The following is a 115343-nucleotide window of genomic DNA, read 5'->3' on the forward strand; positions in this document are numbered from 1 at the left end:
GGTAACTACATGGAAAGAAAAACAAATATTTCAATATATATTCTTGCTTTATCTTTTTCATCCTTTATCGCAGCATTATGTAGCTCGATCATATACAAACTATCCTTGCTACTATGTGAAATTATTTTGGAAAAAAACAGAGAATGTATAATTAGTTCCACGGATGAGTTTTATTACATCATCATTTTTTTACTGTCATTTTTAATTTATAGAATGTTATTCTCACAACTTCAAAAAAAAAGCGTCACGCAACACCGAAAACGTTATATCACGTTTTTGTTGGCTGTTTTTTTGTTTTTTATCGGGAATTGGCCTGGCATTATTAATGCTAGCCTTACTTTATTATTTATTTCCTATTGATTCTTGGTTAATGCAAAGTTATCAGTATACCCATGATCAATGGGGCTGGTTTCTGCAAGAAAATGAGGAGAATCCAATGGAAGGTATTGCTGCATGTATTTCTTTATTTTTATTCCCTTTATTATTTACATTTAAATTCTATAGAATGATAAAACATACTATCAGAGCCTTTAAATGGCGACAAAAAAACAAAACCCATGAAATTAATCAGAGTATTTTTAAATATATAGTCAAAGAAATAATTGGCACTCTCGCGTCAATTATTGGTGGGCTACTTGTTTTTATGTGTCTATTGATTATTTCGTCTGGATACCTGGACAGAACGAGGGTTTTATATAGGCACCTCTATATTTTTGGCTCTTATTCTCATAAAAATACTATCATTCTTCAATAATGAATAGGCGAGAGGAAAGACCGTGAGTGTCTCACTCTGATCCTTGCTGAGTGTCAAATTTCGAAAACCTGCCCTACCGATACTCGGTACAGAAGAAACTGGTTCAACAACTATCAGACAGTAGCAGGAACCAAACCCACATCTGGTAGCCTGATGAGTGCTGGGTTTTGAGGCGACATCGCGGAAATGAAGCTGAAAAGTTTTGAGGCAGAGCTGGCAGCGATAACGTCAGGCATCGGATGCAGAATGCCTATTGCTGCGGACACCACGGGTTTCATTACAACGAGGACAGATAATATCAATCGTAGCCATTCGGAGTTCACGTCCAAAATACAGCGTATACCTCAGACACTAAATTAGAGTCACGACCAAAAAATGAAAATAATAGAAGCAGAATGCATTCATTGAATTAGTAGATGAATAAACGAATCCGCTCTACGTGATTAAATATAATCACTATAACTAAAAAAGTATAATTCCAATCAATGGTATAACACATAAAAAAGCCGGAGACATGCTCCAGCTTTTTTACCGCTATCAGAGACCAACCTAAAAAGTTACGCCTCCTTCACCACAATCAGCGGTTCGATATCGCTCTCTTTTTTAATCACCAGCGACTCGTCGCCACGCAGGCAGGTGCCGCCGTAGTTACCGCCAACGGTAAACGTGCAAACCTGAATATATTTACCGGCAATCTTTGGTAAACACCAAAGCTGCTGATAAATGTTCTTCTGCTCGGCAAACTTACCGCTGGTCTTATCGAGCAGTTCTTCCTCGTGGCTCACCAGATCGATGTTGCTGCCACAACGTCCTGCAATAGGTTTCACGGCATAACCGGTTCGCGCCAGTTCGTCGTTAACAGTGAAATCCGTATCAAGCAGATAACGATGATGCGGAAACAGTTGCCACAGGATCGGCAATATGGCCTTGTTGCCGGGAATAACCGTCCACAGCGGCTCAAACACCAGCACTTCCGGGCGCAGCAGCACGTCGATCAGCCGAACTTCCTGATGAGTATGTCCGGTACGAATTGGCACGGCAGCGTATTCAGTTTCGCTCACCTCACGCACTTGCTCAATCGCGGTTTCCCATGCCCAGGTTTTCCAGACGCAGTTCACCAGACGATCGTTGCCGTCAATCAACTGCCCGGCATCATCCCAGCGTAGTTCATCCAGCCCACGGAGGATTTTGCTGTCAAACCCGGCCTGGTGCAACGCCTGCTGCATAAACTGCGCATGGTAGTTCTCCTCAATATCCTTGTCCTGCATGATGTGGACGAAAGGACGCGCGCGACTGTGCTTCCAGGCACCGGACAGTTCATTGATCAGCCCTTCTGCCGGATTATGCCCTTGCCCACGATAGCCTTGCTCAGCCCAGCGCTCAAGGATCAAGCCAGCTTCGGTATGACACGATGCGGAATCGGCGTTGTACTCGTACACCTTCAGTCCGCGCTCATCCATACAGAAATCCATACGACCTGTGATCATATGATGGCGACGACGCTGCCAGGAGAGGCGCAGGCGTGGCCAGAGAATTTTTGGAATATCGAACAGTGCCAACAGGTTATCGTCTTTCAGCACTTTGTCGGTGGCGTGCAGATACATCAGATGCAGTTCGTTGGTCGCTTTAATTAGCTCCTGCTCCGCGCTTTCAGTAATGGTGAAGTACTGATGCGGATCCTGATTAATCACATGCCCGTTCGCCAGTACATAGGCTTTTTGCAGCGGATCCTGCTCGTTCAACCACTTACCGTCGAACTGCCCGCTATCTTCCAGACGCGCGCCACCAATCTTCAGGGTCTCGTGGTCGATCTCCGGCTGCGGCAGACTGTAGCGGGTATCGTCAGTCTGGATCATCCAGCCGAGGATCGTGGTGTCATCAAAGGTATCACGCAGGGTGTAGTGGCCATTTTCAACCACCATCTCCAGCTCGCGGGTCCACTGCTGTCCGGGAGGCAGCGGTGTGTGGATCACGTTCTGTTCAGCAATGCGGATTTTGTTTTCCAGCAACTGGGTGACGACCGCCACATGACCCGTTTCGTTGAACTCACCGCCTTTTTGCCAGATAAGCAAAGCACCTGCTACCGGCGCGCGGGGTGAGCCATTGGGAAATGCTTGTAACGGCAGAATATTATCGTTCACCACTTCACGCAGGAAACGCAGGGAGAAGATCTCCCAGGCCATGCCCACATCGGTGAAGACTACGCCATAGTTGAGAAAGAGAAAACGGCGTGCGAACTCAACGCACTGCCATTTGTGACCCATATATTCGTCGTCAATATAGCTGCGAAATGCAGCATCATCGTCGTAGTCCCGTGGGTCAAGGGAGCTGTAATCTGAAGAGTAGATTGCTACGCCGCCGGGGGCGTAGCCCAATAATGTCCCGAACGGGGCATCCTGACTGGTCGTTCCTTTGCTCATGCACCTTACCTCAAAACAATACAGCCTGAGCAGGGTGGCGTGAATTTTTCGCTCTGATTGCCTGCTCTGCGACACTAACCGGACAGAGGTCGACTTATCATACACCTCAACGCAGCGGCTGGCGCTCAGAGGCGAAAAATTCGTAGCAGGAACTACACTTTACTGAGGATAACCGGCACGCTTTTATACGCCGGAGTCAGACTTTCCGTATCGACCGCATCGAGCGACAGCAGCACATTCGCTTCCGGCAGATACGCGCCGATCGAACCCGCCGCCATGTCGTAAATGACGACCGTTAGCCCGTGCATCATACGATCCACGCAAGGCTTACCGTGGTCATCCAACGCCTGAACGTTAACAACATCGCCCTGAGTCAGCCCGCGGGCCGTTGCTTCCACGGCGCTTAAAAAAACCACATCACGTCGCCCGCTAATGCCACGATAGCGATCGTTCATGCCATAAATAGTAGTGTTGTACTGATCGTGGCTACGCAGTGTGGCCAGCACCAGCGCCTCAGCAGGCTGGTTTTCCCGCTCGACTGCGCGCTGGCGACTGACGACAAAATTGGCTTTACCGTTTGCGGTGTGCCATTCACGCCGCGAAGCCGGCGTATCCATACGAAATCCACCGGGCTCGGTAATACGCGCGTTATAATCGCCAAACGCCGGAATAACAGCCTCGATGGCATCGCGGATCAGCGCATAGTTCCCGGTCAGCGCTTCCCAGTTTACCGGCGAGTGGAGAAGCGTGGCGCGGGCCAGCCCCGCTACAATCGCCGGTTCAGATTTTAGCCATTGAGAGGCCGGTTTCAGCGCGCCACAGGAGGCGTGGACCATCGACATAGAATCCTCGACGGTCACTGACTGAATCCCTGTTGCCTGCAGATCGCGCTCGGTTCTGCCCAGCGCGGGTAGCAGATAGTTGTGTTTTGCGAGCAGCAAATGCGATCGATTGAGCTTGGTCGCAATGTGAACCTGCATATCCAGCTTTTTCATCGCCTCGAAGGTACGCTGCGGCTGAGGCATCGCCACCGCCAGATTACCGCCCATGCAAATCAATGCCTTCGCCTCACCGCGCTCTATCGCCCGAATACTTTCCACGCTGGAACGACCATGCTGACGCGAAACGTTGATAGAAAAATGCGCTTCCAGGCGCTGCAAGAAGTCTTCTGATGCCGCCTCGTTAATCCCTACGGAACGGTCGCCCTGCACGTTGGAATGCCCGCGCAGTGGGCAGATCCCCGCCCCCGGTTTGCCTATATTGCCTTTCAACAACAGTAGATTCACCAGTTGCTGGACGTTTTCGGTGCCGTTTTTATGCTGGGTAATGCCCAGTCCGTAACAAATGATGGTCGCGCGAGATTTATTATAGCTATGCGCCAGGTCTTCCATCTGGCTGCGCGTCAGGCCAGAGTCCTGCTCCAGTTCAGCCCAGCAGCACTGGCGTAGGTCGTCATATAATGCCGAGTAACCCGCTGTATGTTCGTCGATAAACGCATGATCGAGCGTCGGCTGCTGATCCAGCAAGATCCGCGCTTCATCCATTTCGATCAGCGCCTTCATGATGCCTTTGAGCAGCGAGGCGTCACCGCCCATTTTGACCTGGTAGTAGTCATTACTGAGCTCCGTCGCCTGGCCGGTGAACATCTCTTTCGGGCTTTGCGGGAAGCTAAAGCGCTCAAGTCCACGCTCGGTCAGCGGATTGATGGAGATAATTTTGGCCCCACGCCTGGCGACGTCGCGTAACGTAGTTAGCATGCGCGGGTGGTTGGTGCCCGGATTATGTCCGATGCAAATCACCAGATCGCACTGGTCAAAATCATCAAGCTCCACGGTCCCTTTCCCGAGTCCGATGGCCCGTGTCAACCCGGCACTGGTTGGGCCATGACACATGTTTGAACAATCAGGGAAGTTGCTGCTGCCGTATTCGCGGGCAAACAGTTGATACAGGAACGCCGCCTCATTTGAGGTTCTACCAGAGGTGTAAAACTCAACCTGCTGTGCAGAGTCATAGCTGCGCAGCCGCTCGCCGATTTCCTGAAACGCAATGTCCCACGCCACGGCCTGCCATGTATCCGTCACGGGATCGTATTTCATCGGGTGCGTCAAACGGCCTATATTTTCCAGCGCATAATCACTGTACTGCCAGAGTGCCGATACCGGGTGGCGGCTGAAAAATGCAGGTGAAGCTTTCTTACTGGTGGTTTCCCAGGACACTGCTTTTACGCCGTTTTCGCATAGTTCCATCGGCGCACGATGGCTCGGATCGGGCCACGCACACCCCGGGCAATCGAACCCTTTCACCTGGTTCATTTTGAACATCGCGATAATGTCGCGCGCGACGGCCTTTTGCGAAAACACCGAAGCAGTGACGGCTTTTACCGCGCCCCACCCACCCGCCGGGCCCTGATAACCGCTTACTCCTGGAACACCATTTTTCATTGTTACTGCTTTTTCACCGCCAATTATTGATGGTGAGTACGGTAGCAATTTCCGTCCAACATTGATTTCCTCTTCATGGAGTACGGCCCACGTACAATGAACGGGTTAGATTTATCTTCCCCTTTCAGCACAACGCGACATAAAGTCCCAATCTGTTAAATTGAGTTTTCCCTAACTGCTACACTGCTTCAACACAACCACTCAGAAGGCAGGTCACTATGTCAGACAATACTTATCAGCCCGCGAAAGTCTGGACGTGGGATAAATCCAACGGCGGTGCATTCGCCAACATCAACCGTCCGGTTTCCGGGGCCACCCACGAGAAAACGCTGCCTGTCGGCAAGCATCCACTGCAGCTCTATTCGCTGGGTACGCCAAACGGTCAGAAAGTAACGATTATGCTGGAAGAACTGCTGGCGCAGGGAGTGACAGGCGCGGAATACGATGCCTGGATTATCCGCATTGGCGAGGGTGACCAGTTTTCCAGTGGCTTTGTCGAAGTAAACCCGAACTCAAAGATCCCGGCACTGCGTGACCATTCGCAAAACCCACCGGTACGCGTGTTTGAGTCTGGCGCCATCCTGCTTTATCTGGCGGAGAAATATGGTTATTTCCTGCCGCAGGATTTGCCAAAACGCACTGAAACACTGAACTGGCTATTCTGGTTACAGGGCGCAGCGCCCTTCCTCGGCGGTGGTTTCGGCCATTTCTACAACTACGCACCAGTGAAAATTGAGTACGCAATCAATCGCTTCACAATGGAAGCCAAGCGTTTACTCGATGTACTGGATAAGCAACTGGCGCAACATCAGTTTGTGGCGGGGGATGAATATACTATTGCTGATATGGCCGTCTGGCCGTGGTTTGGCAATGTAGTGCTGGGCAACGTCTATGACGCGGCAGAGTTCCTTGATGCGGGAAGCTACAAACACGTTCAACGTTGGGCCAAAGAGGTTGCAGCGCGTCCGGCGGTTAAGCGTGGTCGTATTGTAAACCGTACCAACGGGCCGCTGAACGAGCAGCTTCATGAACGCCATGACGCCAGCGACTTCGATACCAATACCGAAGATAAGCGCCAGGGCTAACGCAAGATGCCGGATGGCGGCATAAATGCCGTATCCGGCCTACATATAAGGCGTAGGCCTGCCATCAGTAACAAACCGGTTGTCACGCGCTGGTGACGTCGTAATCCATGCGGCGTAACGCGTCTAACGTGGCTTTGGCTTCATCTTCATCGATGATGCTCATAGCAAATCCTACGTGCACCAGTACCCATTGCCCGACCAACTCAGCCGGATCGCCTTCACAAATCAGGGCAATGTTGACATCGCGCTTGATACCGCACACTTCAACCTGCGCAAGCTGGTGAATATCTTCACCGACGGTCAGAACCTGACCCGGGACTCCAATACACATATCTGACTCCGCCCCATAGCAACCTATGGACTATTCGACTTCAATACTTTTCACTTTCAGTGAATCGCCGCTTTCAACCCGCAAACGATCGCCCTGACAACGTGGACATTGCGCATCATGCTGAGTGATTTCCACAACCTGACTGCAATCCCAGCACCAGGCCTGGGCGGGTTTGTAATCAATATGCAGCGCACATCCTTGCGCGACCGTGCCGTGACAGACGATGTCAAAACTGAAACGTACGGCGCTCTCCTCAACACAGGAGAGCGCACCAATTTCCAGCCAAACGCCGGTAACACGTTTAACATCGTGTTGCTCTGCCTGCTGCTGAATAATCTCAACGGCGCTCTGGCAAAGCGACAACTCATGCATTTTCACAACTCCGACGGCCCAACAGCAGCGCGCGACGGCCGAGTTGCGGAGCGTTCGGATCGCTCACCGGCAGCGATAACAACATTTTTGCGCAATCGTCAGTCAGGCGGACGCCGTCTTGCGCCGACATGCTGTGCGAAAGCGGCGACATCAGCGAACAGGACAAGTATTGTGATACGCCATCCAGTTCGCCAACGGTAAATGTCATCTCACCATACGGTAAACGCAGCCCAATTTTCTCACTGACTTTACGCAGGGGCCAGACCTGATCTGGCCCCGGGAAAATCAGTGCGCTCAGCATCCAGGGCGTGATTACACACCCCGTCCACTGACCTTCAAACAGCGTAAAATCAGAGACATATACCGGCATATTCGGATGCAAGAACGAAAGATCGTGCATCGAACGACGGGCTACCTCTTCAAATGCTGCCTGAATCTGCGCTTTTGGGGCTGTCTGAAAGCCTAAAAACTCCTCAGACATGGGCCGCCTCCCGAGGGACAGCTTCCACACCCGACTCGCGCAGCGCAGCGAGAACCTGCTCAAGCGCAGGTTCAATCATGGCTTCAACCGTCGGCGTTAGCCCTATATGCGGCTCCAGCGATTCCGGAATAACACCGACCAGGGTCAGTTTCTTCGGAAACTCGCCAGTAAAACGCAGGGCCGACAACACATCGGCCAGGCCAAGCTGGTGCGGCGAGATTTTGTTGGTAAACAGCGCCGGGATCTCTTCATCCCGCAGGACCATCATGGTTCCCGGCGTGCTTTTTCTCGACACAATGGCGTCAGCAATGATCAGATGATCTCTGTCCGCCATATCGCCGAGCAGCTCCATCCCCGCTGTACCGCCATCCAGAACGTCAACGAAATCAGGCAGGATGTACCGTTGCTCTAATGCCTCAACGATACGTACCCCGATGGCTTCGTCGGTCAGCAAAATATTGCCGACCCCTAAGACTAATATCCGCATTACAGAACCTTAACTGAGACGACTTCGTTCCCGTCAACGTCCACCACATGCACCGCACATGACATACAAGGGTCGAAGGAGTGAATAGTACGCACCACTTCCAGCGGTTTGTTCGGATCGGCGATCGGCGTGCCTACCAGTGAACGCTCATACGGTCCCACTTCGTCATTAAAGTTACGCGGGCCAGAGTTCCAGGTTGAAGGTACAACCGCCTGATAGTTGCTGATAATGCCGTCTTTAATCACCATCCAGTGAGAAAGCATACCGCGTGGTGCTTCGAGGAAGCCGACACCTTTGAATTCGCCGGTAGCCGGGATGTTCGGTTTCACGAAGGTGGTGTGGTCGCCTTTGCCGATGTTTACGATCAGCGCGTTATACTGATTTTGCAGAACGTTCTGCAGTTCACAGCAGTGAACGGTACGACCGATGATACGACCCAGCGTCGAATGCAGCTGAGCAACTTCAATGGTTTTACCGGTCAGTTTGGTGTAAATCGCGATGATTTCATTCAGCTTGGCATGGGTGGACTCACGTTTTGCCGCCAGCTTACACAGCATGTTAGCCAGCGGGCCCACTTCTACCGTTTTGCCGTAGAAGGTTGGCGCTTTAACCCAGGAGTATTTGCCATCTTCTGACCAGCCAGTGTAATCCGGAACCGTTGTCCCTTCCCACGGTGCCTGCGGTGCTTCGTCTTTGTACCACGCATGTTTCGCACTCTCCTGAATCCCTTTGATCAGATATTCATCAGAGTGAGAGGTGATCGGACGATAGGTCGACAGGTCGGCATCGGTGATGTAGCCGCCAGGGAACAGGAAGCTGCCGTTTTTGCCGTCAGTCGGGAATTCCGGCGCGCTCAGGTAGTTAACCGCACCCTGACCACGTTCCAGCCACTCTGGATAGAATGCCGCAATAACCGCAGTATCCACCTTATACACCTGCTCGACAAAGTCGCTCAGCTTATCGATGAATGACTTGATATACATCAGGCGTTCAAGGTTCAGTACGCCAAGACCATCGAGGTTAATTGGGTTCGCAACCCCACCGACCGCCAGGTTCTGAATATGTGGTGTTTTACCGCCCAGCAGCGCCACGACACGGTTGGCATCACGCTGGCATTCCAGCGCCTGCAGGTAGTGTGCGACCGCAATCAGGTTCACTTCCGGCGGTAATTTCATTGCCGGATGGCCCCAGCAGCCGTTGGCAAAAATACCTAACTGACCGCTGGCAACCAGGTCCTTGATCTTGTTCTGAACTTTGGTGAACTCTTCCGCGCTGTTCAGGTGCCAGGTCGACACGCCGTTCAGCATCGCCGAGGCTTTCGCCGGATCGGCTTTCAGTGCGGAGGTGATGTCCACCCAGTCCAACGCAGACAGCTGATAGAAGTGCACGATATGGTCATGCGTGGTGTGCGCCGCCAGAATGATGTTACGGATGTACTGTGCGTTCACAGGAACATCAATGTTCAGTGCACTTTCTGCCGCACGTACGGAAGAAATAGCGTGCGTGGTGGTACAAACACCACAAATACGCTGCACAATCATCCACGCATCGCGCGGATCGCGATTCTTCACGATCTCTTCCATGCCGCGCCACATGGTACCGGATGCCCATGCTTTTGATACCACGCCATTTTCGATTTCGCAGTCGATGCGTAAATGGCCTTCAATACGGGTTACCGGATCAATAGTAATTCTCTGGCTCATGCTTTGCTCGCCTCATGACGATTTTGATCGTTTTGTTTTAAAGGAGGAAGTATCGGCAGTAGACGAATGAGTACGATGTATGCACAAATCTCAATAGCCACAAAACCAATAGAAATCAACAGTTCTTCCCAGGTCGGGAAGTAGTGGTAGCCACCACCAGGATTGAACGCCACCAGCGAATAAGACAGACGCCATGTCGCACAACCCAGCAATGCGCTCAGCGCAGACAGATACAGCATGCGCGAGTCATTTCGCAGCTTCGCGATACGCAGTACTACCAGCGGGAAGACCATCAGCACAACTTCAAGCCAGAACATGGCTGAGTAGAAATCGCCTGCAAACGCATACGATAGCTTGTCCCGATAGATCAGTTCACCGAAGCGCAGAACCACGAAGATCGCCAGCAGGACGCTAATCGTATTCGTCAGCTTGATGAACAAACTTTTCTCGTCCGGCCCATTCCCCTTCAGGCCAGCTTGTACCAGCGAACCTTCAAAGATGACGATCGAGAAGCCCATTATAAAGGCGGTAAGCACTGAGAACAGCGGCAGCATTTCATAGGCTTGCCACAGCGGATGAACCTTAATACCCGCAGAAATCATCAATGAACCCATTGAAGACTGGTGCATTGTCGGCAGCAGCGCGCCGAGGGCGAGAATAAAGAACATCACGTTGTTCAGACGCTTGAGAGGCACTTTCCACCCCAGGCGTTCAAACAAGGCCGGCGCAAATTCCAACGCCATGATGCCGATGTAGATGGTCATACAAACCGCCGTTTCGAACAGCACCGAGTTCACGTTAAAGTGGCCCGGAATGTAGAAGTACGGCAGGTTCCAGTAACGGCCTACGTCGATGGTAATCGACAGACCACCCAGAGAATAACCAAACAGGCTCGCCAGCAATGCCGGACGAACGAGCGGATGGTATTGGCCTCTATTGAAAACATAGACCGCCCATGCCAGCGCCCAGCCACCACAAGCAAAGCCGGTGCCAATCAACAGGTCAAATGCAATCCACACGCCCCATGGGAAACCGCCGTTCAGATCGGAGACTGAGCCCAATCCGAATACCAGACGCTTCACGATGAGGAGCATGCACAGGATGATAAGCGGCCCAAAAATAATAACCGGTTTACTGACTATTTTTCCGCCCAGCGGTTTAGGATCATGACTCATGATCGTCTCCTCCGTCGTGATGGTCGTTTTTCGTGTTACGACGAACCAGCACGGTTAAACCCGCCAGCACAGCCAATGGCAGCATCATGCCTTTATACAGGGTGTGTTGAATATGCTCAGAACGCGCACCGGTTGACAGGTCAGCCAGCTGTGGGAGATCCAGATTTTCATAAGGAACGCCTGTCAGTACCAATACCTGCGTACCGCCGCCTTCTTTCTCACCGTACAGGTGCGGGTAATATTTCGGCACCGTGTGCAGATAGGTATCACCAGCTTTCACCGTCTGACGCGGATAGTGGTATTCGCTGCCAGGCTTCAGCGCCAGACGTTTTTTCGCCTCAGCCATCAGCTCTTCACGCGTACCAAAAATCACCGCGCCGGCAGGACACACTTCTACACAGCCCGGTAAACCACCTTTATCCAGACGCTCTACACCTTTCTGGTTACATAACTCACACTTATGGAGTGCACCAAACGGGTTGTTGTAGTCGTATTTAGGCACGTTGTACGGGCAGGCGACCATGCAGTAACGGCAGCCGGTACAGACATCTTTGTCATAATGGACGATGCCGGTTTTCGGATCTTTTTTCAGCGCTGAGACCGGACAAACAGAAACGCAGTTCGGATCGACACAGTGCATGCACTGTTTCTTGATGTACGCGTAGCCGTTCTGTTCCTGGTCTTTGTTAACGCCTGTTCCACTACGCCACACCTGAATAATGTTGTTGGTGTACGGTGACAGTTTGTCGTTGTTCGACCAGGTCTGTTCCCCTTCAGGGTTACGTGCCGGGAAGTTGATATCCTGACACTTGGTGACACAGGCCTGACAGCCTACGCACAGCGTCGAGTCATAGAGCATCCCCAGAGATCCCGGGATCGGCGGACGGTTTTCTGCAGCCGCATGGCTGACGGACGGCACCGCGCCCAACAGCAATGCTCCGCCAGAAGCTGCTTTAATAAAGTTACGTCTGTTCACGGTTATTCTCCCCGTGAGTCAGCGTTATCTTTCTTTTGCTGACGTCCCAGTTCACGTACCGCCATCACGCTGACGCCGGCCACCAGTCCTACTACGCCACCCAGCAGCCCAATAGCCCCAGCAGAAATGTTGCCACCTTCTTTCAGGTTGACATCCGGCTTCTCTGAACGCGGAGTTTGGTTTTCCACAGAAGCGAGTTGGTGAATACCTTTATGGAAACCGACGCCTTCTTCGTTACAACCGTAGCAAGGATGACCGATAGCTACTGGCCAAACGCCGCCAACATCGCAGAACTGCAACGTCGAGCAGTTACCGTAAGTTTCAGGTCCTTTACAGCCCAAATGGTAGAGACACCAACCTTCACGGTGGCCTTCATCACCGAACTCTTTAGCAAAACGACCCGCATCAAAGTGCGGACGACGTTCGCAATGTTCGTGAATCAGACGACCATAGGCAAATGTCGGACGGTTTTTGGTATCCAACTTCGGCGGCTTACCGTAGGTGATGATGTGTGCGACGGTCGCGAGGAAGTTATGTGGGTTCGGCGGACAGCCTGGGATATTGATGATGGTTTTGCCTGGCAGAACTTCCTGCAAACCGACGGCCCCTGTTGGGTTAACGCCAGCGGCGGCAACGCCACCCCACGCAGCACACGAGCCGATAGCAATGATCGCCGCAGCGCCTTCGGCCGCCCTGCGGATATGATCCACAATAGGCTCACCGGCAACCATGCAGTAAATACCGTTATCTTTTAGTGGGATAGAACCATCTACAACCAGAACATACTGCCCCTTGTACTTCTCCAGAGCGTTATGTTTGTTCTCTTCGACCTGGTGGCCGAAAGCAGCGGAAAGCACCTCATGGTATTCCAGAGAGATAGTCTCCAGGACAAGGTTTTCCACAGTAGGGTGTGTCGCACGAAGTAGCGATTCAGTACAACCCGTACATTCCTGAGCACCAATCCAGATGACCGGTGGGCGCTGAGGGCGGGATACTGATTCCGCCATTTCTGCGGCGGCTTTGCTACTGAGCCCCATGGTAGCGGCCAATGCTGCACAAAGCTTCATGAAATCACGGCGGTTAATGCCGTTCGAATTGATAAGAGAGTTATCTCCAGTCATTTTATTGTTATTCCGTTGCGAAGACCTGGCTTTTATTTTGCACCATTCGCATGTTGCTTATTGCGATCGGCGCGCCATTACCACACTTTTTATATGGTTATGTGCATTATAATACTTCGGCAGGGCAACAAAACGAAGGTGTAGGTCAATAGTGTAATTAATTAAAGCAAGATAATACCCCTTTTGGATCAAGCTTCGAGCCGATAGCCGGCCATGAAAAAGCGAATTGTTGTACTGGACTGGTTCTCCTTGAAGAAATCCATCACCATTTCTTTATCCAGCCCGTAGCGGCGCGTGAGGATCCCCGCCTCCCACGCACTCAGCTGCCGATCGCCTGTTCTTTCAAACATCCGATGTGAGAAACCCAGCACAAAGCCGCGCTTATAATCAGCACAAAAATTCGCCACCGTCCGAGCGCTGTCCGCACTTGACGCATTTAATCCGGCCATCAGGCCCTTACCGAAATGGTTGTCCATGCATAATCTCCAATCGCTATATAATAAATTATATAGCGATTTTTTAAGCAAAGACCAGAGATATCACGCACTTTTTTGTGCCAGATTAAAAGGCTACCCATTCATCGGGTTTAGATGCTTTAGGCGCGGCGCTTTGTTCAGCGGGTAAAACGGTGTTGGTTGGTGCATGCTGTACGTCACTTGCGGAAAGCCGGAACTGCTGAACGGCACGCTGCAGGTCTTCGGTTTGTCGCTCCAGCGCCACTGCCGCCGCCGATACCTGTTCCACCAGTGCGGCGTTTTGCTGGGTCACACTGTCCATTTGCGTGATAGCCACGCTCACCTGCGAGATACCCTTATTCTGCTCTTCAGAGGCGGAAGCGATTTGTTTCATTATCGCCGTCACTTCGGTCGCGCCTCGCAGAATAGCGTCCATCGTCAAGCCGGTCTCCTTGACCAAACGCGCCCCCTGATCGACACGGCGCGCCGATTCGCCAATCAATGTCTCAATCTCTTTCGCCGCACCTGCGCTACGGCTGGCAAGATTACGCACTTCACCGGCAACCACCGCAAAACCGCGCCCCTGCTCACCCGCTCTGGCAGCTTCGACAGCAGCATTGAGCGCCAGAATGTTGGTCTGGAACGCGATACTGTTAATGACCGAGGTAATTTCGGCGATCTGTTTAGAGCTGGCGGCAATCCCGTCCATGGTATCCACCACCTGTGAAACCAGCGTACTGCCTTTGCCAGCCGTCTCTGATGCCGTACCGGCAAGCTGACTGGCCTCACGCGCATTTTCGGCGTTCAGTTTTACTGTGGCAGTGAGCTGCTCCATACTTGCTGCGGTCTCTTCCAGCGCCGCGGCCTGCTCTTCAGTACGCGAAGAGAGATCGTTATTGCCGCTGGAAATCTCCGTCGCGCCGCGCCAGATATTGTCGCTACCTGAGCGAATCGTACTGACGGCTTCACGCAGGCTGTCCTGCATCGCGCTGAGTAAAGGCACCAGTTGTCCCACGCAGTTACGACCAAATTCTTCAATCGGATGGCTGAGGTCGCCCTGGGCAATCTGGCGGAACTGCTGGCGAATACGCGCCAGCGGCTTCACCATCATTGACACGAGATAGCGATCGGTAAAGATAAGGATGGCGATGCCAAGGATGACGGCGGTGATAATTAACGTGCGGATAATCGACGTTTTACCATCAACCATAATGCGTGTCGCATCCAGTCGCTCCCCAGCGGTGGTATTAAACCGCTCAGCACTGGCACCAAATTCACGGCTCAGCGCAGGTGTAACGGTGCTGGCATGCTCTGACCACGCGGTGAGAGAGCCCTGCTGCGCCAACTGCATTTGCGGGATCACGCCTTTGTCCAGCAGCGCTTGCCATGTCGTCAGCACCGCAGCGGCAGTTTCAGGATCCATCGGCCCCGGAGACAGCGTTTTCATCTGCTCAAGTTTGCTACGCATGCCATCCAGCGATTGTTGCGCAGGGCCAAAGTCAGGTGTTCCACCGCCAATTTTGACATCCACAGCACGACTTAACCGCGTCACAAAACGAAAGTACTGATCGTTACCCTGACTGAGGATCGTCATCTGCTGTACGAGATGGCGGTCAATATCGTTTCCTTCTGATATTTTGGATAAAGAATGGAGACTGAATAACCCCACGCCCGACCAGAGCAAGCAAAATAGTCCCAGTATTGCCAGCATAACAATACGAATAGTGAAGTTTTTCAGCAAACGCATAATAGTTTCCTTGCCGTAGATGAGGATTTCGCCATCAGGCGAGACTTATCCTTGTTATCGGCAGGTCACGAAGAAGATATAATGCGTTCTTTATTTTTTTACTTTTTTAAGTGTTTCTGATAACCCTTCAGGTTATATCAATATGAATGCTAATGAAATTAGGTAGCATTATTATTCAGATAACCAATCAAATGTATTAAGCAATACCATGTTTTATAAAGTAAATATTTCTCAAACTATGAGATAGCGCGTTCCCGGACTAAATCAGCGACAGCTTTATCATAACAGGGTATCGAATCAGGGTGAAAATCCCGATTCACACCGGGGTAGATATACGTGAAATAGACTCAAACACGGTATCGAATCACGTCTGAGTGATGTTTTTTCAAGCAAATTACAGCAGCCTATTTTTGCCCAGTTTTTCATCCCAATGTGACCTGGTGAACGGGATAATCATCATGAAGCAGCTAGAATAGAAACGTCGTTTTGAAATTCACCTGCACTAAGGAGATCTCATGGCCTGGTTTGCCAACCCTGAACGTTATGAACAGATGCTCTATCGCTACTGTGGTCGCAGCGGTTTGCGATTGCCCGCACTTTCGTTGGGTTTATGGCACAGTTTTGGACACGTTCAAGCACTGGATTCACAGCGTGCCCTGCTGCGCAAAGCATTTGATTTAGGCATCACGCATTTTGATTTAGCCAATAACTACGGGCCACCGCCGGGAAGCGCTGAAGAGAACTTTGGTCGATTACTGCGTGAAGATTTTGCGCAGTACCGTGACGAGTTAATCATCTCCACTAAAGCAGGCTACGACATGTGGCCGGGGCCGTACGGTTCTGGCGGTTCGCGCAAGTATCTGCTCGCAAGCCTCGACCAAAGTCTGAAACGAATGGGGCTCGACTACGTCGATATTTTCTATTCTCATCGCGTTGACGAAAGTACGCCAATGGAAGAGACCGCCGCGGCGCTGGCTCACGCCGTACAAAGTGGCAAAGCACTGTATGTCGGTATTTCATCCTATTCCCCGGAACGCACGCAAAAAATGGCCGACCTGCTGCGGGAGTGGAAAATTCCGTTGCTGATCCACCAACCGTCCTACAACCTGCTTAACCGCTGGGTCGACAGCAGTGGCTTGCTGGATACGCTGGACACGAATGGTATTGGTTGCATCGCCTTTACTCCGCTGGCTCAGGGGTTGCTGACGGGGAAATATCTGAACGGTATTCCAGAAGGATCGCGCATGCAGCGTGAAGGGAAAAAAGCCCGCGGCCTGACGGAAAATATGCTGACGGAAGAAAATCTTAACAGCCTGCGGTTGCTGAACGAGATGGCGCAACGGCGCGGCCAGTCGATGGCGCAAATGGCATTAAGCTGGTTACTCAAAGATAACCGCGTAACGTCAGTCTTAATCGGCGCCAGCCGTCCTGAGCAACTGGAAGAAAACGTTCAAGCACTGAATAACCTGACGTTCAGCACTGAAGAACTGGCGCAGATAGATAAGCATGTCGCCGACGGCAAGCTCAATCTGTGGCAGGCCTCATCAGACAAATAAGTGTCTAAACAGTATGCCGGGGCGGATGAATTGCCGACCCGGCGGTATTGATTTAGTGATTGTGGCGCGTCAGTCGATCCAGATACCCCATCACAAAGGCTGAGAGCACAAAGGTCAGGTGGATGATGACGTACCACATCAGCTTGTTATCAGGGACATTTTTAGCATCCATAAAAATACGCAATAAATGGATGGAAGAAATGGCCACGATAGACGCCGCCACCTTATTTTTTAGCGACGTGGCATCCATCTTACCCAGCCAGCTCAGTTTCTCTTTACCTTCAGTAATGTCCAGCTGTGAGACAAAATTCTCGTAGCCGGAGAACATCACCATGACCAGTAACCCACCGACCAGGGTCATATCAACCAGCGACAGTAGTACCAGAATGAGATCGGCTTCTGCCATCGAAAAGATATTGGGCAGAACGTGAAAGATCTCCTGAAAGAATTTCAGCGCCAGGGCAACCAAAGCAAGAGAAAGGCCAAAATACACGGGCGCAAGCAGCCAGCGGGACGCGTACATTGCGTTTTCCAGAAAACGTTCCATATGATCCTGTCTTGTAACTAAACCGGGCAGTAGTATATCGCAATTGTGCAACATCGAAACAACATACGCCTCAAACATCTTCCGCGTGGAGCGGCGGACGCTGGAACTCCGGCCACACCAGCGCGACAAGTGCAGGATAGGCTTCCAGACTGAACTCCCTGAAGCATTGACGCAAATTGAGCACGTCCAGATCGGCATGTGGGACTTTCTCTCCGCTCAGGCAGCGTTTTTTGATGTTGTCGTAATATTTGTAGACCGCTGAATTGAGATCGCTGCAGCGCCGCTGCGCATCAAATAACCCCGGTGTTTCATTTAACTCCACCATGGTCATCCGCTTTATTGTCGAGTGAATAAAATCGATATACTCATGATTAACGCGCCAATACCAAACCGGAGTAATCGAATTCATCAGCGCTGAGAAATGATCTTCCCCCTCTTCTTTACTCAGCGTTTCCAGTTTGGGATAAGAGGTAAGTCCCTCATTCGATCGATTTTTATTTGCACCACGCATCAGCACAAGAACCCCGCAGGTAAGCAATAGCAGGGTAATAACAGAATAAAATATACTGTTCATATACAGGCTCCATTTTTTTTGATTTTAAAATTACCCCATGCTATTGTCAACGCAGCCTGTCTTATTAAAAAAACTCACCTCACTGGCAGTAAAGGATATTTCAACATGCTTCCCGAGCATCTTGTTCCCTCTCGTTTTCATTTATCCACATCCCCGACAAAAACTGACACCGCAGAAAATAGTGAAAATTTGACTCAGGGAAAGACAACTTTAAGCGATTATGAAGCAGATATTTTAATTAGTACCTCTGCAACCGGTCAGGCACGAAACATGTTATTTGAAGAGTGCGACCGTCATTTAAAAGAGCGCCTTTTTCGCGCAGCGAAAATTGAATCATTCACCCGACTGCTAAATTCCTTACAATCCGAAGGTGACATTAACGCACAAGAATTAAGTAAAATTTTGGCTAAAAACACCATGCTAATAAATGAGCAGGGCAATAAAATTTGGCTTAATTTAATTACACGCGAAACCAGCGATCCCATTTTTTATTCTCTGGAAGAGAAATAAAATGAAAGATGTTGAAGATAACAACGTTTATTTGGCTTTAGACAGCCATAAAAGTGATGAATTTGTCTTAAAGCATAATTTGGATGTCTTGATTGCTAATAAAAACGCCACGCTGGAAAGCGTGGCTCAGGAGATGGTCTCTATTCCCGCCGCATTGGTACGTATGAAGTGGCAAAATCGCCGTGAAATTTACGCCCTGCAGGCCAAAGAAGAGATCTACGGTTCTGCTATTGAGGCTATTATTGCCCAACAGCCGCAACTGCGGGACAAAATCATGGCCCGTCTGGAAAGCACCTACCAACATATACTCGCGCGTGAAACCGCCACATTGCGCCTGACGCGTAAGCTGTCTGAAGGGAGTTACACTGCAACCAGAGTGACCACCGTCGCGCTGGACGAAAAGAAATGAGGGAATGGGGAAAGAATTAAAAACAGGAGGCCGGGTAAGGCGTAGGCCCTCACCCGGCAACAGAGATTACTTCGCTTTCACGGTCTCTTCACCGACCAAACCAATCTTCAGGAAACCGGCCTGGTGCAGCGTATCCATCACTTTCATCATGGTTTCATAGTCGACGGTTTTATCGGCGCGGAAAAAGATAGTGGTATCTTTCTTGCCTTCCGTCAGCGCGTTTAGCGCACTAATCATGGTTTCATCGGTCACCTGATCGTTGCCGATAAACATCGTGTTATCCGCTTTCACTGACAGGTAAACCGGCTTTTCAGGACGCGGCTGCGGCGTACTGGTCGATGCAGGGAGATTCACCTTCACATCCACCGTTGCCAGCGGCGCGGCCACCATAAAGATGATCAACAATACCAACATAACGTCGATAAACGGCGTGACGTTGATGTCGTGCATTTCACCGTTATCGTCCAGGTTTTCATTAAAACTCATTGCCATGGAACATTATCCTACACGTAATTTTTGCGCCGCACGTACCGGATGTGCCGCAGCACTGGCGTTCAGGTCCAGATCACGACTTTGCAGTAACAGCACCTGTGCCGCAACATCACCCAGCATGGCTTTATAGCTGCCAATCTGACGGGCGAAGATGTTGTAGATAACAACAGCAGGAATAGCGGCAACCAGACCAATCGCAGTTGCCAGCAGCGCTTCTGCAATTCCCGGCGCAACCACTGCCAGGTTCGTTGTTTGCGTTTGTGCAATACCGATGAAGCTATTCATGATGCCCCATACTGTACCGAACAGACCCACAAAGGGAGAGATAGCCCCAATGGTCGCCAGGTATCCATTACCCCGCCCCATATGACGCCCTACAGCTGCAACGCGACGTTCCAGGCGGAACCCGGTACGTTCTTTAATCCCTTCGTTATCATCGCTGCCTTCTGACAGTTCCAGCTCGTTCTGCGCTTCGTTAATTAACATCGCGCCCAGGCTTTTGGCATCGAATCCAGCGGCAATCTCACTAGCTTGATCTAAAGAGCGGGCTTCAGCCAACTGTTGTTGTTCGCGCTTAAGACGACGCTTCTGCGTAAAGAACTCAAGGCTCTTACTAAAGAAGATAGCCCAGGTGACCACGGACGCCAAAATCAGTCCAATCATCACGCACTTAACCACGATATCGGCGTGCTGATACATACCCCAAACGGAAAGGTCCGTCTGCATCAAATTATTACCCACTCTGTATCTCCAGGACGCAAATCACAAAATCTGAGCGTAATGATATCAAAACGACGTCGAATTGATAGTCGTTCTCATTACTATTTACATAGTGCCGCACCTTTGGTTTCTTTTCCTTGCGCTTACGCAGTAAAAAAGTCAGCAGACACATTTTGGGACTATTTTCTACTTTATGACCCTTCTGCAGGATGCGTCGCCGAAGATCCATGTTAGTTTAGACATCCAGACGTATAAAAACAGGTAAACCGACATGGCAGATAAGCATCTAGAAACCAAGCTCGTTCAGGCAGGACGCAGTAAAAAGTACACGCAGGGTTCCGTCAATAGCGTGATCCAACGCGCCTCTTCGCTGGTATTTGAATCCGTTGAGGCCAAAAAACAGGCCACCCACAACCGCGCTAACGGTGCGCTTTTTTACGGCCGTCGCGGCACGCTGACACATTTCTCCCTGCAGGAAGCGATGTGCGAACTGGAAGGCGGCGCAGGATGCGCCCTCTTTCCCTGCGGCGCCGCAGCCGTTGCCAACACGATTCTGGCCTTTGTTGAACAGGGCGATCACGTGCTGATGACCAACACGGCCTATGAACCAAGCCAGGATTTTTGCACGAAGATTCTCGGCAAACTCGGCGTAACCACCGGCTGGTTCGATCCGTTAGTAGGCGCCGACATTGTGAAACACCTCCAGCCGAACACCAAAGTAGTATTTCTGGAATCACCCGGATCCGTCACAATGGAAGTACATGATGTTCCAGCGATTGTCGCCGCCGTCAGAAGCGTGGCACCGGACGCTATCATCATAATCGATAACACCTGGGCTGCCGGGGTGCTGTTCAACGCGCTGGATTTTGGTATCGACATCTCGATTCAGGCGGGCACCAAATACCTGATTGGCCATTCCGATGCAATGGTCGGTACGGCGGTGTCGAATGCCCGCTGCTGGGACCAACTGCGCGAAAACGCCTATTTAATGGGGCAAATGCTGGACGCAGATACCGCTTATATGACCAGCCGCGGACTGCGCACCCTGGGCGTTCGTCTGCGCCAGCATCACGAAAGCAGCCTGAAAGTTGCAGAGTGGCTGGCCGATCACCCGCAGGTAGCCCGCGTCAATCATCCCGCACTTCCCGGCAGCAAAGGGCACGAATTCTGGAAACGTGATTTTACCGGCAGCAGCGGCCTGTTCTCATTTGTGTTGAATAAGAAGCTGAACAATGACGAGCTGTCAGCGTATCTGGATCACTTCAATCTATTCAGCATGGCCTACTCCTGGGGCGGATTTGAATCACTGATTCTGGCCAATCAGCCCGAACACATTGCCGCTATCCGCCCAGAAGGCAAAGTGGACTTCAGCGGAACGCTCATCCGTTTACATATCGGTTTAGAAAATGTTGACGATCTGATTGCGGATTTAGCCGCCGGATTTGCCAGAATCGAGTAACATTGCCGCAGTTGGACATATATGCAGACACTTCTGGTGGAAAAGTCTGCAATTGTTGCGTCCGGGATCAAGGCATCCCGGACAATTCAGGAGTACAATCCACGCATAAACGCTGTTCCACAGGAAAGTCCATGGTTGTCATTCAAGATATTATCTCCGCGCTCTGGCAACACGATTTTGCCGCGCTGGCGGATCCGCACGTTGTGAGCGTGGTGTACTTCGTGATGTTTGCCACGCTGTTTTTAGAAAATGGTCTGCTGCCTGCTTCCTTTTTACCCGGAGATAGCCTGCTGTTACTGGCCGGGGCGCTGATCGCGCAAGACGTGATGAGCTTTATCCCGACGATTGCTATTCTGACGGCAGCCGCCAGTCTGGGCTGTTGGCTGAGCTATATTCAGGGGCGCTGGTTGGGTAACACGCGAACAGTGAAAAGCTGGCTGGCGCAATTGCCTGAAAAATATCATCAGCGTGCCACTTGTATGTTTGACCAACACGGTCTGATGGCGCTACTCGCTGGACGTTTCCTGGCATTTGTTCGCACCCTGCTGCCGACAATGGCGGGAATTTCCGGTCTGCCTAACCGCCGGTTCCAGTTCTTTAATTGGTTGAGCGGCCTACTGTGGGTCACCGTGGTCACCAGCTTTGGCTATGCGCTCAGCATGATCCCATTCGTTAAACGCCATGAAGATCAGGTGATGACCTTCCTGATGATCCTGCCCCTCGCCCTGTTAACCGCAGGCCTGTTAGGCACCTTGTTTGTGGTGATTAAAAAAAAATGCTGTAGCGCCTGAGCAGGCACTGTCGCCATCCGGTACACATCGCCGGATGGTGTTTCGCTTATCCTGCCGACAAAAAATTAGCTCCCCTGCATCGTACGAATTCTTGCCGCATCTTCCCCCGGCGTTACACCAAAGTACCGTTTAAACTCCCGACTAAACTGCGACGCGCTCTCATAGCCAACCCGCATTGCTGCCGCACTGGCCTTCATGCCATCATGAATAATCATCATTCGCGCCTTGTGCAAGCGATAGCTCTTCAGATACTGCAGCGGCGAGGTACTGGTCACCGATTTAAAATTATGATGAAACGCCGACACGCTCATGTTGGCTTCTGCCGCCAGTTGCTCAACGTTAAGGTTCTCGGTGTACTTGTTTTCGATGCGCTTCAGCACGCGACTGATCAAACTGAAATGCGTCTGACGACTGACCAACGCAAGCAGCGCACCACCGCGCGGTCCGGTCAGCACATGGTACAAAATCTCCCGGATAATCTGTTTGCCCAGAATTCGTGCATCCAGCGGTCGTTCCATCACATCCAGTAAACGCTCAGCCGCGCAAAGAATCTCATCAGAAAGCGTGGCGGAGTTAATCCCACTCGCGGCCATTGAAGGCTGGAACAACTCATCTTCGCCAATGTCCATCAGGAGCTCCTGCAATTGCAGGATATCGACATTCAGACGCAGACCGGCCAACGGTACCCCCGGTGTTGCATACGTTTCACATTCAAAGGGTAAAGGTACGGTGAGCAGCAAATATTCGTTGGCGTCATAACGAAATACACGCTCATTGATATAACCAATTTTATGACCCGAGAAGAGAAATATGATGCCAGGTTCATACATCACAGGGGTGCGCAGCCCAGGCTCCGTGCCATACAGTAAACGCACATCTGGTAGCAGCCCAATGAGATTATTTTCATTGTTTTTCAGCTGTTTAATTTTATCTGTCAGCAGGAGACAGATCTCATTACGGTTCATAGAGCACCATTTCGTCATTGAATTGCAACACCCATAGTGTGCGCATTTTTATCCGTTTTCTCCAGTAGCCTGTAGAAATAGGCAAGACATTGGCAGAAATGAGCATTGAGAGGAACACGTCTGACGACCACAATGTTCATCATCAGGCAGACACTCACCTGCCCTCTTTTTTTTACCCACACAAGGGAACGAGCAATGAATAACTTTAACCTCCATACCCCAACCCGCATTTTATTCGGTAAAGGCGCTATCGCTGAACTGCGCGATCAAATCCCTCAGGATGCTCGCGTGCTGATTACCTACGGCGGCGGCAGCGTGAAAAAAACCGGCGTACTGGCACAGGTTCAGGATGCCCTGAAAGGTCTGGATGTGCTGGAGTTTGGCGGTATTGAGCCGAACCCGTCTTATGAAACGCTGATGAATGCGGTAAAAATCGTGCGTGATGAAAAAGTGACGTTCCTGCTGGCGGTAGGCGGCGGTTCGGTACTGGATGGCACAAAATTCATCGCGGCTGCGGCACAGTATGCGGACGGTGTCGATCCGTGGCGCATTCTGGAAACCCACGGCAACGACGTAAAAAGCGCCATCCCGATGGGCTCTGTTTTGACCCTGCCGGCAACCGGATCTGAATCTAACTCCGGCGCGGTAATTTCACGTAAAACCACCGGCGATAAGCTGGCCTTTATGACGCCGTTTGTGCAGCCGGTCTTTGCCGTGCTGGATCCGGTTTACACCTACACCCTGCCGCCACGTCAGGTAGCGAACGGCGTGGTAGATGCGTTTGTTCATACTGTAGAGCAGTACGTGACTTATCCGGTCAATGGCAAAATTCAGGACCGCTTTGCCGAAGGTATTTTGCTCACATTGGTAGAAGAGGGCCCGAAAGCGTTGCTGGAGCCGGAAAACTACGATGTACGTGCTAACGTCATGTGGGCTGCGACCCAGGCGCTGAACGGTCTGATTGGCGCAGGCGTACCGCAGGATTGGGCTACCCATATGCTGGGTCACGAACTGACGGCAATGCACGGTCTCGATCACGCGCAAACGCTGGCCATTGTCCTGCCGGCACTGTGGAATGAAAAACGCGACACCAAGCGCGCCAAACTGCTGCAATACGCGGAGCGCGTCTGGAATATCACCGAAGGGAGTGATGACCAGCGTATCGATGCCGCCATTGCCGCGACGCGTCAATTCTTCGAGCAGATGGGCGTCCCAACCCGTATGTCCGACTACGATCTGGACGGCAGTTCCATCCCGGCGTTGCTGGAAAAACTGGCAGCACACGGTGGCACTCAACTGGGCGAACATCAGGACATTACGCTGGACGTCAGCCGCCGCATTTACGAAGCGGCACGCTAGGTTTTTTGACCTCTGACTTTCGTTTTTGGGTATTTATACCAGGCTTAAGTCACACAAACCTCACCGGGGCTGCTCCGGTGAACTCAATTTACACCCAATAATTCATGATGCTTCGAGGCGGCAATTGAGTGAATCCCCGGGAGCGTACATAAGTACGTGACCGGGGTAAACGCAAGCAGCCAACAAAGAGGCAGCCTGAAGGATTCAGTGTAGGGGGAATTATGACCGGTCCAACCATTATCAAGCTACAGGATGGTAACGTCATGCCGCAACTGGGCCTGGGGGTCTGGAAGGCAAGTAATGAGGAAGTCATCTCCGCGATCCATAACGCGCTGGAAGTCGGTTATCGCTCTATTGATACCGCTGCCGCGTATAAAAATGAAGACGGTGTCGGTAAAGCATTACGCGACTGCGGCGTGCCCCGGGAGGAGTTGTTCATCACCACTAAACTGTGGAATGACGACCAGAAACGTCCCCGTGAAGCGCTGCTCGAAAGCATGGAAAAACTCCAGCTCGATTACCTCGATCTTTACCTCATGCACTGGCCCGTCCCGGCGATCGACCATTACGTGGAAGCATGGGAAAACATGATCGACCTGCAAAAACAAGGGTTCATCAAAAGCATCGGCGTATGCAACTTCCAGATCAATCATCTCCAGCGCCTGATGGATGAAACAGGCGTTGCACCCGTCATCAATCAAATCGAACTACACCCGCTATTACAGCAGCGGCAGCTTCATGCCTGGAACGCCACGCATAAAATCCAGACCGAATCCTGGAGCCCGCTGGCACAAGGTGGCAAAGATGTGTTCGATCAAAAGATAGTTCGCGATCTCGCCGAAAAATACGGTAAATCACCGGCACAAATTGTCATTCGCTGGCATCTGGATAGCGGCCTGGTGGTGATCCCGAAATCGGTCACCCCTTCGCGTATCGCGGAAAACTTTGACGTCTGGGACTTCCGTCTGGATAAAGATGAATTAGGCGAAATAGCCAAACTCGACCAGGGCAAACGCCTGGGGCCGGACCCAGACCAGTTCGGCGGCTAATCCCTTCTCTCCAGCCCGGCATCTCCGCCGGGCCCTTCCTGTATGGAAATATCAAGAAACAATTCACTTACATTTATTGATGTATTTATTACAGTCACTAGAGCAGCATTACGCCACATAACCTACTAATTATTCACCAAATATATTCATAATATGAATATATTCACAATCTCTATAGGTGTGTGACCGTGGCTGAGAAAAAAGCTCAGGGCGTCAAATGGCTCCCATTGATTCTAATAATTTTAATTTCTGCCGGGCTCTGGCAGCTTACCCCACCAACGGGGTTAAGCGCTTCCGCCTGGCACTCGGCGATTATCTTCGTGGCCACTATCGCCTCCATCGTGGCAAAAGTTCTGCCCATTGGCGCAGTCGGTATTATTGGCATAACCGTCTTTGCCCTCGCCTATGCTGCCGGGGATAAAACCGCCAGCGGCGCGATTACCACCGCCCTGAGCGAACTGAACAGCTCGCTTATCTGGCTGATCGTCGTTGCCTTTATGATCGCCCGCGGGTTTATCAAAACCGGCCTCGGTCGACGCATCGCCCTACAGATGATCCGCCTGCTCGGTAAGCGCACGCTCGGACTCGCCTACGGCCTGGCGTTTGCCGACCTGATCCTCTCCCCCGCGATGCCCAGCAATACCGCACGCTGTGGTGGCGTCATCTATCCGATAGCCGACTCGCTGGCACGCAGTTTTCATTCTAATCCGGAAGATGAATCGCGCAGCAAAATCGGTACCTTCCTCATTACCTGTATTGGCAACGTCAACGACGTCACCGCGGCACTGTTCATGACAGGTTATACCGGCAACCTTCTGGCGGTAAAACTGGCGGCCAACGCCGGAGTCACGCTGACGTGGGGAAGCTGGTTTATGGCGGCGCTGCTGCCTTGCATGGTGTCTTTGCTGCTGGTTCCATTGCTGGTGTACTGGTTGGTACGCCCGGAAATTAAACACACCCCGGATGCGCCGAACCTGGCTCGTAAGGAGCTGGCGGAAATGGGTAGCATGTCACGCGGCGAATGGTTGATGCTGGGCACCGTTGGCGTTCTGCTGGTGCTGTGGATTTTTGGCGATACGCTAGGCGTCGATGCCACCACCGCGTCGTTCGTTGGGCTCTCTATTTTACTGCTCAGCGGCGTGCTGAGCTGGGAAGACGTCAAAAGCGAAAAAGGGGCATGGGACACGCTGATTTGGTTCGCTGCACTGCTGATGATGGCAAACCAGTTGAAAAACTCGGTTTCACCACCTAGTTTGGCAATCTGATCGGCGATAGCCTCAGCAGCACCATGCATGGCACCAGTTGGGTGGTCGTCCTGCTACTGCTTAACGCCGCCTACTTCTACACCCACTACTTTTTTGCGAGTGGAAATGCGCAGATCGCCGCATTGTACGCGGTGTTCCTTGGCGTCGGCCTGCATCTGAATATCCCGGCAGCCCCGACCGCGTTGATGCTGGCTTTCACCAGCAGCCTGTACTGCTCTCTCACCCAGTACACACATGCGCGTGGTCCGATCCTGTTTGGTGCGGGGTATGTGCCAACGGGCGTCTGGTGGCGGACAGGGTTTATCGTCAGCCTGGTTAACCAGGCGGTCTTTATTACCGTGGGGCTGATGTGGTGGAAGGTGTTGGGGCTGTACTAAAACAGATTTGCCGGATGGCGGTGCAAGCACCTCATCCGGCCTTCAATACATGACCCGGTAAGCGCTACCGGGCTTCAGGATTAACGCCCTACTACTTTGCCACGCTTTTTATTCGCGGCAGGCGTCTGGCGCTGATGTGCAACAGGGGTGTGCTTGGTCAGTGCCGGACGAGTATGACGATTCTGCCGACGTGCTTCGCGCATCTCTTCCAGCGTAGGCGATGGAACCAGACATTCGCGACGACCGCCAATCAGATGTTTTTTACCCATATCTTCCAGCGCCTGGCGAATTAACGGCCAGTTAGCCGGATCGTGGTAACGCAGCAGCGCTTTATGTAAACGACGCTGCTTATCGCCTTTCGGCACCACCACGTCTTCACTCTTATAACCAATTTTACCCAGCGGGTTTTTCCCGGTGTAATACATGGTTGTCGAGTTCGCCAGCGGCGACGGGTAGAAGTTCTGTACCTGATCCAGGCGGAAACGACGTTGTTTCAGCCACAGCGCCAGATTCACCATATCTTCGTCACGCGTACCCGGGTGCGCAGAGATAAAGTAAGGGATGAGATACTGCTCTTTACCGGCCTGCTTCGAGTAGGTGTCGAACAGCTCTTTAAAGCGGTCGTAGCTACCCATGCCCGGCTTCATCATCTTCGACAGCGGACCTTCTTCGGTATGTTCCGGTGCAATCTTCAGATAACCGCCGACGTGGTGGGTCGCCAGCTCTTTGATGTAGCGCGGGTCTTCCACGGCGATGTCGTAGCGCACGCCGGACGCAATCAAGATCTTTTTGATGCCTTTCAAATCACGCGCGCGACGATAGAGGTTAATCGTCGGTTCGTGGTTGGTGTCCATATGCGGGCAGATGTCCGGATAAACGCACGACAGACGACGGCAGGTCTGTTCCGCGCGCGGCGACTTACAGCGCAGCATGTACATGTTGGCCGTTGGGCCGCCCAGATCGGAAATCACACCAGTGAAGCCAGGTACGGTATCGCGAATCGCCTCGATCTCGTTGATGATCGAATCTTCCGAACGGCTCTGGATGATGCGTCCTTCATGCTCGGTGATCGAACAGAAAGAACAGCCGCCAAAACAGCCACGCATAATGTTGATGGAAAAACGGATCATCTCGTAGGCCGGAATACGGCTGCTACCATATGCCGGGTGTGGGACACGTTTATACGGCAGCGCGAAGACGCTATCCATCTCTTCGGTCGACAGCGGGATCGCCGGCGGGTTAACCCAGATGTAGCGGTCGCCGTGTTTTTGCATCAGGGCGCGTGCGCAGCCAGGGTTGGTTTCGTGGTGCAGAATACGTGAGGCGTGGGCGTACAACACTTTGTCGCCTTTCACCTTCTCATAAGACGGCAGCAGTACGTAGGTTTTTTCCCACGGCTTCGGGCGCGCAGGCTGAACGGTCACCGCTTTGGCTTCCTGCTTTTTAGGCGCTACTGGCTTGTTATCTGCACACGGTAAATCTTCACCGTACGGATGCGGGATAGGGTCAATTTTCCCCGGGGTATCCAGACGCGTGGAATCTACACCGCTCCAGCCTGGCAGCGCTTCTTTAACCATAATCGCGGTATTACGCACGTCGCGGATCTGGTCGATGGTTTCACCCATCGCCAGGCGGTGTGCGACTTCAACCAGCGGACGTTCACCGTTGCCGAACATCAGCATATCCGCTTTGGAATCCACCAGCACCGAGCGGCGCACAGTATCAGACCAGTAATCGTAATGCGCGGTACGACGCAGGCTGGCTTCAATACCACCAAGGATCACCGGCACGTCTTTCCATGCTTCACGACAACGTTGGGTATAAACCAGCGTGGCGCGGTCCGGGCGCTTACCGGCGACGTTGTCCGGCGTATAGGCATCATCATGGCGCAGGCGACGATCGGCGGTATAGCGGTTGATCATCGAGTCCATGTTACCGGCGGTTACGCCGAAGAACAGATTCGGTTTACCCAGACGCATAAAGTCGTCTTTACTGTTCCAGTCCGGCTGGGCGATAATCCCGACGCGAAAACCCTGGGCTTCCAGCATACGGCCACAAATGGCCATACCGAAACTCGGGTGATCAACATAGGCATCACCGGTAACCAGAATAATGTCGCAGCTATCCCAGCCAAGTTGGTCCATCTCTTCTCGCGACATAGGCAGAAACGGCGCGGGGCCAAAACAGGCGGCCCAGTACTGCGGCCAGGAGAAAAGGTCTCTGTCCGGTTGGATCAGGGATATTGCGCTCATAATGCTTCCAAAAATGGTAAAAAAATAATCAAAGGCCGAAGATTATACGCTGTATATCCGCCAGAAATGAAGCGGAGTCTGAGCCAGACGAGTAGAAAGTTAAATAAATTGTTAAATTTTACTACGCCAAATTTTTTCTATCATAATTGACAATATGTCTTGCCAGCTGGACCGGGTCTTTTTGGCGGGGGATTTCCATTGCAATACAACGAGTCACTTAATATTTCCCAACTGCGGGTTGTTCTTCATTTGTGCGGGTTTCTGGTTCTTCTGTACAGCTTCTCTATGCTGCCGCCAATGGCCATCGCCTTGTTGAACAAAGAACGGAGCTATTTCGCTTTCTTAAGCACGTTTACCATTTTTTTTACCCTCGGCGGTGGTGCCTGGCTGGCAACAAAACGCGCGGGGATTCAGCTACGTACCCGAGATGGTTTTGTCATTATCGTTCTGTTCTGGCTGCTTTTTTCATTCATCAGTGCCATGCCGATGTGGATGGAAGATGGGTTAAACCTCTCTTTTGCCGATGCCCTGTTTGAAGGCGTCTCCGGTATTACCACCACCGGGGCGACGGTTATTGGCGACGTCGGCGCCATGCCCAGGTCCTATCTGTATTATCGGGCTCAGCTCAATTTCATCGGCGGCCTTGGCGTTATCGTCCTCGCCGTTGCCGTCCTGCCCCTACTGGGGATAGGCGGCATGAAGCTGTATCAGTCTGAAATGCCGGGGCCGTTTAAAGAAGAACGCCTCACCCCTCGGCTTGCCGATACCGCACGCACGTTGTGGCTAACCTATGTCACGCTGGGGCTTATCTGTACGCTGGCCTACTGGGTTGCCGGCATGTCGTTTTTCGATGCGCTGTGTCACGGGCTTTCAACCGTCTCCCTCGGCGGCTTTTCCACCCGAAGCGAGAGTATTGGCTTTTATAACAGCCACGCCATTGAGCTTGTCGCCGGGCTATTTTCACTGCTTTCAGCGTTTAACTTCACCCTCTGGTATGTCGCCATTGTGAAGCGGACCTTCAAGCCATTTCGCCGTAATGCCGAACTGCAGCTGTTTCTGATTATTGCCGTGATTCTCACCCTGATCGCCACCTGGCAGGTCTGGCGGGCAGGTATGTACACTATAACGGACAGTCTTGTGCATGCCTTTTTTCTGGCAAGCTCAATGCTCACAGACAATGGCCTGTCGACTGCGGATTACGCACAGTGGCCCTCGCACACTATCTTCATGTTACTTAGCGCCAGCTTCATCGGGGGTTGCGTGGGGTCAACTTGCGGAGGCATTAAGGCACTACGCTTCTTAATTATGTTCAAACAGTGCAGGCAGGAATTACACCAACTGGCCCATCCTCGCGCGCTGTTGAATATCAAAGTAGGTAATAGTGTGGTTAACGAGCGCATGATCCGCTCGGTATGGAGCTTCTTTTTTCTCTACGTTTTGTTTACCAGTTTTTTCGTCTGGGCACTCAATTTGATGGGTTACGATCTCTTTTCCTCTTTTGCCACCGTCGCGGCTTGTATCAATAATATGGGGCTGGGATTTGGCGTCACGGCGGTCACGTTTGGCACATTAAGCGAAGAGGCAAAGCTGTTGATGTGCGCGGCAATGATCATGGGGCGTCTGGAGATCTACCCCATATTGATCCTTTTCTCGCGCATGTTCTGGCGGGCGTAACAGAATATCCGGCGCATTACGGCGCCGGGTTCACCAACATCTGTCCGATCGAGCCACGATCGGCCATTTCCAGCGTCTGGCTGTTAAAGTAGAACGGGAAATGCGCCCAGGAAGGCTGACCGTAATAGACCAGCAGCTCAACTTGCCCATCCACCCAAACGGTATCTTTCCAGCCCCGGTCTTCCGGGAACGGCATCGCGCCATTCACGTTGCGGATCAGGAAAGAGACGCCTTCGATATGGAATGACTGCGGCATATCCGCCCGCACCGTCCAGCGCTCCCAGGAGCCCTGCTGAGCGGTAATATCCATGCGGTTTACATCCCACAACTGCCCATTGATACCGGGATCGTCATCAAGGCTGATTTCACGGCTACGAATCGGTGAGCCGCTTAAAATTTCCGTTGGCAACAAACGCATCGGCAGACTGTCAGTCACCAGCGGCAGCAGCCCGGTCGGGCGCAAGGTCAGTACCAGCGTGGAAATCAGAATGCTCGAAGGCTCGAAGAAGCCGCGGATCCTGTCGACAATACTGGCGGCCTCACCACAGGTGATCGACACTTCATCGCCGTTGGTCATATCCACCAGAATCTCCCGGCGTTCGCCCGGTGCCAGCGAGAGTTGCTTCACCGAAACGGGCGCGGGTAAAAAGCCCTGATCGCCAGAAATCACATGCAGCGCTCGACCGTCACTCATTTGCAACTGGTAACGACGCGAGTTCGAGGCATTCAGTAAACGCAAACGCACCCAGCCGCGGGACACTTCCACATACGGGCTTTGCGCGCCGTTAACCAATAGCGTGTCACCAACAAATCCGCCGCTGCCCGGCTCGCTATATTCCGGCGTGCCAAAGTTATCCAGACGCTTATCCTGAATAATGACCGGGAAATCATCGACACCATAATGATTGGGAATCGGCAGCGATTTACTTACTTCATCTTCAATCAGCCACATACCGGCCAGACCGTTATAGACCTGCTGCGCGGTACGGTTCGGCGTATTGGCGTGATACCACAACGTGGCGGCATTCTGGCGAATGGGCAACACTGGCGCCCAGTCCGCATTCGGCGACATCATGCGTGCCGGCCCGCCCATCAGTGGACCGGGAACCTGCAACCCGGCGATAGTCATTGAGACATTCTCGGTCAGACGGTTGCTATAAATCAGCTTGACGTCATCCCCTTTCCAGACGCGGATGGTCGGCCCCAGGTAGCGCCCGTTAATCCCCCAGACAGGTGCGCGGGTACCTTGCGTAAAGGACCAGTGAGCGCGTTGCAGGGTCATAAATAGCGGCTGCCCCCGGCGGGACTCCAGCAGTGGCGGAACAGGTAGCGGTTGTTGCTGACCGGCAGCATTAGCCTTCAGCGGAATCGCACCTGCACACAGTGCGATCCCCGATGTCTGAATGAACTGACGCCGACTGAGTGACATATAAGCTCCATGTAAAACTGGCTATTAACACGCAGGAAAGCATTTCCTGTAACAAACTCGAATGGCGCGAATCACACCTTACCGGCAGCTTCTCGCTCGGCAACTTCTTTGTCGAGTTCGGCGATTTTTTGTTCCATTAACGTGCGGCAATGCGCAGCCAGTTCACGAACCTGATCCTTACCATAGTGGCTGATATCTACTGGCGGTAACATCTCGACGATCGCCAGACCATTATTTAATCGGTTAAGTTTAATCTTATTCGAGGTCGTTGATACGCACACCGGGATCACCGGAACACCCGCGGCGATTGCCGCATGAAACGCGCCGGTTTTAAACGGCAGCAGACCACGGCCACGGCTACGCGTACCTTCCGGGAACATCCAAATAGAGATACGGCGTTTTTTAAAATGATTAACTACCGTCGCAATGGTGCTGTGCGCTTTGGCGCGATTGTTTCTGTCGATCAACAGGTTACCGGTGAGCCAGTACAACAAGCCGAAGAACGGGACCCACAGCAGGCTTTTTTTACCGACCGTTACTGTCGGTGGCTGTACGATATTCGCAGCGGTAACCATGTCGTAGTTATTCTGATGGTTACAAATATAGATAGCGTTGCCATAGTCCTTTGCATCAGGGGGCATTCGGCATTCCACCTTCAGGCCGTACAGGGGAGCCAGTCGACCAAACATACGGCCAAACGTAGAGACGTGTTTTGGGTTTCGCGGGCTGAACAGACAGTATATACAGCCAAAAACACAGACCAGAATGCAGTAAATAACGGTAATGAATAAACGGAAAATATATAGCATAACAACCTCTAAGGCCTAAGAGCCTGGCATTTTACGTCACCTGATGCAGAACCCTGCGTCAGGTTAGGGCTTTGTTAAGAGCGGCTCTCTGGAAAAGCGTATTGTTAATCGCAATGCACGAATAAACAACGGTTTCACGGGATTTTTTAATGCTGACTCTCCCTGCGTAAAAGCAAGGAGAGTCAGACGACAGCGTTATTCTTCGCTATCGCCCTGGCTGGCGCGTCGGGGCGAGTCAACCTCGATACGGTCGATGCGCTGCAAACCGCGCATCAGCGTACCGCGACGACCACGCTCGCCGGTCACCTTCTGCAGTTCTTCAGGACGCAGTTTAATTTTGCGTTTACCAACATGAATGGTCAGCGTACTTTGTGGCGGCAACACATAGAGGTGTGCCAGTCCATCATCACCTTTCGCCGCTTCCGCAGACGGAATGTTGATGATCTTGTTCCCTTTCCCTTTCGACAATTGCGGCAGGTCACTGACAGGGAACATCAACATACGCCCAGCATGGGTGATCGCCAGCAGCATGTCGCTTTCATCTTCAAGCACCACCGGCGGCATCACATGCGCGTTCTCCGGTAACGTAATCAATGCCTTACCTGCACGGTTACGCGCCACTAAGTCATTAAAGGTGCAGACGAAACCGTAGCCAGCATCGGAGGCCATCAGCAGCTTCTGATCATCGCTTTCCATCAGCATATGCTCAACCGTCGCTCCCGGCGGCAGCGTGAGTTTACCGGTCAGCGGTTCGCCCTGACCGCGCGCCGACGGCAGCGTAATAGGATCGATGGCATAGCTACGCCCGGTTGAGTCCACGAACACCACCGGCTGGTTACTCTTGCCCTTCACCGCCGCCTTGTAGCTGTCACCCGCTTTATAGCTTAAGCCCGGCGCATCAATGTCATGGCCTTTGGCGCTACGCACCCAGCCGCTTTGCGACAGCACAATAGTGACCGGCTCAGACGGCAGCATATCGTGCTCGCTCATCGCCTTCGCTTCTTCGCGCTCTTTCAGCGGAGAACGACGATCGTCGCCATAGGCATCTGAGTCTGCCTGCAGCTCTTTCTTCAGCAGGTTACTCATCTTACGCTCTGAGGCCAGAATGCCCTGCAGCTGATCGCGTTCTTTCGCCAGCTCGTCCTGCTCGCCGCGAATTTTGATCTCTTCCAGTTTGGCAAGATGACGCAACTTCAATTCGAGGATGGCTTCAGCCTGGGTTTCAGAAATGCCAAACCGCGACATCAGCTCAGGCTTCGGTTCATCTTCATGACGAATAATTTCAATCACTTCGTCAATGTTGAGGAACGCCACCAGCAAACCTTCGAGGATGTGCAGGCGCTTGAGGACTTTTTCCAGACGATAGTTCAGGCGACGACGCACGGTATCGCGGCGGAACGCCAGCCATTCGGTGAGGATCTCCAGCAGGTTTTTCACCGCCGGGCGACCGTCGAGGCCAATCATGTTCAGGTTGATGCGGTAGCTTTTTTCCAGATCGGTGGTGGCAAACAGGTGGTTCATCACCTGCTCCATATCCACACGGTTGGAGCGCGGCACGATCACCAGACGGGTCGGGTTTTCGTGATCCGACTCGTCGCGCAGATCGTCCACCATTGGCAGCTTTTTATTGCGCATCTGGGCGGCAATCTGTTCCAGCACTTTGGCACCGGAAACCTGATGTGGCAGCGCGGAAATCACCACCGCGCCATCCTCTTTGGTCCAGACCGCACGCATACGCACGGAGCCACGTCCGTTTTCGTAAATCTTACGAATTTCCGCACGCGGGGTAATGATTTCGGCTTCAGTCGGGTAATCCGGTCCCTGGACGATATCCAGCAGCTGATCCAGCGTCGTTTTCGGCTGCTCAATCAGCGTAATCGCCGCTTTTGCCACTTCACGCAGGTTATGTGGCGGAATGTCCGTTGCCATGCCGACCGCAATACCGGTGGTGCCGTTCAGCAGAATATTCGGCAAACGCGCAGGCAGCATCTTCGGCTCCTGCATGGTGCCGTCGAAGTTTGGCACCCAGTCCGACGTCCCCTGGCCGAGTTCCCCCAGCAGCAGTTCCGCATATTTAGACAGTCGAGATTCGGTATAACGCATCGCCGCGAACGATTTCGGATCGTCCGGTGCCCCCCAGTTCCCCTGCCCGTCAACCAGCGGATAACGGTAAGAGAACGGCTGCGCCATCAGCACCATCGCTTCATAGCAGGCGCTGTCGCCGTGTGGGTGGTATTTACCCAGTACGTCGCCGACGGTACGGGCGGATTTTTTAAATTTGGCGCTGGCATTCAGCCCCAGTTCGGACATCGCGTAAACGATGCGTCGCTGAACGGGTTTCAGACCATCACCAATAAACGGCAACGCCCTGTCCATGATGACGTACATGGAATAGTTCAGATAGGCGTTTTCCGTGAATTCATGCAGCGCAAGGCGCTCTGCCATATCGCTCATTAATCGTGGTTCCTCAACTGTTAGCCCGAACAATACCCGGTATTCGTCAGGCAATATTGCCGCAGATACTACCCTATCTGGCGAGTTGAGTCACAAAGTTCAGTGGTTTTGCCGCCGCAGCGACGCGACGGCAATCTTTACTGCAGCATCCGTTTATCAGTGCGCCCGGATATAAAGTTCTTTGCTGTATACATAGTCCTGCGGATTTTGCACAGGAAAGCCGCCCACGTAGGGTTTCAACAATTTAATCAACGGCTGATAGTAAAGGGGAATGATCGGAGCTTGCTGATGAATAATCTCTTCGGCTTGCGTATAGAGCAGGTTCCTCTGCGCGGCGTCAGACGTACGGGCAGCCTGAGCCAGCAGCGCATCGTAGTGCGCGTCATGCCATCGCCCCACATTCTCTGCATTCCCCGACTGTAGTGTATTCAAAAATGTTGATGCTTCGTTGTAGGTCGCATCCCACGACTGGCGAGACAACATGAAATCCCCTTCACGTCGTGCATCCAGGTACGTTTTCCACTCCATAGTGCGCAGCTTAACATCCGCGCCAAGCCATTTTTTCCACTCAGAAGACAAGGCAATGGCCGTTTTCTCATGCAGGTCGTACTTATTGTAAAACAGCTCAAAGGTTAAAGGATGCTGTGCGTCGAACCCGGCCTGTTTCAATAAGGCTTTTGCCTCTGCAACCCGTTCGTTCATCGGTGCCTGTAGATCGGTCAGCACTGGTGGTGTAAAACCAGCGACCTGCGGGGGCGTAAGAGTCGTGGCTGGCGTGCGAAGCCCAAGCACTTTCTCAGCAATCAGTTGCCGGTTGACGGTCAAGTACAGCGCCCGACGTACCCGGACATCATTGAACGGGGCCTTGAGCGTGTTGAAGTTATAATATTCGCTGTTCAGGCGGGGGAGCACCCGCAGCTCACCCGGCAGGTTTTTTTCTATCGCCGGAATTTGCTGGGTCGGCACCCAGGTGAGATCAACCTCACCGGCACGGTAGCGGTTGTAGCCCGTTACGGCATTATCCAGAGCCAGATATTCTACCTGCTGTAAAACCGTATGTTGTGCATCTCGATAACGTGGATTTTTACGCGCCACGATCTTCTCGTTGACCACCCATTTGTCCAGCACGAATGCGCCATTAGACACCAGATGTTCTGGCTTGCTCCACGCATCGCCATATTGCGACAGGGTATGCTGCGGCACCGGGAATAACGTGGGCCACGCCAGCATGCTGGTAAACCACGGCACAACCTGTTCGAGCGAAACTTCAAGCGTCAGATCGTCTACCGCCTTCACCCCCAGCGCACTGACCGGTGATTTACCTTCAACAATCGCCTGCGCATTCTTGATATGCGCCGCCGCCAGATATCCGGCAAACGGGCTGAGAGTATGCGGGTCAACCGCGCGCTGCCAGCCCGCGACAAAATCATGCGCCGTCAGCGCCACGCCATCTGACCATTGCAGTCCTTTGCGCAGGTGAAAAATATAACGTTTCCCGCCATCCAGAACGTCCCAACTCTCGGCCTGAGCGGGCTGAACTTTCCCCTCACCGTCCATCCACACCAGCCCCTCAAACAGATCGAGAACAATTTGAGCAGCCGTATTCTCCTCCACTTGTTGGGGGTCGAGAGTGCCCGGATCGCTATGGTTGTTGTAACGAAAGATTTGCTGCGGGGCGAGCGACGTTCCGTCTGGGATTGTTGCGGCAAAAAGAGGGGAACTGCACATCAGGCTGACCAGCCATAATAATGGACGCGTTTTCATGATATCTCTGTGCGTAAAAATGGTCCTGCCACTTTACACGTTACTGTCGTTTACAGGCTGATTTGCATCACATTTAAGCACAAAGAAAAGGGCCGCGAACGCGGCCCTGATGGGGATTATTTGGCGACTTTGGTAATCTGTTTCACGTCGATTTCAACGGAGTTCCAGTCTTTATCCACTTCGCCCTGGATTTCTACGACATCCTGCGGCGTGACGGTCAAGCCATTCCAGCGCTTGTGGTCGATATCCACGTTCACCGTGCCAGTTGAATCTTTAAACAGGTACAGATCGTCAGAGATACGCTCGACGATGTTCCCACGCAGAGTAACCCAGGCATCATCACGCAGCGATTTTGCACTTTCTACCGTCGTGCTGCTGCCATTCGGACCCACAAATCCGCCTGCCTGGCTTTGCGTCGCTGTTGGGCCAGAGAAGCCGCCCTGCTGCGCTGCCAGAACAGGTGCGGAACACAGTGCCATTACGGCAACCATTGCAGCTAATTTTTTCATCTTCATGTCTCCCTTATCATGTTGTTTCACGACTATTTAATAAGTTAATCCTTAACAACTTCTTAAGGCAAAAAAAGATTCTTTTTTGCTGTACATCCCTGGTTGTCACAAGGTTTACTGACAACCAACAGAGTAAGCGCTGGGAAGAACATATGCGTATTTTACTGGTAGAAGATGACGCGTTGATTGGCGACGGCCTGAAAACGGGGCTGAGTAAAATGGGGTTCACCATCGACTGGTTTACCGAAGGTCGTCAGGGTAAAGAGGCGCTTTACAGTGCGCCTTATGACGCGGTGATCCTCGACCTGACGCTGCCGGGTATTGACGGCCGCGATATCCTGCGCGAGTGGCGCGCCAAAGGAAAACAGGAGCCGGTGCTGATTTTAACCGCCCGCGACGCGCTGGCAGAACGCGTGGAAGGCTTGCGCCTCGGTGCGGATGACTACCTGTGTAAACCCTTTGCGCTGATTGAAGTTGCCGCCCGACTGGAAGCGCTGGTGCGCCGCGCCAGCGGCCAGGCCACTAGCGAACTACGCCACGGTCAGGTGACGCTTAATCCCGGCGCACTGGTCGCCTCGCTCGCGGGAGAGCCGTTGTCGCTCAAGCCGAAGGAGTTCGCCCTGCTTGAGTTGTTGATGCGCAATAAAGGGCGAGTCCTGCCCCGTAAACACATTGAAGAAAAACTGTATAACTGGGATGAAAACGTCTCCAGCAATGCAGTTGAAGTGCACGTCCATCACTTACGCCGTAAGCTCGGCAGTGACTTTATCCGTACCGTACATGGCATTGGTTACACCCTGGGTGACACATGAAACTCACACAACGCCTCAGCCTGCGCGTCAGGCTAACGCTTATCTTCATCATTTTGGTGCTGGTGACCTGGCTGATTTCCAGTTTTGTCGCCTGGAAGCAAACCACCGATAATGTCGACGAGATGTTTGACACGCAGTTGATGCTGTTTGCCAAACGGCTGGTCACGCTGGATCTTAACGAGCTAAAAGCCTCTGAGCGCTTTGCCCAAACGCCGAAAAAGTTCAAACATGGCCATATTGACGACGATGTACTGACCTTTGCGGTCTACACGCCGGAAGGAAAAATGGTCCTTCACGACGGTGACAATGGTCAGTACATTCCTTATAGCTATCGCCGGGAAGGGTTTGATGACGGTTATCTGAACGGCGACAACGATAAATGGCGCTTTATCTGGCTGACTTCAGCGGATAAAAAGTACCGGGTAGTGGTTGGCCAGGAGTGGGAATACCGCGAAGATATGGCGCTGGCGATTGTGACGGCACAGCTGGTGCCGTGGCTGGTCGCCCTGCCGCTGATGCTGTTGATCCTGATTGTGCTATTAAGCCTTGAGCTTAAGCCGCTGAAAAAGCTGGCGCAGGCTTTACGTTTGCGCGATCCGGATTCAGAAGAGCCTCTGAGCCTGAAGGGTATTCCCGGCGAGGTTCGTCCGCTGGTTGAGTCGCTCAATCAACTGTTTACCCGTATTCATACCACTATGATACGCGAGCGGCGCTTTACCTCAGATGCCGCGCACGAACTGCGCAGTCCGTTGACAGCGCTCAAGGTTCAAACCGAGGTGGCGCAACTGTCTGACGATGATCCGCAGGCTCGGCAAAAAGCGCTAATGCAGATGCAGACGGGAATCGACCGCGCCACGCGCCTGGTCGATCAGTTGCTGACGCTTTCGCGCCTCGACTCGCTCAACAATCTTCAGGATGTCGCCGATATCTCTCTCGACGAGTTACTGCAGTCCGCCGTCATGGATATCTACCACCCGGCACAGCAGGCCCACATCGACGTACGCTTGCAGATTAACGCTCACGACGTTAAACGCACCGGCCAACCGCTGTTGCTCAGCCTGATGGTCCGCAATCTACTGGATAATGCAATCCGCTACAGCCCGCAGGGTAGCGTTGTGGACGTGACGCTCAACGCCCGCTATTTCAGCGTCAAAGATAACGGCCCGGGCGTTACACCAGAGGTTCTTCTGCACATTGGTGAACGTTTCTATCGTCCTCCGGGACAAAACGCGACCGGCAGCGGACTGGGCCTGTCGATCGTCCGGCGAATTGCGACGCTGCACGGTATGTCGGTGTCATTCGCCAACGCCGCGGAAGGCGGGTTTGAAGCCAAAATCAGCTGGTAACGACGAATTATTGCGCTACCAGCAAAAGACTTTGCACATTTTGCTAATTTCACCGCACCGATCATCGGCGTAAAATCGCCCTCAAACGTAATTCTTTGAGGACACAACATGAGCAACATTCTGATTATCAATGGCGCTAAAAAATTCGGCCATTCCAATGGTCAGCTTAATGACACCCTGACCGAGGTCGCGGATGGTATCCTGCGCGACCTCGGGCATGATGTTAGAGTCGTGCGCGCAGACAGCGATTACGACGTACAAGCAGAAGTGCAGAACTTTGTCTGGGCTGACGCCGTCATCTGGCAAATGCCGGGCTGGTGGATGGGCGCACCGTGGACGGTAAAAAAATACATCGATGATGTGTTCACCGCAGGGCACGGTACGTTGTACGCCAGCGACGGCCGTACACGTTCTGATGCTACTAAAAAATACGGTTCCGGCGGCTTGATTCAGGGCAAAAAATACATGCTGTCCCTGACCTGGAACGCACCGATGGAAGCTTTTACCGACAAAGATCAGTTCTTCCATGGCGTCGGTGTGGATGGCGTTTATCTGCCGTTCCATAAAGCAAACCAGTTTTTAGGTATGGAAGCGTTACCGACCTTTATCACCAATGATGTGATTAAAATGCCGGATGTCCCGCGTTATATCGCAGAATATCGCAAGCATCTGACCGAGATTTTTGGTTAACTAGTTACCTGGAATTAGAAGGAGTTAACCATGCTTACCGTTATTGCAGAAATCCGTACGCGTCCAGGTCAACATCACCGCCAGGCGGTACTGGATCAGTTTGCTAAAATCGTTCCCACCGTCCTGAAGGAAGAAGGCTGCCACGGCTATGCGCCGATGGTCGATCACGCCGCGGGTGTAAGTTTTCAGACTACAGCGCCGGATTCAATCGTGATGATTGAACAGTGGGAAAGCATTGCGCACCTTGAAGCGCATTTGCAGACCCCGCATATGAAAGCCTACAGCGAAGCCGTCAAAGGTGATGTGCTGGAAATGAGCATTCGTATCCTGGAATCAGGCATTTAAGATTGTTGATGTACCGGATGACGTCGCCCGCGACGTATCCGGTATACACGCGATCCGTAAGCCCGGCGAGCACAGTGCAACCGGGCAATAAACTTACCAGTACAGCTTCCAGCACTGTGTGAATCGCGTTAACGCCTCAACGTAGAAGTAATCACCCCAGCTTGAACACTCATCAACCCCTTTGTTGCTCGCAAAATGGTAAACCGAGTGTTTCAGTAGCCCGTTGCCCTTCTCATCTTTGCCCATCAGATAATGCTGCGTCAGCGATGACATGATCCCCATCGCCCACTGTTGATAACGCTCACGATCAGGATCGGTCACCGGCAGGTGTTTTATCAATTCCAGCAAGCCGCATACCGCAATGGCCGCCGAAGAAGAATCACGCAGCGCATCGGTGCCCACCAGCGCCAGATCCCAGTGACAAACGGCATCTTCCGGCAGGCGATTGAGAAAGTAGTTGGCCAGTTTTTTCGACAGCTGCACCATCTCGCGATCGCCGGTATAGATATAGCTCAGCAGGAAGCCATAAATCCCCCACGCCTGCCCACGCGACCAGCATGAATCGTCAGCGTAACCCTGCTGGGTATTACCGTAGCGCGGTGCGCCGGTTTGCACGTCCATGTAGTAGGTATGGAACGTCGAAGCGTCTTCACGGATCAGATATTTCGCCGCCTGCGCCACATGCGCTTTTGCCGCATTAGCAAAGCGCGGATCGCCCGTCTGTTCACTGGCCCAGTACAGCAGCGGCAGGTTCATATTGCAGTCAATGATCATCCGACCGGCCTGCTCGGGATCGCGAAGATCGCCCCAGGCTTGAATGATCTGCGCCTTCTCGTGAAAACGTTCAAGCAGCGCTTCTGCCGCCATCAGCGAAAAACCGCGCGCATCGCGATTGCCCGTCAACCGCCAGGCCGCCACACAGGAGAGCGTGTACAGGAAACCCAGGTCGTGGGTGTTTGTGTCATGGCGCCCGGCAATACGCAAACCAAATGAGCGCACGTGCTTTTCGGCCATTTCACGAAATGTTGCTTCACCGCTCATTTCCCACGCCAGCCACAGTTGCCCGGTCCAGAAGCAGGTGGTCCATTCCACATTATCCGTCAACGGGTAATAACCGTTAACGCAGGTTTCGGCGGGAAAGTATTCACCGAATTCCGTTAAATGACGACTAAGCAGTTCGAGGACATGTTCCCGTGCGCCATTCATTTGCTCCTGAAAGGCTGCGGTATTAAGCGGGCTACCAGGAAAAGCGCGCAACGTTTCCTCAACGATATGCTTTAACATATTTCGGTTCCTTATTACGTAGATTATCTTGTCGCGTTATTTTCGGCGATATCGAGCACGGTATTATTGCGATATTTACTTTGGCAGGCAGATAGCGTAAATGCCGAAATAAGCGTAAAAATCAGCGCAATAATGCCCATAATGATATAGGTCTTTTCAAATCCAATTCGGTCATACATTAATCCGGCAGGTGAAGACACCACCACGTTGCCAACATACAGCATCGCCTGATAACCCAGTAAATACATGGTTGCGTTGACGCGTTTATCAAAATGTTCGGCAATGTATTTAAAGACAGAAACCAGCAATAAACAGATTTCCAGGCCATACAACGGTTTTAGCACTGAAATTAACAGATGCGAGTCGCACAGTCCGGAGATAACCAGGCGGGCGCCGACCAGCGCCCCGACAATCAGCAATCCCCGCTTCGCGCCGATGTAGTTAACGAACAGCGGGATCACCATATACATGACAAATTCCATACCTGACTGCACGGTGCCCAGATATCCGAATACCGCATTGCCTTTATGTACATCAGAAAAGAAGGTGACAAAGTAGCGCGAGAATTGCTGTTCGGCGATAAACATCATCCACGCCACGCCTGCGACATACAGGCAAAACGCCCAGAACTTGCGGTTACGCAGCAGCGCGTAAACATCCGCAGGAGAGATTTTATCTTTGGTCAGTACCTCTGAGGCATTGGCTGAATTTACGTTCACTTTCAGGCTCAACAGGACAATCAGCATCACCACCGACGCCACGCTACCCAACATAAAGTTATACGCCGGAGAGAGGTTAAACAGCAGGCCGGAGAACGACGATGCCACCGCCCAACCGAGCGATCCCCACATGCGGATTTGCCCAAACTCCATGCCGTTTAAACGACTGTAGCGGTCAGAATAGGATTCACAGGCAGCCACACCGGCATACCAGGCAAAGCTTAAGTAAATTGCCCCGACAATAATACCCAGCAGGGTATTAGAGATTAATAATGGCTGATATACATAAATAAAAAACGGTGCCATCAATGCCGACATAATCACGACAAAATAGAGCAGATATTTACTCATACCTATTCTGTCGAGGATATAGCCATAAATCGGCTTCAGTATCACCGAGAAAATACCGTTCACAGCAAATACGGTACCGATAACCGTCCCGCTTAACTGCGCTTTCTGCCCCAGCCAAATGGCCAGCAGGCCAATACTGGCCGACCAGGTAAAGAAATAAAGAAAAATAAAGCTACTGATTTTATAGTATTCGGTTCTGTTACTCGCTGAACTCTTTTTCATACCATCCTCGCTATAAAAAGAATGACAACTGGCGTGCACCGTCAGGTTCGCGAATAACAACCTGGTTACGGTTAATTTGCAGCAGCGGGGCCATGAGCGCAGTTTTTTGCTTGCCGCTGGCGTTCACCGCGCAGCACAGCCAGCTCTCGCCCGGCAGGATCTCGGTGGTCAGCGTCGGAATAGCCGCGCATTCGGCAAACATAATGCTGCTGTTAGGTGGCGTAACCACGCAGTCCGGCTGGCGGGTTATTGCAGGTGACAGATCCACAATCACACTGGTCCCGTTAGGCGCTGCCAGCAGACTTCTCCGTACACTGAGCTGCGGCTCTGTCTTCATGACCGCAAAGCCCCCTTCCACCGTTTGCAGCGTTCTCGCACTGTGAATACGGTGCAAACGAATATGCCACTCGCCAAACGGCACCAACCAGGTCTCAATACTGACGTCATGCCACGGCGACCAACGCGACCAGAGATAATTTTCATCAACGTGAACGTCATCGCACTGACGGCGCCCACGGAAGTAGTTATCGCCATCCGACAGCAGTAACATGGAGTCGCAGGCCGCATGTTTGATGCCGTAGCGCCCGCGCTCAATGGTGAAGCCAAAGCGGCTGGAGTAGGCAAATTTGGTGTACTTGGCCTCGGTATTGACATAGTTATTCAGCTCAAGCTGGCCTGACGTCAGCATCGTGACATGCGCAGAATCTTCGCTGTGTTGCAGGATCTGCCCGGCATGGGCAATCACCCGTTTTTCGTCAAGCACCGGAAGCGGCAACTCTTCAGCCAGCCAGAAAGCGTGATCGTCCGGTAACGCGAGGATCAAAAAGACTTTCAATGCCCAGTACGGCGATCCCGGCGAGTTGTAGTCTTCACACATCGCGAGGTTTGGATAGGCAAAGCCCAACGTCAGGATGCCATCTCGATCAAAAATCGGCTGCTGTTGCCACCAGCGCAGATGGCGCAGGATCACCCCTTTGATAACCCCTGGGGAGAATACATCCAGCTCAGCAAAGGCCACCGCGCTCCAGAAAGCGACCATGGCAAAGCGGTAGGTCAGGCTGCGACCAAATGGCACCGATGCCCCATCGGCGGCAGACATAAAGATAAAATCCGCGGCAAACAGCCGGGAACGTTCACGCAGGGTGGCAGCGCGATGAGTGTCTTGCGGGCTGAGGGTGGCATACAGCAGGCCATAGAAATGAAATGCCATGGAGATGTAATAATCTTTAGGTCGCCCGGGGCCGTCGGAATACCAGCCATCGCCCAGGTAGTAGGCGTCCATCATCTCAAATCGCCGATCGATAGCCTGTTGGTCAAACGGTAGTCCTGCACGTTTAAAGCCAAGCTGCACGATAATGGCGAAATAGTTCCAGTTGCTGTCCGGCATCTGGGCATCCGTGATTTGATTTAACCAGCGGTGCAGATTGTCCTGCTCCGTTGCGCTGAACATCCCGGTTAAACGCGTCTGCAATAATGCCAGCCCCAGACCATACGCCGCCATCTCGACCAGACGCTGATCGTAAGGGCCGGTGTCCCCCCAGTAGTGCGAGCTTTGTGGATCGGTGCCGAGTTTTATCGCCTGAATATATTTTTCAGCAAACGGCGCATCAGCCCCGCCGGCCATCAGCGGAAACAACCCCCATAGAGCTCGGGAAAGCCCTTCCATGCAGGCAATATCCACGCTGTAATGCGCGCTGGTCTCACCGAGAGAAAACTGAGCCTGCCCCGCCGGGAATTGCTTGTCGAGTGCCCGCAAAAGGGTATTAACGGCACGCGTTACATCTTCGCGGGATGACAATGGATTTGATTTTTCTTCAGTTGCCGACCACATACTCTGCCCCTCTGAATTAAGTGGCTAAAGAATAGTGAACGGCAGACAAGCAGAAATGTTACTTCAATCACACCACCAGCATTAAAATAAAACAGTGATTGAAGAAATTTAAAAATAGGGTTTATAAACAGAAATTCACCGGAAAAAGTTTAAATTTATTGCACTATGAACGTCTCTTCCCCTCAAGAGTACCTGGAGCTGATTGCCCTCAACGACGCGGTGGTGTCGTTCAGTCGCTTATTTGCCAATACGGTTCGTTATCACCACTGGCATCAGTGTCTGGAAGTGTTGTACGTGGAGGAAGGGTTTGGCGTGGTGACGGTCGATCATAAACAATACACCATGCGTCCAGGGCGGATGTTCTTTTTTCCACCGTTTACGCTGCATAAAATTTTCGTCGACGAGCAGGCGCGGGACCGTTATCGGCGGACCATTATCCATCTCGATCAGCACGCGGTACTGAAGGTGTTACGTGACTTTCCGCTTCACCAACAGCGTCTGCAACACCTGAGCGTACGCGGAGGCGAAGCGTGGGTCATCGACGCCGCAGACATCCATGCGCACATTGATTTTCTGTTCAGCCGCTATGCGAAACTGGCCGCGCAAAAACCGCTTAACACTGAGCACGTTGCCTGCCTGTTATTGAATTTATTCAGCTTGTTAGCCGAAGATAGCGTCAATACGCATGATAGAGATACGGGGGTAGCCAGCCAGGTGATGTTCTGGCTTGATGAGCACTACATGCATAAATTTAGTCTGGTGACGCTGGCACAAGCATTAAGAAAATCCAAAAGTTATGTTTCGCGGCGTTTTCAAGTAGAAACAGGTGAGAGCATCCTCGGGTATCTCAACACGCTGAGGTTGAGAAAAGCCTGCGAGGCGCTGTTACACAGCGAGTCAAGCGTCAGGGAGATTGCGCAAAAAGTGGGGTTTTCTGATGTGACTTATTTTATCAGCGCCTTCGGAAAAGGCATTGGCGAGACGCCGTTACAGTACAGGAAGCGGCATAAGCCGTAACGCCTGATGGCGACGCTGATGCGTCTTATCAGGCCTACGGGCACAATGCGAATGTAGGCCGGATAAGCGAAGCGCTATCCGGCATTCAACATCACGCTTACCCTTCGAGATCCGCCAGGTCGCCTTTCTCCTGCAGCCAGTTGCGGCGATCTTCAGAACGCTTCTTCGCCAACAGCATATCCATCATGGCGTTGGTGCGCTGATCGTCCTCGTCATCAATGATGAGCTGCACCAGGCGGCGGGTATTCGGATCCAGCGTGGTTTCGCGCAGTTGCATCGGGTTCATCTCACCCAAACCTTTAAAGCGCTGGACGTTCGGCTTGCCTTTCTTACGCTTCAGCTGCTCCAGTACGCCCGCTTTCTCTTCTTCCGTGAGCGCGTAATACACCTCTTTCCCGAGGTCGATACGGTACAGCGGCGGCAGCGCCACGTAGACGTGTCCGTGTTTGACCAGCGTGCGGAAGTGCTTCACAAACAACGCGCACAGCAGCGTAGCAATGTGTAGACCATCGGAGTCCGCATCCGCGAGGATACAAACCTTGCCGTAGCGCAGCTGGCTGAGATCGTCGCTGTCCGGATCGATACCGATCGCCACCGAAATATCGTGGACTTCCTGTGAAGCCAGCACTTCATCAGAAGAGACTTCCCAGGTGTTCAGGATCTTACCCTTCAGCGGCATGATCGCCTGATATTCACGATCGCGCGCCTGCTTGGCCGATCCACCCGCCGAGTCACCTTCCACCAGGAACAGCTCGGTGCGGTTAAGATCCTGCGCGGTGCAGTCCGCCAGTTTACCCGGCAGGGCCGGACCGCTGGTGAGCTTTTTACGCACCACTTTTTTCGCCGCACGCAGACGACGCTGAGCGCTGGAAATCGCCATTTCCGCCAGCAACTCTGCTGATTGCACGTTCTGGTTCAGCCACAGGCTAAAGGCATCTTTCACCACGCCAGAAACGAACGCCGCGCACTGACGCGAAGAGAGTCGTTCTTTGGTCTGCCCGGCAAACTGCGGATCCTGCATCTTCACGGACAGCACGTAAGCACAGCGCTCCCAGATATCCTCAGCGGACAGCTTCACACCGCGCGGCAGGATATTGCGGTATTCACAGAATTCACGCATCGCATCCAGCAGCCCCTGACGCAGGCCGTTGACGTGCGTACCGCCCTGCATGGTTGGGATCAGGTTAACGTAGCTTTCGGTCAGCAGTTCACCGCCTTCCGGCAGCCACAGCAGCGCCCAATCCACCGCTTCCGTATCACCGGAAAACGTCCCGACGAACGGCTTCTCCGGCAGCAACGGCAGCCCGTTCACCGCTTCGCTCAGGTAGTCGGTCAGGCCATCGGCGTAGCGCCAGGTCTGTTCGGTATCGTTGACCTTATCCTTGAAGATAATCTCCACGCCCGGGCAGAGTACCGCTTTGGCTTTCAGCAGATGACTCAGGCGAGAAGCGGAGAAGCGCGGGCTGTCAAAGAAACTTTCATCTGGCCAGAAGTGCACGCTGGTCCCGGTATTGCGCTTTCCACAGGTACCGGAAACGTGCAGATCTTCGACCTTTTCACCGTGTTCAAAGGCGATACTGTGAATCTGACCATCACGACGAACGGCCACTTCAACACGCTTTGACAAGGCGTTAACCACGGAAATCCCTACACCATGCAGGCCACCGGAGAACTGGTAGTTTTTGTTAGAAAACTTGCCCCCTGCGTGCAAACGGCAAAGGATCAGTTCAATGGCCGGAACGCCCTCTTCCGGGTGGATATCGACGGGCATGCCACGTCCGTCATCAATGACTTCCAGTGATTGATCGGCATGAAGGATAACCTCGACACGCTTCGCGTGCCCGGCCAGCGCTTCATCCACACTGTTATCAATAACTTCCTGCCCCATATGGTTAGGGCGAGTCGTATCTGTGTACATCCCCGGGCGGCGGCGAACCGGCTCAAGCCCGGTGAGTACCTCAATGGCATCAGCGTTATAAGTTTGCGTCATGGTTTAAATTAGCAATTCGAATTGATCGTCAAAAACTGTGCAGTCCAAGGAAATCGACAATCTGGTTGAAATAATCTTCGAAGCCTGTGAATGCGTGGTTTCCGCCCTCAATAACAGTTTGACGGCAGGAGGCGTAATACGCCACCGCCTGGCGGTAGTCCAACACTTCATCGCCCGTTTGTTGTAGCAGCCAGAGCAAATCCGGCGCTTCCAGCGGGTCAATCTGCATGACTTTAAGATCGTAAATATGGCGAGACTCTAGCACATATTGCTGACCCGTGTAGGGGTTCTCGTTTTGACCAAGGTAGTCGACCAGCAGTTCGTATGGCCGCACAGCAGGATTCACCGCTACTGCTGGCAACATAAAGCATTGCGACAGCCAGGTGGCGTAATAGCCCCCTAAAGAAGAACCGACAATCCCCAGCGACTCTCCGCCATGCTCAAGGACTATCGATTCCAGCATCTCCGCCGCCTGGGCAGGATACGGAGGCAATTGCGGTACGATCATCTCAACGTGCGGGTGGTGCTCTGACAGCCAGCTTTTCAGCAGACACGCCTTCGCCGAGCGAGGAGAGCTATTAAATCCGTGTAGATAGAGAAGCGTAGACATCAGTAGCCTTCTGAAGCGGTATCAGGGTGGAACCGAATTCCCGGCAGACGGCACACCTGAGTGTGCAGAGAACCATCAGCAAAGAGCTCCAGCGTACGCCAGCCGGGGCTAATGGTATCTAACGTGAAGTTGGCACAATGCGGCTTGAACTGCACGCACGTCGACGGCGTAGCCAGCAGGCGGCGACCGTTCCAGTCAAGATCCAGCTCCTGGTGAATATGCCCGCACAGCAGGTACTTCACGCGCGGATAGTTCACCAGCACGTTGTCCAGCTCAGCGGCATTACGCAGGCTGTGCTGATCGAGCCAGCTGCAGCCAGAAGGCAGTGGATGGTGATGTAAAAGCAGCAAGGTATTGCGTTCAGGCGCATCGGCAAGTTTGCGCTCCAACCATTCAAGCTGGAATTCGCTTAATTCTCCGTGGGGAACGCCAAAAACCTGGCTATCGAGCAGCAAAATTTGCCACTGTTCACCAATGAAGACGCGTTTCGCAGGAGAAATTCCAGCGTCCTGCAGGGCGCTGTACATGGCTGGCTGAAAATCGTGATTACCGGGTAGCCAGACGCAAGGCGCACGGAAGCTTGCGATGCCCTCAGCAAAATGCTGATAAGCCGCAGCGGATTGATCCTGTGCCAGATCGCCAGTCGCTACGATCAGATCGTAATCGGTCGACTCAGCATGTATGGCGTCCAGTACGCACTGATAGCTGTCCCAGGTGTTTACACCCAGCAGCGTTTCATGCTTTTCGGCAAACAGGTGAGTGTCTGTAATTTGTAAGATCCTGACTCTGGCCTCACCAGCCAAAGGAAGGGTTAACAGGCTTTCCAAATGGTGTCCTTAGGTTTCACGACGCTAATAAACCGGAATCGCCATCGCTCCATGTGCTAAACAGTACCGCAACCAGTCGGCTAGAAACTGATTAATTTGATGCTTTTCGTCGCGTTGATGCAACTTTTTATTTGGATAATCATACCGCGCTTTGAAGCGAAAGATCTGCTGACTTGAACACACTTCAGCCACCCTCGCATCATGATACAAGCGGACGGTAAGCGATGGCAGGCTCCAGTAAGTGACAGCAGGCGCCGTCTGTTCGATCGCAACCAGCGTAGTGTATCGGGTCGATTCAACAATCGTTAACCGATATTGTGCGTTTGCCACCTGATAGCTCACTGTTTCGCCGAGCACGTCATTACGCGGCAACAGGCGGCGCAGTTGCGAAAAGTTGGTTTCGCACAGGCGCATCATTTCAGGGAAGTCAGGTGTGTAACGCTTCATTTTTTCCACTCAGTTTTTAACTCTTGATAGTGCAGCTGTAACCATTGCAGGGCGATGACAGAAGCCGCGTTGTCGATTTTTCCCTCTTCCACCCACTGATAAGCCTGTTCCCGGCTCACCACATGAACGCGAATATCTTCGTTTTCATCTGCCAGACCATGGATCCCGCTTGCGGTCGTGGCATCCACTTCACCGACCAAAATGGACAGGCGTTCGCTGGTGCCGCCGGGGCTTGCCAGATAGCTCAGCACGGGTTTGGTGCGTTTAACATCCAGCCCGGCCTCTTCCATCGCTTCACGGCGGGCAACGTCCTCAACAGTTTCGCCTGCTTCGATCATCCCTGCTACCATTTCCAGCAACCACGGGCTTTCACTCGTGTCAAATGCCGCAATGCGGATCTGCTCAACCAGCACAACTTCATCCCGCTCAGGGTCAAAGGGTAGCAAGACCGCCGCGTGTCCGCGCTCAAAAATTTCGCGCGTCACTTCATCGCTCATCCCACCGTTAAATAAGCGGTGACGGAACCGATAAAGATCCAGTGAAAAAAAACCGCGGTATAGCGTTTCTCGTGCAATAATTTCTACATCATTTTTAGTGAAAGTCATTGGCAAGTTGTCTGGTTTACGCATTGTGCTGTCCTGATACCAATAGTGATTAAAATGTGAATTTCAAGGTCGTTTGACTGCTGTTTGAACGCCCTTGTGTTAAATTGATGCAAATTAACGCCGTATGGCACGTAACGCCAACTTTTTGAAGTGGCGGATTCTGCTAGAATCAACAATTATTTTTACCATTTGATCAGCGCTAAATACTGCTTCACAACAAGGAATGCAAATGAAGAAATTGCTCCCCATCCTTATCGGCCTGAGCCTGTCGGGGTTCAGTACTTTGAGCCAGGCAGAGAACCTGATGCAGGTTTATCAGCAAGCACGCCTGAGCAACCCGGAATTGCGTAAATCCGCCGCCGATCGCGATGCTGCATTCGAAAAAATTAACGAAGCGCGTAGCCCGTTACTGCCTCAGTTGGGTTTAGGTGCCGATTACACCTACAGCAATGGCTACCGTGATGCAAACGGCGTTAACTCCAATGCAACCAGTGCCTCGTTAACTCTGACTCAGTCTCTGTTCGATATGTCGAAATGGCGTGCCCTGACGCTGCAAGAAAAATCAGCGGGCATCCAGGATGTGACCTATCAGACCGATCAGCAAACGCTGATCCTGAATACCGCCACCGCTTATTTTAACGTATTGAACGCGATTGATGTGCTGTCTTACACCCAGGCACAGAAAGACGCAGTTTACCGTCAGTTGGATCAGACTACCCAGCGTTTTAACGTCGGCCTGGTCGCCATTACTGACGTGCAGAACGCCCGCTCACAATACGATACCGTGCTGGCAAATGAAGTCACCGCGCGTAACAATCTGGACAACGCGGTGGAAGAACTACGTCAGGTAACCGGCAACTACTACCCGGAACTTGCCTCACTGAATGTTGACGGCTTTAAAACCAACAAGCCACAGGCAGTGAATGCGCTGCTGAAAGAAGCCGAAAACCGCAACCTGACCTTACTGCAGGCGCGTTTAAGCCAGGACCTGGCGCGTGAACAAATCCGCCTGGCACAGGACGGTCACCTGCCGACGCTAGATTTGACCGCTTCTACCGGTGTCTCTGACACCTCCTACAACGGTTCTAAAACTCGCAATTCAACAGGTTCCCAGTATGACGACAGCAATATGGGTCAGAACAAAATTGGTCTGAGCTTCTCGCTGCCGCTGTATCAAGGTGGAATGGTTAACTCGCAGGTGAAACAAGCGCAGTACAACTTTGTGGGCGCGAGCGAACAGCTGGAAAGCGCGCACCGCAGCGTGGTCCAAACCGTACGTTCATCCTTCAATAACATTAATGCTTCCATCAGTAGCATTAACGCGTACAAACAAGCAGTTGTCTCTGCGCAAAGTTCTTTGGACGCGATGGAGGCCGGTTATTCCGTTGGTACACGTACCATCGTGGATGTGTTGGATGCCACCACCACGCTGTACAACGCCAAGCAACAGTTGGCTAATGCGCGTTACACCTATCTTATCAACCAGTTAAACATCAAGTCTGCGCTCGGTACACTGAACGAGCAGGATCTGGTGGCGCTGAACAATACGCTGGGTAAACCGATTCCAACCGCACCTGACACGGTTGCACCGGAAAACACACAGCAAGATGCTGCGGCAGACGGTTATACCGCAAGCAACAACACCGCAGTCGCTCAGCCGACGGCTGCACGTTCAACCAGCAGCAACGGCAACAATCCGTTCCGTAACTGATGGCGATGACGGGGCTTCGGCCCCGTCCGAACGTAAGACAACGTAAAGATCCGCCCCTTCTTCCGCATTCTCGCCTCTTCCCGCTTCAATTTCGACCAGTCATCCTCTATTCTGAGCAGTATTTACCACTGGGTCCTGGAAGACATAAATGAAACGGACAAAATCTATACATCACGCGTCGTTCCGCAAAAGCTGGAGCGCACGCCACCTGACTCCTGTTGCCCTGGCTGTTACCGCAGTTATTATGCTGGCGGGCTGTGAGCAGAGCGACGAAACAGTATCGCTTTACCAAAATGCGGACGACTGCTCGACGGCGAATCCGGGTAAAAGCGCTGAATGTACAACCGCATTCAACAACGCACTGAAAGAAGCTGAGCGCACGGCGCCGAAGTACGCCACCCGCGAAGACTGTATCGCTGAATTCGGTGAAGGTCAGTGCCAGCAGGCACCTGCACAGGCAGGTATGGCACCGACTGGTGAAGGCCAGGCTCAGGCGCAGAATCAAAGCAGTGGCAGCTTCTGGATGCCGCTGATGGCAGGCTACATGATGGGCCGCATGATGGGCGGCGGTATGGGCGCTCAGCAGCCGCTGTTCAGCTCGAAAAATCCGGCCAGCCCGGCCTACGGTAAATACACCGATGCTGGCGGCAAAAACTACGGTGCAGCGCAGCCGGGCCGTACCATGACCGTGCCAAAAACGGCCATGGCGCCAAAACCAGCCACCACATCAACCGTCACGCGCGGTGGTTTTGGTGAGTCTGTCGCTAAACAAAGCACCATGCAGCGTAGCGCCAGCGGTACCACTACGCGTTCAATGGGCGGCTGATCCACATGGAAAGAGTCAGTATTATTGAGCGCCCGGACTGGCGCGAAAAAGCCACCGAATACGGTTTTAACTTTCACACCATGTACGGCGAGCCGTACTGGTGTGAAGATGCCTACTACAAGCTCACGCTTGCTCAGGTCGAAAAGCTGGAAGACGTCACCGCAGAGCTGCATCAGATGTGCCTCAAGGTGGTTGAAAAGGTCATCGCCAGCGACGAGCTGATGACCAAGTTTCGTATTCCCAAGCATACCTGGGGGTTTGTCCGCCAGTCCTGGCAGACCCAGCAACCGTCGCTGTATTCCCGCCTCGATCTGGCGTGGGATGGCATCGGTGAACCAAAGCTTCTGGAAAACAACGCCGACACGCCAACCTCGCTGTACGAAGCTGCATTCTTCCAGTGGATCTGGTTAGAAGATCAGCTCAATGCCGGGAACCTGCCGGAAGGCAGCGATCAGTTCAACAGCCTGCAGGAAAAGCTGATTGAACGCTTCACCGCGCTGCGCGAACAGTATGGTTTTCAGCTACTGCACCTGACCTGCTGTCGTGACACCGTCGAAGATCGCGGGACCATCCAGTATTTGCAGGATTGCGCGGCCGAAGCGGAAATCGCCACCGAATTCCTCTATGTCGAAGATATCGGCCTCGGTGAAAAAGGTCAGTTCACGGACTTAGAAGATCAGGTGATTGCCAACCTGTTTAAGCTCTATCCGTGGGAATTTATGCTGCGCGAGATGTTCTCTACCAAGCTGGAAGATGCCGGCGTTCGCTGGCTGGAACCGGCCTGGAAGAGCATCATCTCCAACAAGGCGCTGTTACCACTACTGTGGGAAATGTTCCCTAACCATCCAAACCTGCTACCTGCGTATTTCGCCGAAGACGACTATCCGCAGATGGAAAAATTCGTCGTGAAACCGATCTTCTCGCGTGAGGGCGCTAACGTGTCGATCGTTGAGAACGGTAAAACGATCGAAGCGGTGGAAGGTCCGTACGGTGAAGAAGGGATGATCGTACAGCAGTTCCATCAGCTACCGAAGTTTGGCGACAGCTACGTTCTGATCGGCAGCTGGCTGATTAACGATCAGCCAGCCGGGATTGGCATTCGCGAAGACAGAGCGCTGATCACTCAAGATCTTTCCCGCTTTTATCCGCATATTTTTGTCGAATGAATGAAAGTGCCGGGTGGCGGCTCCGCCTTACCCGGCCTACGACACGAACTGTAGGCCCGATAAGCGCAGCGCCATCGGGCATTAATCATCCAACCTGCACCGACAGCATACTCAGACTGCCCATCTCGATGCCATCCACCGGGATCGTCACCGGTTCTTTGCCATCCCACGCCCCTAGTACATACAGTAGCGGCAGGTAGTGATCCGCCGTTGGATTAGACAACGATCCGCCTTCATGATCCAGATAGTTGACCAGCGGATGCTGCTCAATCGGCCCCTGCCATGCCAGATTGGCCTTCACATAATCGTTGAATGAACTCGCCCACGGATACGGTGTATTCTCACCGTGCCAGCGTGCTGTGCGCAGGTTATGCACCACGTTACCGCTGGCCACCAGCATAATACCTTCGTTGCGCAGCGCCGCCAGCTTACGACCCATCTCAAAATGCCAGGCTGCCGGTTTCGTACTATCAATACTCAGTTGCACCATCGGGATGTCAGCATTCGGGTACATCTTGATCAGCACGCCCCACGACCCGTGATCAAAACCCCAGGCTTCTTTGTCTAAGGTAACAGGTACGGGAGACAGCAAATCCACTAAATGCTGCGCCAGTTCTGGCGAGCCCGGAGCCGGGTAATGTGTGTCATACAGCGCCTGCGGAAAACCACCAAAGTCATGAATCGTTTTCGGCGCTTCCATCGCGGTTACGCCAGTGCCACGCGTAAACCAGTGCGCCGAAACCACAACGATGGCTTTCGGACGTGGCAACGTTTCCCCCAGCTGCTGCCAGGCACGGGTATAAACGTTATCTTCCAGAACATTCATCGGGCTGCCATGCCCGAGAAACAATGCTGGCATACGAGTTGAAGACATGATGATATCCTTACTGAGGGAGTCATTTTGATATCACCACAATACGCTTTTTCGGTTGATGAAGAACTCAGATAACCATGATGAAGATCATCAGTTATTTTGACGGTCTGGCCCGGACAGCAGATTGATAAGGAGTTGGATTTGTCGATGTCAGTACCTTTACTTCTGACTTTACTGGCGGGCGCCGCCACCTTTATTGGCGCCCTTCTTGGCGTGTTGGGGCAAAAGCCCTCTAATCGCGTACTCGCATTTTCTTTGGGTTTTGCCGCGGGCATTATGCTGCTTATCTCCTTGATGGAGATGCTACCCGCAGCACTGGCTGCAGAAGGAATGTCACCCGTACTCGGCTACGGAATGTTTATTGTGGGCTTACTGGGATATTTTGGTCTGGACCGTTTACTGCCGCATGCCCATCCTCAGGATCTCGTGCAAAAAACAACACAACCCTTACCCGGTTCCATTAAGCGCACCGCCATTTTACTCACTCTGGGCATTAGCCTGCACAATTTCCCGGAAGGGGTCGCGACATTTGTTACTGCCAGCAGCAACCTCGAGTTGGGTTTTGGCATCGCCCTCGCCGTGGCATTGCATAATATTCCTGAAGGCCTGGCCGTCGCTGGCCCTGTGTACGCGGCAACCGGATCGAAACGTACCGCGATATTTTGGGCCGGGATCTCCGGGATGGCGGAAATACTCGGAGGGGTACTGGCATGGTTAACTCTGGGGAGTTTGATTTCACCAGTGGTTATGGCAGCAATTATGGCTGCGGTTGCCGGTATTATGGTCGCACTGTCCGTCGATGAACTGATGCCGCTGGCAAAAGAAATCGACCCGAATAATAACCCCAGCTATGGCGTACTCTGCGGAATGTCGGTGATGGGACTCAGCCTTGTCATCCTGCAATCAATGGGTATCGGATAATACAAATGGCGGATGCTGTCATGCTCAGCAGACCATCCGCCTCTACCACAGCAAAACGCCAGGGATTATTCATGCTCCCTGACCGTGCCAGCCTCTTCGTTTGTACCACGAAATAGTTTGTTACGCGCCTCAAGCAATGCATCTCTGTCTTGTCGAAACGCTCGGCAATAACGCTTCATATGACAATAATAACCTATTGCAACGAGTGCAATTAATACCATCCAATACCAGGCAATAAACATTCTTTCACCCTTAAAATTTAACATCATTAAACATTTAACGTTAAAATTTCACATAACCTTATTTCAACCTACCACTATAGTGGCACATTACAGAAACAAATAGATGATTTCGATCATATAATTCAACGGCTAAATCCAATTGCAAAACGTGCATTAAAAATAAAACAATGCAGAACCTGCAAACATCTATAAATAACATTAATTATACTAAGTACATTCCAAACTGACTTTATTTAATTAAATCAATACACTAGAGATTGATAACAAACACACCTAAAACAATAAACACATTTACTTATCACAAATATTTAGCCATATTCTTATATGGTAAAAAATACAAAAATAGCGCATGCGGAATATATTATATATCGATAAAATATAAAGCAGTATATCTTCGTTAAAGGATACCGTTCGTCCGGGCAAAGCTAAATAGTCGGGCCATAATAACAAAAAACCGAAGCCAGAAAACTGGCTTCGGTTTTTTATTGCCACCGCAACTGGCGTGGTAAAGCGTGTGTTATCAGCTGGCTTTACGTTCGTGCGCCTGGCGGTAAGCAACCAGATCTTCGATCGTGACCACGGCCATATTATGCTTGCCTGCAAATTCGATGCACTCTGGCGCACGCGCCATGGTGCCATCATCATTGGTCAGCTCACACAGTACACCGGCCGGTTTAAAGCCTGCCAGCGTCATCAGATCGATGGTAGCTTCAGTGTGACCACCACGGGTCAACACGCCACCCGCCTGAGCACGCAGCGGGAAAACGTGTCCCGGACGGTTCAGATCGGAAGGTTTAGCGCCGTCTTTAACTGCTGCGCGAACCGTGGTAACACGGTCTGCTGCAGAAACACCGGTAGTTACGCCTTCAGCGGCTTCAATGGTCACGGTAAAGCCCGTGCCGTAAGCGCTGGTGTTATTTTCCACCATCATTGGCAGATCGAGCTGCTTACGTCGATCTTCAGTGATGCACAGGCAAACAATACCGCTACCGTGACGGATGGTGAGAGCCATCTGTTCAACGGTCATGGTTTCTGCCGGGAATACCATATCGCCTTCGTTTTCACGATCTTCGTCGTCAAGCACCATCACACCGCGTCCTTCACGCAGCGCAGACAGCGCATGTTCAACACGTTCGAAAGGCGTACCAAAAGAGGAAAGTAGCGTCTGATTCATGGTAAAAAAAACCTCACTAAAATTATGGTTACCAGAATCAGGGCAGTCTTAGGAGTACCGTCTAAGCGGCAAAAAAATAACGTGAGCGGGTCCATGCCCGACTGGATCTCGTTACTCTCTCCCATCCGGACTCTAACCGTCGGCCCCGGAATTACACCGGATCTGCTGACCTTTTCGCGTTAACGAAAAGCGCTCGCGGGCTTTCAACATCAGTTGATTTACCGCCGGTGGGGAATTTCGCCCCGCCCTGAGAATAAGCGGGTTAACTATAACGCTATTAATTACCTTCATCAACGCCTTTGCTAGACTTCACTTCACACAATTCTGGTTTATGCTGCTGCCAGTTCGCATTACAATAAGCAGCAACACGTACCAGTTCAGGGAAACCACCATGATTGACCCGAAAAAAATTGAGCAGATTGCTCGTCAGGTCCACGAGTCGATGCCGAAAGGGATCCGCGAGTTTGGAGAAGACGTCGAGAAGAAGATTCGCCAAACGCTGCAGTCACAACTGACGCGCCTGGATCTGGTAAGCCGCGAAGAGTTTGATGTACAAACCCAGGTTTTGCTGCGCACTCGCGAAAAGCTGGCACTGCTTGAACAACGCCTGACTGAGCTGGAAACACGTGAAAAGCAGGCTGAAGTGAAGCCTGCGCCTGCTATCCCGCCCGTCGATCCACAAGCGTAAAAATGACAACGGGCCGCAAGGCCCGTTTATCTGTTAGTGTTCCAGTTCTAATTTTTTCGCCTCAGTAGCCTGCTGGCAATACAGCGCATAGCGTTTGCAAAACCAACTGCGGTGCTCTTCATCCATGTTGCCGGTTACGGCCTGGATATCAACAGCGTGGCCATCAGCCTGCATCCTGGCAAAACTCCGTGCCAGGAAATCGAAATTGTTCAGTGAATACATATTGCTGTTCATGAGCATACCCTCCAGTTATTGAATATCTGTTAAGGCCATATGCTTTTTCTGATTTAAGTATTTCCCTATACAGGAAGTTGTTCTGTACATAATGTGCGCAACTTTACCGCTCTGCTTCACACTTTCCTACGAAATCTGAGAGGGGGAAACGTCTCTTTTCGGATTTAAGGATCGAAGGTGTCCGTGCTATTGTAACGTTATGTAAACGTAAGAGGTAAAACCATCACTTACGACACTATCCCCAAAATTTTTAAGTTGCAGGCAGGCGGCAAAGGAGTAGGTCCCATTGAGCTTACTCTGGTAAGTGATTCGGATAGGCGAGCGCAGCCAACACGCATGCAGCTTAAAGTATGACGGGTATATCAGGGAACGCAGTTACAGGAGGACGAGACTTGATTTTATTTGCAGAATATAACGATCCCTACCTGTTTGCTATTTCATTTGTTTTACTTGTTGGCCTACTGGAAATTGTCTCTCTTATTTTTGGTCATTTTCTTTCAGGCGCGCTTGATGCGCATCTCGAACACTACGATTCCCTAACCTCCGGTAATATTGGGCAAGCGCTGCACTATCTGAATATCGGACGTATTCCCTCTCTTATCGTACTTTGCTTACTCGCTGGCTTCTTCGGACTCTTCGGCATTCTCATCCAGCATGGCTGGGTAACGTTATGGCAAACACCGCTCAGTAACTTATTGCTGGCCCCCGCGTGTTTACTTCTTGCGATTTTTACCGTGCATTACTGCGGGAAGATCATTGCCCCCTGGTTGCCCCGCGACGAGACCACAGCCCTCACGGAAGATGAGTATATAGGCAGCATGGCGATTATCACTGGGCATTCCGCGGTTACCGGAACCCCCTGTGAAGGCCGGTTTACTGATAAGTTCGGGCAAACCCACTATTTGCTGCTGGAACCTGAAACAGGCAAAGAATTCAAAAAGGGAGACAAGGTACTAATTATCTGCCGACTCTCCGCGACGCGTTATTTAGCGGAGCTAAACCCCTGGCCGAATGTTTTGTAATTTTATTTTAAGGGAATAACACAATGGATGATGTTTTTGGCATGTTACCTTCATGGATGTTTACCGCTATTGTGGCGGTGGTCGTCTTATTAATTATCGGCATTATCTTTGCTCGCCTTTACCGCCGTGCGTCTGCTGAACAGGCATTTGTGCGTACCGGGCTTGGCGGGCAGAAAGTGGTGATGAGCGGCGGCGCGATTGTCATGCCTATCTTCCACGAAATCATTCCTATCAACATGAATACCCTCAAGCTTGAGGTCAGCCGTTCCACCGTCGACAGCCTGATCACCAAAGACCGTATGCGCGTTGACGTCGTTGTCGCATTCTTTGTCAGAGTAAAACCCTCCTTTGAAGGTATTGCCACTGCCGCTCAGACGCTGGGGCAACGTACATTGTCACCAGAAGATTTACGTGTGCTGATCGAAGATAAATTTGTCGATGCCCTGCGCGCCACCGCATCACAAATGACCATGCACGAGCTTCAGGACACCCGTGAAAACTTCGTTCAGGGCGTACAGAACACCGTCGCGGAAGACCTGTCCAAAAACGGTCTGGAACTGGAAAGCGTCTCGTTGACCAACTTTAACCAGACGGAAAAAATCCATTTCAACCCAAATAATGCCTTCGACGCCGAAGGTCTGACGAAGCTGACGCAGGAAACCGAGCGTCGTCGTCGCGAACGTAATGAAGTTGAACAAGACGTTGAAGTTGCGGTGCGCGAGAAGAATCGTGATGCGCTGGCGCGCAAGCTGGAAATCGAACAGCAGGAAGCCTTTATGACGCTTGAGCAGGAACAGCAGGTGAAAACCCGCACCGCCGAGCAAAACGCGAAAATCGCCGCTTTTGAGGCCGAACGTCACCGTGAAGCAGAGCAGACACGCATTCTTGCCGAACGCCAAATTCAGGAAACTGAGATCGAGCGCGAGCAGGCTGTTCGTTCGAGAAAAGTCGAGGCCGAACGTGAAGTTCGCATTAAAGAGATCGAACAACAGCAGGTAACGGAGATTGCGAATCAAACCAAATCCATCGCCATTGCCGCCAAATCCGAACAACAGTCTCAGGCCGAAGCGCGCGCTAACGATGCACTAGCTGAAGCCGTTCGTGCCCAGCAGAACGTAGAAACCACCCGTCAGACCGCAGAAGCAGATCGTGCGAAACAGGTTGCGCTGATCGCCGCCGCACAGGATGCAGAAACCCAGGCTGTTGAACTGACCGTCCGGGCAAAAGCCGAAAAAGAAGCCGCCGAATTGCAGGCAGCGGCGATTGTTGAGCTGGCCGAAGCCACACGTAAAAAAGGCCTGGCGGAAGCCGAAGCCCAGCGTGCGCTGAACGATGCCATCAACGTACTTTCTGACGAACAAACCAGTCTGAAGTTCAAGCTGGCGCTGTTGCAGTCCCTGCCAGCGGTTATTGAAAAATCCGTGGAGCCAATGAAGTCTATCGACGGGATTAAAATCATTCAGGTCGATGGCTTGAATCGCGGTGGCGCAGTGGGTGAAGTCGCAGCCGGCAGCGTGAGTGGTGGGAACCTGGCAGAGCAAGCGTTATCCGCCGCTCTTGCCTATCGTACCCAGGCGCCGCTGATTGATTCGCTGTTAAATGAGATTGGTTTATCCGGCGGTTCGCTTCACGCCCTGGCTGAGCCGCTGAAAAACAGCCCACAGCCTGTGGAAAAAACGGAAGCATAAGAGATAGACATGCCGGATAAGGTGTTTATACCGCTATCCGGCAATCGATCAGGCTATGACTTATCGCTGTCTTTCTGGATCTTTTTGATGATATTGGTCGTTGAGCAACCGTCTTCGAAGTTCAGCACCAGCACTTCACCACCGTTCGCCCATACCTCTTCACTACCCGCAATTTGTTCCGGCTTGTAGTCACCGCCTTTTACCAGCAGATCCGGCAGGACACCTGCGATCAGTCGCTGTGGGGTATCTTCTTCAAAAGAGACCACCCAGTCGACGGATTCCAGCGCACCCAGGACTATCATACGCTGTTCGAGCGGGTTGACCGGGCGCGTTTCACCTTTCAGACGTTTGGTGGATGCGTCACTGTTTACCGCCACGATCAGACGATCGCCCAGCTTGCGCGCATTCGCCAGATAAGAGACATGGCCCGCGTGCAGGATGTCGAAAACGCCGTTGGTCATGACCACTTTCTCACCGCGCTTGCGCGCGCTGGCCACGGCTTGTTTCAGCTCGGCTTCTGTCATCACACCGAAGCCGGTATCCGCGCGACCGCGCACGGCGTTTTCCAGTTCGATAGGTGAAACGGTAGATGTCCCCAGCTTACCGACCACCACGCCCGCCGCAGCGTTAGCAAAATAGCACGCTTCTTCCAGTGAGTTACCCGCGGCAAGTGTTGCCGCCAGCACGCCAATGACCGTATCACCGGCACCGGTCACGTCATACACTTCCTGCGCCTGGGTCGGCATGTGCAGAGGTGCTTTGCCCGGCTGCAGTAACGTCATACCCTGCTCGGAACGGGTGATCAGCAGTGCGGAAAGGTCAAAATCCGCAATCACCTTCATACCGCGTTCAACCAGTTCTTCTTCGCTTTTGCACTTACCGGCAACCGCTTCGAACTCGGACAAATTTGGTGTCAGCAGCGTCGCACCGCGATAGCGTTCAAAATCAGTGCCTTTCGGATCGATAAGCACCGGGACGCCAGCCTTTCGCGCCAGTGAAATCATCTGCTGCACGCTGGCCAGCGCGCCTTTGGCGTAGTCAGACAGTACCAGAGCACCAATAGAACCCAGCGCCTGGTTAATACGATCGTGTAGCGGCTGCGGGTCTACGCCTTCGAAACCTTCCTCGAAGTCGAGGCGGATCAGCTGCTGGTTGCGGGAGAGTACGCGCAGTTTGGTGATCGTCGGGTGCGTCGGCACCGAAACGAAGTCACATTTCACGTTCACGTCCGCCAGCGTTTTACTCAGCGCGCGTGCCGCATCATCAATACCGGTCAACCCCACCAGACGGGAATTTGCGCCCAGAGAGGCAATGTTCATCGCCACGTTTGCCGCGCCGCCGGGACGTTCTTCAATGGTATCCACTTTGACTACCGGGACCGGGGCTTCTGGTGAAATACGGCTGGTAGGCCCGTACCAGTAGCGATCCAGCATCACATCGCCGACAACCATGACTCCTGCACGTTCAAACTCTGGCAGCGTTACTTTCATTCCTGTCTCCTGAGAGATTCTCTGAGGGTCTTAAAATTTGCGCGCGATCATAGCACACTTCGCTCGGCAACCAGCCACTTCTGCCAGCTGTCACGCACCAGCGCACGCTCAGCGCTGAAGCACTCCGGCGCCACATGGCCCGGAAGTTCCTGCAAAGCAAGATGATGAAGTTCATCACGCAGCGTGGTATAGGCGCGGGTCAGCGCCAGGGCTTCCTGCTCTTCCATAATGTCGTTTTGCGCCAGTAGTTCCAGAATACGCACGTTATCCGACCAACGCGTTAGCTTCGGTTTTTCATGGGCATAGCGCAACACCAGATATTGTGTAATAAACTCAATGTCGGTGATCCCGCCTTCATCTGCTTTGATATCAAAGCGATCGCGATGTTTATTACCCAAATGAGTGCGCATTTTCTCGCGCATTTCACGCACGTCGGTCTGCAACGTTTTTCCGTCACGGGCGAGCGTCATGATATCGCGACGCACCGCGTCAAACTGAGAGGTCAGCTGCGGGTCGCCATAGACCACGCGAGCACGCACCAGCGCCTGATGCTCCCATGTCCAGGCTTCGTTGCGTTGGTAATCGGCGAAAGCTTCAGTTGATGTCACCAGCATACCTGCGGCACCGGATGGGCGCAGCCGCGCATCCACCTCATACAAAATGCCGGAAGACGTACGGGTACTGAAAAGATGCATGATGCGCTGGGACAGGCGCAGATAAAACTGCCGCCCGTCAATTTCACGTTCGCCGTCGGTCATCACGTCCATCGGACAATCGTGCAGGAAGATCAAATCGAGATCGGAGCTGTAGCCCAGCTCCCAACCGCCCAGCTTACCGTAACCGACAACGGCGAAGCCGCGGCCCTCACGATCGCCAAGATGCGTCGGCTGCCCGTAGCGGGCGACCATTTGCGTCCACGCCTGCTGAACCACGGCATCGATAATGGCCTCTGCCAGCCAGGTTAAGTGATCGCTCACCTTCATCACGGGTAGCGTCCCGGCTATATCAGCCGCCGCAATACGCAGCAGCTGGGTTTGTTTGAACTGGCGCAGCGCTTCCAGCTGCTGTTCTTCGTCATCTTCCGGCACACGCAGCAAATACTGGCGTAGTTCATCACGATAGGCATCAGTCGCGGTGGGCTGATACAGGGTGTTCGGATCCAGCAACTCATCCAGCAGCAGCGGATAGCGCGCCAGCTGGCTGGCGACCATCGGTGAAGCGGCGCACAGCGAAATCAGGTGCTTCAGCGCACCGGGGAATTCGCTCAACAGCTCCAGATAGGTCGTACGGGTGACAATGCCCACCAGCAGCGGGGTAATGCGCGACAGTGGCACCGAGGCATCAGAGCGGGAGCAGACATCGCTCAGCAAGTGCGGCATCAAATGATCCAGTACCTGGCGCCCACGCGGGCCGATGGTGCGCTTATCCAGCTCTTTGCGAAAATCCGCGATCAGGGTCAGCACGCGGCGTTGATCGTCATCCGCAAGATGCGCCAGCACTGGCGTGGTGTCATCTTCCTGCAAGGCGTCCTGCCACAGTTCGCACCACTGTTCCGACAGTGACTCTTCCTGGGTTTCGGTTTCATCATCGCCGATTAATTCATTGAACACCCGACGCACGTTGCCCATGTGAACGTCCAGGACAGCCGTCAACTGTGACCAGTCATCCGTCTCCATGGCCCATGCCAGACGCGCGCGATTTAGCTCATCGCCCGGCAGCGTCTGAGTCTGTTCATCATTGATGCTCTGTAGCAGGTTTTCCAGACGACGTAAAAAGAGATAGGCGCTTCGTAAATGCTCCGCATCGGTATCAGACAGTAGATGCAGTGCGTTGATGGCACTGAGCGTCGGCAACAACGAACGGGATTGCAGCGATGGCTCGCGCCCACCGCGAATCAGCTGGAAAACCTGGACAATAAATTCAACTTCACGAATACCGCCTGCCCCCAGCTTGATGTTGTCTTTCAGACCACGGCGGCGAACTTCGCGGGCAATCATCCCTTTCATGTTACGCAGAGACTGGATCACGCTGAAATCGATATAACGACGAAAAACAAAAGGCCGCAGCATGGCGCGCAGTTCAGCGACGTAAGTGCCGGCAGCGTCCCCCATAATACGCGCCTTAACCATCGCGTAGCGTTCCCAATCGCGCCCTTGTTCCTGGTAGTAATCCTCCAGCGCCGAGAAGCTCAGCACCAGCGGGCCGCTATCACCAAACGGGCGTAAACGCATATCCACCCGATAGACAAATCCATCCATTGTCGGCTGATCCAACACTTTGATCAGCCGTTGGCCCATACGGGTAAAGAACTGTGCATTATCCAGCTCACGCCGTCCGCCCTGCGTCGTACCGTGTTCCGGCCAGGCAAAAATCAGGTCGATGTCGGAGGAAAAGTTAAGCTCGCCGCCGCCCAGTTTACCCATTCCTAAAATCAGCAGCGGCTGTGGAACGCCGTCAGGGTTGCACGGCGTTCCACACTCACGACAGCAGGCGTCATACAACCAGTCACGTGCGGCGATAATCAGCGTTTCAGCCAGATGGCTTAATTGCTGCAAAATACTCTCTTCCGTCACCAGCGATAGCGTCTGTGCCCAGGCAATTCGCACCATGATGCGACGGCGAAACAGGCGCAGCTCACGCATCAATGCCGCTTCATCACAGACGTCAGCCAATGCTTGCTGCAGCCAGGTACCATAGTGCTGCCATTCATCCGCCAGCGGCGGTGCGCTTTCCAGCTCCGCCAACCACTCAGGATGGGCAATAACACTGTCGCGAACAAAATCACTGAATGTGAGCACTGACTTCGCTTGCAGACTAAGTGACACTTCAGGTATTGCCACTGGCAGCCGCTCAACAACGGTCGGCCAGTACTGCTGTAACGGTGAAGAGAGCTGCTGCATTTAAGGGTTATCCTTTAAATGATGCCGGATAGCAGCGTTTCGCCTTATCCGGCCTACAAGATATTTACGCCCATCGCGTAGGCCTGATAAACGTAGCGCCATCAGGCATCCTGATCTCGGTCCTGATTATCGCTTACCACTGTGCAGCCAGAACGGCTCCTCAGAGATGGCCTCATTACGATAGTGTTCAATTTCAATATGTTGGCGTGTCATGATGGCATGACGTAAGCCCTGCCAGGTCGCAATCCATTCCGATGCAACCTTCTCATCGTAATAGCCCGCCAGCATCAAAATGCTGTCAATGTTGCGCGTCAGACGCGGGATCTGATCGGCATACTGATCGCCCAACGGCTGACCAAAAACCGTTTTCAGTTCAGCCGCATGGCGTGAAAGATGGGTATCAGAGAAACGCTTAAAGGAGTCGGCAATTTTGGCCTGCGCTTTCGCATCAAGGAACGGTTGCCATCCTTTAGTCACCAGCCACTCGGTGAGCGCCAGTTTTGCCATCGCCGTTTGCGGATTGTAAACCGCAGACACCGCAGAAACTTCAGCAGCAATGGTCGCTTCTGACTGGGTCAGCAAATCACGTAAGTGAGCACTCGCTTTACGTGGAACATTACCGCCAAACAGCATCAGGATATGGCGCACCAGGCCCATCGCCGCCAGCACTTCTGCTTTTGCGCCTTTAACACCACGAACCCATAACTCCTCATGGTATTGCCATTGCGATAATGCCAGTTCCAGCGCGGCTTCCAGCCCCTGCTCAATGCTGGCCTTCGCCGGAACGTGCAGAATACTCGTCGGCTTCAGCTCGCGTGGGGCATTCCCCAGCGCAAGATGATAACCCCGTGCCGCCTTACTCAGGCTGCCCTGGCGTAACCCCTCATGGGCAACCAGCTGATGTGCCAGCTTCAGTACCGCACGGGTATCACCGCTTAGCAGTTCCAGTTCGAGCTCACAGATAGGTTCAGCGAACTCTCCAGCTTTCACTTCACCGAGATCGAGGGCGATTTCAATCTGGCTGCCGTCAACCTCGAGCAGCCATTTCTCGCGGTTAAAATCAGTGCTAAACAGCGGTTGTAGCTGAGAGGCGAGATCGGCTGGCAGTTCACCATTCGGCCAGACTTCGGCTGGAAGCAGCGCAAGATCCAGTTCAGGCGCGCTCAGCGCAACGTTATACTCTGGTCGCTGATGCAAACCGCCCGTCACCCGACCGGCAATTTTCAGGGTCATTTCATAACGGCCGTTCTCGCCGCGAATACGCAACCCCATATCATGGCTACGCAACCATCCATCCGGTGTTTCGTAGTAAATATTCAGCAACTGGCTGGGTGCATGATGCTCTCCCCCCAGCGCATTCAGACGTTCGCGTAATTCATCAACGGCATCATTATTGACGATAAATTTTAATTCGATTTCCTGAGTCATGATCTTGTACTTATGGGTTATGTCACAGTTAAGAAAACAGACTGCGAACTAAGTTCGTTCTTGATTGTCAGTAGATAGTATTTTGCGCCAAATTGCCATGCAACGTGCAATTTGACGGGCGTAAAAGTTTAGAGTTGTGGCAAAAAGGACACAGATGATTCCGATTGATGTCGAATGCTTTGCGTAGAGACACTGATGCCACTACTATCGTTCCACTTTCTATGACAATAACGACAGCCTGATGCCAAAATTACGCCTGATTGGATTAACTTTACTTGCACTTAGCGCCACTGCCGTCTCCCATGCCGAAGAAAAGCGCTATGTCTCTGATGAACTGAACACCTGGGTCCGCAGCGGTCCGGGAGATAATTATCGCCTCGTGGGTACGGTTAATGCCGGCGAGGAAGTCATTCTGTTGCAGACCGATGCCAGCACCAACTACGCCCAGGTAAAAGACAGTACCGGACGTACGGCCTGGATCCCGCTGAAAGAGCTGAACAGCACGCCAAGCCTGCGTACCCGCGTTCCAGACCTGGAGAACCAGGTTAAAACGCTGACCGATAAGCTCAATAACATTGATACCACATGGAATCAACGCACCGCCGATATGCAGCAAAAAGTGGCGCAAAGCGACAGTGTGATCAATGGGTTGAAAGAAGAGAACCAGAAGCTAAAAAACGAGCTGATTGTGGCGCAGAAAAAGGTCAGTGCCGCGAATTTGCAGCTTGATGACAAGCAGCGCACCATCATCATGCAGTGGTTTATGTATGGCGGCGGCGTACTGGGACTGGGTCTGTTGCTCGGTCTGGTTCTGCCGCACATGATCCCAACCCGTAAACGCAAAGATCGCTGGATGAACTGAATCGCCTTCTCCGCCACACTGACATATGATTAAGGGATGATTTTTTTCAAAAGGAAAGTGGCGTGAAGATTTATCTGGTCGGTGGAGCTGTTCGGGATGCGTTATTAGGGCTACCGGTTAAAGATAAAGATTGGGTTGTCGTCGGCGCCACGCCGCAAGAGATGCTCGACGCGGGCTACCAGCAGGTAGGCCGCGATTTTCCTGTTTTTCTTCATCCGCAAACGCGCGAAGAGTATGCGCTGGCGCGTACCGAACGAAAATCGGGCTCAGGCTACACCGGATTTACCTGCTATGCCGCAGCAGATGTAACGCTGGAAGCCGATCTTCAGCGCCGCGACCTGACGATCAACGCGCTGGCCCGCGATGATGACGGCGAGATTATCGACCCGTATCACGGGCGTCGCGATCTGGAAAATCGTCTACTGCGCCATGTTTCCCCAGCTTTTAGCGAAGATCCGCTGCGCGTACTGCGCGTGGCGCGCTTTGCCGCGCGCTATGCGCACCTCAGCTTTCGCATCGCCGATGAAACCCTGGCCTTAATGCGCGAGATGACTGCCGCCGGAGAACTGGAACATCTGACGCCGGAACGAGTATGGAAAGAAACGGAAAATGCGTTAACCACCCGTAATCCGCAGGTCTTTTTCCAGGTCCTGCGCGACTGTGGTGCACTGCACGTTCTGTTCCCGGAAATAGACGCTCTGTTTGGCGTCCCGGCGCCGGCCCAGTGGCATCCGGAAATCGACACCGGTATTCACACGCTGATGACGCTGTCGATGGCTGCTATGTTGAGCCCAAACGTTGACGTACGCTTCGCCACGCTGTGTCACGACGTAGGTAAGGCTCTGACGCCAAAAGCACTGTGGCCGCGCCATCATGGTCACGGCCCGGCGGGCGTCAAACTGGTAGAACAGTTATGCCAGCGCCTACGCGTCCCCAATGACATTCGCGATTTAGCCAAACTGGTGGCGGAGTTCCACGATCTCATCCACACCTTCCCGATCCTGCAGCCGAAAACTATCGTGAAGCTGTTTGATTCCATCGACGCCTGGCGCAAACCGCAACGTGTGGAACAAATTGCCCTAACCAGCGAGGCCGACGTACGAGGTCGCACCGGTTTTGAAGCAGTTGATTACCCGCAGGGTAGACTGCTGCGGGAAGCCTGGCAGGTCGCGCAGAAAGTGCCAACGAAAGATGTCGTGGAGGCAGGATTTAAAGGGCCGGACATTCGCGAGGAGCTGACCCGACGTCGCATTGCGGCGGTGGCCTGCTGGAAGGAACAGCGCTGCCCAAAAGCGTAGGCAGCACGTTACCGGATGCGCTGCGCTTATCCGGCCTACGGGGTCAACATCTCGTTGCGTAGGCCCGGTAAGCATAAGCGCCACCGGGCACATTAAAGTCAGAAGAACACCACGTAAACGGCAGCGGCGACCACAAAACGATAAATCGCAAATGGAATAAACGAGATACGTTTAATCAGTTGCAGGAAGGTTTTGATCGCCACCAGCGCCACTACAAATGCCGTCACGAAGCCCACAGCAAACATTGGAATGTCTGATGCGCTCAGGAACGACCAGCTTTTGTAGAGATCTAACGCCGTGGCACCCATCATCATTGGTACCGCCAGCAGGAATGAGAATTCCGATGCAGCATAGCGGCTCACGCCCATCAGCATACCGCCTGAAATGGTCGCTCCAGAGCGGGAAAAACCCGGCCACAACGCCAGGCACTGAAAGCAGCCAATCATAAACGCCTGGCGATAAGTCATATCATCCAGACCCGGCGCGCGCGGCTCTTTCGGCTTCAGGCATTCTGCGGCTATCAGTAGCACGCCCCCCACCACCAGCGCGTACATCACGTTGATCGGGTTAAACAGTGATTTGATGGTGTCGTGGAAAATCAGGCCCAGTACTACCGCCGGGATCATCCCTAACAGGATATGCCCCAGCGTCAGCCGTCCCTTGCCGGTCCCTTCATGTGGGGCTTTACCAAAGTGAATGCCAATCAGGCCAAACAAGCGGCGCCAGAACATCACCACGACAGCCAAAATGGAACCCAGTTGAATAACCACTTCAAATGTCTTTGCGGTATCGCCTTCAAAACCCAGCAGGTGGCCAACAATAATCATATGGCCGGTGCTGGATACAGGTAAAAACTCCGTCAATCCCTCGACCACACCCAAAATTGCCGCCACCAGCAGCGAGTGCATATCACTCATCAATTAACCCCTAGATAGAAAACCACGGCAAAAAAGAGCCAACGTTAGGACTCTTTTATACCCGTTTGGTTTAGATATTATTAATTTAATTATTTTCTTTCAGATTATTGCCACGTTCAATGATAACACCGACGTTTGCCGCCCGCGCCACCGCCCCCGGCTTGCTGAGCTTGATGCGTACCCATGGGGAATTAAAACGGCTAAGCAGGAGGTCTGCCACCTCTTCCGCCACGCGTTCAACCAGCGCAAAACGCCCGCCTTCCACATGGCTGACCACCGTTTGCGCGATATCAGCATAGCTCAGGCAATCGGCGACATCGTCGCTTTTCGCTGATTTGCGGTTATCCCATGCCATTTCGATATCGAACACCAGTTTTTGTTCGATAGTCTGTTCCCAGTCGTAAACACCGATAGTGGTGATTACCGAAAGTTGCTCTATAAATACAATATCCATCACGACCTGCCTGCTTTTTGGCTAACCCGGATACCACTTCCGGCGAAATATGCGTATTATCCACGGAAGTAGTGTTTTACACGACATTTTCAAAACGGAACAGCTTATGAGTGCAATCGCGCCTGGAATGATTCTCTTCGCGTACCTCTGCGGCTCAATTTCCAGTGCCATTCTGGTATGCCGCCTCGCTGGATTGCCGGACCCACGTGACAGCGGTTCTGGAAATCCGGGCGCGACAAACGTATTGCGAATCGGTGGCAAGGGAGCCGCCGTCGCCGTGCTGATTTTTGACGTCCTGAAGGGTATGTTACCCGTGTGGGGTGCATACGCGCTAGGCGTTAGTCCTTTCTGGTTGGGGTTGATTGCTATCGCCGCCTGCCTGGGACACATCTGGCCGGTGTTCTTCGGTTTTAAAGGTGGGAAAGGCGTCGCCACCGCCTTTGGCGCCATTGCGCCGATAGGCTGGGATTTAACCGGCGTCATGGCGGGCACCTGGCTGCTGACCGTCTTGCTGAGCGGTTACTCCTCGTTAGGAGCCATCGTCAGCGCCCTGATAGCCCCGTTCTATGTCTGGTGGTTCAAACCCCAGTTCACCTTCCCGGTATCCATGCTGTCGTGCTTAATTCTGCTGCGCCATCATGACAATATCCAGCGTCTGTGGCGTCGACAAGAGCCAAAGATCTGGACCAAGCTGAAGAAAAAACGCGAGAAAGATCCCGAGTGACGGTACTGCCGGATGATGACGCGACGGTATCTTATCCGGCTTACAGGATCTGATACCCGTCAACCGGCTTGCCCAACCGCTGCTGGCACCACGTTGCCAGGAACTCCACACACACCCGTAGCTTTACGCTGCGATACAACGGCTCCTGATACACCGCCCAGATATTGGCGCTCTGTGCATACTCCGGCAGTACGCGTACCAGTTCACCGCTGAGTAGAAACGGCTGCACGTCCCACTCAGAACGCAGCATGATCCCTTTTCCCTGTAACGCCCACTGCAACACAATCTCGCCGCTGTTAGAAGAAAGATGCCCCGCCACCTTAACCGATTTTTTCTCCTGCCCATTATCAAGTTCCCAAACCCCATGCGTCATATCGCGTTCTTTTGTGACCAGGCAATCATGGCGACTTAATTCCTGTAACGTCTTGGGTCCACCATATTTTTTTAAATATGATGGCGCTGCACACAATATTCTTTTATTTTTCGTTAACAAATGCGCAATATAATAATCGGGGATTTCATCATTAATACGAATATCCAGATCGATATTATCTTGTGCTAAGTCAATTTGCCGATCGTACAGTTCAAAATGCACCTGTAATTCAGGATAGCTATGCATCAATTCGGTAATCGCTGGGGCGATATAACTTCGGCCAAACCCAAAACTACAGCCAATACGGATCATCCCTTCCGGACGCGTTTTGATTTGCGTGACGTCATCGACCAGATGCTGGTAGCGGGCGAGGATCTCCTGCGCATGTTCATAGCACCGCTGACCGCTTTCCGTTAACACCACGCCGCGTGCGGAGCGGTTAAGCAGCGTGGTCCCCAGCGTAGACTCCAGGATCTGAATGCGTTTTGTCACAAACGCAGGCGTCTGCCCAAGGGTCGCTGCCGCCGCACTAAAGCTACCGCTATGAACAATTTCAACCAGCACCTGCAGGTCTTTCGCCAGGGGATAGGTGTTTAGCATGGTCATGATATCCGTGAGGGTGTAAGCCGCAGTGTAATTCCCTCAGGCGTATTAAACCCTGCCTTGGCGCAATTTTTATTACATTATCTGGCCATCATTCACGAACTGTTAATTGGTTATTCACAGCGCTAAAAAATATAAAACCACATTTTTAGTGGTAGTTTGTTCCGGAGAATTTATTTCCAGATAAATAAAAGAACTGGAGTTGACATAATGAGCCATAAAAATAACCAACATGCGATAAATACGCTGACTAACATTGTCGCAGATTTTACCGCCATGATTTCTACCCGTATGCCTGACGATGTAGTGGATAAATTAAAACAGCTACGCGAAGGCGAAACCTCGCCGATGGGTAAAATTATCTACCACACCATGTTTGACAACATGCAGAAGGCGATCGACCTGAATCGCCCGGCGTGTCAGGACACCGGTGAAATCATGTTCTTTGTGAAGGTCGGTTCCCGTTTTCCGCTGCTGGGCGAGCTGCAAAGCATCCTGAAGCAGGCCGTTGAAGACGCCACCGTGAAAGCGCCACTGCGCCACAATGCGGTAGAGATTTTTGACGAGGTGAACACCGGCAAAAATACCGGTACCGGTGTGCCATGGGTCACCTGGGACATCATCCCCGACGCTGACGATGCAGAAATTGAAGTCTATATGGCGGGCGGCGGTTGTACGCTGCCGGGGCGCTCTAAAGTGTTAATGCCTTCCGAAGGCTACGAAGGCGTCGTGAAATTTGTTTTTGAGAACATCTCCACACTGGCGGTAAACGCCTGTCCGCCAGTGCTGGTCGGCGTAGGTATTGCGACTTCCGTTGAAACCGCCGCCGTGCTGTCACGCAAAGCCGTACTGCGCCCAATTGGCTCACGCCATCCGAACCCAAAAGCTGCTGAACTGGAATTGCGCCTCGAAGAGGGACTAAACCGTCTGGGCATTGGTCCACAAGGGTTAACCGGCAATAGCTCGGTGATGGGCGTACATATTGAATCTGCCGCGCGCCACCCGTCGACTATCGGCGTGGCCGTTTCTACCGGCTGCTGGGCGCACCGTCGCGGCACGCTGCGGGTTCATGCCGATCTCTCCTTCGAAAATCTGTCTCACACCCGGAGCGCGTTATGAAAAAGATCCTGACAACCCCGATCAAAGCCGAAGATCTGGCAGACATTCGCGTCGGCGATGTCATTTACCTGACCGGTACGCTGGTGACTTGCCGCGACGTATGCCACCGCCGGTTGATCGAACTCAAACGCCCGATCCCGTACGATCTGAACGGTAAAGCCATTTTTCACGCCGGCCCAATCGTGCGTAAGAACGGGGAAAAATGGGAGATGGTCTCCGTCGGCCCAACCACCAGCATGCGTATGGAAGCCTTTGAGAAAGAATTCATCGAGCAAACCGGCGTCAAACTGGTGGTCGGCAAAGGCGGCATGGGCCCGTTGACCGAAGAAGGGTGTAAGCAATTCAAAGCACTGCACGTGATCTTCCCGGCTGGCTGCGCGGTTGTTGCCGCCACGCAGGTTGAAGAAATTGAAGAAGTGCACTGGACGGAATTGGGCATGCCGGAATCCCTGTGGGTATGCCGGGTTAAAGAGTTCGGCCCGCTGATTGTTTCCATCGACACCCATGGCAACAACCTGATCGCCGAAAACAAAAAACTGTTCGCTGAACGCCGCGATCCTATCGTGGAAGAAATTTGCGAGCACGTGCACTACATCAAATAACCCTCCCGGAGAGGCGCATACCTCTCCCCCTTTCGCAGGGATACAACAATGGCACCTTTAGCTGGTTGGTGGCGATACCTGGCTCCGCTGGTGGTCATCGCCATTATTGCTGTTTTGCCCGTACCTGGCGGTCTTGAGAGCCATACCTGGCTCTATTTTGCCGTCTTTACCGGGGTCATCGTCGGGCTAATTCTGGAACCTGTACCCGGTGCGGTAGTGGCGATGATTGGTATTTCTATTATTGCCGTACTGTCGCCATGGCTGCTGTTCAGCCCTGAGCAACTCACCCAGGACGGGTTTAAATTTACCGCCAAATCGCTGTCGTGGGCAGTGTCGGGGTTTTCTAACTCGGTTATCTGGCTGATTTTCGCCGCCTTTATGTTCGGCACCGGTTATGAGAAGACCGGGCTGGGTCGGCGTATCGCGCTGATGCTGGTGAAGAAGATGGGGCATCGCACGCTGTTTCTCGGCTATGCGGTGATGTTCTCTGAGCTGATCCTCGCCCCCGTGACACCATCTAACTCCGCGCGCGGCGCAGGCATTATCTACCCGATCATTCGTAACCTGCCGCCGCTATATCACTCACAGCCCAACGATCCCAGCGCCCGCTCCATTGGCTCTTACATTATGTGGATGGGGATCGTCGCCGATTGCGTCACCAGCGCTATTTTTTTAACGGCGATGGCGCCAAACCTGCTGCTGATCGGCCTGATGAAAGGCGCTTCCCATACAGCGTTAAGCTGGGGTGACTGGTTCTTAGGCATGCTGCCGCTGAGCATTTTGCTGGTGTTGATCGTGCCCTGGCTGGCCTACGTACTGTACCCACCGGTGCTGAAATCCGGCGATCAGGTCCCGCGCTGGGCGGAAACCGAGCTGAAGGCGATGGGGCCACTCTGCGCACGTGAGAAAAAGATGCTGGTACTGATGGTGGGTGCGCTGGTGCTGTGGATCTTTGGCGGTGACTATATTGATGCCGCAATGGTCGGCTACAGCGTGGTGGCATTAATGCTGGTACTGCGCATTATCTGCTGGGATGACATTGTCAGTAATAAAGCGGCGTGGAACGTCTTTTTCTGGCTGGCTTCGCTGATTACCCTTGCCACCGGGCTGAACAATACCGGCTTTATCTCCTGGTTCGGCAAACTGCTGGCAAACGGGCTTAGCGGCTACTCACCGATGATGGTGATGGTGGCGTTGATCGTAGTGTTCTATCTGTTGCGCTATTTCTTTGCCAGCGCCACAGCCTATACCTCTGCTCTCGCGCCAATGATGATTGCTGCCGCGCTGGCGATGCCGGAAATCCCTCTGCCGGTATTCTGCCTGATGGTCGGTGCCGCCATTGGTCTGGGCAGCATTCTGACCCCATATGCTACCGGGCCAAGCCCGATCTACTACGGCAGCGGCTACCTGCCGACGGCCGATTACTGGCGACTGGGCGCCATCTTCGGCCTGATATTCCTCGTCCTGCTGGTGATAACCGGCCTGCTGTGGATGCCTCTGGTTTTACTGTAAATCCCGTCGGGGCGGCGTAGCTGTATGAACCGGTCACATGGGTTACAGATCTGACCGGTTCATACATAGGTCGCCCCTTTTCCCTGCGCATCTCATCAGACCGCTTTCCCGGTGCGCTTACGCCGCTGGTAGCTCCGCCAGCGGCCAGCGTGGACGTACGGTGACGCCAAGATCTGCCGTCGCTCCGGCTTTAAAACGCACCATGCCCGCGTAGGCAATCATCGCCCCGTTGTCGGTACAAAATTCCGGGCGAGCATAGAACACTTCGCCACGGCGCTTTTGCATCATCTCCGCCAACTTCGCCCGCAAGGTACGGTTAGCGCTCACGCCTCCCGCCATCACCAGACGCTTAAAGCCGGTTTGATCCAGCGCGCGTTTGCACTTGATCATCAGTGTATCGACCACCGCATCTTCAAATGCACGGGCGATATCCGCACGGGTCTGATCGTCGTTTTCGTTATTACGGATGGTATTTGCAGCGAACGTTTTCAGGCCAGAGAAGCTGAAATCCAGCCCTGGGCGATCGGTCATCGGGCGCGGGAAGACAAAACGCTTTTCCACGCCCTGAGACGCCAGCTTAGACAGCATCGGACCACCTGGATAATCCAGCCCCAGCAGTTTGGCCGTTTTATCAAACGCTTCACCGGCGGCATCGTCAATCGATTCGCCCAGCAGTTCATATCGGCCAATACCAGTGACGCTAATCAGCTGCGTGTGTCCGCCAGAAACCAACAACGCCACAAACGGATATTCCGGCGGATTATCTTCCAGCATCGGTGCCAGCAAATGGCCTTCCATATGGTGTACAGGAATAGCCGGAACGTCCCAGGCGAACGCCAGAGAACGCCCTACGGTCGCCCCCACCAGCAACGCACCGACCAGACCCGGTCCTGCGGTATAGGCCACCGCATCAATTTCTTTTGCCGTTAATCCTGCTTCAATCAGCGCCGCCTGAATCAACGGTACGGTTTTACGCACGTGATCGCGCGAAGCCAGTTCAGGCACAACTCCACCGTAATCAGCGTGTAATTTCACCTGACTATACAGTTGGTTGGCTAAAAGACCTTTTTCATCGTCGTAAATGGCGATGCCGGTTTCATCGCAGGATGTTTCAATTCCCAGTACACGCATGACTTGTTTTACCTCGCTCTAATACCGCGCAGTGTAGGTCGAATGCGGGTTGATGTAAAACTTTGTTCGCCCAAGGAAGAAGCCTCGTGTATACTCCCTTTCCTTATAAAAGTCCCTTTCAAAAACGCGTCGGTGCTTTACAAAGCAGCAGCAATTGCAGTAAAATTCCGCACCATTTTGAAATAAGCTGGCGTAGATGCCAGCGGCAAACCGAATTTATAAAGGTGAGAGTTACATGCCGGTAATTAAAGTACGTGAAAACGAGCCGTTCGACGTAGCACTGCGTCGCTTCAAGCGTTCCTGCGAGAAAGCAGGTGTTCTGGCGGAAGTTCGTCGTCGTGAGTTCTATGAAAAACCGACTACCGAACGTAAGCGCGCTAAAGCTTCTGCTGTGAAACGTCACGCGAAGAAACTGGCTCGCGAAAACGCACGCCGCACTCGTCTGTACTAATCTATTGGGAGCTAAAGCTCTCAATTCAGACTGAGTTGTAGTTGTAAGGCCGTGCTTCCGGAAGGAATGCGCGGCTTATTTTCGTTTATACGCGTCATCATTCAAGCTGCCTCTGCGTTGGCTGCAGCCGCTCACCCCAGTCACGTACTGATGTACGCTCCTGAGGATTCGCACCCTTGCCGCCTTGATGCAACTTGAATGATTTTGTGTATTTAAGTCATAAAAAAATAAACGGGGCATATGGCTGGACGAATCCCACGTGTATTCATTAATGACCTGCTGGCAAGAACCGACATCGTCGATCTCATCGATGCACGAGTTAAGCTGAAAAAGCAGGGCAAAAATTATCATGCGTGCTGTCCGTTCCATAACGAGAAAACCCCCTCTTTCACCGTAAACGGTGAAAAACAGTTTTATCACTGCTTTGGGTGTGGCGCGCATGGCAACGCCGTCGACTTTCTCATGAACTACGACAAGCTCGAGTTTGTGGAAACCGTCGAAGAACTGGCCGCAATGCACAACCTTGAAGTGCCTTACGAAGCAGGCAACGGCCCCAGTCAGATAGAGCGCCATCAACGGCAAAGCCTCTATCAATTGATGGACGGCCTGAACACTTTTTATCAACAGTCTCTGATACAACCCGCCGCTACCCCTGCGCGCCAGTACCTGGAACAGCGAGGACTCAGTAGCGACGTGATCGCTCGTTTTGCTATTGGTTTCGCCCCCCCCGGTTGGGACAACGTCCTGAAACGGTTTGGCGGCAATCCTGAGAACCGTCAGGCGCTGATCGACGCGGGTATGTTGGTCACCAACGATCAGGGACGCAGTTACGATCGCTTCCGCGAGCGAGTGATGTTCCCCATCCGCGACAAACGCGGTCGGGTCATTGGTTTTGGTGGGCGTGTGCTGGGCGATGCCCTGCCGAAATACCTGAACTCCCCGGAAACCGATATTTTCCATAAAGGCCGCCAGCTATATGGCCTTTATGAAGCCCAGCAGGATAACGCCGATCCACAGCGCCTGTTAGTGGTCGAAGGCTATATGGATGTGGTGGCGCTGGCGCAATATGGCATTAACTACGCCGTGGCCTCCCTCGGGACGTCAACCACTGCCGATCACATTCAGCTGTTGTTCCGTGCAACGAACCAGGTGATTTGTTGTTACGACGGTGACCGGGCCGGACGCGATGCCGCATGGCGCGCGCTGGAAACCGCACTGCCGTATATGACAGACGGACGCCAGCTGCGCTTTATGTTTTTACCTGACGGCGAAGATCCCGATACGCTGGTACGTAAGGAAGGGAAAGAAGCCTTTGAAGCCCGGATGGAGCAAGCCTTACCGCTCTCCGCGTTTCTGTTTAACAGCCTGTTACCACAGGTGGATTTGAGTACCCCGGACGGACGTGCACAGCTCAGTACGCTGGCATTGCCGCTGATCACTCAAGTCCCGGGCGAAACGTTGCGTATTTATCTGCGACAGGAATTGGGAAACAAGCTCGGCATTCTGGATGACAGCCAGCTTGAACGTTTAATGCCAAAACTGGCAGAAAATGGGGCTTCCCGTCCTGTTCCACAGCTAAAACGTACGACCATGCGTATACTTATAGGGTTACTGGTACAGAACCCGGGTTTGGCCCCGCTGGTGCCGCCGTTAGGCGCCCTGGATCAAAATAAGCTGCCCGGCCTTGGCTTATTCAGAGAACTGGTCAACACTTGTCTGGCTCAGCCAGGTCTGACCACCGGACAACTGTTAGAACACTATCGTGGCACAAATGATGCGGCCACCCTTGAAAAACTGTCGATGTGGGACGATATAGCAGATAAAGATATCGCGGAAAAAACCTTCACCGACTCACTCAACCATATGTTTGATTCGATGCTTGAACTGCGCCAGGAAGAGTTGATAGCTCGTGAGCGCACACACGGTTTAAGCAACGAAGAACGCCGGGAACTCTGGACACTAAACCAGGAACTGGCAAAGAAATGAATTGATAGACAAATCTTTCACGTTGTATCAAGGCGGCAAGAGAACGTCGCTAACGCAGAGACAACTTGAAGAGTGAAGTATTTAACGGCTTAACTGCCGAATATCGCTCGGGAAGCCCCCGACAGCCGCACGGAGAGGCAGCGGCAAAATATAAGTATGCCCTCGTTTTGCCGTTGGCGGTTTTACCGCCCAACACCAATCAAACGAATTAAGTGTGGATACCGTCTTATGGAGCAAAACCCGCAGTCACAGCTGAAGCTTCTTGTCCAACGTGGTAAGGAGCAAGGCTATCTGACCTATGCCGAGGTCAATGACCATCTGCCGGAAGATATCGTCGATTCAGATCAAATCGAAGACATCATCCAAATGATCAATGACATGGGTATTCAGGTGATGGAAGAAGCACCGGATGCCGACGATCTGCTGCTTGCTGAAACCTCCAACAGCACCGATGAAGACGCGGAAGAAGCGGCTGCCCAGGTTCTGTCCAGCGTTGAGTCCGAAATCGGTCGTACAACTGACCCGGTGCGCATGTACATGCGTGAAATGGGTACCGTTGAACTGTTAACCCGTGAAGGCGAAATTGACATCGCCAAACGTATCGAAGACGGGATTAACCAGGTTCAATGCTCCGTTGCCGAATACCCGGAAGCCATTACCTATCTGCTTGAGCAGTACGACCGCGTAGAAGCTGAAGAAGCACGTCTTTCCGATCTAATCACCGGCTTTGTCGATCCGAATGCGGAAGAAGACATGGCGCCAACGGCGACGCACGTCGGGTCTGAACTCTCTCAGGAAGAGATGGACGAAGACGAAGACGAAGATGAAGAAGAAGACGACGACAGCAGCGATGACGACAACAGCATCGACCCTGAATTAGCGCGCGAGAAATTCGGCGAACTGCGTACTCAGTACGAAATCACCCGCGACACCATCAAAGCGAAAGGCCGCAGCCATGCTGCCGCGCAGGAAGAAATTCAGAAGCTGTCTGAAGTGTTCAAACAGTTCCGCCTGGTGCCGAAGCAGTTCGACTACCTGGTAAACAGCATGCGCGTCATGATGGATCGCGTGCGTACTCAGGAACGTCTGATCATGAAGCTCTGCGTTGAGCAGTGCAAAATGCCGAAGAAAAACTTCATCACCCTGTTCACCGGCAACGAGACCAGCGAAACCTGGTTCAATGCGGCCATCGCGATGAACAAACCGTGGTCTGAAAAACTGCACGACGTTGCAGATGACGTCCACCGCGGCCTGCAGAAACTGCGTCAAATTGAAGAAGAAACCGGCCTGACCATTGAGCAGGTTAAAGACATCAACCGTCGTATGTCCATTGGTGAAGCGAAAGCCCGCCGTGCGAAAAAAGAGATGGTTGAAGCGAACTTGCGTCTGGTTATCTCTATCGCTAAGAAATACACCAACCGTGGTCTGCAGTTCCTCGATCTGATTCAGGAAGGCAACATCGGTCTGATGAAAGCGGTAGATAAGTTTGAATACCGTCGCGGTTACAAGTTCTCCACCTATGCTACCTGGTGGATCCGTCAGGCGATCACCCGTTCGATCGCGGATCAGGCGCGTACCATCCGTATCCCGGTACATATGATTGAGACCATCAACAAGCTCAACCGTATCTCCCGCCAGATGCTGCAAGAGATGGGCCGCGAGCCGACGCCGGAAGAGCTGGCTGAACGCATGCTGATGCCGGAAGACAAGATCCGTAAAGTACTGAAGATCGCCAAAGAGCCTATCTCCATGGAAACGCCGATCGGCGACGATGAAGATTCGCATCTGGGTGATTTCATCGAGGATACCACTCTCGAGTTGCCGCTGGACTCTGCCACCACCGAGAGCCTGCGCGCCGCAACGCACGACGTTCTGGCTGGCCTGACAGCACGTGAAGCGAAAGTTCTGCGTATGCGTTTCGGTATCGATATGAATACCGACCACACGCTGGAAGAAGTCGGGAAACAGTTCGACGTTACCCGCGAACGTATCCGTCAGATCGAAGCGAAGGCGCTGCGTAAACTGCGTCACCCGAGCCGCTCTGAAGTGCTGCGTAGCTTCCTCGACGATTAATCTCGCCGTATAAGCATCAACGCCACCGCAAGGTGGCGTTTTTTTTACATCCCGCGCATAACCAGCGCATCATCTAATTCCCGATACGCCGCCACTAACTTATCCAGCGTAATCCGGCTTAACCCACTCGGGTTCGGCAACACCCAGATCTGCGTCGCGCCAATCGTCAGTGTCTGTTTCCCCCACTGTGCGCCACGCTGGCTAAAGCCTTGCTCAAATGCCTGCTTTCCTAAAATTGCCAGCGCCGCTGGCTGATAGTCTTCAATCTTCTCAACGAGCTGACGACCACCGCTACGCATCTCCTGGAGCTTCACTTCGTTGGCCTGCACCGTCGGCCTGTCGACAAATTTGGTGACGCCACAGCGGAAATCCAGCAGGTGTTGTGCTTCTTCTGGCTTTAGCTGGCGATCGGTAAATCCCGCCTGATGGATGACCTTCCAAAAGCGGTTGGCGGGATGCGCAAAGGGAAACCCTGTCCCCGCTGAAGAGAGCCCAGGATTGATGCCGCAAAAAACCACACGCAACCCCGGCGCCAGAATGTCCTTAACCATAATTACTCCACACAATACATCAGACAACCAGTATAACGGACTGAAAATACATTGTTTATAAAAACAGCATCCGTACGCTTATGGCTGGATTGCAACGCAGAGTTACTTTATAATCCACCGCCACGGCCCCTTAGCTCAGTGGTTAGAGCAGGCGACTCATAATCGCTTGGTCGCTGGTTCAAGTCCAGCAGGGGCCACCAAATAAAACAAGGAGTTAGATGAGAAATCATCTGACTCCTTTTTCGTTTTATACGAATCGGGTCAGGTAATGGGTCAGGTAAGGAATTGCCTCCCTGCCCTCTTCATCTCGCTGCCAGCATCCCCGGATAGTGCTTCGCCACGATATCATTCATCTTTTCTGTCAGGTCGATACGTTTAAAAGTGATGTGCGCGGTTCCTTTCTGGAAGTAACGTATACTGAAAAAATCATCTTCGTAAATATCCTTCGAAGGGTTATCCCGAATATGTTCCATCAATCGAGTAGTAACATCGCCACGGTTATCGGGTATCGGTTTACCATCCAGCAGAAATAACATTCGTTCCAGGTCCGCTAATTGATCCCGCCGCCATCCCCAGTTCAAACTAAATCCCCAGCGGCTATGCGTCACCAGATTGTTGACGATGATCTTTTTACCAAAGCTGCAGGGACTATTGGTTTTGTAATCCCACGACAGCCCTTTGAAGACATTGATAATGCCACGCTCAAACACATCCATTTTGTTCAGATGTAGCTGCTCAAAAGTACTGAGGATATTTGCCTCGCTGATGGCGGGCAGATCCCCCTCCTCCAGGTTCTTATGCCACTGGTCACGGGCCTGAGCATCCATCAAGGCCATCATGCCAGACTTCAACATCAAGTCTCGCCAGATACTACGGTCAATATTGCGGGTAACGGAAGGCAGCGCTTTGTCTACCTTTTCGGTCATCCAGCTATCGTAACGGTGCCCGGCCTTCATCGCCCAGTCTTGCGCTGTGCCACCGCCAATTTCTGAGGTTAGCCGTGAAATGGCATCAAGCTGCTGAATGAGTTGTTCTATCTGTTTCAGTGCGGCATCGCGGCCAGTCACTATGCGTTCAATACTGGTCGAGCAAATCAGCTCGCTATGATCGGTTAATACTTCAGCTTTAGTTTGCATGACATTTTGTCCTTAAAAAGCAAACGCGCCCGCCGGGTAATGGCAGGCGCATTATGCAATATGTAAACAAGGGAGAAAGCTCAGAAATTTAAATCAGGAAGGTTGTACGCAATATTCACCGTACTACGTTGTTACGGCTTTGCCGCAACAAGCCAGTTGCCTGCCGTGCTCGCAGAATATCTGCTGCCCGAAGATAAGGTGATTGTTCCTGCCAACTAAACCTTCTGCGATCGATACGAACAAGCTCGTATTTTTCCACCAGAAAGTTAACGGCATTGGCCAGCGTGATACCTGCATCGATATGTTCCTGTATAACGGATTCATCCCTGAACGGCGTGTCGTTCAGGGTCAGGCCGTAGTGTTGTTCCAGCAGGCGTGTCAGTAGAATTTGCCAGATAGCCACGGGTGACAGGCAGGGTTTTACCGCCCGCGAAGTTGCTGCAGATTGAGGTTTCATGCTTGCTCTCGTGAAAGTAATTAGCGCTTAGTGGGGTAAATGGCGATGTATACGTAGCCGCAACTGCCGAGGGTGTCGGCTTCGCAGGTAAAACCGGTGTGGTACAGGGTGACGCAATGAACGTGTAGGGGATTCAGTTCACCGGAGGTCAGCATCGATTCCATCTGGCTGATAAAGTGCGGGAATGTTTCATCCAGCTTCTGGCATTCGGCGTCACTGAACTTACCGGTGATACTGGCCCGGTCAGCTAGGTAGTGCAGCCGGTTGCCCTCCTGCACCAGACGTGTTCCCAGGCGCGGCGTGATATCGCGCTGCAAGCCCCAAGTGATGTTGCTCATTACAGTTCTCCACTATTGTCAGTTTAGGGTGATGCTCATCAGGCAGGCATAAGGCCCGTTGCGGTCCTGGCGGCGTTCGGCGTACACAGCCAGGACTCCTGTGATATCCGGAACGTCCCTGCCGGTGTAATGGCAGACGCTACCGTGCCACTGATATTTTCCGGTGCAGTAGCGAAAGATTCGGGACTCAGGATGCTGGCGGTATATCGTCATTGCCCGGCGTTTACTGATAATTTTCATGTCATACCTCACAGCAGACCGTGTTCTGCGAACGAATAGATTTGCCTGCCGCCGACAATCAAGTGGTCAGGGACGCGGATATCCACCAGCTGAAGCACCTGCACCAGTCGCTGCGTGAGGGTTTTGTCAGCCTGGCTGGGTGTTGTCTCACCAGAGGGATGGTTGTGCGCGAGTATCACCGCCGCCGCGTTGAAGTATAGGGCACGTTTTACCACTTCCCGGGGATGCACCTCGGTACGGTTAATCGTGCCTGTGAAGAGCGTCTCATGGGCAATCAACTGATTCTGGTTGTCCAGATACAACACACGGAACTCTTCCCGCTCAAGCGCGGCCATATGCAGTCGCAGCCATTCACGTACGGCGTGGGTAGAGGTGAAGGCCACGCCGGGCTCATGCAGGTGGCGGTCCAGAGCCCTGAGCGCCCGCTGAATGAGACGCCGGTCCTGTGGCGTCATCTCGCCGGGTAAAAAGGAAAGCTGTTTCATCTGTTGCTCCTTCGGTCAGTCGATAATACGCAGAATGGCGTGGGCCTCTGGATGCTGCAGGGCGTAGTCCCGCAGGCGGTAATAGTGTTCAGTCATGGCATCGCATTGGGTGCGACAGGCGTGATGGCTGTACGCAATCAGGCAGACAGCAATACCTGCGGCTTCTGCACTCATTTGGGCATCGTTGCCGTTCAGGCAATTAAACAGACGCCATATCTCATCATTGTCAGACTCGGGAGCCATAAACGCCCCGCCATTGCTGAGGGTGTAAAAGGACCAGATACCACCGCTGTAGGTCGAACAGAAGCGATCCATCCAGGCGAAAATACGGGGTTCCAGCGTTATCCACTGCGGGATAGCGCCAAAGTGCAGTGGCCAGAAGTTGATACGCTGTTCGTCGGGTACCAGCGTGGCACTGAGGGTGAACTGCGGTTCGTTAGCGGGAACAAACTCGTGCTGTGTCTGTGTTGTCATAGGGTTTCTCCGTCAATAAAAAACGCCAGCGGCGATGGCTGGCGTATGAGGTGGGGTAATCAGGGTCTGAAAAATGACTGCAGTCAGTCGGTGGATAATGCTCTGCAAATGCCATCCTGCCCGATATACCGGTTGAGGGCCGTACCGGCATCCGGTTCAAAGTTCCACGCCCGCCAGACCATCCGGCCTTCGGGGTCGCGAACCACCAGACGGAAGTGACTGTCCTGGTCGTCTTCAATGGCGATGTTGTGATATCGGCGGGTAATCGCTTCGGCCTGCTGTCGGATGAAAGGTCCCGGTGGTAACCATTTAGGTTCAGACATTCGGTGTACCTTAAAAGCAAAATCCCCTGTCGCAAAAGCGACAGGGGACTGAAAGAGAGGAAGGAAAAATAGGGTATGTTTCGTGTCGTAACGATAACACTACTGCTTAGCAGCTTGTTTTGCTTTTTCCCAGGATGGTCGGTTCGGGCCGGAAAACTCTTTCATGTCTGACCAGTAACCGATAGGGTACTGGATAACAGTTTCATCACCGACGCCGATGTCAACAGACAGATATTGACCACCTTTAATGGAGCCTTTGCGCACCCAAGCATTTGGACTACAGGTTCCAGTATCTCGCTGTTGCCAGGAACGGTCATCCCTGTCAATGATGTAAAAATCACCTAATGAACACCCACTTGCAGATTTGTGATTTAACACGGCGGCCACGTGTTTGGTATTACCAACAATCACACAACTGTTATGTTTACCGCCGCACATGTTCCACAGAGTGTCACCGTTACCCCCGGTAAATTCCCAGATGGTATTCGCTGGTGGTGCATCATTGGACGTGGTAGTGGCGGTTGGCGTGTGTGTTGGTTCCGCAGTCCCATTGACTAATGCACGTAATACTTTCAGCTCACCATCACTTGGGGTGTTAACCCATTGCCCATCTTTACCGTTGCTGTAGAAGCCCACGAAGTTATGGAGGTCAGGCTGGTACAAGAATGTCAGATTGTGGTTACCACAGTTACCGTCTTCACACATAAAACCTTTCAGGTAGACTTTACCGTCAATTTTTACTGGTTCCATCGGACCCGCTGGACCATTCATCTCGTCGAGCATCGCCGGTAAACCATTCTGATTCATGGTCTCATCAAACGACTTTTTGTACGCTGGGTCGGTTTTGTACAGGTCGAAAGGATATGGGCAGGTATTGTTTTCTGACTGACAGTTCTTGGCTTCTACCGCCGTTTTTGCGGTTGCCTGGACTACAGTCGGGGCCATCAGTGCCACAGACAATGCCAACCAACTCCATTTCACATTTGCAGAGAAAGATTTTCTTTTCATTATAAGACTCCTTATAAAGCCCCTGATGCGTCAGGGGCTGTGGGCGTATGCTCGCGTATGGCGCTCTGAAGTAGCACCGAAGCTAGTGGGGTGGCGGAGACCGGTTGCCACTCCGTCATTCCCTGTCGCCAAACCAGAGTGGCGGCAGTCAGTTCACCGTGAACAATCAGGCCGGTGATGTCGTCTTCGGTCACATTGTCGTGACGTACGCCATTTATCTCGTAATGCCATATCATTGTTTTTCCTTGTTAACAGAGGTCATTAAACCAAAGCTCATCCCGATCCCCCGTTATCGGCAGCCTGTGACAAAACTTCACGGATACAGCTGAAGTGAGGAAGTGCCCGGATAAAGCCTGCCTGAGTGGTTAACAGGCTGAGTCGTTTTCGAGGGGTAAAAGTGGTGTTCAGGATTGTCACTGCATGGATGGTCGCCAGAGGATGCACGGTTATATGCCCGTTAAGTTCACCGGTGAGGTACCAGCAGCCGTCGAGAAATATCAGACGGTACGGGGCCAGTCCGTCACAACGTTCACCGTCCGCGAGCAGCAATACACGCTGGCTGCCGGTGATGGCGCTGACCAGTCGATAAAATACCAGCGGGCTGGTGGTCGTTATCGGCTGTGGTGACTGCCACACCAGGCAAGGGGTTCCATCCGATGCCAGCAGTGCGCCCGCCAGACGCCGGTCCAGCCCCGGAAAGATATCGGCCAGCCCGGCCCGGTATGCAAAAGTCAGCACATCCAGTTCACCCTGCGGACCTGCACCGGTCCGCAGGCGATAGCATCCCTGATGACATTCGAGGTCCAGGTACATCAGTCGTTCGCGAAAATCCCGGTACAGGGTACGGACCGACACATCAAACTCGGTCGCCAGTTTTTGCATCTCTAACGTTTCACCCGCCACAAGACGGCTGATAATCAGCGACAGCCTGACCGCCAGCCTGTCGTAGCGGCGCTCTGTCAGTGGCATGGAGGCTCCTCCGCATGGTTAACTGACTGAAAGAAATAAGATTCTAAAGGAGAGGGTTGACAGGATATGTCCACGACGGGAATTAATTTGGGAAGCGCATGAAGCCCGTGATTATCAGACCTGCGCGGATTTCTGATGATTTAACCGGCAAGTTCTGTGCACCCGAAATGACAGGGTGTGTCATTTATTCACATTTTAATAACCATGCCAGAGGTAAAATGTGAACTCACGCAGGCCGGAAACCACTGAGCATGGCTTCCGCCATCACCCACAGTGCCCGGTTAAGCTTCACATCTCCGTCAATGCCGCGCACGGCACGGGTATGCGTTCGCACGCCTTTTACACTACGTCCGCTAAGCCCGCCTTTTATCAGGTTCTCCTGAATACGCTGGTAGGTGGTCCACAGGTCATTACTCTCATCCTGCCAGCGGCGTGGGGAAAGTATTTGTGACGGGGCAACCGGCTGGTGGTCCTCACCAAAGCGGTACGTCAGCGCGGCCTGTGCCAGAGCCTGCTGAGCAGGTGGCGGCAGCATCAGCGACTGCATGGCATCTCGCTTTTCTTCCACACGGTCAAAAATCCCCAGCACTTCATACGCCCCTTCAATCACCTGACTCACCACATCTCCTTTGTGCGGCACCCGCACCTCACCAAAAGACTCACCGCAGACGAGCCCGTTCTGGCACACTGCACGGAATAATCCCGGCAGCATCTGATACGAACTTGTGCCGTCATGCGAGTTGAGCAGAATGATTTCCGGGACCTGTTTACCGGTAATCTGTCCCTCCCGACGCAAACGCAACATATGCTTTGTATGTTCACGACGACCCGGGTCACGTACCCGGGTCTGACAGGCAAAGAATGGCTGAAAGCCTTCGCGCTGCAGGCTGTCCAGCAGGGAGATGGTCGGAATATAGGTATAACGTTCACTGCGGGATTCGTGTTTATCCTCGCTGAACACGCTGGGCACCACGCGAAACAGCTCTTCGCGGGTTAACGGGCGGTCGCGACGAATAAGGTTTGCAGCGCCAAAGCGCGAAGCCAGACGGGTCATAAGCAGACTCCTCATAACGGAAAAACAAATAAAAGAAAGCCCTGTCGCACAGGCGACAGGGCTCGGGAAAGAACAGACAATCGTTAAACGTTCAGAAGAAGAAATTCCAGACGGCCCGGGCAACCGACACCACGGTATCGCGCACCGCGCGTATGACTGCCCTCACCGGAGCCGGTATCAACGGCAGGGCACTTACCGCATCCAGCGCCGTGCCGATCGTTTCACCAAAATCGTCACGCGCTTTTTTCTGGACTGTCGGTGTGCGAAAGGAGGGCTTCAGTTGCGACACCACCGGGCTGCTGGCCTCACGCGGCAGGCACTTAATCATCCGCTCGGCCATCACCCGCAGTCCCCACTTAGCCCGAACTGAAATGGCACACACCGGATGCACGGGCTGGAACAACTCATGCAATAGGCAGATTTTACGGCTGATGTTTTGTTTCTGTTCTGTGGATAATCGTTCTCCTCTGCTGGTGGGTTCAGCCTTGTCCGACTGGCTGATAACAAACAGCACCTTATGCCGGTATGCCTCGCCAATCACCTTGTGATAAAAGTGCTCATCCACTGACAGCGCCCGGTCATCAGCCTTGATCAACCACAGTACCAAGTCGAGGCGAGGAAGCTGTTCACGGTAAAGAGCAGCATATTCGGTATCACGTGCGCCACTTTCCCCGACACCAGGCAAATCCACTAGTGTCATAAACCGCCCTCCAACCTGAAAACGAAAACGCAGTGGCTCACGGGTACAGGCTGCTACATCGCTGACCGGCGATACCTCACCGGCAAACAGAGCATTGCACAGACTGGATTTACCAGCCCCGGTTTTGCCCATAATGCCGATCATTGGTTCATAACTGGTTAACTGGCTTACCTGGTGCAAAATGCGTTCAGACACCCATTGCGGTAACCCAGAAAGTGAGTTCTGCAGCGAATGCAAGCCTTCCCGATTTCTCATGACATCTCCTGAGACAAATAAAACAAAAAAGGCGAATCCTTGAGGAATTCGCCGTAATGATGTTGCGTTCATGGAAATGATATATGTCTGAAAAATTTTAGAGTGCAGGTGTCTTATTAACAAAACCAGGGCTATACCCCAGCTTCGACTTCGCGGAGAATACTGATGATCTGTTCGTCGGAAAAACGCTTCTTCATGGGGATGTCCTCATGTGGCTTATGAAGACATTACTAACATCGGGGTGTACTAATCAACGGGGAGCAGGTCAGTTCTCATGCTTTAAAACTTGAAGTTATGAATGATTTTTTTAGTGTTCAACCTGATATCTGAGCACTATATAACGCTATTCTTACCAGAAAAAATTTGATCACGATCGCGTGTAATAAATATAAATTACTTGATTTAATCTATTCGGCATGAGTATGCTACACCGCACAAAGCATATGTAATTTATCTTTATTCGGAGTTTGAATGCTGCTCACCTACAAGGAAATAGCTACGTTTACGGCAGGCTCGCACATCAGCCGTATCCAGGAAAGCGCAGATGGGTCCGCATTTCGTTTCTATGCGACCGAACAGTTTCTGGTAGATGACTGGCAGTCAGCTATTGTGTCAGCCGAGAAAGAACAGTGGGTGAAAACGCATCAGGATGTTGTGCTGGCGCAGAAAGGAGATGTTGTCATCAGCTTGATTCATGGCAAGGCGGTTCGCGTGAGCACCGAAAATGCCGGACGTATTTTAGGTAATAACTACGTCAAAGTGGATGTTGATACCAGTCGGATTGATGCCGCGTGGTTCCTCTGGCATTTCAATGAAAGCCCGGAGGGACGACGTCAGCGGATTCAGACCACCCAGGGTTCTACCGTCGTACAGCGTATCGCGGTTAATGAACTGAAAAATTTTACCGTTACCCTCCCGCCACTCGCACAGCAAAAAGCGATGGGAGGGCTCTATCTGGCGGCGCGAGAAAAACGCTTTTATCAGCAGCGAATTGCCGCCCTGAGTGAACAACAGATCCTGAGCCTGCTCGGTGGTATGATTTGACTTATTACGTCACTCTTTCGTGACGAAGAAAAACAACAGGAACAACTATGTCTCCCCAGATTGAAGCGCAAAATTTAAGTGAACTGCAAGGCCGCCTGTGGAATATCGCCGATACCCTGCGCGGTAAGATGAATGCCGATGAATTCCGCGACTACTGCCTAGGTTTTATCTTCTACAAATACCTGTCAGAAAAATTTGTCGCGTATGCGAACAAAATTCTGGCGGAAGATAGCATTCAGTACAACGAACTGACTGCGGAACATCCCGCTTATCAGGATATCGTTGATGCGGTAAAAGAGGACAGTGTCCAGACCTTAGGCTATTTCCTGCCGCCAACGGATCTGTTCCACACCATGGCAGAACGTGTGGCTAAAGACCCCAAAGGCACAGGTACCGGCTTTATTCTGGAAGACCTCGCGACTACCCTACGCAGCATTGAACAGAGCACGCTGGGTACCGACTCCGCGGATGACTTCAGCAACCTGTTTGAAGATCTTGATTTAGGCTCCAGCAAGCTCGGTAACACGGCGAAAGCAAAAAACGAATTGATCGGCAAAGTCGTCACTGAACTCGACAAACTGAGCTTTAACCTGAGCGAAGCGAGTTCCGACATTCTGGGGGATGCCTACGAGTACCTGATCGGCCAGTTCGCCTCAGGCGCAGGTAAGAAAGCCGGGGAGTTCTATACCCCACAGCCGGTTTCCACCCTGCTGGCTAAAATCGTCACCACCCACAAATTGAAGCTGAAAAACGTCTACGATCCTACCTGTGGCTCGGGTTCATTGCTGCTGCGCGTAAAACGTGAAGCCTCGTCGGTAGGTAAAATCTACGGTCAGGAGATGAACCGTACTACCTATAACCTGGCACGTATGAACATGATCCTGCACGGGGTACACTATGCGGATTTTGAGATCATTCAGGAAGATACGCTGGAGCACCCGCAGCATACGCATCTGAAATTTGACGCTATCGTTGCTAACCCACCGTTCTCCGCCAAGTGGAGCGCCAGCCCGCTGTTTATGAACGATGACCGCTTTGCCCAGTACGGCAAACTGGCCCCTTCCAGCAAAGCGGATATGGCGTTTGTACAGCATATGTTCCATCACCTGGAAGATGACGGCACCATGGCGGTGGTATTGCCTCACGGCGTGCTGTTCCGAGGAGCCGCCGAAGGTCATATCCGTCAGTTTATGATTGAGAAGCTAAACTGCATCGATGCGGTTATCGGCTTACCCGCAAATATTTTCTATGGAACGCCGATAGCTACTTGCGTACTAGTGCTGCGTAGATGCCGTAAGCACAACGATAGCATTTTAATTATTGACGCCAGTAATGAGTTTGAAAAAGCAAAAAACCAGAACAGGCTACTGTCTACACATATAGACAAAATTGCCGATACCTACAACGACTGGAAAAATATTGAGAAGTACAGCCACGCCGCGACAATTGAAGATATTCGCGCTAACGATTACAATCTTAATATTCCACGTTATGTAAATACTTTTGAAGCAGAAGATGAGATCGATCTGAATGCATTAGCAAAGGAAATTCGCAATCTGGAAGGTAAAGTATCGGAAGTCGATGAAATTATTGCTGGGTTCTGCAAAGAATTAGGAATAGAAACTCCATTTACAGTGATGGAGGGAAATAATTGATGATGCCCAAACTACGTTTCAGCGAGTTTTCGCAAGAATGGAAAAAACTTCGCTTAGGCGATTATGTGCAGAGTTTTCAGAAGAGAGTTTCTTCTGAAACTAATATCCCCATTTATTCATCTTCTCGCCAAGGATTAAAACCTCAAGCGGAATATTTCGCTGACCGAGAACTTCAGAATGATGGAGAATATGGCGTAGTTCCATACGGATATATCACTTATCGGCATATGAGTGACGATAACACATTCCACTTTAATCTTAATGATAAACTCCCGGAAATTGCAATTAGCAAAGAATATCCCGTTTTTAAAGGGAAAGGTTTGGATGATTATTTTCTTATTTCAAAGTTAAACTACACAAACGAGTTCAAAGCATTTGCGATTCAGCAAAAAGCTGGGGGAACCAGAACTCGACTTTACTTTAAAAAATTATGTGACTGGCACGCAACATTCCCTGTTCTCGAAGAACAAAAAAAAATCGCAAGTTTTTTGTCTGCTGTTGACAAAAAAATAAATTTATTGAACAAAGAGCATAATATGCTGCACCAGTACAGAACCGGTATTATGCAGAAAATTTTCAGACAAGAATTACGATTTAAAGATAAAGATGGCTCGAACTTCCCTAAGTGGGAGAATAAAAAAATAGGTTCTTTACTATCAGAGTATAAATGTAAAACGACTCTTGAAGATGAATGGCCTGTAATGACATCTTCCCGGTCTGGATTGGTTTTGCAAAAAGAATATTATAGAGATAATAGGTTAACCGAAAGAAGTAACTTAGGTTTTAATATTATCCCGCGTGGTTATATAACTTATAGATCAAGAAGTGATGATGGTTTATTTTTCTTCAACCAGAACAGATTGAATACTACTGGATGCATAAGCGTATATTACCCTGTATTTAACTTTGAATATGGTGATAATTATTTTTACACCATAATGTTTAATTACTACAAGCATATATTCCGGGCTTACGCCGTAGGTTCATCACAATTAGTATTATCTATTACTGATTTAAAAAAAATGAATTTCCTAATACCAAGCCCTAATGAACAAAAAAAAATATCAGAATTATTTCTTGCTATGGAAAGTCGAATTTCAGCTAATAGGCAAGAAATTAATAAATTAAAATCTTGGAAGCAAGGCCTGCTTCAGCAGATGTTCATTTAGAAAATGTTAGCCCGGTCAGCATCGGGCTTTATCTAATCAGAAGGCACTAAATATTGATGGCAACGCAAAGCGAATACGAGTTAGAAACGCAACTGGTGGAACAACTGGTGGGCATGCACTACGAACGGGTGAATGTCACCGACGAAACCAGTATGAAAGCCAATCTGCGAAAGCAGATTGAAATCCATAACCGACTGGAATCTGCGCCACTCACGGACGGCGAATTTAACCGTATTTTCTTGCACCTGACAAAAGGTAATGAAGTTATCGATCGCGCTAAGATTCTGCGCGATCGCTACCAGTTATTGCGTGATGACGGCACTGAGAAGTGGCTCAGCTTTATCAATAAAGAGGAGTGGTGCCAGAACGAGTTTCAGGTGACGAGCCAGGTGAAGCAGTTCAATGCCGAGCAAAATACGCGTAAAACCCGCTTCGACGTCACGCTGTTGATCAACGGCCTGCCGCTGGTGCAGATTGAACTTAAGCGTCGCGGCCTGGGGCTGAAAGAGGCCTTTAATCAGATCGATCGTTACCATCGGGACGCGTTCTGGGTAGGCAGTGGTCTGTTCCAGTATGTGCAGATCTTTATTATCAGCAACGGCGTGGACACCAAATACTACGCCAATAACCGCGCCAACCATTTCGAGCAGACCTTCTTCTGGACCGATGAAAATAATAACCCGCTCAAAGCGCTGGAGAAATTCACCGACGCATTTCTGAAGGTCTGTCACATCGCCAAAATGATCACCCACTACACGGTGCTGAACGAAACCCGTAAGTGCCTGATGGTGATGCGTCCTTACCAGTTTTACGCCTGTGAGGCGATGATCCGCCATGTGAAGGAAAATCTCCACAAGCAAGGTCGGCCGGAGAACGGCTATATCTGGCATACCACCGGCTCCGGTAAAACGCTGACCTCGTTTAAAGCCAGCCAGGTGATCATGGAGATGCCGGAAGTGGATCGGGTCATTTTTGTGGTCGATCGCCGGGATCTGGATTATCAGACGGCGAAAGAGTTCAACGGCTTTGCAAAAGACAGCGTGGACACCACCAACAACACCAGTACGCTGATAAAACATCTCAAGCAAAGCAGCACCAAACTGACCCTGACCACCATTCAGAAGCTGAACAACGCCATCACCCATGAAGGGTATAAAGCGCAGCTCGCACACCTGCGCAAAGAGCGCATCGTCTTTATCTTCGATGAGTGCCACCGTAGCCAATTCGGTGATACGCATAAAGCGATCGTGAACTTCTTCGAGAACGCACAGCTGTTTGGTTTTACCGGGACACCAATCTTTGCCGATAACGTCAATATCACCAATGGTGTCAAACAGACCACCGAACTGTTGTTCGATAAATGCCTGCATAAATACGTGATTGTCGACGCCATCCGGGATGAAAACGTTCTGCGCTTTGCCGTGGAATATGTCGGTACTTACAAGCGCAAAGAAAGCAGCAATGAGATCGATATCGATGTGGAGGATATCGACACCAAAGAGGTGATGGAAAGCGACATCCGGTTGGGCAAAGTGACCGACTACATCCTTGCCCACCATAACGCCAAGACCCGCAATCGCGAGTTCACCGCGATGTTCTGCGTCGGGTCAGTCGATATGCTGATCACTTACTACAAACTCTTTAAAGAAAAGCAGGCCGCACTGCAGGCGGCGGATGCCAACTACAAGCCGTTAAAGATTGCCACCATCTTCACCTACGCCGCCAATGAAGCGGACAAAAGTGATAAAGAGACGGTAAACGGCCTCCTGGATGAAGAGGATATTAGCCTGCCGCAGGGGGCGAAAGTTGACACTTCAAGTCGCGATCATCTGGATAGCTTTATCGAGGATTATAACGAGCTGTATGGCACCAGCTACTCGGCCAATGACTCAAAGAGCTTTTACAATTACTACAAAAATATTGCCCAGCGCACCAAAGAGAAAGGCATCGATATTCTGCTGGTGGTGAATATGTTCCTCACCGGCTTCGACAGCCCGGCGCTGAACACGCTCTACGTCGATAAAAACCTGCGTTTTCACGGCCTGGTACAGGCGTTTTCCCGCACCAATCGCATTCTCAACGAGAAGAAAAGCCACGGGAATATCGTCTGCTTCCGCAATCTGAAGAAAGCCACCGACGATGCTATTGCCTTGTTCTCGAACAAAGATGCCTCTTCTACGGTGCTGGTCAAACCCTTTGAGGAGTACTTCGGGGATTATCAGAACGCTGTCGATCGCTTGTTAACGCTGACGCCAACGGTGGAAAGCGTGGACGATTTGCCAGATGAGGAAGCACAGCTGGCGTTTGTAACGGCATTCCGCGATGTGATGCGTTTGAAAAACATTCTCGAAAGCTTTGCCGATTTTGATGATGCGGCTAAACCGCTATCGGACCAGACGCTGGCGGATTTCACCAGTAAGTACCTCGATATCCACGACAAGGTGAAAAAACACTCCAGCAAGGAGAAAGTCTCGATTCTTGAAGACGTGGATTTTGAAGTCTCGCTGATTCATCGCGACGAAATTAACGTCGGCTACATTTTGCATCTATTGGCTGGCATTCAGGCGATGCCGCCAAAAGAACAGCAGGAGCAGAAGAAAAAGATCATGGATATTGTCGACAGCGACGTCACGCTGCGTAGTAAACGTGAGCTTATTGATAATTTTATCGAAAAAAGCCTGCTGCATGCCTCGCATGACGAAGATATCACTCAGGTGTTTGAAGCTTATGTCGAACAGGAAAAAGGTAAGGCGCTGGCAGCCTTGTGTAGCGAAGAGCGACTCGATTCGATCAAACTGACCGGCTTACTGGATAACTACCTCTTTACCGACGTGATGCCGCGAGAGGATGAAGTGGCAGAAACGCTAACCTGGACGCCGAAGATTCTGGAACGCAAGAACGTGCGGGCACGTGTCTACGACCGTGTGCGCAATGTGATTGAAACGTTTATCAATGGGATGCGCGGGTTTTAAAAGATTTTGGTGACGAATATGGGAGAGGTATTTTCATGAGTGAGATAGATATCCAGGGTGATGACGCGTTGGTTCAACTGCTGTTGAACGCAGACAAAGGCGATATAGATCTGCTGATCGATTATGTCACTAACACCGGTAAGCTTGGTTTTTCCATGTCAGACAGTGTGAAGAATGTATTACAGGATGCCAAACGCCAGGATATACCTGATGACGAAACTCTGCGTCTGCTTATTCGGGAGTTGCAGCATTTCGGTGGTAATACGTTCGTGAATCTGTTTCGTCGCAACGGCGTCAACTACAGCGAAATTGTAGATGACGTTGCAAGCCATCTGAAGATGAAAGTCCCGGCTGATGCATCGGTAGAAGAAAAAGAAGCGCTGATTATTGACTGTGTATTTACCTCGTCATGGAAAAAAATGTCGGATGATGAGCGCCGCCAGATTCTGCGTGAGATGGGCATAAACGGCTCTGCCAGTATGGATATTCCTGTCTGGCAGAGAGCGGCACTCGTTGCCAATAGTCTTGCACAAACGACCGCAGGCAAAGTACTGCCTTTAATTGCAGGGCTTGGCATCGGGCGCGTTTTGGGCGTATTAACCGGGCCGGTTGGCCTGGCTATTACGGGTCTTTATACCGCCTATGACATCTCAAACCCTGCGTTTCGAGTGACACTGCCTTGCGTGGTGCAAATTGCCTGGATTCGCTTAAAAAACTCCCGCCAGTTCCGGCTTGCCACCCAGCTATCATCTGCCACGCTGCCTGCTCTCACATACGATCAACGCTGGGGTTTTGGGCATGATATTCACCAACCTGCGCTTACGGTTGCGACAATTCCACCTTCGGAAAGTATCAACACGGGTGCGATGCAGGAACAGGATATTGCCGGTATTTCACGCCTGAGCCCGCTGTTGCAAACATTACCCTCACTAGCGACCTCTGCACATGTTGCCAGCCATCAATATATGGAGGTCATTATTAATGGTCCTCTGGCGAGTGTAAAAGATGGCCCTGGTTTCCGTGGATTTAGCCTGGGAGAAAAAGGCATCAAAGAACATGCCGTTCTGCTGAATCCTGACAAACTCAGTCAGTTTGTTAACGCCGGAATGTTATTGAATGTTGCTTCTGCCGTGCTAGCGCAAAAGCACCTGGCTGATATCAGTAAAAAATTGACGGAGATTGTTGAAGCAGTACGCGAGGTTTCTGCGTTCCAGAACAATGCACGTAAGTCAGAGATCATTGGAGCCATACAGTATCTGCAGCAAATTACCCCCACGGTCCTGGAGGGGCAATGCTCACCCGCAATACGTCAAAAACTGGAGGATATTGAAGTCCAGTTTTCCGCCCTGCAGGCACACTTACTGACTGATATTACTGCTACTGGCGACAAAGTGGCAGCACTTAAAGACCGTGGGCTCTTTGGCAGTTCAGAAATTACGAATAAGATCCAGACCCAACAAAAGATCCTTGATGAGCGAATCCATGAATGGGACCTGGCAATGAAGGTTCGTGCGCAAGCGTTACACCTTTTGACTCATGCGGAAGGTAACACAACACTCGTCAGGCACCGCCAACAAACCATTGTTCATAATTATCAGGAGTTTGAAAGCGTTGTTGACAAAATTGAGCGTCAGCTTCACCAGCGGATACAAGGTATCAGTGCATTGACGGAACAGAGCAATACCACCAATGCCAATAAAGTATTACTGGGGAAATGGACGACAACGACGTTAATGCAGCAAAAGATGGCTATTGAAGAGGCACATTCGTCGTTCGGGAAATTCCAACAAGGATTGTTGGCTGAGCAGCCGCAATCTGCACGATTACTGGTAGAAATGCAGGACGGGAAACCGGTGAAGTGTTTTGAATTGCCGCTAATATGAACGATTCGTCTTTTTTGAGTGGGCATCTAATGGAACATGACAATTCTTCATTGGTTGAGTTGCTACCGGAATTTTTTCACCAATGGCCAAAAAACCTGGAGTGGGCCAGAGAAAAAGATAAAAAAACAAATATTGATGCATCTCAGCTAACTGAATTTTTCAGCCTTCTCTCTGAACCACTGAAAGTTGTTCAGCATCGCTCTTTATCTTTTGATCCCTGGGAAGTAGCAGGCCTTGGGCGTAAAGAGGTTCGCAATACTGCAGTCCTTTCATGGCTTCTTGATCCCGAGGGAACCTATGGTTTCGGGAGACTACCTTTACAGGCATTCCTGCAGGCAATACGACACAGCAGAAATGATATCCCTGAAGATTACCTTCACTATTGTCGGGTGCGGGTTGAAACTAATCCTACTGGCGATAATACCAATCGTGTTGATGTAGAAATCAATGCGGATAATTTTTTCCTGCTTATCGAGGTGAAAATTGATGCCTATGAGCAGCCGGAACAAGTTGCCCGATACTGTTCTGATGCCAAATTACGCGCAATGTCACGTCCCTGGGCCGTTATCTTTTTAACGCCTCGTGGCGGAAAACCGCTGACCTGTGGCTTAGATTTCAAACCAGAGTATGTTCCCTGTATTTCCTGGCGACATCTCGCCTCAGCTTTAGAGTCTTCGTTGCAACCGCATTACAAAGAATTCATTTCTGCCAATGAAAACTCTCCTTCACGCCAAATGGCTGCCCATGCCGCATTTTGCTTTCTTAATCGAGTTCGTACATTTTAATTTAAGGGATTAGACATGAATCCACACAGCGATGCAGAACGTCAGGCCGGTATACTGATTCTTTCGCAACTAAAGATGTTTAACGAAGCTGTTGTTTATTTTGAAAAGCATTTAAGCCCTGCCTTCTGGAAAAGCTTTGATCAGTGTGTTGAACGATTTATGAAAGACAACAGCTGGGTAGGTAAAGCAAATTATGAACATCAGGATTATTGCTGGCTGGCCCATCCAGCTTGGGTCATTGAAGGCGTTAACTGCAAATATTGGTTTGAAAACAGTTCGACTGTTACTGAAGGAAATGATTATATTTTAGCCGTCCTGACGGGTACGGGAACCGAGCAGGGGCTGTTTGGTTTTGAGTTTAAATTGAATGCCGGGTATTTTGGTGGAGTCAAAAAGATTGCTAGTTATGCGAGTAATGTTCAACAATCCTACCGTGAGCAACTGCAGACACTAGGGCTATTGGAACAAGGGAAAGGTAACTATTTCCTACCTGTCACGATTAAACCTAATTTACTCACTGAGTGCTGGAAAGAGCATGGTGAGTTTCCAGTGGAACATGAAGTATTTTTTCCATTGCAAACAGCTCTTGACAAGCTACTACAATCTACAAAAATTTTGGATGCTATATTTTTGTCCGAAGCGCAGATTGCAGTAAGTGAATAAGTTAAATAATTAACGTTATCTGGTTTGATTTGGCCTTTCTCGCATAAGAAAGGCCATTGCAGTAAAAATTATCCCCGACTACACCCGAAACTTCTATCTCCCTCACCAAATACCTTCGTATCAAGCTTGGTCAAGTAATCCAGTCGTTCAAGCAACTCATTGTATATGATGTCAAAATCAGGATCGTTTACGTTGAGCACATACCTGCAATTGTCCGGAAAATGTACAATTTCACGACAATCTTCAAGTTCCAAGCCGAGAGCGCTATACCACGCCCTGACTATCAGATTGCTAAGTGTACCACTATGTTTGAGATGCCCCAGATGGTAGTAAGCATCTTTGTTAAAGAACAAGCAAATGTGGAAATGGCATTTGCCATTCTTTGAGTATTCTCTTGCCCAGACATTACGTACAACGTTCTTATTGACTCTGATCCCAGCAAACTTTCTGCGATGTTCATGTGCTTCCAAAATCGCTTTCATCGAATCCAGAAATCGTGATATTGCACCGGGTTCAAGGTTAGGAAAACAGCATACCGTATCACCATTATCTAAAATAGGTGGGTAATGAAGATCCGCTCTTAATGCCATAGTACGTGGAAACTGATTGATAGCATTACTGACTGTCAGAGCAATTTTATCTCTGTAAGCGAGAATATGATCGCCATGAGTACCTTGGTAAAGTTTCATCATACATCTCTGATTTTAATATCCCTGCTATTCACAGGGATATGTTGTGAGTGATTTATCAAATAAATATATATTACCTTTCCAACATTTAAATTTAGGCAAAAGCTATCACCTGCCTGCGGTGGCAGTTCCAAAATAACTCTGCAATTAGTTAGAACAAGCAAGTATATCGATGGTATTTTTTTACTTCATTAAACCCCCCAGGTATCCATCGCCTGTATAAAGATAGTTTTTCCTTTTTTAGCAGCCTTTATCTTCCCTTGAGAATAAAGAGTGCTTAATAATTCATTTACTTTACCGCGGCCCCTGAACCGGTTAGGCCCATATTGCAGTATGGTATTCTTCCTCATATATGGTAAAAAATTTTGATTGCAATATTCTTTTATCCACCAATAAAGCTCATCTGCATCTGTATTGACCATATCTAGCTCCTGTTGTTTGGAAAATAATTTTATATACTCATCTACGTACCATGCACTTATTTCTATAGCAGCTTCAGCAGCGGTAAGTGATACATCCCCTTCATCACCATTAAAATAGTGTAATAAAGCAGCAATCCTTGCCATATTTTCAGCGATTTTAGATGCATAATCTTTAAAGTCTGAAAGAAATCCGAGTAACCGCATTTCTGTTTCAACTTGATTATAAAATGCAATCCATCTCTGTCTTGCTTCTGGCGAGAAATGCAGGCAAATACGTTCATCTTTGTTTTCGATACTCTCATTGACGATCTCCATTAATCGCTCATGGAACACAGACAAATGTTCACTTGAGACAACAGGATTAGTTATTTGTCTATATCCTTGTGTGGAAAAGGGACGACAAATAAGTGTACGAGCAAAAAATCCTATCCCTTTTGCTATATCCCCTTTTCTTTCAATATATCTATTAATAACTACAGACTGAACCTGTAGGGATAATGTCAATCTGGCATTTTTTATTAACCTCTCAGGTGCGTTTTTCCTTTCGACTGAATACGTTGCGCCATCCCACATTTTGTTGACAAACGGCAATTCATTTAATGCATAACCATTAAATATGGTCCCAGCCTCATCTGATAAAATGCCAACTGATCGCCAGTCACCACAGAGATACTCTTTTATCGCCGCTGGTGTGGTATCATTAAACGTCAACTTATATCTGACAGGCTCTACAGGATAACTATCTTGCAGCATACTCAGACTTTCACGTGTTATGGTTGGATCTTTGCCACCACGGATCTCTGACTTCAGTTTTGACATCAAAGCTTTCTCTTCCGCCTTGAAAATCTTTACGTTATACCGCCACTTAATTATTTCTTGTTTATATAGGTCAAATAGCCGTTCCTCTAGTTGGTAAATGGGCTTCATTAACAACTTAGTTACCGTGCTCTTCCGTTCCCCAGATTCCGCAATTGTCACAATAAAAAGCGATGTAGGGCTACGCAGATTATTCAATCTACAAACATCAATTCTGTTCTGACAAGCAAGAGATATGACGCCAAGCATCTCTGCTGCAACCATGGAAAGTGGTGCCTGAGTTTGTTGTACTACTTCATAGATTGCATGTCCCGCCCTTGCGGGAAGCACATGTATGGGGAACTCTCGATCTCCCGACATAAAACCTCATCATCATTTAATGTTAAAAGTACCTCCGGTTGAGTTGCTATTCCGCTATTAATAGTGGAAATAGCAAGATGCATTCCCAACCATTAGATGAAAAATACTAGAAAAACAGGATCCTTAGCGCTCACTGATCCAGTAAAGAAGATCGCTAAGCAACCAGCCACACGACTTAGCCCCCAGTGGTTTACGTCGCGGAAACTTGCCTATTTGTTCAAGCTTCCAAGCTGTTGACCGGGAAATCGATGTGATATATTGGCGCTCTTTCTCCCTTACTAAGCGATCTGAAGGTTCGCCATAGTTTTGTAGCGCCTGCAAGCGCTGGTCAGCTGTGGGTTGATTAAAAGATTTGGTCATGATTGCCTCCTGTGGTTTCGGTGGAGACAATCATGTTTCAGAACAGAAGATTTGGGAAGGAATGCAATTTTGGATAAGCGCTTAGTAAGACATTAGCTAAGGGGCTTTTCTAGCCAAGGTTTAACATGATTAGCAGTGAAAATCACTTCGTCCAGTTGATACTCCTGAAGCGCCAGTTCGTTTAATTTTTCCGCGATTACAGACGCTTTCTCCTTGGTATTTTTTATCCCTTCCTTCTTAATAAAGAGGGTGAGGAATAAATACAACCCTTTCTTCTTCTCAGGCGTCAATCGCTGCCTTTTTTCTATATACAACTCAGGCTTTTCAAACCACTCGCAGAGTGTGCTTTCAGAAACATTTCCTTTCCACATTTCGTCGTAGTCGAGTTTAAATTTACTTACAACAGGAGTATCACCGCTCCTTACAACAAGTTTGTTCATCATCAAATAAAGTGCGATGTTGTATTTTGATGTTAAAAATTTACTCGAGAGAGACTTTTCAAGTATAAAATCAACGTGTTTACTCTGTTTGGAGTCAAAAAGAGGAAGAAAAGAATCAAGTACCTTTATATCAATATACAGGTCATTATTGCTAACAAAAGAGTCATCTTCAAAAATCAAATAGTCCTCATCGTAAACACTATAAATATATACTGCCCCTGACAAACCAGCCTTCAAACTGAATGACTTCTTATCAGTTAGAAGATAATTACCATTATTAAAAGCTGATATTTGGGTAGGGACAACTACCCAGTATCCTAACGCACTGCCGGAATATTCATAATTGAAATACTCCCCGCGAATAGATCTTGATATTTTAAAACCTTTAGTGATCGTCAAATGAGAAGTTAATGGTAGGTCAGGGATAAATTTTAAAATTGAATGTGCGTCACTTTCTTCTGACAGATAAAACTCATCCCCATTAGTTATTACCTGCTCTCCGCCTATATGTAGAGAGGGAGAAATGCATCTTGATAGCCTGCACTTTTTACCGCTTCCTCCAAAATACAAAAAAAGATTGATTTTCTTTACAAACCACTCATCAAGAATTTTCTCGACAACCGTATCATCTGAAACTTTTGATAAAGAAACAAAATTAGAGTTCATCAAACCCACCATTAAAATCAATTAACTCGTTGAGTTATAAACCAAATAATATTAAACATCACTTATGATAATACAGATTATGTGATCTTGGTCAAAAATGAGTACAGTTCCGAATTCACCTCTCCGACCGCCTAAGATAACCAGCGGCTGAATTATGCATTTGGTGAGCTGATAACAGTCTTGCTAGCCCCCCCAATCCGCACTAGAATCAGGACTGAGACAGCGAGGCTTTCACGATGACAAAAAAAACAGTACATAGTCAGATCACTAAAACTCAAATCTATCGTTCTGTTGCCAGCTCAACCGCAATTGAAACCGGTGTTTCTGTGCACAAAATTGAGCAGCAACTCAAACAAAATCAGGCACAGGCAAAAGCCGTTGGCCTCGCCCGTTAATCTGGCAAGATGTCGCTCACCAGTTGCATCATAGGGCTGTAGTTCCCTGAGACACCCGCCTGTATTGCCTTGAAGTAAAACGCCTTGTGCTCATCCCACAGGCTGTAATCAAGTAAGCCCTTCCCTGCCAGAACCGACAGCACATCGCAAAGTAGCCGCGACAGACGCCCGTTACCTTCTCTGAAGGGGTGGATCAAAATAAACTCCACATGGCATTCAGCCAGATAACTTACCAGCTCCAGACGAGCCAGGGATTTGAGTTCACCAGACCGAGAAAGAAACTGCTTCTCGAAGCCATCAAGCAGCAGCGGAATCCTGTCGGCAGCCGCAAACTGAAAGCCATCCTTAGTTAGGTTGGCATTACGCAGCCTCCCCGCCCAGTCGTACACATTCCCCAGCCATTGGCGATGCCACCTGCTGATGTGCTCAAAAACCAGCGCCTCAGGCGGCTGGCTCTCAATAAATAGATGCTCATACAGCATCAGCAGCAAGCCAGACTCCAGCGTATCCATTTCCTGTTCATCAATGATTCCCAGCTTATTAGCCAGCACCAAGTCCCCAGAGCCCGGCTGATACCGTTCTTCCGCTGAATTAAGCTCATATTTTGACAAGCTTTTACCTCCGCCCAAACAAGTTAACAACGTTGTTTTCCTGCTGCCGTTGATAGTTATTAACCCGATCTTCCCAGATCTCAAGCGCCCTGCGCTTTTCAGTCAGATAATCATAGCGGTCATAGTGTTTCGAGCTGACGTCATTTAAAGCGTGTGAATCGCCACAGATAATCTAGACACTTCCGAGCCGCTGATAATATTGGTTTTCGTATTCAGTTGGTGGCATATGATCACTCGAACCATGCCGACGCTTACTGTTATAAAACATTTCGATGTAATCAAAAATATCACCGCGAGCTTCTTCTCGCGTTCCGTAGATCTTTTTCTTTATCCGTTCACGTTTCAGTAGCTGGAAAAAACTTTCTGCGACTGCGTTGTCATGACAGTTACCGCGACGGCTCATACTGCCCTCCAGCCCGTGTGATTTCAGGAACGACTGCTACTCATAGCTTGTGTACTGACTGCCTTGATCAGAATGAACCAGCATCTGCTTTTGAGGATTACGTCGCCACACGGCCATCAGAAGTGCATTCAGGACAATATCCTTTGTCATCCGGGGCTGCATTGACCAGCCAATAACTTTGCGCGAGAACAGGTCAACAACCACAGCCAGATACAGCCAGCCTTCGTGAGTCCGGATGTAGGTGATGTCCGTTACCCAACGCTCATCCGGTGCTTCCGGGTTGAACTGCCGCTGGAGCCTGTTGGGCGTACGATGCTGGTTTCACCCTTACGTGCCCGTGGGCTACGGTACCCGACCTGAGCCCTTATCCCGGCACGCTTCATCAGTCGCCAGACACGGTTAACTCCGCACTGTTGTCCGGTATCCCGCAGGTCGAGGTGGATCTTGCGATAACCATAAACGCAACCCGACTCCAGCCAGAACTGCTTTATCAGCCCCGTCAGCCTCAGGTCAGCATGATGCCGCCGTGAATCCGGCTGCTGAAGCCAGGCGTAAAAACCACTCGGATGCACATCCAGCACCCGACAAAGCAGTCGGACAGGCCAGCAATGGGTGTTGTCACGGATAAAGGCGTACCTCAGTCGGACAGCTTTGCGAAGTACAACGGCTTTTTTTAATATGTCCCGTTCGTCGGTAACCCGCTTCAGCTCTTTCTGGAGGCGTCGGATCTCGGCCTGAGCGTCTGACTGGACTCTATTGGTTGAGGAATCCGGGCCATATGCCTTTATCCAGGCATAAAGACTATGGGTGGTGATACCGAGACGTGTTGCCACGCTGGAAACAGAATGGCCGCGATCAACAACCTGTTTTACCGCTTCAATTTTAAACTCTTCGGGATAACGCTTACCGCTCATGGGCACCTCTCTTTAAGTCATCTTAAATGACTCTGAGGTGTCTGTTAAACCTGTGGCGATTCAGTTGACGATTTCATGCACTCATATGTTCAAAAAATAACGCCACTGAAGGATGACTTTCACAGCCAACTACTCGTTAGCAGCAGAACGCAACAAGCAGCGCTGACTGTGCACTGACTGCGGTAGTACACTTTCCGAAATTTTTTTACTCAAGTGACCAAGCCACAGGCCGATAACACCTAAAGTTATATTTCACATGATTATCAATATGATAATTTTTCAGGGACAAGACAGCCCTGGTTTAACGGAACTTAAACATCTCTCTATGAATGAAGATCTTATGTCAGCGCACAGTAACAATTCAGCACCGTTTAGACAGCCGTTATCTCCACAAGATGACGACGAAAATGGAAAAAAAAATATACCGACAGACCCGAGATTTACTCTCGATAAAGATGTCATCTTATCCCAGACCACCCGCTCCTCTCTTGATGAATGCATGGCTCGTCTGCGTTTTCATACAACGATCTACCAGGAATGGAATTTTTCAGTCGTTGATCCTATGGGGTCGACGGCGATACTAAATTTTTATGGCCCTCCCGGCACCGGGAAAACGCTTTGCGCCGAGGCACTGGCTGGACAGTTACGAATGCCCTTTATTGCTCTTGGTATTGCAGAACTGGAAAGCAAGTTTATGGGAGAAACGGCTAAAAATATCCAGGCTGCTTTTGCGCAGGCTAAGGAAACCGGAGCGCTGCTCTTTTTCGATGAAGCCGACACGTTACTGGGGAAACGACTCTCCTCTGTCACACAAGGCGTTGATAATGAAGTTAATGCGATGCGCTCTACGTTACTGATCGAGCTGGAGCGTTTTGACGGCATTGTAGTTTTCGCGACTAATTTCGCACGTAACTATGATGAGGCGTTCCGCAGCCGTATTGGCTATCACGTTGAATTTACGCTTCCTGATCTTACAGCCCGTTACCATCTCTGGAACAAATTCGTGGTTGCTGAAATTCCACTCGCAGAAGAAAGAGAAACTCTTCTCACCGCCGCAAGCGAACTATCCGAAGGACTGGCAGGACGAGAGATCCGTACCTGTATGCGTCTGGCACTGCCTAAAGTGCTGCTGGAAGCAGAACGCACCGGAGAGACTGCACAACTTAACATAGCTCATTTACGGAGTGCGATAGAACAAGTTTTGGCCTCCCACCAAGCGATAGCCAATCATTCGGGACGTACAGCCAGTGAAGTCAACACAGCAAAAAAATTATTAGGTATCCAATAAAAACAACAGGAGAAGATTATGGGTTTCTGGTCAAGTGTCGGCAGTTTTTGCAGCAGCGTAGCAAGTGGATTGGCAAGCACTGCCAGCCGGGTATGGAATGGTATTAAAGAAACCGCAGCTAAAACCGTTTCCTGGATGGCAGAGAAAGCTGAGACCTTTGTGGGAAGTGTAAAGAGCATCTGGGAAAAGGTGAAGCCATTTATCAGTAATGTGATTCGCCCTATCGTGCAAAACGCAGCAAAATTAGCTGAAAAGATGTTGCCACAATTCCCGTGGGTGGGTGGCGCTTTGAAAGCGCTGGATAAAGCGTTGGGGCTGTTGGTCGAATGGGATAAGAGTGATCTGGCGAAACGTATTGGCAAGGCCATTGAGTGGGCAATTAATAAAGCCAAACAACTTAAAGATTTGTTTCTTACACCTGAAGAAATGGATGAGGCCAGTGAGCATGAGCAAGCTTTACGCGAAGCGCGTAACCAGATGCGCGGGGAAGCAGCGAGTGCTGTTGATCTGGCGAGCCTGATTACCTTATATGCCCAACTCTCAACGCGTATTAAGGACGTCCTGGATAACATTCAGATCAACGATTTCGAACATTATCTGCGGTTACGCGCTTCGCAGAAGTTACTGAAAGATACTGAGCAGCATCTTACGCGTGCGCAGGACATTGATACGATAACCGATGACGACCTGTTTCTTATTGAAACTGGCAACGAATTGCTAAAACCTAACCCTCAGTTGAGCGATGAGGCAACGCAACGCCTGGATCGTGTTGTGATGGCGCGTTTTGGCAAGAAACTTATCCCCTTCGTGTTCGAAGAAATGATAATGGCCTGGGGGTATAACCTGCAGGATATGGAAAATGAATGGAAATCGCTGAATGACGGTCTGTCGAAAGAACAAGTACTTCTGCGACGTCTACAGATTGGCCAGCGCCTTGGTGATCTTCAGGAAGATGAAGTACCAATGCTCAACGACCTGGAAGCTCGTTTACCAGTGCAACAGGCTGAGATGGAAACAAAACGCAAACGAACCAATGAAATGCGTAATTATGTTTTTGCAGCAGAAGGATTTCTGCAAATGCTAGAAAAAGAGCCTGAAGAATTTGCTGACCAAGAATATTTGATGGAAGACAGCAGCACGGTTGGGATGATTATTATTGAGTGTGCTCAGTTTGGTAAGCGTTGGGAAGAACTTAATACCGAGCAACAAAGCTTAATTATCGATTTTGCCAATATCTTTGAAAAAGCCAGCCGCGCACGTGCAAGCAAGCTTGTCGAGGTGGCAGCATGACGTTTCATGAATTTTTTGCCTTTATATTGCCGGAATTCGACGTCATTCAGATGCTGTTTGGCGGCACAATGCTTTTTTTGGTTTTACTGACGATTGGTTTATTGCTCTGGCAGGCAAATCAGCGCTTTTGGGACAGAAAATGGCAAGGTGATGCACTGAATAATGGGGCAGACCATCTCGATGTTGATCATGGTTCAGTCAACGAAATCAGCGCAGCAGTTGCCAGTCCAGCAGAAAAAATGGCCGATATCATGCCGGGCATTTTGTTAATTTTAGGGTTGCTAGGCACTTTCCTCGGTCTGGGAATTGCCCTTAATAAAGCATCGGATATTTTGATTGATGCTAACTCCGCAGGCATGGATAACGCCATGTCGAATCTGATGGGGATGATGGAAGGGCTGGGGACGAAATTTAAAACGTCGACATGGGGGATCATGGCGTATCTGATCCTTAAAGCCTGTGCTGCTGGGTTAGGATATGACGAGAAGCGTTTACGCTGGTGCGCACAGCAGATGAAGCAAGTGTTCGACCAGTCACGAGAGCAAAAGCGCGCTGAACATAAAGAGACCCAGTTACAGTATCTGGCAGCATTACAGGGTTTGAACGACAGAATGCAGGTGGAAAGCGAAGCCACACGGCAGTTGCTGAGCAAGTTCTCTTCAGGTATGGAGTCGTTTTTACAGCCCCTGATTGAGCAGGGCCATGCTGCCGCACAACAACGCAAAATACAGGAAACATATCTGGAACAATTGACAGATATATCCCGTAGTACTCAGCAGCAACATATCGATGGATTGCAGCACGTATGCAACAGTATTCACGAGGAAAGCGAAAATTCCCGGCAAGTTAACCATTCACACCATGCCGAGGTAGCCGCGATATATATGAGGATCGCCGGTCAGGGTGATAACGCTGAACAACAGCGTATTAACCAAAATGAGCAATTGGTAAAACTGCAAGACCTCTTGCATGAAATTCAAAACAATATCGTTAAGGGTACCAAAGATCAGTCTGTGCAAGGGCAACAACAGATAACAGAGTTAACGACGACCCGAGAATCGTTACAGCACTTCATTAATACCAACAGTAGTAACCTGTCTGCCATTCAACATTCAGCCGAAAAAATGTCATCGGCAGCACAAGAAATGGGGGATTCCGCCGGTGATTTGCAACAGGTTATCGGTGATTTCCGTACAGGCATTACCGATATGTTAGGTACGGTTAAAACCGATCTTGGTTCCACCATCTCCCAAATGGGCGAAAGTTTTAGCCAGAATATGGAATCGATATCCACCAGTATGGCAAATGCAACAGATGGCATTTCCAGTGCAGTTACCGACCTTTCTCAAAACGTTGGCACCACAATGAGTGAAGTTCGAATTTCCATCGATCAATCGATGAAAACTCAGCGTGATGCGCAGCGTGAATTTATGATCACCAGTGAAACTTTAAATGAAAAAGTGATCGCTATGACAAAACTGGTTGATGATTTGCGTGAGCAAATAGTTAACGGACTAACAGCGGTATCCAGCAGCAATCGGCAAGTAGCCAGCCTGAACAACCGTTATGCGGAGATGACGACATCAGGTGAAAGAAATGCAGATGCGATTGAAACGCTGGTGAATCAACTCCAGCTCATGCAGAAAGAGAGCCCTCTTCAGCCGGGAATGGACAGGGTCACTGCAGGTGTCGGTAAACTGGTGCACAGCATTGAATCATTACGTGATGAAATGCTGAGTAATACTGATGCCTCTGCTGCACTTTCTTCGCTCGATGACAGATTGATCCGTTCTCTGGAAGAGCTGGGAGGGATTCGTAAAATGCTGTCACCGCCAGAACGGAACCACCTGGTTCAGCAAATTGAAAAAAGCCTGACGCCACTTGCCAATACATTACAACATATCGACCAAACGTTATCGACCATGAACATCGTTAATGATGCAGTCTGAGGTGCTCACTCATGAAAGATAAACCTAATGAGTGGGTCTCGATCTCCGACCTGATGTCGGGAGTAATGGCTGTAGTTATGTTACTGCTGGTGATGTCTGTACTACAGAAAACATGGTCAGATATTAAGCATAAGCAGGAAATGGAACAGGGAGTCAATGCCCAGCGAGCCCGGGTAGGGGAAATGTTGGGAAGTATTAAAACCACACTTGATGGAACGGCAAATGAAGGCTTAGTTGCGCTGGATGTCAACTCGCAAAAAATTACGTTGCGTGATGGAGTTTTCAATCGCGGCAGCGCCTGCATTGCATCTCAGGCAAGCCAGGCATTGGCGACGATTGAAACGCAGGTCGTCAGATTTCTTACCGAATTTAGAAGCGGACAAGTTTATATTGAAGGGTATACGGATAATCTTCCAGTTACCCGTCCGGTGACTAACTTTGAAAGTTTCTGCACTGTCTATGACGATAATTTTACCTTATCGGCAGCGCGTGCAAGAGAGGCGCGTAAATTTATAGTTGGCGATCTTGCTCAGGCTTTTGCACGCCGAGTGATTGTTGCCGGATATGGTGACTCGCAGCCTATTCCCGGTGTTGCACCGGAAGATGCTCGTCAGCGTCGCATTGAAGTTCGGTTCGTGTTGCCAGAAAAGTAGTATTACCTAGCGTGATATTAATCGGAGTGTCTACGTGCTAAAGGCGAGAGCCTGTGCCGCCTTCAATATACTGCCATTTATTAGACGTGACCGCTCAGGCGGTCACCGAAATAAAAAAGAAAGTCTCGTATAGCCCTCCGCCAGTATCTCGGCGGCATCGCAATTTTTTGATGCCGCAGAGAACACCAGCCACACAACGTTCTTACCTGGTAGCCTTGTCCAGATAAATGCTACTTCCGCCCAAACAGGTTCACAACGTTATTTTCCTGCTGCCGCTGATAGTTGTTGACCCTGTCTTCCCAGATCTCAAGCGCCCTACGCTTTTCAGTCAGGTAGTCATAACGATCATAGTGTTTAGAGCTGACGTCATTCAAAGCGTGATTCTGGATACGGTCGCGGATCTCTTTGCTGATCCCCGCCTCCCCCATCAGCGTTTTACAAGTGCGACGTAAATCTCGCGCTGTGAAAACTTTAAACTCAGGATTAAAAGCCCGAAAATACATGATCGAACGCGCCAGGCTATCAGTACGCACCGGGCGCTCACCGTTGGTTGATAGCGGGAATATATAGGGACTGTTACTTTCCTTAGTCAGTTCTTTCACTGAGGCTAATTCCTGTTGTGCCGATTCAGTCAGCGGGATCAGGTGCTCACGCTTGTTTTTCGATACATCGGCAATGACCAGCAACGTCTTTTGCTGCCAGTCAATCGCGCTCCACTGGCTGGCAATCATTTCAAACGGACGCTGCCCGCCAGCATAAACACAGAAGCGAATAAGATGCTGCATCAACGGCCCAACGTTGGTGGCCTCGGCAAACTGTTCCATGACAAAACGTAGCTCCGCCAGCGTTAACCATGTATCACCCACTTTCTCCGCCGAGGACTGCTTCGGTATGGCCGATACCGGGTTAACTTCAAGCCCGAAAGTAATGCCCACGCTGGTATTCATCGGATCGTTATCGGCTTTAAGACCGTAGTTAAAAGCCGCCATCAGGTAGGAACGAATCCGGTTCGCATGGACCACCGCATCACGCTGGATAATGCCAGACAAGATCGTTTTGATCTGTAAGGGCGTGACATCCTTGGCTTTGGTTTCTCGAGGGATAACCGTGTAGCACTCTTTTTCAAGACGTTTCAGAACATCGGCCCAGGTCCGCTTGTTGTCGAGCTTCATCTTGTTAACGTAGCCATGCACCAGTTCTTCAAACGATCCTTGAGAACGATGGATCTGCATGATGTGCTGTTCGGCCAGGCGCTGTTGCTCAAGCTCTTGCTGGGGCTCTTTTCCTTCAACAAGCCAGGCACCATACTTTTTCGCCAGCTCATTGGCCGTCACCAGTTTCATCTCAGGCCAGATGCCCAACTGGATGAACTTCTCTTTCTTCCCTTTCTCAACGTAGTAACGGAAATAAAAAACTTTGCTACCTGAAGGCTGAACCTTAACGCCAAGCCTGCCAGTACCACGCTGAGCACTGTTGCTCCACACGTAGTACGACGTACTTTTTGTCTTCAATCCACGTATAGCAGTCTCGGTAAGATTAGCGGCCATGAGGATACCTTTATGAGAATAAGCGTTACCTGACCCAATGCCCATTCTGGGTCAGGTAATGGGTCAGGTAAGGATAGTACAATGGGGAAATGAGAGAACCAATCAGAAACAAAAACAACTTCAGAACTTATTGATTATAGGCAATTAAAAACACAAGCAGAGACAATAACGAACAATTAAAAACGTGCCAATTTTATGACTCATAATCGCTTGGTCGCTGGTTCAAGTCCAGCAGGGGCCACCAAATATCAAGGACTTGTGAGAAATCACAGGTCCTTTTTGCTTTGTTGGTTACCCATAATTTAGCCTGGACCTCAACGGGATCGACTCTGGTACGAATCAACATATCGTAGGCTTATACGCGCGATGACTTCTGCAAGAAGTCAGTCAGGTGGGAGTTTGGAAAAGAATAAGGATGAAAATACGCGATATGTCAGCGCGACATCAATCCGTACTGATAGAAGCTCGTTGGACGCCGCCACCCTGAAAGTGGAAACGTCCGTTAGAGTTTTATTCGATAGTCAGCTCACACGAGTTCTTTGAGCTGCTCCTGCATATAGGTCGAAAAGTACTCAGGGTTCTTGATAAGGATACGGTTACCGGAGGCGACTTTTTCAGCCCATCCAGCGACTTTTTTCGTGAACTCGGGATTCCATCCCTCCTGCTCACCTCGTGCCATCACATCTGCTGCGCTCACTGGCGCACCTAAGTCATGCAAATATTTTAAAATTCCCTTGGCCGTACTTTCATCCATGGAATGGGGTACTGGCGCCGATGTGTTCATACCACCAATAAAATCCAATGCTTTCTCAATTGCTGTTGGCATGCTCTTATCCTTAAAATTAACCGCGTAATAAACACCTTTACACTATGTACCCAAGTCAGCCGGGATATCAAAGAGAACGTTGCCTTTATTTGATTTATGCCGCAGCCAAACGCTTGCGGTGGTTGTTTTCTGCACTATTTTTCTGCCACTGCGGCTAAAACCAGCCCGGTTGCCACCGCATTTCGCGGCCCTTCTGTTCCGCGAATATTGCCCTGACCGGCAACAACGCCGTAATGCGCCAGTGCGTCGGTGATCATCTGCGGGATTTCAAAATCCAGCGACGAGCCACCCACCAGCACCACAAAAGAGATGTTGCGAATTGAGCCGCCGGGTGAGACCTGCCGCAATGCGCGCAGGCAGTTCGTCACAAAGACCTTCTCCTTGGCCTGACGACGTACCAGCCGAATTTTCTCCAGCGACGTCTGATTATCTATAGGGATGGGTTTACCCGCTTTCAGATACACCACTTTGGCGAACACCGACGGGCTGAGCGGTTCACGAAAGAACTCCACCGCGCCGTTCTCGTGGCGAATACTGAACAGACTCTCCACTTTCGCCAGTGGGTATTTTTTTATCTCCTCAGCCAGAAAAGGATCGCTCAAGCCGAGCTCCGTTTTGATAAGCAAGCTGACCATGTTCCCCGCTCCGGCCAGGTGTACCGCCTTAACGGTGCCATCGTTATGAATAATCGCGGCATCGGTGGATCCGGCACCTAAGTCGAGGATCGCGAGCGGCGCGGCGCATCCCGGCGTCGTCAATGCCCCAGTCACAGCCATATTGGCCTCCACGCCGCCCACTTCAACCAGCGTATTCAGTCGCACACTCAGCTCACTGGCGATCGTCTGCATCTGTAGCCGATCGGATTTCACCATCGCCGCAATGCCAACCGCATTTTCCATCGAATATTCCCCGGCGATACCGCCCTGGACTTTACGGGGAATAAACGTATCAACCGCCAGTAGATCCTGAATGTGCACTGAATTCATATCGTGCCCGCTCAGCGAGGCCATCACCTTACGCACGCGCTCCAGCATGCCGCCCGCATGAGTACCGCCCTCACCGCGAATGTCGCAAACAGGAGCGCAGGCGTTCATCGCCTGCATAATTGCCTGAGCGCCTTGGGCCACATCGGCTTCTCCGCCGCGCTTTTCACCGCTGATAAAGATCTTGCCCGCCGGGATCACCCGTGATTGCACATCGCCCTGCGGGGTTTTCAGCACCACAGCGGATCGGTTGCCGATCAGCGCCCTGGCGATCGGGACGATCATTTGCGTCTCCTCCGGCGTCAAAGCAAAGAAGGTGGCGATACCATAGGGATTCGACAGCACCCGAACCACCTGCCCTGCTGCCGCCACTTCTACCGCCGCCTGCACACCTTCCGGGACCTTCTCCAGCAGCGTAACCTCATCAATCACCGGCAGCGTTCGTCGCAGACGATTATTGACCAGTACGCCATCGTCCTTTTTCAGGATCGCC

General features: G+C 51.3%; 105 protein-coding genes, 1 tRNA gene, 4 pseudogenes and 1 riboswitch (1 of these 111 running past the window's edge). Of the genes and pseudogenes, 45 read left to right on the forward strand and 65 right to left on the reverse strand.

Features of this window, described 5'->3' with window-relative positions:
• On the forward strand, positions 1-360 hold a 360-nt coding region (locus tag IMQ48_RS23115), incomplete at its 5' end, for a hypothetical protein (RefSeq protein WP_230326455.1).
• Between the two features lie 951 nt (positions 361-1311).
• Here the strand turns inward: IMQ48_RS23115 and gss are convergent.
• Positions 1312-3174 carry a bifunctional glutathionylspermidine amidase/synthase gene (gss, locus tag IMQ48_RS16600; RefSeq protein WP_196209898.1) on the reverse strand — a complete coding sequence of 621 codons (1863 nt, stop codon included), beginning with the start codon at positions 3172-3174 and terminating at the stop codon, positions 1312-1314.
• A 152-nt stretch (positions 3175-3326) separates the two neighbouring features.
• A complete protein-coding gene (locus IMQ48_RS16605) occupies positions 3327-5615 on the reverse strand; it encodes an FdhF/YdeP family oxidoreductase (RefSeq protein WP_196209899.1) in 2289 nt (762 codons plus the stop codon).
• A 218-nt stretch (positions 5616-5833) separates the two neighbouring features.
• Between IMQ48_RS16605 and yghU the strand changes: the two genes are divergently transcribed.
• Positions 5834-6700 (forward strand): glutathione-dependent disulfide-bond oxidoreductase, encoded by an 867-nt coding sequence (yghU, locus tag IMQ48_RS16610; RefSeq protein ID WP_196209900.1) that lies wholly within the window; start codon positions 5834-5836, stop codon positions 6698-6700.
• Between the two features lie 82 nt (positions 6701-6782).
• Here the strand turns inward: yghU and hybG are convergent, their stop codons facing one another.
• From hybG to IMQ48_RS16660, 10 genes are all read right to left on the reverse strand, one after another.
• On the reverse strand, positions 6783-7031 hold the full coding sequence (hybG, locus tag IMQ48_RS16615; protein ID WP_096755683.1) for a hydrogenase maturation factor HybG: 249 nt from the start codon (positions 7029-7031) through the stop codon (positions 6783-6785).
• A gap of 30 nt (positions 7032-7061) precedes the next feature.
• Positions 7062-7403, reverse strand: a complete 342-nt coding sequence (gene hypA, locus IMQ48_RS16620) for a hydrogenase maturation nickel metallochaperone HypA (protein WP_196209901.1) — start codon at positions 7401-7403, stop codon at positions 7062-7064.
• Complete coding sequence (gene hybE / locus IMQ48_RS16625) at positions 7396-7884, reverse strand: hydrogenase-2 assembly chaperone (protein ID WP_196209902.1); 489 nt, start codon at positions 7882-7884, stop codon at positions 7396-7398. Before hybE ends, hypA begins: the two co-directional genes overlap by 8 nt.
• Positions 7877-8371 (reverse strand): HyaD/HybD family hydrogenase maturation endopeptidase, encoded by a 495-nt coding sequence (locus IMQ48_RS16630; protein WP_196209903.1) that lies wholly within the window; start codon positions 8369-8371, stop codon positions 7877-7879. Before IMQ48_RS16630 ends, hybE begins: the two co-directional genes overlap by 8 nt.
• Positions 8371-10074, reverse strand: a complete 1704-nt coding sequence (gene hybC / locus IMQ48_RS16635; protein WP_196209904.1) for a hydrogenase 2 large subunit — start codon at positions 10072-10074, stop codon at positions 8371-8373. The genes IMQ48_RS16630 and hybC overlap by 1 nt, the downstream gene beginning before the upstream one ends.
• Positions 10071-11249, reverse strand: coding sequence for a Ni/Fe-hydrogenase cytochrome b subunit (hybB, locus tag IMQ48_RS16640; protein WP_196209905.1), 1179 nt, complete (start codon positions 11247-11249; stop codon positions 10071-10073). The genes hybC and hybB overlap by 4 nt, the downstream gene beginning before the upstream one ends.
• The gene (hybA, locus tag IMQ48_RS16645; protein ID WP_196209906.1) at positions 11239-12225 is read right to left on the reverse strand and encodes a hydrogenase 2 operon protein HybA; all 987 of its coding nucleotides are present in this window, start codon (positions 12223-12225) and stop codon (positions 11239-11241) included. The genes hybB and hybA overlap by 11 nt, the downstream gene beginning before the upstream one ends.
• 2 nt (positions 12226-12227) lie before the next feature.
• Positions 12228-13346, reverse strand: coding sequence for a hydrogenase 2 small subunit (gene hybO, locus IMQ48_RS16650; protein WP_196209907.1), 1119 nt, complete (start codon positions 13344-13346; stop codon positions 12228-12230).
• A 188-nt stretch (positions 13347-13534) separates the two neighbouring features.
• Positions 13535-13822, reverse strand: coding sequence for a DUF2623 family protein (locus IMQ48_RS16655; protein ID WP_096755675.1), 288 nt, complete (start codon positions 13820-13822; stop codon positions 13535-13537).
• A gap of 85 nt (positions 13823-13907) precedes the next feature.
• Complete coding sequence (locus IMQ48_RS16660; protein WP_196209908.1) at positions 13908-15548, reverse strand: methyl-accepting chemotaxis protein; 1641 nt, start codon at positions 15546-15548, stop codon at positions 13908-13910.
• Between the two features lie 515 nt (positions 15549-16063).
• Between IMQ48_RS16660 and IMQ48_RS16665 the strand changes: the two genes are divergently transcribed.
• The gene (locus IMQ48_RS16665; RefSeq protein WP_196209909.1) at positions 16064-17104 is read left to right on the forward strand and encodes an aldo/keto reductase; all 1041 of its coding nucleotides are present in this window, start codon (positions 16064-16066) and stop codon (positions 17102-17104) included.
• A gap of 52 nt (positions 17105-17156) precedes the next feature.
• On the opposite strand, the gene IMQ48_RS16670 is transcribed toward IMQ48_RS16665, so the two are convergent.
• A complete protein-coding gene (locus IMQ48_RS16670; RefSeq protein ID WP_115257490.1) occupies positions 17157-17651 on the reverse strand; it encodes a TIGR00645 family protein in 495 nt (164 codons plus the stop codon).
• Positions 17652-17721: 70 nt separating this feature from the next.
• Positions 17722-18225, reverse strand: a complete 504-nt coding sequence (locus IMQ48_RS16675) for an ESA_00282 family adhesion-associated protein (RefSeq protein ID WP_196209910.1) — start codon at positions 18223-18225, stop codon at positions 17722-17724.
• Positions 18226-18330: 105 nt separating this feature from the next.
• Between IMQ48_RS16675 and IMQ48_RS16680 the strand changes: the two genes are divergently transcribed.
• Complete coding sequence (locus IMQ48_RS16680; RefSeq protein ID WP_196209980.1) at positions 18331-18735, forward strand: hypothetical protein; 405 nt, start codon at positions 18331-18333, stop codon at positions 18733-18735.
• A 1-nt stretch (position 18736) separates the two neighbouring features.
• A complete protein-coding gene (locus tag IMQ48_RS16685) occupies positions 18737-19144 on the forward strand; it encodes a cytoplasmic protein (RefSeq protein WP_196209911.1) in 408 nt (135 codons plus the stop codon).
• Between the two features lie 66 nt (positions 19145-19210).
• On the opposite strand, the gene exbD is transcribed toward IMQ48_RS16685, so the two are convergent.
• Positions 19211-19636: a TonB system transport protein ExbD gene (gene exbD, locus IMQ48_RS16690; protein WP_196209912.1), complete on the reverse strand. Its 426-nt coding sequence runs from the start codon at positions 19634-19636 to the stop codon at positions 19211-19213.
• Between the two features lie 6 nt (positions 19637-19642).
• Positions 19643-20377: a tol-pal system-associated acyl-CoA thioesterase gene (gene exbB / locus IMQ48_RS16695; protein WP_196209913.1), complete on the reverse strand. Its 735-nt coding sequence runs from the start codon at positions 20375-20377 to the stop codon at positions 19643-19645.
• Positions 20378-20627: 250 nt separating this feature from the next.
• Between exbB and metC the strand changes: the two genes are divergently transcribed.
• Positions 20628-21815, forward strand: a complete 1188-nt coding sequence (gene metC / locus IMQ48_RS16700) for a cystathionine beta-lyase (RefSeq protein ID WP_196209914.1) — start codon at positions 20628-20630, stop codon at positions 21813-21815.
• A 131-nt stretch (positions 21816-21946) separates the two neighbouring features.
• Entirely contained in the window at positions 21947-22606 is a 660-nt protein-coding gene (yghB, locus tag IMQ48_RS16705) for a DedA family general envelope maintenance protein YghB (protein WP_096755667.1), read from the forward strand.
• Positions 22607-22671: 65 nt separating this feature from the next.
• Here yghB and IMQ48_RS16710 read toward each other — a convergent pair whose 3' ends face one another.
• Positions 22672-23571, reverse strand: coding sequence for an AraC family transcriptional regulator (locus tag IMQ48_RS16710; protein ID WP_196209915.1), 900 nt, complete (start codon positions 23569-23571; stop codon positions 22672-22674).
• 195 nt (positions 23572-23766) lie between these two features.
• On the opposite strand from IMQ48_RS16710, the gene yqhD reads away from it, so the two are divergent.
• The 3 genes and pseudogenes from yqhD (at position 23767) to IMQ48_RS16725 (ending at position 27621) form a co-directional block, all read left to right on the forward strand.
• Positions 23767-24930 carry an alcohol dehydrogenase gene (gene yqhD / locus IMQ48_RS16715; protein WP_196209916.1) on the forward strand — a complete coding sequence of 388 codons (1164 nt, stop codon included), beginning with the start codon at positions 23767-23769 and terminating at the stop codon, positions 24928-24930.
• Positions 24931-25151: 221 nt separating this feature from the next.
• Complete coding sequence (gene dkgA, locus IMQ48_RS16720; protein ID WP_196209917.1) at positions 25152-25979, forward strand: 2,5-didehydrogluconate reductase DkgA; 828 nt, start codon at positions 25152-25154, stop codon at positions 25977-25979.
• A 188-nt stretch (positions 25980-26167) separates the two neighbouring features.
• Positions 26168-27621: pseudogene (locus tag IMQ48_RS16725) on the forward strand (DASS family sodium-coupled anion symporter).
• Positions 27622-27701: 80 nt separating this feature from the next.
• Here the strand turns inward: IMQ48_RS16725 and IMQ48_RS16730 are convergent.
• The gene (locus IMQ48_RS16730) at positions 27702-29873 is read right to left on the reverse strand and encodes a YgiQ family radical SAM protein (protein ID WP_196209918.1); all 2172 of its coding nucleotides are present in this window, start codon (positions 29871-29873) and stop codon (positions 27702-27704) included.
• A 198-nt stretch (positions 29874-30071) separates the two neighbouring features.
• Here IMQ48_RS16730 and IMQ48_RS16735 point away from each other — a divergent pair, with 198 nt between their 5' ends.
• Positions 30072-31547: a TrkH family potassium uptake protein gene (locus IMQ48_RS16735; protein WP_196209919.1), complete on the forward strand. Its 1476-nt coding sequence runs from the start codon at positions 30072-30074 to the stop codon at positions 31545-31547.
• Positions 31548-31563: 16 nt separating this feature from the next.
• Here IMQ48_RS16735 and ftsP read toward each other — a convergent pair whose 3' ends face one another.
• From ftsP to IMQ48_RS16760, 5 genes are all read right to left on the reverse strand, one after another.
• A complete protein-coding gene (gene ftsP, locus IMQ48_RS16740; protein WP_196209920.1) occupies positions 31564-32976 on the reverse strand; it encodes a cell division protein FtsP in 1413 nt (470 codons plus the stop codon).
• Positions 32977-33047: 71 nt separating this feature from the next.
• A complete protein-coding gene (gene plsC / locus IMQ48_RS16745; RefSeq protein ID WP_196209921.1) occupies positions 33048-33785 on the reverse strand; it encodes a 1-acylglycerol-3-phosphate O-acyltransferase in 738 nt (245 codons plus the stop codon).
• Between the two features lie 195 nt (positions 33786-33980).
• The gene (parC, locus tag IMQ48_RS16750) at positions 33981-36239 is read right to left on the reverse strand and encodes a DNA topoisomerase IV subunit A (RefSeq protein WP_196209922.1); all 2259 of its coding nucleotides are present in this window, start codon (positions 36237-36239) and stop codon (positions 33981-33983) included.
• A gap of 156 nt (positions 36240-36395) precedes the next feature.
• A complete protein-coding gene (locus IMQ48_RS16755) occupies positions 36396-38003 on the reverse strand; it encodes an ABC transporter substrate-binding protein (protein ID WP_196209923.1) in 1608 nt (535 codons plus the stop codon).
• Positions 38004-38119: 116 nt separating this feature from the next.
• Entirely contained in the window at positions 38120-38512 is a 393-nt protein-coding gene (locus IMQ48_RS16760) for a YgiW/YdeI family stress tolerance OB fold protein (protein WP_196209924.1), read from the reverse strand.
• 152 nt (positions 38513-38664) lie between these two features.
• Here IMQ48_RS16760 and qseB point away from each other — a divergent pair, with 152 nt between their 5' ends.
• From qseB to IMQ48_RS16780, 4 genes are all read left to right on the forward strand, one after another.
• The gene (gene qseB, locus IMQ48_RS16765) at positions 38665-39324 is read left to right on the forward strand and encodes a quorum sensing response regulator transcription factor QseB (protein WP_196209925.1); all 660 of its coding nucleotides are present in this window, start codon (positions 38665-38667) and stop codon (positions 39322-39324) included.
• Complete coding sequence (gene qseC / locus IMQ48_RS16770) at positions 39321-40670, forward strand: quorum sensing histidine kinase QseC (protein WP_196209926.1); 1350 nt, start codon at positions 39321-39323, stop codon at positions 40668-40670. The genes qseB and qseC overlap by 4 nt, the downstream gene beginning before the upstream one ends.
• 108 nt (positions 40671-40778) lie before the next feature.
• A complete protein-coding gene (locus tag IMQ48_RS16775; protein ID WP_196209927.1) occupies positions 40779-41360 on the forward strand; it encodes an NAD(P)H-dependent oxidoreductase in 582 nt (193 codons plus the stop codon).
• A gap of 30 nt (positions 41361-41390) precedes the next feature.
• Positions 41391-41705 (forward strand): putative quinol monooxygenase, encoded by a 315-nt coding sequence (locus IMQ48_RS16780; RefSeq protein ID WP_182270959.1) that lies wholly within the window; start codon positions 41391-41393, stop codon positions 41703-41705.
• A 93-nt stretch (positions 41706-41798) separates the two neighbouring features.
• Here IMQ48_RS16780 and IMQ48_RS16785 read toward each other — a convergent pair whose 3' ends face one another.
• From IMQ48_RS16785 to IMQ48_RS16795, 3 genes are read right to left on the reverse strand one after another with little or no spacing between them, the layout of a single operon-like run.
• Positions 41799-42989: a glycoside hydrolase family 88 protein gene (locus IMQ48_RS16785; RefSeq protein ID WP_196209928.1), complete on the reverse strand. Its 1191-nt coding sequence runs from the start codon at positions 42987-42989 to the stop codon at positions 41799-41801.
• A 23-nt stretch (positions 42990-43012) separates the two neighbouring features.
• Positions 43013-44281 carry an oligosaccharide MFS transporter gene (locus tag IMQ48_RS16790; RefSeq protein ID WP_196209929.1) on the reverse strand — a complete coding sequence of 423 codons (1269 nt, stop codon included), beginning with the start codon at positions 44279-44281 and terminating at the stop codon, positions 43013-43015.
• Between the two features lie 10 nt (positions 44282-44291).
• A complete protein-coding gene (locus IMQ48_RS16795; protein ID WP_196209930.1) occupies positions 44292-46112 on the reverse strand; it encodes a DUF2264 domain-containing protein in 1821 nt (606 codons plus the stop codon).
• Positions 46113-46277: 165 nt separating this feature from the next.
• Here IMQ48_RS16795 and IMQ48_RS16800 point away from each other — a divergent pair, with 165 nt between their 5' ends.
• Positions 46278-47129 (forward strand): AraC family transcriptional regulator, encoded by an 852-nt coding sequence (locus tag IMQ48_RS16800; protein ID WP_196209931.1) that lies wholly within the window; start codon positions 46278-46280, stop codon positions 47127-47129.
• A gap of 97 nt (positions 47130-47226) precedes the next feature.
• Here IMQ48_RS16800 and parE read toward each other — a convergent pair whose 3' ends face one another.
• Genes parE through nudF form a run of 5 tightly spaced genes read right to left on the reverse strand, consistent with a single transcriptional unit; the run spans position 47227 to position 51632 of the window.
• Complete coding sequence (gene parE, locus IMQ48_RS16805) at positions 47227-49119, reverse strand: DNA topoisomerase IV subunit B (RefSeq protein ID WP_196209932.1); 1893 nt, start codon at positions 49117-49119, stop codon at positions 47227-47229.
• Positions 49120-49147: 28 nt separating this feature from the next.
• On the reverse strand, positions 49148-49729 hold the full coding sequence (yqiA, locus tag IMQ48_RS16810; RefSeq protein WP_196209933.1) for an esterase YqiA: 582 nt from the start codon (positions 49727-49729) through the stop codon (positions 49148-49150).
• Positions 49729-50556, reverse strand: a complete 828-nt coding sequence (gene cpdA, locus IMQ48_RS16815; protein WP_196209934.1) for a 3',5'-cyclic-AMP phosphodiesterase — start codon at positions 50554-50556, stop codon at positions 49729-49731. The genes yqiA and cpdA overlap by 1 nt, the downstream gene beginning before the upstream one ends.
• A gap of 24 nt (positions 50557-50580) precedes the next feature.
• Positions 50581-51003: a DUF1249 family protein gene (locus tag IMQ48_RS16820; RefSeq protein ID WP_196209935.1), complete on the reverse strand. Its 423-nt coding sequence runs from the start codon at positions 51001-51003 to the stop codon at positions 50581-50583.
• Positions 51000-51632: an ADP-ribose diphosphatase gene (gene nudF, locus IMQ48_RS16825; protein ID WP_196209936.1), complete on the reverse strand. Its 633-nt coding sequence runs from the start codon at positions 51630-51632 to the stop codon at positions 51000-51002. Before nudF ends, IMQ48_RS16820 begins: the two co-directional genes overlap by 4 nt.
• 205 nt (positions 51633-51837) lie before the next feature.
• Here nudF and tolC point away from each other — a divergent pair, with 205 nt between their 5' ends.
• The 3 genes from tolC to IMQ48_RS16840 all read left to right on the forward strand — a co-directional run bounded on the left by tolC (position 51838) and on the right by IMQ48_RS16840 (position 55311).
• Positions 51838-53319, forward strand: a complete 1482-nt coding sequence (gene tolC, locus IMQ48_RS16830) for an outer membrane channel protein TolC (protein ID WP_196209937.1) — start codon at positions 51838-51840, stop codon at positions 53317-53319.
• A gap of 148 nt (positions 53320-53467) precedes the next feature.
• Positions 53468-54145, forward strand: coding sequence for a DUF1190 family protein (locus tag IMQ48_RS16835; RefSeq protein WP_196209938.1), 678 nt, complete (start codon positions 53468-53470; stop codon positions 54143-54145).
• 5 nt (positions 54146-54150) lie between these two features.
• Positions 54151-55311: a glutathionylspermidine synthase family protein gene (locus tag IMQ48_RS16840; protein WP_196209939.1), complete on the forward strand. Its 1161-nt coding sequence runs from the start codon at positions 54151-54153 to the stop codon at positions 55309-55311.
• Positions 55312-55396: 85 nt separating this feature from the next.
• Here IMQ48_RS16840 and ygiD read toward each other — a convergent pair whose 3' ends face one another.
• Positions 55397-56185, reverse strand: a complete 789-nt coding sequence (ygiD, locus tag IMQ48_RS16845; protein ID WP_196209940.1) for a 4,5-DOPA dioxygenase extradiol — start codon at positions 56183-56185, stop codon at positions 55397-55399.
• 147 nt (positions 56186-56332) lie between these two features.
• Here ygiD and zupT point away from each other — a divergent pair, with 147 nt between their 5' ends.
• Positions 56333-57106 (forward strand): zinc transporter ZupT, encoded by a 774-nt coding sequence (zupT, locus tag IMQ48_RS16850; RefSeq protein WP_196209941.1) that lies wholly within the window; start codon positions 56333-56335, stop codon positions 57104-57106.
• 65 nt (positions 57107-57171) lie between these two features.
• Here zupT and IMQ48_RS16855 read toward each other — a convergent pair whose 3' ends face one another.
• Together IMQ48_RS16855 and ribB are read right to left on the reverse strand one after the other, a co-directional pair.
• A complete protein-coding gene (locus tag IMQ48_RS16855) occupies positions 57172-57348 on the reverse strand; it encodes a hypothetical protein (protein ID WP_196209942.1) in 177 nt (58 codons plus the stop codon).
• 520 nt (positions 57349-57868) lie between these two features.
• On the reverse strand, positions 57869-58522 hold the full coding sequence (ribB, locus tag IMQ48_RS16860; protein WP_103769751.1) for a 3,4-dihydroxy-2-butanone-4-phosphate synthase: 654 nt from the start codon (positions 58520-58522) through the stop codon (positions 57869-57871).
• Positions 58523-58631: 109 nt separating this feature from the next.
• Positions 58632-58781, reverse strand: a riboswitch (FMN riboswitch).
• Between the two features lie 132 nt (positions 58782-58913).
• On the opposite strand from ribB, the gene ubiK reads away from it, so the two are divergent.
• Positions 58914-59210 (forward strand): ubiquinone biosynthesis accessory factor UbiK, encoded by a 297-nt coding sequence (ubiK, locus tag IMQ48_RS16865; protein WP_196209943.1) that lies wholly within the window; start codon positions 58914-58916, stop codon positions 59208-59210.
• Positions 59211-59243: 33 nt separating this feature from the next.
• Here the strand turns inward: ubiK and glgS are convergent, their stop codons facing one another.
• Entirely contained in the window at positions 59244-59450 is a 207-nt protein-coding gene (gene glgS, locus IMQ48_RS16870; protein ID WP_196209944.1) for a cell surface composition regulator GlgS, read from the reverse strand.
• Between the two features lie 386 nt (positions 59451-59836).
• On the opposite strand from glgS, the gene IMQ48_RS16875 reads away from it, so the two are divergent.
• Positions 59837-60466, forward strand: coding sequence for an OB-fold-containig protein (locus IMQ48_RS16875; protein WP_196209945.1), 630 nt, complete (start codon positions 59837-59839; stop codon positions 60464-60466).
• Positions 60467-60489: 23 nt separating this feature from the next.
• Positions 60490-62154 (forward strand): flotillin family protein, encoded by a 1665-nt coding sequence (locus tag IMQ48_RS16880; protein ID WP_196209946.1) that lies wholly within the window; start codon positions 60490-60492, stop codon positions 62152-62154.
• Positions 62155-62207: 53 nt separating this feature from the next.
• On the opposite strand, the gene hldE is transcribed toward IMQ48_RS16880, so the two are convergent.
• The 3 genes from hldE to IMQ48_RS16895 form a co-directional block, all read right to left on the reverse strand.
• Positions 62208-63644: a bifunctional D-glycero-beta-D-manno-heptose-7-phosphate kinase/D-glycero-beta-D-manno-heptose 1-phosphate adenylyltransferase HldE gene (gene hldE / locus IMQ48_RS16885; RefSeq protein WP_196209947.1), complete on the reverse strand. Its 1437-nt coding sequence runs from the start codon at positions 63642-63644 to the stop codon at positions 62208-62210.
• A gap of 47 nt (positions 63645-63691) precedes the next feature.
• Entirely contained in the window at positions 63692-66544 is a 2853-nt protein-coding gene (gene glnE, locus IMQ48_RS16890; RefSeq protein WP_196209948.1) for a bifunctional [glutamate--ammonia ligase]-adenylyl-L-tyrosine phosphorylase/[glutamate--ammonia-ligase] adenylyltransferase, read from the reverse strand.
• A 126-nt stretch (positions 66545-66670) separates the two neighbouring features.
• Positions 66671-67972: an inorganic triphosphatase gene (locus tag IMQ48_RS16895; protein ID WP_196209949.1), complete on the reverse strand. Its 1302-nt coding sequence runs from the start codon at positions 67970-67972 to the stop codon at positions 66671-66673.
• A 241-nt stretch (positions 67973-68213) separates the two neighbouring features.
• Between IMQ48_RS16895 and IMQ48_RS16900 the strand changes: the two genes are divergently transcribed.
• Together IMQ48_RS16900 and IMQ48_RS16905 are read left to right on the forward strand one after the other, a co-directional pair.
• The gene (locus tag IMQ48_RS16900) at positions 68214-68834 is read left to right on the forward strand and encodes a TIGR04211 family SH3 domain-containing protein (RefSeq protein ID WP_196209950.1); all 621 of its coding nucleotides are present in this window, start codon (positions 68214-68216) and stop codon (positions 68832-68834) included.
• Positions 68835-68896: 62 nt separating this feature from the next.
• Positions 68897-70132 (forward strand): multifunctional CCA addition/repair protein, encoded by a 1236-nt coding sequence (locus IMQ48_RS16905; protein WP_196209951.1) that lies wholly within the window; start codon positions 68897-68899, stop codon positions 70130-70132.
• A 98-nt stretch (positions 70133-70230) separates the two neighbouring features.
• On the opposite strand, the gene bacA is transcribed toward IMQ48_RS16905, so the two are convergent.
• Both bacA and folB read right to left on the reverse strand, forming a co-directional pair.
• Positions 70231-71049: an undecaprenyl-diphosphate phosphatase gene (gene bacA / locus IMQ48_RS16910; protein WP_196209952.1), complete on the reverse strand. Its 819-nt coding sequence runs from the start codon at positions 71047-71049 to the stop codon at positions 70231-70233.
• A gap of 85 nt (positions 71050-71134) precedes the next feature.
• On the reverse strand, positions 71135-71503 hold the full coding sequence (gene folB, locus IMQ48_RS16915; protein WP_196209953.1) for a bifunctional dihydroneopterin aldolase/7,8-dihydroneopterin epimerase: 369 nt from the start codon (positions 71501-71503) through the stop codon (positions 71135-71137).
• A gap of 106 nt (positions 71504-71609) precedes the next feature.
• Between folB and plsY the strand changes: the two genes are divergently transcribed.
• Positions 71610-72227, forward strand: a complete 618-nt coding sequence (plsY, locus tag IMQ48_RS16920) for a glycerol-3-phosphate 1-O-acyltransferase PlsY (protein ID WP_196209954.1) — start codon at positions 71610-71612, stop codon at positions 72225-72227.
• A gap of 40 nt (positions 72228-72267) precedes the next feature.
• On the opposite strand, the gene IMQ48_RS16925 is transcribed toward plsY, so the two are convergent.
• A complete protein-coding gene (locus tag IMQ48_RS16925; protein ID WP_196209955.1) occupies positions 72268-73200 on the reverse strand; it encodes a LysR family transcriptional regulator in 933 nt (310 codons plus the stop codon).
• Between the two features lie 210 nt (positions 73201-73410).
• On the opposite strand from IMQ48_RS16925, the gene ttdA reads away from it, so the two are divergent.
• From ttdA to IMQ48_RS16940, 3 genes are read left to right on the forward strand one after another with little or no spacing between them, the layout of a single operon-like run.
• Complete coding sequence (ttdA, locus tag IMQ48_RS16930; protein WP_196209981.1) at positions 73411-74322, forward strand: L(+)-tartrate dehydratase subunit alpha; 912 nt, start codon at positions 73411-73413, stop codon at positions 74320-74322.
• Positions 74319-74924 carry a L(+)-tartrate dehydratase subunit beta gene (gene ttdB / locus IMQ48_RS16935; protein WP_115454410.1) on the forward strand — a complete coding sequence of 202 codons (606 nt, stop codon included), beginning with the start codon at positions 74319-74321 and terminating at the stop codon, positions 74922-74924. The genes ttdA and ttdB overlap by 4 nt, the downstream gene beginning before the upstream one ends.
• Positions 74925-74972: 48 nt before the next feature.
• The gene (locus IMQ48_RS16940) at positions 74973-76436 is read left to right on the forward strand and encodes an anion permease (protein ID WP_196209956.1); all 1464 of its coding nucleotides are present in this window, start codon (positions 74973-74975) and stop codon (positions 76434-76436) included.
• A 117-nt stretch (positions 76437-76553) separates the two neighbouring features.
• Here the strand turns inward: IMQ48_RS16940 and tsaD are convergent, their stop codons facing one another.
• Positions 76554-77567 (reverse strand): tRNA (adenosine(37)-N6)-threonylcarbamoyltransferase complex transferase subunit TsaD, encoded by a 1014-nt coding sequence (tsaD, locus tag IMQ48_RS16945; protein WP_196209957.1) that lies wholly within the window; start codon positions 77565-77567, stop codon positions 76554-76556.
• A gap of 235 nt (positions 77568-77802) precedes the next feature.
• Here tsaD and rpsU point away from each other — a divergent pair, with 235 nt between their 5' ends.
• From rpsU to rpoD, 3 genes are all read left to right on the forward strand, one after another.
• Positions 77803-78018, forward strand: a complete 216-nt coding sequence (rpsU, locus tag IMQ48_RS16950; RefSeq protein WP_001144069.1) for a 30S ribosomal protein S21 — start codon at positions 77803-77805, stop codon at positions 78016-78018.
• Between the two features lie 240 nt (positions 78019-78258).
• The gene (gene dnaG, locus IMQ48_RS16955) at positions 78259-80004 is read left to right on the forward strand and encodes a DNA primase (protein ID WP_196209958.1); all 1746 of its coding nucleotides are present in this window, start codon (positions 78259-78261) and stop codon (positions 80002-80004) included.
• 228 nt (positions 80005-80232) lie between these two features.
• The gene (gene rpoD / locus IMQ48_RS16960) at positions 80233-82077 is read left to right on the forward strand and encodes an RNA polymerase sigma factor RpoD (RefSeq protein ID WP_196209959.1); all 1845 of its coding nucleotides are present in this window, start codon (positions 80233-80235) and stop codon (positions 82075-82077) included.
• Between the two features lie 44 nt (positions 82078-82121).
• Here rpoD and mug read toward each other — a convergent pair whose 3' ends face one another.
• Positions 82122-82628, reverse strand: a complete 507-nt coding sequence (mug, locus tag IMQ48_RS16965; protein ID WP_096755614.1) for a G/U mismatch-specific DNA glycosylase — start codon at positions 82626-82628, stop codon at positions 82122-82124.
• A 124-nt stretch (positions 82629-82752) separates the two neighbouring features.
• Here mug and IMQ48_RS16970 point away from each other — a divergent pair.
• Positions 82753-82828, forward strand: a tRNA-Ile gene (locus IMQ48_RS16970).
• 102 nt (positions 82829-82930) lie between these two features.
• Here the strand turns inward: IMQ48_RS16970 and IMQ48_RS16975 are convergent.
• From IMQ48_RS16975 to IMQ48_RS17030, 12 genes and pseudogenes are all read right to left on the reverse strand, one after another.
• Entirely contained in the window at positions 82931-83764 is an 834-nt protein-coding gene (locus IMQ48_RS16975; RefSeq protein WP_046495848.1) for a DUF4942 domain-containing protein, read from the reverse strand.
• Between the two features lie 115 nt (positions 83765-83879).
• Entirely contained in the window at positions 83880-84221 is a 342-nt protein-coding gene (locus IMQ48_RS16980; RefSeq protein ID WP_048215514.1) for a TA system toxin CbtA family protein, read from the reverse strand.
• Positions 84222-84241: 20 nt separating this feature from the next.
• Positions 84242-84559, reverse strand: a complete 318-nt coding sequence (locus IMQ48_RS16985) for a type IV toxin-antitoxin system YeeU family antitoxin (protein WP_046495841.1) — start codon at positions 84557-84559, stop codon at positions 84242-84244.
• Positions 84560-84577: 18 nt separating this feature from the next.
• Positions 84578-84799: a DUF987 domain-containing protein gene (locus IMQ48_RS16990; RefSeq protein ID WP_000691995.1), complete on the reverse strand. Its 222-nt coding sequence runs from the start codon at positions 84797-84799 to the stop codon at positions 84578-84580.
• Positions 84800-84807: 8 nt separating this feature from the next.
• Positions 84808-85284 (reverse strand): RadC family protein, encoded by a 477-nt coding sequence (locus tag IMQ48_RS16995; protein ID WP_046495838.1) that lies wholly within the window; start codon positions 85282-85284, stop codon positions 84808-84810.
• A 15-nt stretch (positions 85285-85299) separates the two neighbouring features.
• A complete protein-coding gene (locus tag IMQ48_RS17000) occupies positions 85300-85758 on the reverse strand; it encodes an antirestriction protein (protein ID WP_128347215.1) in 459 nt (152 codons plus the stop codon).
• An 83-nt stretch (positions 85759-85841) separates the two neighbouring features.
• Entirely contained in the window at positions 85842-86081 is a 240-nt protein-coding gene (locus tag IMQ48_RS17005) for a DUF905 domain-containing protein (protein ID WP_054626379.1), read from the reverse strand.
• A 99-nt stretch (positions 86082-86180) separates the two neighbouring features.
• Positions 86181-87089: an Ivy family c-type lysozyme inhibitor gene (locus IMQ48_RS17010; protein ID WP_064761968.1), complete on the reverse strand. Its 909-nt coding sequence runs from the start codon at positions 87087-87089 to the stop codon at positions 86181-86183.
• Between the two features lie 62 nt (positions 87090-87151).
• A pseudogene (locus IMQ48_RS17015) lies at positions 87152-87325 on the reverse strand (DUF4339 domain-containing protein); the annotation flags it as partial.
• A 37-nt stretch (positions 87326-87362) separates the two neighbouring features.
• Positions 87363-88058 carry a hypothetical protein gene (locus tag IMQ48_RS17020; protein ID WP_054626378.1) on the reverse strand — a complete coding sequence of 232 codons (696 nt, stop codon included), beginning with the start codon at positions 88056-88058 and terminating at the stop codon, positions 87363-87365.
• 226 nt (positions 88059-88284) lie between these two features.
• On the reverse strand, positions 88285-89112 hold the full coding sequence (locus tag IMQ48_RS17025) for a DUF932 domain-containing protein (protein ID WP_054626377.1): 828 nt from the start codon (positions 89110-89112) through the stop codon (positions 88285-88287).
• A 91-nt stretch (positions 89113-89203) separates the two neighbouring features.
• Positions 89204-90067: a GTPase family protein gene (locus IMQ48_RS17030; RefSeq protein WP_048215512.1), complete on the reverse strand. Its 864-nt coding sequence runs from the start codon at positions 90065-90067 to the stop codon at positions 89204-89206.
• Positions 90068-90538: 471 nt separating this feature from the next.
• Here IMQ48_RS17030 and IMQ48_RS17035 point away from each other — a divergent pair, with 471 nt between their 5' ends.
• From IMQ48_RS17035 to IMQ48_RS17065, 7 genes are read left to right on the forward strand one after another with little or no spacing between them, the layout of a single operon-like run.
• Complete coding sequence (locus IMQ48_RS17035; protein WP_094169381.1) at positions 90539-91111, forward strand: restriction endonuclease subunit S; 573 nt, start codon at positions 90539-90541, stop codon at positions 91109-91111.
• A gap of 47 nt (positions 91112-91158) precedes the next feature.
• Complete coding sequence (locus IMQ48_RS17040) at positions 91159-92766, forward strand: type I restriction-modification system subunit M (RefSeq protein WP_094169382.1); 1608 nt, start codon at positions 91159-91161, stop codon at positions 92764-92766.
• Positions 92766-93935, forward strand: a complete 1170-nt coding sequence (locus IMQ48_RS17045) for a restriction endonuclease subunit S (protein ID WP_094169383.1) — start codon at positions 92766-92768, stop codon at positions 93933-93935. The genes IMQ48_RS17040 and IMQ48_RS17045 overlap by 1 nt, the downstream gene beginning before the upstream one ends.
• Positions 93936-93991: 56 nt before the next feature.
• Entirely contained in the window at positions 93992-96907 is a 2916-nt protein-coding gene (locus IMQ48_RS17050) for a type I restriction endonuclease subunit R (RefSeq protein ID WP_094169384.1), read from the forward strand.
• A gap of 35 nt (positions 96908-96942) precedes the next feature.
• Positions 96943-98790 (forward strand): YaaW family protein, encoded by a 1848-nt coding sequence (locus IMQ48_RS17055; RefSeq protein ID WP_128347213.1) that lies wholly within the window; start codon positions 96943-96945, stop codon positions 98788-98790.
• A 29-nt stretch (positions 98791-98819) separates the two neighbouring features.
• Positions 98820-99575 (forward strand): PD-(D/E)XK nuclease family protein, encoded by a 756-nt coding sequence (locus tag IMQ48_RS17060; RefSeq protein WP_196209960.1) that lies wholly within the window; start codon positions 98820-98822, stop codon positions 99573-99575.
• A gap of 15 nt (positions 99576-99590) precedes the next feature.
• Positions 99591-100238, forward strand: coding sequence for a hypothetical protein (locus IMQ48_RS17065; RefSeq protein ID WP_126492989.1), 648 nt, complete (start codon positions 99591-99593; stop codon positions 100236-100238).
• Positions 100239-100306: 68 nt separating this feature from the next.
• Here the strand turns inward: IMQ48_RS17065 and IMQ48_RS17070 are convergent, their stop codons facing one another.
• The 4 genes from IMQ48_RS17070 to IMQ48_RS17085 all read right to left on the reverse strand — a co-directional run bounded on the left by IMQ48_RS17070 (position 100307) and on the right by IMQ48_RS17085 (position 103991).
• Positions 100307-100927, reverse strand: coding sequence for an inovirus Gp2 family protein (locus IMQ48_RS17070; protein WP_025798974.1), 621 nt, complete (start codon positions 100925-100927; stop codon positions 100307-100309).
• A gap of 191 nt (positions 100928-101118) precedes the next feature.
• Complete coding sequence (locus tag IMQ48_RS17075; protein ID WP_025798972.1) at positions 101119-102525, reverse strand: YfjI family protein; 1407 nt, start codon at positions 102523-102525, stop codon at positions 101119-101121.
• 123 nt (positions 102526-102648) lie between these two features.
• A complete protein-coding gene (locus IMQ48_RS17080; RefSeq protein WP_025798970.1) occupies positions 102649-102885 on the reverse strand; it encodes an AlpA family transcriptional regulator in 237 nt (78 codons plus the stop codon).
• A 92-nt stretch (positions 102886-102977) separates the two neighbouring features.
• On the reverse strand, positions 102978-103991 hold the full coding sequence (locus tag IMQ48_RS17085) for a hypothetical protein (protein WP_025798968.1): 1014 nt from the start codon (positions 103989-103991) through the stop codon (positions 102978-102980).
• A gap of 236 nt (positions 103992-104227) precedes the next feature.
• Here IMQ48_RS17085 and IMQ48_RS17090 point away from each other — a divergent pair, with 236 nt between their 5' ends.
• Positions 104228-104386 carry a hypothetical protein gene (locus IMQ48_RS17090; RefSeq protein ID WP_088903042.1) on the forward strand — a complete coding sequence of 53 codons (159 nt, stop codon included), beginning with the start codon at positions 104228-104230 and terminating at the stop codon, positions 104384-104386.
• Here IMQ48_RS17090 and IMQ48_RS17095 read toward each other — a convergent pair.
• The 3 genes and pseudogenes from IMQ48_RS17095 to IMQ48_RS17105 all read right to left on the reverse strand — a co-directional run bounded on the left by IMQ48_RS17095 (position 104383) and on the right by IMQ48_RS17105 (position 106314).
• Complete coding sequence (locus IMQ48_RS17095) at positions 104383-104997, reverse strand: Fic family protein (RefSeq protein ID WP_182945211.1); 615 nt, start codon at positions 104995-104997, stop codon at positions 104383-104385. The two genes, IMQ48_RS17090 and IMQ48_RS17095, sit on opposite strands and share 4 nt — an antisense overlap.
• 4 nt (positions 104998-105001) lie before the next feature.
• A pseudogene (locus IMQ48_RS17100) lies at positions 105002-105154 on the reverse strand (integrase); the annotation flags it as partial.
• A gap of 15 nt (positions 105155-105169) precedes the next feature.
• Positions 105170-106314 (reverse strand): annotated as a pseudogene (locus IMQ48_RS17105) (IS3 family transposase).
• A gap of 256 nt (positions 106315-106570) precedes the next feature.
• Here IMQ48_RS17105 and IMQ48_RS17110 point away from each other — a divergent pair.
• The 4 genes from IMQ48_RS17110 to IMQ48_RS17125 are packed head-to-tail and all read left to right on the forward strand — an operon-like array spanning position 106571 to position 111494.
• Positions 106571-107602 (forward strand): ATP-binding protein, encoded by a 1032-nt coding sequence (locus tag IMQ48_RS17110; protein WP_227675402.1) that lies wholly within the window; start codon positions 106571-106573, stop codon positions 107600-107602.
• 18 nt (positions 107603-107620) lie between these two features.
• Positions 107621-108892, forward strand: coding sequence for a hypothetical protein (locus IMQ48_RS17115; RefSeq protein WP_049121186.1), 1272 nt, complete (start codon positions 107621-107623; stop codon positions 108890-108892).
• Positions 108889-110841, forward strand: a complete 1953-nt coding sequence (locus IMQ48_RS17120) for a hypothetical protein (RefSeq protein ID WP_063923221.1) — start codon at positions 108889-108891, stop codon at positions 110839-110841. The genes IMQ48_RS17115 and IMQ48_RS17120 overlap by 4 nt, the downstream gene beginning before the upstream one ends.
• An 11-nt stretch (positions 110842-110852) precedes the next feature.
• Positions 110853-111494, forward strand: coding sequence for an OmpA family protein (locus tag IMQ48_RS17125; RefSeq protein ID WP_049121188.1), 642 nt, complete (start codon positions 110853-110855; stop codon positions 111492-111494).
• A gap of 230 nt (positions 111495-111724) precedes the next feature.
• Here the strand turns inward: IMQ48_RS17125 and IMQ48_RS17130 are convergent, their stop codons facing one another.
• The 3 genes from IMQ48_RS17130 to IMQ48_RS17140 all read right to left on the reverse strand — a co-directional run.
• A complete protein-coding gene (locus IMQ48_RS17130; RefSeq protein WP_153752184.1) occupies positions 111725-113041 on the reverse strand; it encodes a site-specific integrase in 1317 nt (438 codons plus the stop codon).
• Between the two features lie 526 nt (positions 113042-113567).
• Positions 113568-113867 carry a DUF1889 family protein gene (locus IMQ48_RS17135; RefSeq protein WP_196209961.1) on the reverse strand — a complete coding sequence of 100 codons (300 nt, stop codon included), beginning with the start codon at positions 113865-113867 and terminating at the stop codon, positions 113568-113570.
• Positions 113868-114001: 134 nt separating this feature from the next.
• On the reverse strand, positions 114002-115343 hold the 3' portion of the coding sequence (locus IMQ48_RS17140; protein WP_196209962.1) for a diol dehydratase reactivase subunit alpha. Its footprint extends 473 nt past the window's final position; 1342 of the gene's 1815 nt are visible here — the last part of the coding sequence; its start codon lies beyond the right edge, outside the window; its stop codon occupies positions 114002-114004.

Origin of the sequence: Citrobacter sp. Res13-Sevr-PEB04-36 (genome assembly GCF_015672735.1) — a bacterium.
GTDB lineage: Bacteria > Pseudomonadota > Gammaproteobacteria > Enterobacterales > Enterobacteriaceae > Citrobacter.

What these genes read in the sequence shown, in the direction of transcription:
- gss (WP_196209898.1), bottom strand. Translation starts at nt 3,174, where the DNA reads ATGAGCAAAGGAACGACCAGTCAGGATGCCCCGTTCGGGACATTATTG.
- IMQ48_RS16605 (WP_196209899.1), bottom strand. Translation starts at nt 5,615, where the DNA reads ATGAAAAATGGTGTTCCAGGAGTAAGCGGTTATCAGGGCCCGGCGGGT.
- yghU (WP_196209900.1), top strand. Translation starts at nt 5,834, where the DNA reads ATGTCAGACAATACTTATCAGCCCGCGAAAGTCTGGACGTGGGATAAA.
- hybG (WP_096755683.1), bottom strand. Translation starts at nt 7,031, where the DNA reads ATGTGTATTGGAGTCCCGGGTCAGGTTCTGACCGTCGGTGAAGATATT.
- hypA (WP_196209901.1), bottom strand. Translation starts at nt 7,403, where the DNA reads ATGCATGAGTTGTCGCTTTGCCAGAGCGCCGTTGAGATTATTCAGCAG.
- hybE (WP_196209902.1), bottom strand. Translation starts at nt 7,884, where the DNA reads ATGTCTGAGGAGTTTTTAGGCTTTCAGACAGCCCCAAAAGCGCAGATT.
- IMQ48_RS16630 (WP_196209903.1), bottom strand. Translation starts at nt 8,371, where the DNA reads ATGCGGATATTAGTCTTAGGGGTCGGCAATATTTTGCTGACCGACGAA.
- hybC (WP_196209904.1), bottom strand. Translation starts at nt 10,074, where the DNA reads ATGAGCCAGAGAATTACTATTGATCCGGTAACCCGTATTGAAGGCCAT.
- hybB (WP_196209905.1), bottom strand. Translation starts at nt 11,249, where the DNA reads ATGAGTCATGATCCTAAACCGCTGGGCGGAAAAATAGTCAGTAAACCG.
- hybO (WP_196209907.1), bottom strand. Translation starts at nt 13,346, where the DNA reads ATGACTGGAGATAACTCTCTTATCAATTCGAACGGCATTAACCGCCGT.
- IMQ48_RS16655 (WP_096755675.1), bottom strand. Translation starts at nt 13,822, where the DNA reads ATGGACAACCATTTCGGTAAGGGCCTGATGGCCGGATTAAATGCGTCA.
- IMQ48_RS16660 (WP_196209908.1), bottom strand. Translation starts at nt 15,548, where the DNA reads ATGCGTTTGCTGAAAAACTTCACTATTCGTATTGTTATGCTGGCAATA.
- IMQ48_RS16665 (WP_196209909.1), top strand. Translation starts at nt 16,064, where the DNA reads ATGGCCTGGTTTGCCAACCCTGAACGTTATGAACAGATGCTCTATCGC.
- IMQ48_RS16670 (WP_115257490.1), bottom strand. Translation starts at nt 17,651, where the DNA reads ATGGAACGTTTTCTGGAAAACGCAATGTACGCGTCCCGCTGGCTGCTT.
- IMQ48_RS16675 (WP_196209910.1), bottom strand. Translation starts at nt 18,225, where the DNA reads ATGAACAGTATATTTTATTCTGTTATTACCCTGCTATTGCTTACCTGC.
- IMQ48_RS16680 (WP_196209980.1), top strand. Translation starts at nt 18,331, where the DNA reads ATGCTTCCCGAGCATCTTGTTCCCTCTCGTTTTCATTTATCCACATCC.
- IMQ48_RS16685 (WP_196209911.1), top strand. Translation starts at nt 18,737, where the DNA reads ATGAAAGATGTTGAAGATAACAACGTTTATTTGGCTTTAGACAGCCAT.
- exbD (WP_196209912.1), bottom strand. Translation starts at nt 19,636, where the DNA reads ATGGCAATGAGTTTTAATGAAAACCTGGACGATAACGGTGAAATGCAC.
- metC (WP_196209914.1), top strand. Translation starts at nt 20,628, where the DNA reads ATGGCAGATAAGCATCTAGAAACCAAGCTCGTTCAGGCAGGACGCAGT.
- yghB (WP_096755667.1), top strand. Translation starts at nt 21,947, where the DNA reads ATGGTTGTCATTCAAGATATTATCTCCGCGCTCTGGCAACACGATTTT.
- IMQ48_RS16710 (WP_196209915.1), bottom strand. Translation starts at nt 23,571, where the DNA reads ATGAACCGTAATGAGATCTGTCTCCTGCTGACAGATAAAATTAAACAG.
- yqhD (WP_196209916.1), top strand. Translation starts at nt 23,767, where the DNA reads ATGAATAACTTTAACCTCCATACCCCAACCCGCATTTTATTCGGTAAA.
- dkgA (WP_196209917.1), top strand. Translation starts at nt 25,152, where the DNA reads ATGACCGGTCCAACCATTATCAAGCTACAGGATGGTAACGTCATGCCG.
- IMQ48_RS16730 (WP_196209918.1), bottom strand. Translation starts at nt 29,873, where the DNA reads ATGAGCGCAATATCCCTGATCCAACCGGACAGAGACCTTTTCTCCTGG.
- ftsP (WP_196209920.1), bottom strand. Translation starts at nt 32,976, where the DNA reads ATGTCACTCAGTCGGCGTCAGTTCATTCAGACATCGGGGATCGCACTG.
- plsC (WP_196209921.1), bottom strand. Translation starts at nt 33,785, where the DNA reads ATGCTATATATTTTCCGTTTATTCATTACCGTTATTTACTGCATTCTG.
- parC (WP_196209922.1), bottom strand. Translation starts at nt 36,239, where the DNA reads ATGAGCGATATGGCAGAGCGCCTTGCGCTGCATGAATTCACGGAAAAC.
- IMQ48_RS16755 (WP_196209923.1), bottom strand. Translation starts at nt 38,003, where the DNA reads ATGAAAACGCGTCCATTATTATGGCTGGTCAGCCTGATGTGCAGTTCC.
- IMQ48_RS16760 (WP_196209924.1), bottom strand. Translation starts at nt 38,512, where the DNA reads ATGAAAAAATTAGCTGCAATGGTTGCCGTAATGGCACTGTGTTCCGCA.
- qseB (WP_196209925.1), top strand. Translation starts at nt 38,665, where the DNA reads ATGCGTATTTTACTGGTAGAAGATGACGCGTTGATTGGCGACGGCCTG.
- qseC (WP_196209926.1), top strand. Translation starts at nt 39,321, where the DNA reads ATGAAACTCACACAACGCCTCAGCCTGCGCGTCAGGCTAACGCTTATC.
- IMQ48_RS16775 (WP_196209927.1), top strand. Translation starts at nt 40,779, where the DNA reads ATGAGCAACATTCTGATTATCAATGGCGCTAAAAAATTCGGCCATTCC.
- IMQ48_RS16780 (WP_182270959.1), top strand. Translation starts at nt 41,391, where the DNA reads ATGCTTACCGTTATTGCAGAAATCCGTACGCGTCCAGGTCAACATCAC.
- IMQ48_RS16785 (WP_196209928.1), bottom strand. Translation starts at nt 42,989, where the DNA reads ATGTTAAAGCATATCGTTGAGGAAACGTTGCGCGCTTTTCCTGGTAGC.
- IMQ48_RS16790 (WP_196209929.1), bottom strand. Translation starts at nt 44,281, where the DNA reads ATGAAAAAGAGTTCAGCGAGTAACAGAACCGAATACTATAAAATCAGT.
- IMQ48_RS16795 (WP_196209930.1), bottom strand. Translation starts at nt 46,112, where the DNA reads ATGTGGTCGGCAACTGAAGAAAAATCAAATCCATTGTCATCCCGCGAA.
- IMQ48_RS16800 (WP_196209931.1), top strand. Translation starts at nt 46,278, where the DNA reads ATGAACGTCTCTTCCCCTCAAGAGTACCTGGAGCTGATTGCCCTCAAC.
- parE (WP_196209932.1), bottom strand. Translation starts at nt 49,119, where the DNA reads ATGACGCAAACTTATAACGCTGATGCCATTGAGGTACTCACCGGGCTT.
- yqiA (WP_196209933.1), bottom strand. Translation starts at nt 49,729, where the DNA reads ATGTCTACGCTTCTCTATCTACACGGATTTAATAGCTCTCCTCGCTCG.
- IMQ48_RS16820 (WP_196209935.1), bottom strand. Translation starts at nt 51,003, where the DNA reads ATGAAGCGTTACACACCTGACTTCCCTGAAATGATGCGCCTGTGCGAA.
- nudF (WP_196209936.1), bottom strand. Translation starts at nt 51,632, where the DNA reads ATGCGTAAACCAGACAACTTGCCAATGACTTTCACTAAAAATGATGTA.
- tolC (WP_196209937.1), top strand. Translation starts at nt 51,838, where the DNA reads ATGAAGAAATTGCTCCCCATCCTTATCGGCCTGAGCCTGTCGGGGTTC.
- IMQ48_RS16835 (WP_196209938.1), top strand. Translation starts at nt 53,468, where the DNA reads ATGAAACGGACAAAATCTATACATCACGCGTCGTTCCGCAAAAGCTGG.
- IMQ48_RS16840 (WP_196209939.1), top strand. Translation starts at nt 54,151, where the DNA reads ATGGAAAGAGTCAGTATTATTGAGCGCCCGGACTGGCGCGAAAAAGCC.
- ygiD (WP_196209940.1), bottom strand. Translation starts at nt 56,185, where the DNA reads ATGTCTTCAACTCGTATGCCAGCATTGTTTCTCGGGCATGGCAGCCCG.
- zupT (WP_196209941.1), top strand. Translation starts at nt 56,333, where the DNA reads ATGTCAGTACCTTTACTTCTGACTTTACTGGCGGGCGCCGCCACCTTT.
- IMQ48_RS16855 (WP_196209942.1), bottom strand. Translation starts at nt 57,348, where the DNA reads ATGTTTATTGCCTGGTATTGGATGGTATTAATTGCACTCGTTGCAATA.
- ribB (WP_103769751.1), bottom strand. Translation starts at nt 58,522, where the DNA reads ATGAATCAGACGCTACTTTCCTCTTTTGGTACGCCTTTCGAACGTGTT.
- ubiK (WP_196209943.1), top strand. Translation starts at nt 58,914, where the DNA reads ATGATTGACCCGAAAAAAATTGAGCAGATTGCTCGTCAGGTCCACGAG.
- glgS (WP_196209944.1), bottom strand. Translation starts at nt 59,450, where the DNA reads ATGCTCATGAACAGCAATATGTATTCACTGAACAATTTCGATTTCCTG.
- IMQ48_RS16880 (WP_196209946.1), top strand. Translation starts at nt 60,490, where the DNA reads ATGGATGATGTTTTTGGCATGTTACCTTCATGGATGTTTACCGCTATT.
- hldE (WP_196209947.1), bottom strand. Translation starts at nt 63,644, where the DNA reads ATGAAAGTAACGCTGCCAGAGTTTGAACGTGCAGGAGTCATGGTTGTC.
- glnE (WP_196209948.1), bottom strand. Translation starts at nt 66,544, where the DNA reads ATGCAGCAGCTCTCTTCACCGTTACAGCAGTACTGGCCGACCGTTGTT.
- IMQ48_RS16895 (WP_196209949.1), bottom strand. Translation starts at nt 67,972, where the DNA reads ATGACTCAGGAAATCGAATTAAAATTTATCGTCAATAATGATGCCGTT.
- IMQ48_RS16900 (WP_196209950.1), top strand. Translation starts at nt 68,214, where the DNA reads ATGCCAAAATTACGCCTGATTGGATTAACTTTACTTGCACTTAGCGCC.
- bacA (WP_196209952.1), bottom strand. Translation starts at nt 71,049, where the DNA reads ATGAGTGATATGCACTCGCTGCTGGTGGCGGCAATTTTGGGTGTGGTC.
- folB (WP_196209953.1), bottom strand. Translation starts at nt 71,503, where the DNA reads ATGGATATTGTATTTATAGAGCAACTTTCGGTAATCACCACTATCGGT.
- plsY (WP_196209954.1), top strand. Translation starts at nt 71,610, where the DNA reads ATGAGTGCAATCGCGCCTGGAATGATTCTCTTCGCGTACCTCTGCGGC.
- IMQ48_RS16925 (WP_196209955.1), bottom strand. Translation starts at nt 73,200, where the DNA reads ATGCTAAACACCTATCCCCTGGCGAAAGACCTGCAGGTGCTGGTTGAA.
- ttdB (WP_115454410.1), top strand. Translation starts at nt 74,319, where the DNA reads ATGAAAAAGATCCTGACAACCCCGATCAAAGCCGAAGATCTGGCAGAC.
- IMQ48_RS16940 (WP_196209956.1), top strand. Translation starts at nt 74,973, where the DNA reads ATGGCACCTTTAGCTGGTTGGTGGCGATACCTGGCTCCGCTGGTGGTC.
- tsaD (WP_196209957.1), bottom strand. Translation starts at nt 77,567, where the DNA reads ATGCGTGTACTGGGAATTGAAACATCCTGCGATGAAACCGGCATCGCC.
- rpsU (WP_001144069.1), top strand. Translation starts at nt 77,803, where the DNA reads ATGCCGGTAATTAAAGTACGTGAAAACGAGCCGTTCGACGTAGCACTG.
- dnaG (WP_196209958.1), top strand. Translation starts at nt 78,259, where the DNA reads ATGGCTGGACGAATCCCACGTGTATTCATTAATGACCTGCTGGCAAGA.
- rpoD (WP_196209959.1), top strand. Translation starts at nt 80,233, where the DNA reads ATGGAGCAAAACCCGCAGTCACAGCTGAAGCTTCTTGTCCAACGTGGT.
- mug (WP_096755614.1), bottom strand. Translation starts at nt 82,628, where the DNA reads ATGGTTAAGGACATTCTGGCGCCGGGGTTGCGTGTGGTTTTTTGCGGC.
- IMQ48_RS16975 (WP_046495848.1), bottom strand. Translation starts at nt 83,764, where the DNA reads ATGCAAACTAAAGCTGAAGTATTAACCGATCATAGCGAGCTGATTTGC.
- IMQ48_RS16980 (WP_048215514.1), bottom strand. Translation starts at nt 84,221, where the DNA reads ATGAAACCTCAATCTGCAGCAACTTCGCGGGCGGTAAAACCCTGCCTG.
- IMQ48_RS16985 (WP_046495841.1), bottom strand. Translation starts at nt 84,559, where the DNA reads ATGAGCAACATCACTTGGGGCTTGCAGCGCGATATCACGCCGCGCCTG.
- IMQ48_RS16990 (WP_000691995.1), bottom strand. Translation starts at nt 84,799, where the DNA reads ATGAAAATTATCAGTAAACGCCGGGCAATGACGATATACCGCCAGCAT.
- IMQ48_RS16995 (WP_046495838.1), bottom strand. Translation starts at nt 85,284, where the DNA reads ATGAAACAGCTTTCCTTTTTACCCGGCGAGATGACGCCACAGGACCGG.
- IMQ48_RS17000 (WP_128347215.1), bottom strand. Translation starts at nt 85,758, where the DNA reads ATGACAACACAGACACAGCACGAGTTTGTTCCCGCTAACGAACCGCAG.
- IMQ48_RS17005 (WP_054626379.1), bottom strand. Translation starts at nt 86,081, where the DNA reads ATGTCTGAACCTAAATGGTTACCACCGGGACCTTTCATCCGACAGCAG.
- IMQ48_RS17010 (WP_064761968.1), bottom strand. Translation starts at nt 87,089, where the DNA reads ATGAAAAGAAAATCTTTCTCTGCAAATGTGAAATGGAGTTGGTTGGCA.
- IMQ48_RS17020 (WP_054626378.1), bottom strand. Translation starts at nt 88,058, where the DNA reads ATGCCACTGACAGAGCGCCGCTACGACAGGCTGGCGGTCAGGCTGTCG.
- IMQ48_RS17025 (WP_054626377.1), bottom strand. Translation starts at nt 89,112, where the DNA reads ATGACCCGTCTGGCTTCGCGCTTTGGCGCTGCAAACCTTATTCGTCGC.
- IMQ48_RS17030 (WP_048215512.1), bottom strand. Translation starts at nt 90,067, where the DNA reads ATGAGAAATCGGGAAGGCTTGCATTCGCTGCAGAACTCACTTTCTGGG.
- IMQ48_RS17035 (WP_094169381.1), top strand. Translation starts at nt 90,539, where the DNA reads ATGCTGCTCACCTACAAGGAAATAGCTACGTTTACGGCAGGCTCGCAC.
- IMQ48_RS17040 (WP_094169382.1), top strand. Translation starts at nt 91,159, where the DNA reads ATGTCTCCCCAGATTGAAGCGCAAAATTTAAGTGAACTGCAAGGCCGC.
- IMQ48_RS17045 (WP_094169383.1), top strand. Translation starts at nt 92,766, where the DNA reads ATGATGCCCAAACTACGTTTCAGCGAGTTTTCGCAAGAATGGAAAAAA.
- IMQ48_RS17050 (WP_094169384.1), top strand. Translation starts at nt 93,992, where the DNA reads ATGGCAACGCAAAGCGAATACGAGTTAGAAACGCAACTGGTGGAACAA.
- IMQ48_RS17055 (WP_128347213.1), top strand. Translation starts at nt 96,943, where the DNA reads ATGAGTGAGATAGATATCCAGGGTGATGACGCGTTGGTTCAACTGCTG.
- IMQ48_RS17060 (WP_196209960.1), top strand. Translation starts at nt 98,820, where the DNA reads ATGGAACATGACAATTCTTCATTGGTTGAGTTGCTACCGGAATTTTTT.
- IMQ48_RS17065 (WP_126492989.1), top strand. Translation starts at nt 99,591, where the DNA reads ATGAATCCACACAGCGATGCAGAACGTCAGGCCGGTATACTGATTCTT.
- IMQ48_RS17070 (WP_025798974.1), bottom strand. Translation starts at nt 100,927, where the DNA reads ATGAAACTTTACCAAGGTACTCATGGCGATCATATTCTCGCTTACAGA.
- IMQ48_RS17075 (WP_025798972.1), bottom strand. Translation starts at nt 102,525, where the DNA reads ATGTCGGGAGATCGAGAGTTCCCCATACATGTGCTTCCCGCAAGGGCG.
- IMQ48_RS17080 (WP_025798970.1), bottom strand. Translation starts at nt 102,885, where the DNA reads ATGACCAAATCTTTTAATCAACCCACAGCTGACCAGCGCTTGCAGGCG.
- IMQ48_RS17085 (WP_025798968.1), bottom strand. Translation starts at nt 103,991, where the DNA reads ATGAACTCTAATTTTGTTTCTTTATCAAAAGTTTCAGATGATACGGTT.
- IMQ48_RS17090 (WP_088903042.1), top strand. Translation starts at nt 104,228, where the DNA reads ATGACAAAAAAAACAGTACATAGTCAGATCACTAAAACTCAAATCTAT.
- IMQ48_RS17110 (WP_227675402.1), top strand. Translation starts at nt 106,571, where the DNA reads ATGATTATCAATATGATAATTTTTCAGGGACAAGACAGCCCTGGTTTA.
- IMQ48_RS17115 (WP_049121186.1), top strand. Translation starts at nt 107,621, where the DNA reads ATGGGTTTCTGGTCAAGTGTCGGCAGTTTTTGCAGCAGCGTAGCAAGT.
- IMQ48_RS17120 (WP_063923221.1), top strand. Translation starts at nt 108,889, where the DNA reads ATGACGTTTCATGAATTTTTTGCCTTTATATTGCCGGAATTCGACGTC.
- IMQ48_RS17125 (WP_049121188.1), top strand. Translation starts at nt 110,853, where the DNA reads ATGAAAGATAAACCTAATGAGTGGGTCTCGATCTCCGACCTGATGTCG.
- IMQ48_RS17130 (WP_153752184.1), bottom strand. Translation starts at nt 113,041, where the DNA reads ATGGCCGCTAATCTTACCGAGACTGCTATACGTGGATTGAAGACAAAA.
- IMQ48_RS17135 (WP_196209961.1), bottom strand. Translation starts at nt 113,867, where the DNA reads ATGCCAACAGCAATTGAGAAAGCATTGGATTTTATTGGTGGTATGAAC.